We start from the raw sequence: 105,747 nt of genomic DNA, 5'->3' as shown, positions 1-105,747 counted from the left end.
CATCCGGAACGCTGGTCAGGGAGGACGAGAAACTGGCAGCCGACAGGCGTGGTGACATTGAATCCGGAGCGGGAAAAACAGGTGGTATAAATTAACCGGGGGTGCCAACTATCTTGACACTTACCGCTTAGCTTCGACTGATTTAAGAACGATATTAAATGGTATTCGGTGAATCGAACTTTGCATATAGAGACCTACCTCCAGGGCACAATCAGTATGCCGGAAGAGCTGTAAAAGCGGATGAGTTGACTTAGCTTGATATTTACATAGCGAATGACTACTTCTATAGAATTACTATGTATAATGAGTGGCACAATTGAGTTTGAATAAGCGAAAGGATATTAAAATGAAATGCCGATATTGTACTCTCGAAAAGACAATGACTAGAGAACATATTATCCCTAGTTTTCTTTACAAATTCCAAACTGATTCCGGCTTACCAAGTATCGGATGGAACGAAAGAGCTAATGATGTTATTGGTGGAGAAGCGAAGATTGCAGATGTCTGTGGGGATTGCAACAATGGACCTCTAGGTAATTTGGATGGGTACGGTAAAAATTTTCTAATTGAAAATGGCTTTCTGACACAATCATTTTTTAAAACAAAAACTGACATCAATTATGATTATAATATGTTGCTTAGATGGGTTATGAAAATAAGCTATAATGCTGCTGTAGCAGGTGGTGAACCTTATTCATCTGTTTTTAATGATTATAGAAAATTCATTTTAGAGGGCGTTGATATCCCCGATAAAAGTGAAGTTATGATGTTTTTTGGAATAACTTCTCCAGTTAAACTCAATGGAAAGCTTGAAGAATTTTCAAATATTGAAGTCTCAGATGATAATCTTTGTGCGCCTTTTTATGTAAGAATAACATCAAATATTCCTGATTTTTTACCAAAAGGAATAATTATGAAAGGGATTTATTTTGGAAGTCTATTCATACATATAGCGATACTAAAAAATGCAAAGGATAGCAAAAGTTTTTTCAAACGCCAAGTTTGTAAAACGGCAAAAATTAAGTATATAGATCCAAATACCTCAGCATGCCATATCGAGACATGTGGTAAGAATTGGATTGAACTATACAAAAAGCAAGCTGCAATTGAATATGGTACTGTAGGATTTGAAAAATTAGATAAAAAGTTAAGTAACTTAAAAATTCCAAAAAAGAAAAGCAAAAATTAAAACAAAAATAGACTGTAATTTGAACCGTGTAATTGCTTTTTTTACATATTTACTCCAATAGCGGAGACAGGAGACTGTGGATAAAAGAAAATGATTTATTCCCTTCTTCAGTGCCGGTATGAATTTTTTATAAAATAGATAGGGTAGAATGTTAAATATGTTTTATTAGGATAAAACTACTTTGATGGCAACGAAATTTTCGACTGCTGTATTTTTTTTATTATTCAAGAAATTTGTAGGTAAGCCAACGACTGTAGCTGAGGAATTTGGTAGAGTGTATTTAATTTCAAACTATTACAGTTCCGTAATGTTGAAGTATGTATGTGCTGTCCAGTTAGGTTGGGTATTGATCGAACTCTTGATTTGGACTGAGTTGCTTAAAAATGAGATAATATTCTGAGTAGCTATTTAGCTACTCTATTTTAAATGATAAATTAGTTATTAATTTCAGTGCCATTATATAACTAAGTTTTCTATAATTTAAATTATAAGAAAATTTTAAGATATAAGGTAGTTATGCGTCAATAAAATCAAATAAAAAAATCATGATAATTTTCGTCATTGCCTGTTATAACTCCAATTCTGTGCATCCCCTTCTTTACTAACAGATCATATCCTAATGTATTGGGACCAATAGATATTAAATTTTTTTCAATTTTTGAATTGTTAAGGTGATAGCCTAACACCTCACAGAAAAGAGTTATATGATCACCAGACTTGATACGAGTAATAACTTTCGTCTCAATATTCGCAATAGCTTCGGCTATCCCTGGCGTTTCAAGTTTAGGAAGTTTTAATTTCGTAAAATTACATTTTGAGAACTTATCAATTTCTCTACCACTATAAAATCCGCATTGCATTGTTTCATTAGCGATTGATTTTCCAGGAATGGCCAAAACTAATTCTTTACATTTTTCGGCTAAGTGATAGGAGAAATTTCTTTCCTCTATCGATAAAGAAATCATGGGGGGGTTATATGAACACGTTGTTGTAAAACATAATGTTATTATATTGTATTCAAATTTATCATGTCCCGGAATAATACCCAACATGATTTTACTAGGTTGATAATACTCTCTGAATTTTTTCCTTTTTATTTCATTCATTTTTTAAATCTTTTTATTATTTTTTCATAAGCAATAGTTGCAACTATAGAACAGATAATGTTTACGAAAATTGTTAACCAATAAGCTGGGCTAGTACTTTGTGTTGCCAAACTTACAATTGCGCTTGTCAATCCAAATTTATCTATCCATAATGCCGACGCAGTTCCGAGTCCTAGAGCAGCTAGCCAAGACCATCTTTTTATTTTTTCTTTTTGATTTTCTATGGTTTTATTTATTTCTTTGATGTCAGATACTAGATCAATATATGCCCTTGATAAAGCAATATCTGTTCGAACTGATTTTTTCTGTATAGCATCAACAATAATAGAATTTTTAATTTCTTTTATTAATTCAGGAAGTTCAGCATTTTCAAATGTTAATGCCAAGTTAGAATCAATGCTCGGTTTTACTCTAGTTTCACGAACCCCACTTCTGCCTAAGTGAGTTATTTCAGGAACGTCGGTAAGTTTTATAAATTCGACTCTAGCAAGTGGTGAATTCTCTTCCATTGTTAAGGTACGGTTAGAGTTATTAATTAACGTAATTGATATTTTTCCTGCAAAACCTGGATCTACATAGGTATTTTCGGCTGAAAATCCTGCCATGAAAATCTGCCCAACAGTATTAACTCTTGCATAGACATTCTTTGGTAAGGAAAATGTTTCTTTAGAATACACTAAAATTGTGTCACCGGGATCTGCAGATACCAAATTATTTTTATTTCTAACTTCATTTCTCTGAATACTACCATGTTCATCATGTTTAATTATCTCATGTCCTGAATCAAGAGATAACTCATATGTCGAATACTTTGCTTTAGCCTCATTTGCATTCTCAGAAAAAAGTTGTGCTAAAGCTTTTTTAATAAAAGTATCTGTTAACATTCCATTTGGATAATTATCGTCAAGCAATTGTGACATTAGTTCTCTTCCTTAAATATATCGCTGAATCTAATAATAATTAACGATAAATCGTCATAATATAAAAGAACTAGCTAAAAAATGTTGCGTACATTCGCTTGTCCCAACAGCTTGGATTATTTTTTTTTACTTTCTTTGCCATGTCAACAAATGCGCAATTAAAAATTTTAATCATAATATACCTGATCCAGTTCCTGTTGTCATGCTTTCCCGCGTTACAGAACGTACCCGAGTGGATAACACGGACGCACGGGAAAAACTTTGGGTTGCATCTAAAGCTCGAGATTCAGTGTCGTGAATTGCTGCGGACAATCTAGACACTTTCGAACCGTTGATGGACTACAAAGCCAGCCTCTATGGATTGGGACTTCAGTTCGATTAAATGTAATTAACTTATTATTTTAATAGCTTTTTTTCAAAAAGAGTGCGATTAAGCGTAATTTCCCAACTCCAACCCCTTCAACTCTTCAACCGTATAAACCCGAAAAACATGACGGTGCTTCGCTTCCAGCGAGATACGCTGATGATTCACGATGGCGTGTTTGACACTATTTAATAGCAGTTCGATAGCCCGTTTTTTCTGTGGATCTGGCACGATATAGAAGACATACATCCAACGTTTTTGAGTACGAATTATCAAATGTTGGGTGATAATTGCCTGATAACGGGCCTTGGTTTTCAGATGGCGTTCAGTCTCAACGGCGATAACGGTTCCGTCTGGTAACGTTATCACCCCGGCCGGGCGATGATATACCTCATAGCGGCTGCGGAATGTTGAATCAGCGCCGCTGATCCACCCATAAGCGCCTTTCTTCTCAAGAAGGAGCCGCGCTAGCTGACGATCAAGGCGCTGCATCAGCATCCAGCCAGTGACTTTCGAGGGCTCAAACCGTGCAGGAAAACCATCCTCATGGGGTGTGGCAACAACGGATAATCCGTCATTGGTAATCCCCCACAGAGCGATTTTCACCATTCTGGTGTTTATTTCATGCTTTTGGATCAATCCCATGTCGATGGCTTTTGCCAGCAACAGATAAAGCGGCTTGTGATTTTTATAATCAAAAAGCAGCATCAACGTTTTAAAGTCGCTGTAGGTTTCTTGTTTCAGAAAATTGAGCAGGACTCGGATCTTTTCGTGATTACGCGCCCGTCGTTCACGGTAATCATAAATAAGCATGCATCCTCCTTCACATTTTATTTGGCTGGTTCTCTCTTTTGGCTTTATCGCCTCATTGCATGGGCGCATACCTTCGCCCACTGGCATGAGTCGACGTCATGAGGCGATCTCGTGAGGCGAATGCGGTGACCGCTACACGGCCATGCGCCGGAAAATACCTTTCCCGGCACAGAACGGCGTGCGCCAGTTCATGCGGGCTGGACGCCCTTATTGCCTGTCGCATGGGGGTAATGTCGCGGCTGGACGCCACGCCAAAACCCCCAACGTCAACGGCGGCACACCGTCGCGCGCTACGCGCGACTACCCCCTTTGAGACGCCGTTTTTAGCCCACTTTTTCTTTTGCCCGTTCCGGTCAGCGAAAAATGGGAAAACGCCTTCAAAGTGGGTAGTCGCGCCTCGCTACCGGCTGGTGGCCGGAGACTTAGCCACGACGGTGTGCGGGGCTGAAGCCCCCCAAATAAACCGACGCGTGGGCGCGTCTTTTTGCTCGCTGGGGCGGCAAAATTTATTCGGCTCCCCCCGGCCTGCTCGGTTTCCCTTGGGGGAAACGCTCGCGGGTGGGTTCGGACGACGCAAATGTGCCCTTTCTGCGAAATGGAATTTACTCGCCTCACACCACGGTTGAATGCCCGCGAGGCGCAGGCATTCAACCGCCTAACCCCGTCGCGTCCTGCGTCGTGGCTGAATGGCATGTTGAGTGCGGTCAGCGTCGCGAAAATAAAACGTACTGGCATGTCTTCTCCCCGCTGAAATCAGCCAGTAGGGAAGGCTACAGGGAAAGGGCGGTGTTGCCTGCAAACAACTCAATATCGGATGGGAAGAATTATTGTCATTCAGCTACGGAAGTAAAAAAGCTCTGACCTAACGGCAGAGCTTTAATCAGGCTGGTGATGTTCAGATGGCTATCTGGCGGTGAGTAAATGTGCGCGTTTGTGCATCGTGGTAAGGGCAGGGATGAGTAAACTGATTGCGGTTAACCCATGCCCCAACTGACACAAACTTTCTGGCGTCGATTCGCACACGTCATTATCGGCAAAGGTAATTAGCGCATCGCCAATGAAATTCAGGCAATGGCAAAGTCCTGCCTGCGTTTCGGCGCAATATTCAGTGACCAGCGAAAGTTCGTCATTGTCCATGTGTGAAAAGTCCAGACGAGCCAGCGCGGCACTCATGGCAGAGTAACGGTTCTCATAATCCGGCAGTGATTGATAAGACGCGCCCGTGTTACTATCGGTGTCAGCCATAGCATTAGTCCTCATAATGTTGTGGTCAGAAGCCCGGTTAGTGTTCCTAGCACTGCCGGGCTTCGCTCTTTACTGTTGCAAAACACCATGTAATTGCGGTGTAATTACAACTATACCATGCTATGGAATTTGTAATTACAATGTCAAGTGAAAAAACAAAAACAGACCAGTATCAAATTCGACTGTCCCACGAATTTCGTGCGCAATTAGAAGAACAAGCCCATAAGGATGGCGACAAGACATTGGCTACGTGGATCAAGCGTGTTCTGCGTAAGGAACTCCAGACGCGCGGTATTGAACCAAAAGGCTGAACGGTGGTTTGAGTCAGTCGATGTAGCAAATCCTAACGTATAAGAAACGTTTGGCTGAATGCCTGAATGGTTTTACGACAACGCTCCTGACGGGCTTTCTATCACATAGAAAGCCCGTCAGGAGCCAACAAGCGCAGCGCGTTAGCCAGCCGAATGACTCCGCGCATAAATATACGGCGCAACATATCCATCCCGGCTGACGTCCAGATAATCCGACCACCACTGCATCATTTCGATTCTGGCTTCCAGATGCTCCGCTTTATGCACGTAGGCCGCCCGCACGCCGTTGCGCTCTTTGTGGCTCATCTGCCGCTCGATGGCGTCTTTTGACCAGCGTCCGGACTCGTTCAGGGCGCTACAGGCCATGGTTCTGAAGCCGTGGCCGCAGATTTCGGTTTTGGTGTCATAGCCAATTACGCGCAGCGCCTTATTGATGGTGTTCTCACTCATCGGCTTGTTCAGGGTATGTGCGCCCGGAAAAACGAAGACCGACTCACCGGAAATTGCCTGAATCTGTTTCAGCAGGGTGACCGCCTGCCGTGACAGCGGAACCAGATGTTCATCCTTCATCTTGGCACCGCGTTCTGAGAACCGCACGCCGTTTACGGCTTCGCGCTGGGCGGGCACACTCCAGATATGCGCTTTCAGGTTGAATTCATCCCAGCGGGCAAAACGTAGCTCACTGGAGCGCAGGAAAACATGCAGGCTTAATTCCAGCGCCAGACGGGTCAGTATCCGGCCTTTGTAGCTATCTACCTTCTCCAGCAGTTCAGGCAGGCGTTTCAGCGGCAGGGCGGGGTGATGTTGGGTCACTACCGGGGTCACGACGCCATCCAGATCGTAAGCCGGATTATATTTAATCACGCCCTGCTGTACCGCGTGACGCATGATTTTGGTCAGATGCTGGCGTACCCGTCCGGCGACGTCATGCACGCCTTTATCGTCGATGGTTTTAACCAACTGTGCCAGATGCCGGGTCTCAATCAGAGCGATATCCATCGAACCGATCGCGGGGAAAACGTAGCGTTTCAGGCAGGTGAGGATCTTATCGGCGTGAGCGTCCGACCAGAGCTTAAGGCAACTGGTGTGCCATGCGGTGGCGATGTACTGAAAGGTGCGGGATTCATCAACGGCGGCGTTATCCTTTTTGCGCATCAGGGCAGGGCAGCGGCCAGACGCCAGCAGCTTACGCGCTGCATCGCGCTTTTCGCGGGCTTCCGCCAGCGTAGTCTGAGGGTAGGGGCCAAAGGCCAGACGGTTTTCCTTACCGCCGAGGCGATAGCGGAAATACCATAACTTAGCGCCGCTGGCGGATACCGTCAGATACAAGCCTTGCGAATCGGTAAGTTTGTAGGATTTTGCGCGAGATTTGGCTGCGCGGATTTTGCTGTCATTCAGGGCCATGTGAGGGTCTCCTTCGTTCATCGAACTGAACGACCCGCAATCTGACCCCAAATTTTCCGGATACGAAGGGATAAATCAAAACGCATCGGGAAAGATTTTTACGCCAACTTATTGAATTACATACACATAGGAATTGATAAGGAGGCATAAAAAAGGAAAGGTGGTGCCCGGACTCGGAATCGAACCAAGGACACGAGGATTTTCAATCCTCTGCTCTACCGACTGAGCTATCCGGGCAACGGGGCGCATTAAACCGTATTGCCTGCGCGGCGTCAACGGGTTTCTGTCACAAACCCGCGTGCTTGCTCTATTTTCAGGCAATATTGCTGTTTCCGGCAGCCGCTGTTTAATCTTCCGGCGACGGGTGAGGTTGCTTTCGGTTCGTCATGCGGGCGTTCGTTATCGTGTTGCGGGTTGATACAAAACCAAAGCCGGTCGTTTCTTGAATTTGGCGGAAAATAATGCCAATATTGCGCGGTTTTTAACTTCCTGTTCGCTTGAACGCCTTGTTCATCCCGTGGCTAAAGAGGGCTGCTGATATGTCGGATTCATTGCTCATGGTGCGAAATGCCTGCGCCGGATCTTTGATGACGGCGTCGTGCGCTTCTTGTTTCCGCCGCTTTTTCCTGTCTCTACGATTATCCCCCGCCACCATGCGGTGAGGCGTTCGTACGCTCACTGTTAGGCATGATTAAAAATAGAGTTCCGCTCTGATTTTACTGATGTCTATCGGATGGCGCTGGCTTCAGTTTGCTCATTCTTGACCTACAGTAATCACTGTGGGGATCGTGCGTTCGTCGTTACCGATCGGCATTGTGATTGGTCGGGATTGTTATCCCTGCGCCGTGTCTTCCGGACACGTACACTCATCCTTAACCGTTTGGGTTTGGTTAAATGAAACAGTTAAAAATTGCGGCTAATTCGGCGGTTGCCGCCCGTTTAATCACTGCACGAGAAATTGTTGCGCTAAGTCAGACTGATTTTACCGATGTGGCCGCGGTCGTCGTCTCCATTGAGGAAGCCCGCTGTGGAATTTTGTCGATATTGCATCACACCGGTTTTACCATCCCGGCTTTTGTGGCGCTGGATAACCATGTCGATTCACTGTCAGATATGTTGCCGGCAGGCAGCGAGTGGTTGCCGTTGGACGAGGACGGCGCCTATGCCGAGGTGCTGGAGCGCGCCGCGCAGCGCTATCAGGAGACGCTGCTGCCGCCGTTTTTCGATACGCTGGTCAAGTATGTCGAAATGGAAAACACCACCTTTGCCTGTCCGGGGCATCAGGGCGGACAATTTTTCCGTAAGCATCCGGCGGGAAGACAGTTTTTTGATTTTTACGGCGAGAATATTTTCCGTTCGGATATTTGCAACGCCGATGTGAAGCTGGGCGATTTGCTGATCCATGAAGGCGCCGCGAAGAAGGCGCAGAAATTCGCCGCTCGCGTGTTTAATGCGGATAAAACCTACTTTGTGCTGAACGGAACCTCCGCGGCGAATAAGGTGGTGACCAACGCGCTGCTGACGCGCGGCGATCTGGTGCTGTTTGACCGCAACAATCATAAATCCAATCACCACGGCGCGCTGATTCAGGCCGGCGCGACGCCTGTCTATATGGAAACCGCGCGTAATCCATTCGGTTTTATCGGCGGGATTGACGCCCGCTGTTTTGATGAAGCCTATCTGCGTAATCTGGTGAGCGAAGTGGCGCCGGAGCGGGCTAATCAACAGCGTCCGTTTCGTCTGGCGGTTATCCAGCTCGGCACCTACGACGGGACGATTTATAACGCGCGTCAGGTGGTTGATAGCATCGGTCATCTCTGCGACTACATTCTGTTTGATTCCGCCTGGGTGGGATACGAGCAGTTTATTCCGATGATGGAGCAATGCTCGCCGTTGTTGCTGGATCTGAATGAAAACGATCCCGGCATTTTTGTTACCCAATCGGTGCATAAACAGCAGGCCGGCTTCTCCCAGACGTCGCAGATACATAAGAAAGACACGCACATTAAAGGCCAGCGGCGTTTCTGTAATCATAAACGCTTTAATAACGCCTTTATGTTGCATGCCACCACCAGCCCGTTCTACCCGCTGTTCGCTGCGCTGGATGTGAACGCCAAAATGCATGAGGGTACCAGCGGGCGCCGGTTATGGCTGGAGTGTGTGAAAATCGGCATTGAGGCGCGTAAGCAACTGCTGACGCGTTGTGATTTGTTTCAGCCGTTTGTGCCACCGACGATAGCGGGGATCCCGTGGCAGGATCACGATACGGACATTATTGCGCATGATGTGCGCTTCTTTAATTTCGAGCCGGGTGAAAAATGGCACTCGTTTGACGGTTACGCGCAGGATCAATATTTTATCGACCCCTGTAAATTACTGTTAACCACGCCGGGAATCGATGCGATGAGCGGCGAATATACCGATTTTGGCGTTCCTGCGACCATTCTGGCCAATTATCTGCGCGAGCATGGCATTATTCCTGAGAAATGCGATCTGAATTCGATACTGTTCCTGCTGACGCCGGCGGAAGACAGCGTCAAAATGCAGCGCCTGGTAGAGGCTATCGTCCATTTTGAACGGCTGATCGCCAGAGATGCGCCGTTGAGCGAAGTGTTGCCCAGTTTGTATCAAAAATACGAACGACGTTATCGCGGTTACACTTTACGTCGGCTGTGTCAGGAAATGCATGACTTCTATGCCGGTCACAATGTGAAAGACTTGCAGAAAGCGATGTTCCGTAAAGCGGACTTTCCCGCGGCGGCGATGCTGCCGCAGGAAGCCAACAGCGAATTTGTGCGCGGAAATATCGAACTGGTGCCGATAGCTGAAATCGCCGGCCGAATCGCGGCGGAAGGCGCGTTGCCTTATCCTCCGGGCGTGTTATGCGTGGTGCCGGGCGAAGTATGGGGCGGGGCGGTGCAGCGCTATTTTCTGGCTTTGGAGGCCGGGATCAATCTGCTGCCGGGATTTTCCCCCGAGCTGCAAGGCGTCTACAGCGTGGCGGAGGAAGACGGCGGCAAACGGCTTTATGGCTATGTGATTGAGCAGTAATGACGACAGGCCCGGTTCTCCGGGCCTGTTCGTCTTCAGATGGCGGCGGACTTCTGCTCCCGGCTTTCATCTTCAGACGCCTGGCTGGCCTTGCGCTTGCGCAGCCCTAACCAGCCCGCGGTCAGCATTAATGCCAGCATGGGAAGGGAAGCGATAGTCCAGGTTCCGTTCGGGTAGTCAAACGCCATCAGCACCAGCACGCCCAGCAGAAACGCCAGCGTCAGCCAGGAGGTCACCGGCGCCCACGGCATTTTGAAAGACACCGGGCTGGCTTTCCCCTGAGAAATGGCCTTACGCAGCTTCATCTGGCAGACGATGATGAATCCCCAGGAGGAGAGTATGCCCAGCGAAGCCACATTCAGGACGATTTCAAACACCTGGGACGGCACGATATAGTTAAGAAAAACGCCGATAATATGAATGCTCACCGTCACTAAAATGCCGGTATAAGGAACGGCTTGGCGACTCATCTTCGACAGAAACTTCGGGCCTGACCCGCCCAGCGACAGCGAGCGCAAAATGCGCCCGGTGGAGTACAGACCGGAGTTCAGGCTGGATAGCGCGGCGGATAACACGACAATGTTCATAATCGAGTCGATGTATGGCACGCCCAGTTTGCTGAAAAAGGTCACGAAAGGACTTTGCCCGGCCTGATAGGCGTTCCAGGGCAGCAGACAGACCAGCAGGGTGATGGAGCCGACATAAAATATGCCGATACGCCAGATCACGCTGTTCACGGCTTTCGGCAGCACGGTTTCCGGATTCCGGCACTCGCCGGCGGTAATACCGATCATTTCCACGCCCGCGAAGGCGAAAATCACCCCTTGCATCAGCACCAGCGCAGGCAAGAGTCCGTGCGGGAAGATGCCGCCGTTATCGGTGATCAGATGCAAGCCGGTCTGGTTACCGTCCAGGGGCGTGCCTATGCCGAGATAAACGCTCCCCACCACCAGAAACAGAGAAATAGCGGCCACTTTGATCAGCGCGAACCAGAACTCCATTTCGGCAAACCATTTCACGCCGATCAGGTTCATCATGGTGACGAGAGACAGGGCAATCAATGCAAAAAGCCATTGCGGCACGTCGGCGAAGGTACCCCAGTAGTGCATATAAAGCGCCACCGCGGTGATGTCGACGATGCCGGTCATGGCCCAGTTGAGGAAATACATCCAGCCCGCTGCATAAGCGGCTTTTTCGCCTAAAAATTCACGGGCGTAGGAGACGAAGCTGCCGCTGGTCGGACGGTGGACGATAAGCTCGCCCAGCGCGCGCAGAATGAAAAATGCGAAAATGCCGCAGGTCAGGTAGACCAGCGCCAGCGCCGGGCCGGCCATCTGTAAACGCGCGCCGGCGCCGAGAAAGAGTCCGGTGCCGATAGAGCCGCCGATGGCAATCATTTGAACGTGACGATTACCTAATCCTTTATTATAACCTGCTTCATGTGAGTCCAGCCAACGTCGTTTTTGGTTTGCATCATGTCCGCTATTTGTTCTTTTGCTTTGAGTCATTACTTACCTGTACACCTGTCGGTTACTCATGTTTAATTTTGTAAGATGTTGAATTTAAATATGTTGTGTTTTTTATTTGCTCTAGATTTGTTAAACCGATTTTGCCAATTCAAAGGTAATGGCGCAAAAAATGGCGTCAATGTTACCCTTTCTCGACATGGGTGGCAAAAATGCGTTTCCGCAGAGGGGGACGGTTGGCCGGCATTATTGCAGTCAGTAAGGCTGCCTTACTGACTGTCGGATACGCGGATGGCGGTGCTTAACGGGATTGATGACTCGCTGTGCGGCGCTTTATTTTTTCAGACACGATTGTTTTACGTCTTATAATATTCCTTCGAATGGATTCCAACTTTTGCTGCCTTTTACCTCGTTGAGATAATAAGCGTAATTTGCCGTTATTCCCCAAATCATCGCGGTTAAGAGATTAATAATCAGATCGAAGACAGCCGGGAAGCGCGAGCCGGTCGCCTCTTGCAACATCAACTGAATAACACTGAATACAGCTATTATCGCAATCAGGGCGAGGTTTTTTCGCCATAACCCGATGATGAAGAAATAGATGCAGCCAAAGAAGAATGCAGAGTAATTCATATTAATCAGCAGGCGCCGGAAAAACTTTTCTTGCCTGATGGCGATGCGGAATTCTTTTGTTTTTGGTGCGCCGTATCGCTCAAAAAAATCGAAACGGGTTTGCCATTTTTTCGAATACTTACCTGTTTCCGTTGTTTTCATGGTGCTCCCTTCTCTTATTTGATCATCGGACTTGAATAATCAGTGCGGCGCAATTTTACTATCAGATAGGTTATCTTGCTATAAAATATCGACTCGCCGCAGTCTGAAAATACCAGGCTAACATAATGATTTAAAATTGTATTATTAGCAGCGTCTGTTCGTGCGCAGGAGGCGGTCATAGGCGCCGTCATGCTATTTTGCGATTCCCCGTTTTAGCAAATAAAAGGTACTAAATAGCGTTTTAGGTCTCTTGCAACGGTAACTTTCAGTAAAAAGGCGACGTTCATTTATTCCCTTCATTGTTCACATCGCCGCGTATACGCATTTTTGCGCGGTAAACGTTGTCGGGGGCTAGCGGAGCTTTCCATTATGAAATTCTTTTTTATCGTTTTTACCTGGGGTTGTCTGTTGTGTTTCTCGTCGCCGACCTCTTCAGCTGTGGGCTATCGGCAGTTGGATTTGGCCGACGATCGGGGGGGGCGAGCGCTGAGCGGCGTTGTGCTGTATCCGACGGATGCCGCCGGGGATACGGCGCCGCTCGGCGAGAATACCGCTTTTTTCGGCGTGCCGGTGATTAACGATGCGCCGCCGCGGTCAGGTTTACATCCGTTGGCGGTGCTTTCCCACGGTTATGGCGGAAACTGGCGCAATCAACTTTGGCTGGCCTACGCGCTGGCGCAAAAAGGATATATCGTGGCGGCCATTAATCACCCCGGCACCACATCCTTCGATATGAAACCCGCGCTGGCGGCGAAACTTTGGCTGCGGCCCGACGACATCAGCCGGGTGATTACCGCTTTGCAGGAAAACTCGGATATTGCAGGGAAGACGGCATCGGAGCAGGTTGCCGTGATCGGACATTCACTGGGCGGCTGGACGGCGTTAGCCGTGGCCGGCGCGCGTTTCAATGCCGAACGGTTCGCAGAGGATTGCCTGACGCGGCCACAGCTCGCCTCCTGCAAAACCTATCAGGCGATCGGCGCGGGAAAGGATGCAAAGTCGAGAGCGCGGATTGATGCGTCTGCGCGGGATCAACGGGTCAGCGCGGTCGTTTCGCTCGACCTCGGACTGGCGAGAGGCTTTACCCCGGCGAGTCTTGCCGCCGTGAGCATACCCGTACTGGTTATCGCCGCCGGCGTTCCCGATCCCGTTCTGCCGGCCTCGCTTGAGTCACAGTACCTGATGAAGTCTCTGCCGGGAGAAACGTCCCAATATTGGGAGAGCGCTGATGCCACGCATTTTAGCTTTATGCAGCTTTGCAAACCGGGCGCGGCAGACCTCATCAATGCCTCAGATCCGGGTGAGGGCATTATCTGCATGGATGGCGCCGGGGGTTCCCGCGAGGCTATTCATCTTGCGCTGATCGAGAAGATCAGCGGCTTTCTGGCGCAGGCATGGCAACGGCGCTAGCGGCGGCTGATGAAGCGTTGGCGCGTCGCCACTGGCTGGGACTCATCCCTGTGGATTTCAAAAACTCCCGATTGAAGTTTGATTTGGTCTGGAAACCGCAGGCCAACATGATGTCGGTGATGCGTTCATCCGTCTGGCTGAGTAATCGCCGGGCCTCATCAATACGATAGCCGTTCACGATTTGAGAGATATTGCGTCCGTAAACGCGATTAATGGCTTCCGAAAGTTGTCGGGTAGGGATGCCCAGCCGACGGGCAAGGCGTTGGATCGTCATATTGGGGTCGGTATAGAGATTATGGGTGCGGATCAATTGGTCCAGTTTTTCCGCCAGCGCCCGATCTTCAGCGCTGGCGGGCTGTATGTCGTCGCTGTCTTTTTGCTCTGCCGCTCCCGCCAGGGAGGGATTTTTCGTCACAATCAGAACGGTCAGAACGACGAGTGTGGCCATGTGGGCGGCGGCAATGATTCCCGGCGCCTGCCTGCCGTCAAAAATAGCCAGATCCAGCGCGATGGCGATATCCGCCAGGCCTGAGAAGATAAAATAACCGCCGGCCAGAAAGGACGTTTTTTTCCATCGCGGCTGTTCCGATGGCTGCGCGCATGATGCATGAATCAGCGCGACGCCATAACCGGCGTAAATCATCAGCAGCGATAAATCGAGCAGGCTGGTTTTCATGGCCGTCAAGAGGGCCACGCCGACCACGGGAAACAGATGCCGACAGTAGCGAGCGCGCTGTCCGCCGTCGCGAATGTCCGGTTTGAAGCTCAGCCAAAACAGCGCAGGCACGGCGGCGGCGACAATCGGCTGTAAAAAGGCGGGTAGCGGCAGCGATGTACCCCAGTGAAATCCGCATAGGGCGATGGCGAGACAACTGACGGCGACAAACGCCGTTTCTGTTTTTGTCGAACGGCGGTTGCCGTTAACGCGCCGCAGGCGCAGGAAAAGGACGATGAGCAGGAACGCGGTGATAAAAGGTAACGGTATTGCGGGCATGCCGGTTCCTTGTGCAGTCGGATAGGGATGGAGGCGCTTATGATACCGAGCCTCTGGTCATCCGTACCAGAGGCTCAGCCGTTATTATTGCGATATCGCTAGCGGCGGTAATTCTTCTGGGCGGAATTGACCTTATACAGATAACGCCGTGACTCGCTTGACGGATGTTTGGTGGTCAGCGTGTTATACACGTCGCTCGGCGACATGCCGTTGATAACATCGATAGCACGGCTCCTGTCGCTGGAGAACACGCGCAATACGCTGCCCGCGCCGCCGTTGTAGGCGGTGATAACGGCGTAGCGCCGCGACGTTGGGTTCTCAATGCCGGCTAAATAGCTATTCTTCAGGATCGACAGATAAGCGGTGCCTGCATCAATGTTATTTTCCGGATCGAACAGGTAGCTGCGGCTTGGCTGTCCCCATTTCCCTTTCATTTTGAAGACGTCGCGGCCGGCGCTGTGCTGGACGACCTGCATCAATCCCAGCGCGTCCGCATGGCTGACGGCATAAGGGTTGAAGCTGGATTCGGTTTGCATGATGGCCAGGATTAGCGACTCTTCAACGCCATAGCGCTCCGCGGCTTTGCGCACCAGCGGCAGGTATTTGTGCGCGCGCTTATCCAGGTGGTTGGGGACTAACTGGATGGTGATCGACCAGATAACATGCAGCCCGGAATTGCGTTTTTGCAATCGGTTTTGTATCAGGTAATCGGCAAAGTTGGCGGCGCGGCCTTCCCAGCGGATCGGCTCTCCGGTATTGTCCAGCACCTGGCCGTACAGCATGGGCTCACGGCTGATCTGAATGTCGTTGGCGTCCGAATACAGGTCGGTGTTGCTGGCGTCATCGCCCATCAGTAGGGTGGTGATGATGGCCTGGCGCAAACTGGCCGTGGAGTTGGTCGCCGAGATGGTTTCAATGGTGATGGTACCGGCATCGAAGTTGATGTGGCTGCGGGTCTGATATTGGTCGGTATATTTTACGTAGTCTTTCGGCCCGGCAATCAGGACTTCATTCATGCCCCAGATATTCTCGATATCATGGGCGAACTGTCCCATCAGAATGTCAAAGGCATTGGTATCCTTGATGAACGCTTCATTGTCGGTCGAGCTTTTATTTCCCGAACAGGAAACCAATAACGGTGCGATGATCAGCAGAGCTAAAATTTTCTTCATATAAAAAGCCGTGTCGGAATAAGGGCGCAAAAGGGCCGTCCGGCCCTGCAATATCAATGACTCGGAGGCGTGTAACCTTCGACATGCACGTCCTTACCTTCAAACAGGAACTTGACCATTTCCTGTTCCAGCAGTTTGCGATCTTCAACGTTCATCATGCTCAGCTTCTTTTCGTTGATCAGCATGGTTTGCTTGGTTTGCCATTGCGCCCAGGCGTCTTTTGATATCTCGTTATAGATGCGTTTGCCCAGTTCTCCGGGATAGAGCTGAAAGTCCTGCCCTTCGGCTTCACGTTGTAAAAAAGTACAAAAAATGGTTTTGCTCATGCTTCTTCCTCGTTAATTTTGCAGGCATTCGATTGTATTGGCTGTGGCTGGGCCAATTCGCGCAGCAGGCGTTCAACCGGGGTGGCCAATCCGACAGAGGGCGGCTGCGCTAAGTTATACCAGAGACCTGGGCCATCATCCATGCAAGACCCGGTTTGTGGGATATCCTGCTGTGAAACAGCCAGCCACATCGGCACGATATCCAAATGGAAATGGCTGAACGTGTGCCGGAAAGCGACGAGCTGTTGCAGTCCATCAGCGTTCAGACCACGTTGTCGCAGCCAGAGTTCCAATTCGCTGCGCTGGTTGAACTGCGGAAAGCAAAATAGTCCGCCCCATAGCCCGACCGCGGGCCGCTGTTGTAACCAGACCGTCGACCCCTGTTGCAGCAGCAGGAACCAGCCGGTTTTTTCCGGCAGCGTCTGTTTGGGTTTCTTGCCGGGGTACTGCGACCAACTGTGATTAGCGTAGGCGACGCAGCCGCTATTCAGCGGGCAGAGCTCGCACTTGGGACGGCTGCGGGTACACACCATCGCCCCCAGGTCCATCATCGCCTGATTAAACTGCTCGACGCCGGCGGCGGGCGTTACCGATTCGCTTAATGCCCACAGTTTCTTCTCCACCTCTTTTTTGCCCGGCCAGCCGTCTACCGCATAGCAGCGCGCCAGCACGCGCTTTACGTTGCCGTCGAGAATCGGGTAATGCTGTCCCAGCGACAGCGACAGGATGGCGCCGGCGGTAGAGCGCCCGACGCCCGGCAGGTCGGCGATTTCGTCGAACGTGGTCGGAAACACGCCGCCGTGGCGGGCCACGATGGTCTGCGCGGCCTTGTGCAGGTTACGGGCGCGGGCGTAGTAGCCCAGCCCGGTCCACAGGTGCAGCACTTCGTCCAGCGGGGCGGCGGCCAGCGCTTTCACATCCGGAAAGCGCGACATAAAACGTTGAAAATAGGGGATGACCGTGGCGACCTGCGTTTGTTGCAGCATCACTTCGGACAGCCATACCTTATAAGGCGTTTTCTCAAGCTGCCAGGGCAGGGTTTTTCGGCCATAGCGTTGGTACCAGTTCAGCACCTGGTGCGCGAACTGTTGCGCTTGCATCATAAAAGGGATCACTATCCGGCAGGTAAAAAGTTTGACAGCGATTCCAGCACAGAGTGAATGTGCTGTAAACCGGAACTTTCCGAGGCGGCGCTCTTGCTAAACCACAGTATCCTTGCATAATGCGCGTTTCCTTAACGAAATCGGACAGACAGTAAACACTCTTTATGATTAATAACGTCATCTCACCGGAATTTGATGAAAACGGACGCCCGCTGCGTCGCATACGCAGTTTTGTTCGCCGACAGGGGCGTTTGACCAACGGGCAACAACAGGCGCTGGATAACTATTGGCCGGTGATGGGCGTAGCGTTTCAGGCCGAACCGCTGGCGTTTACCTCGCTGTTCGGCCGTGATGCGCCGGTGGTGCTGGAGATCGGTTTCGGTATGGGCGCGTCGCTGGTGACGATGGCGGCGCAGCATCCGGAACAGAATTTCCTCGGCATTGAGGTGCATCTGCCGGGCGTCGGCGCGTGCCTTTCTTCCGCGCATGAGGCGGAGGTCGGCAACCTGCGCGTCATGTGTCATGACGCGGTGGAAGTGCTGGAAAGCATGATCCCCGACGGTTCGCTGTCGATGGTGCAGCTTTTCTTTCCCGACCCGTGGCATAAAGCCCGACATAACAAGCGCCGTATTGTGCAGGTTCCGTTCGTTGAACTGGTGCTGCGCAAATTAAAGGTCGGCGGTGTTTTCCATATGGCGACGGACTGGGAACCTTATGCCCAGCATATGCTCGAAGTGATGGGCTCCGTCGCAGGATATCGTAATCTTTCCGATAATAATGACTATGTTGCGCGGCCGGAATCACGTCCGCTGACGAAATTTGAAGCTCGCGGCCAGCGTTTAGGGCATGGCGTTTGGGATCTGATGTTTGAGAGGATGAAATAATGGCACAAGCTCGTAGCCGTCGTTTACGTAAAAAACTACACATTGATGAGTTTCAGGAACTGGGATTTTCCGTGAGTTGGCGCTTCCCCGAAGGGACCAGCGTTGACGATATCGATCGGATGATGGATAAGTTCGTTGATGACGTGATTGAGCCCAACGGGCTGGCGTTCGAAGGCAGCGGTTATCTGCAATGGCAGGGGCTGGTCTGCCTACAGGAAATCGGTCACTGCACGGACGAGCACCGCCTGTTGGTCGGTCACTGGCTGGAAGGTCAAAGTCTGACGGACGTGAAGGTCAGTGAACTGTTTGATATCTGGTGGGATTTGCCAGAGGAACTGATCTAGATCTTGCTCAGGCTGGTTAACCGCGCCGTTATCCAGCCGCTTTCCGCCCCGCGACGGGCGGACCGTTCACCGTCCCCTCGCTGTTTCCCTCAGGAGAAAATATGCTGCGTAAAATGACTCTGGGTTTATTGATGATGTTAGCCTGGCAGGCTCAGGCCGCCTACCAGTGTAATGTTAATCCGCAGGACGATATCGTTATCAGTCCGCAACATGTGCAGGTCATCGGCGCCAGCGGAAATTTACAGATATCTCCGCAGGGCGACATTATACGTAACGGCGTGCCGCAGACGCTTAGCGCCGAGCAGCGCCGGCAGTCCAAAGCCTATCAGGCGGATTTACGCCAGCAGCTTCCCTGGATCGATCAGGGCGCGCGGCAGCATCTGGAAAAAGCGCGCGTGGCGCTGGATAAAGTGATTGTGCAGGAACTGGGCAGCGACAGTAACGTGCGTAACCGGCTGACCACGCTGAATGGACAGCTCAAACAGCAGATGAATCGCATTATCGAACAGCGCAGCGATGGCCTGACTTTCCACCATCAGGCGATTAAGCAGGTTGAACAGGACGGCAAGCAGATCGTCGAGCAAAGCATGGGCGGCGTATTGCAAGACAGCCTGAACGAAATGGGCGTCAAGCAGATGTCGAGCGGCGGCAATCCGCTACAGGTGATGATGGGCAATCTCGGTGGTTTGCAGAAAGCCATTCAGAGCGAGTGGAACAACCAGGAAATGGCGTTTCAGAGCTTCGGCAACGAGGTGTGCGGCCGGGTCACCTCGCTGGAGAATCAGCGTAAAAGTTTGCTGCAAACCTTGAAATAATTCTCTTGCCCTTATCCCCGCCTACTGCCGCGGGGATGACGGGATTGGGCCGCAGGGATGACGGATTGGGCCGCGGGGATGACGGGATTGGATCGCGGGGATAACGTGGTTGAACCGCAGGGATGACGGATTGGGGCGCAGGGGATGGCGGGATTGGGCCACAGTGGATGGCCCGGTTTCGGTCTTTAAGGCGCCGGAATGGTAAAGCGGCGGTGGATTGCCTCCAGCTCGTCCAGTATTTCTCTATCCAACGTGAGCGCCAGGCTGTCGAGGTTGGTCTGCAACTGCTCCACCGACGTCGCGCCCAGCAGCGTGGTTGCGACAAACGGTTGCTGGCGCACGAAAGCCAGCGCCATTTGCGCCGGATCCAGGCCGTGTTTGCGCGCCAGCGCTACATATTCGGCAATCGCCTGTTCAGTATGCGAACCGCTATAGCGCACAAAGCGGCTGAACAGCGTGTTGCGTGCGCCGGCTGGCTTCGCGCCGTTAAGATATTTCCCGGTCAGCGTGCCGAATGCCAGCGCGGAATAGGCCAATAGCTCAATGCCTTCATGCTGGCTGATCTCCGCCAGACCCACTTCAAAACTACGGTTCAGCAAACTATAGGGGTTTTGAATCGACACAATGCGCGGCAGGTCGTGTTTCTCCGCCAGATGCAGATAACGCATTACGCCCCATGGGGTTTCGTTGGACACGCCGATATAACGGATTTTCCCAGCCCGCACCTGTTCGTTCAGGGCTTCCAGCGTTTCCAATAACGTCACGGCCGGTTTGTCATCCGTATACTGATACCTCAGTTTGCCGAAGCAGTTGGTTTGCCGCTGCGGCCAGTGCAGTTGATATAAATCGAGATAATCGGTGTTCAGACGCCTCAGGCTTTCATCCAGCGCGTCGCGGATGTTTTTTCGATCCAGCGCCTGCTGCGGGCGGATGCCGCTATCGTTGCCGCGAACCGGGCCGGCCACTTTGCTGGCCAGAATCAGTTTTTCACGTCCGCCCCGGGATTTCAGCCAGGAACCAATATAGCTTTCGGTTAATCCCTGGGTTTCCGGCCGCGGCGGCACCGGATACATTTCGGCGGTGTCAATCAGGTTGACGCCGGCGGCTATGGCGTGATCCAGTTGCGCATGCGCTTCGGCTTCGCTGTTTTGTTCGCCAAAGGTCATGGTGCCAAGACCCAGAACACTCACTTCTAAAGCACTGTGGGGAATTCGGTGATATAGCATTGCCAGCTTCCTTTATCTCTGAGAACGGCAGGTGCGCATCTATACTCGTCATGCTGCAAGTCGCAGGGGTTGGCTTCCTGCATCTTGAAAGCGCTTGGGTATCAACACCTGGGTTTGACTATAACGAAGCCGCGCCGTGTGGGGAAGCGTCTTTATTGTCTAAAACTGCGGGGGCGTATCGAAAGGTTGCCTGAAAATAGTGAAAATCAGCGTTCGATTATCTGGGAAACCCGATCGTTGTTAATGTGTTTCTCGTTACCCTCTTCGTCAATGTAGGCGATCATGCCGGTATCCTTGTCCAGGATCGGTTTACTGTGCGTCAGCAGCATCTCTCCCTCTTTCGTCGCAATCACGTAGTTACTGGCGCAGCCGCACAGGGTGAACAATAACGCGAGCGTGACCGCCATTTTCATCCAAACTTTCATCATCATTACCTGTTGCCGATAGTCAAAACGGAGCTATTGCGCGAGTCTAACAAATAGAGTGTTAAGGTTGAGTAAGAATAGTGGGAAAACCCCGTCAGGGATTTGAGATTTAATGATCAAGCGCGCAAGGTCGCCATGAATGCCCCCCTGGTCCGTGGGGGGCGATTTCCTTAATCCGTCACTTGGTTTTTTTACCGCGCAGCAGATTCAGCGCTTCCACCGACATGGAGAAGAACATGGCGAAATAGATGTAGCCTTTCGGTACATGCACATCGAGGCTTTCCAGAATCAGGGTGAATCCCACCAGGATCAGAAATGCCAGCGCCAGCATTTTGACCGACGGGTGACGCTCCACAAACTCGCCGATGGCCCGGGCGGAAAACATCATGACGCCAACCGCAATGATCACTGCCGCCATCATGATAAACAGATGGTCGGAAAGACCAACGGCGGTAATCACCGAGTCCAGGCTGAAGATGATATCCAGCAGCATGATCTGAACGATCGCGCCGAAAAAGGAATGCACCTGCGAGACGTGATCTTCAGAACCGCCATCCACCATGTCGTGAATTTCCCTGATCGACTTCCAGATCAGGAATAATCCGCCGAAAAACAGGATCAGGTCGCGCGTGGAGATCTCATTGTCTAATACGGTAAACAACGGATTGGTCAGGCGGATAACCCAGGCGATGGACGCCAGCAATCCCAGACGCATAAGCATGGCGCCCATGAGTCCTATACGACGCGCTTTATTTTGTTGAGCTTTGGGTAATTTGGCGACAACTAACGACAGAAAAATAATGTTGTCGATACCCAGAACGATTTCCAGAATAGTTAGCGTACCCAGAGCTAACCAGGCATTCGGGTCAACAATCCAATCGAACATTATATCAAAGCACCTTAAACGAAATGTAAACGATATTATACGCTGCTGTCTTGGTGAGCAGGCAAGAAAAAGCGTCGCAGGTTACAGCAGAAAATGGCGCGCCAGCAAGGGGGCGGTAAATGTTTTCTTTAAGTAGAATCCGCGGGGCAAGGTCAGAATCGGTTGTCCGAACTCGCCGATCGCTTCCGTCAACGCATGGCTATTCGCCGCTTTGGGACGCAATTGCAGCACTTCGCCGTGGCGCGCGGTGATGCTTTCCACCCGGCCGAGAACAATCAGGTCCATCAGTTCTTCCCAGTCGCGCCGCAGTTGCTCTTCCTCTTCCCGGCTGGGGCTCCAGATAAGCGGCGCGCCGATACGACGTGCGCCCAGAGGGATGTGCCGCGAGCCTTCGACCGGTATCCATAACACCCGCGCCAGCTTATGGCGAACGTGGCAGCTTTCCCAGGTGACGCCGCTGTTGCCGGTTAACGGCGCAACGCATACGAAGGTGGTCTCCAGCGGCCGTCCCTGTTCGTCAATGGGGATGGTCTTCAGTTCAATGCCGATATCGGGGAAATCCTGTTCCGGTTTACTGCCGGCGCTGGCGCCCAGAAAGTGCTCCAGCAGGATGCCGATCCACCCTTTATCCCGTTTCAGATTCGCCGGCAGAGGCAGTCGCGCGATGTCCGCCAGCTCGGCCAAATTGTAGCCCGCCAGCGACTGGGCGCGCAGCAACAGTTCCTGCTCGCTCTGCGGCGGCGTAGCGGATACGGAGGGTGAATTCATAAAATCCATAGCCTGATTTTTTCTGTTCAAAAAAAACACAATGCTTGAAACGCATTCGTGCACAAGCGGAAAGTCTGTTGAGAAACTCAATAATAGCATGATTCATAGCGATTTTTTTAAGTACAATCCCGCTTGCCGATTCGCGTTTCGTAAACTGTGCACTTGTAGACGCTAACAATGAACAGGATCTTACACCATCTTATCCACAGATTTATTGGATAACCCGGATAAAGAGGGATTACTGGTTTGATTTACAGCCTTGACGCGCGGGGATTTTGCTGTTTTTGTCTGTTTTTTGCCTGATGAGGGATAAGGTTCTGTGGATAAAACCGGCATAGCGCGATCTTTCGCCACTATTTCGGCGATGGTCGTTCACTCAGAGGATCTCTCAGTGATCTAGCTGTTAAGAAAATACCTAATTTTATGAAAAATAATAATTATTTTTTTATTTTCCGCGGGGCGGTTTTTAACTGAAAAATAAGTTTTACTCACTTTTTCATGGGTTCTGCACAAAGATGTCCACAGAAATAGTGAATAAAACGGCGATATTGAACTTAACATGTTTATAACTTTGATGAAGTCTGTGGGTTATCTGACTCTTATTAGAACGATAACTGTTCCAAGCAGTGGTTTACCGTCTGGCGGGAGTGTGAAACAATCAAGTTATCTTTGCATTTAAGTCTATCGAGGTAGTCCGGTGATCGATGATGATGGCTACCGCCCGAATGTTGGCATTGTAATTTGTAATCGGCAGGGACAGGTCTTGTGGGCCCGTCGTTACGGTCAGCACTCCTGGCAGTTTCCCCAGGGGGGAATTAACCCCGGAGAAAGCGCGGAACAGGCGATGTACCGTGAACTGTATGAGGAAGTGGGGTTAAGAAGAAAAGATGTTCGTATTCTGGCCTCTACCCGTAGCTGGTTACGCTATAAATTACCAAAACGTTTGGTGCGTTGGGATACAAAACCGGTATGTATCGGCCAAAAGCAAAAATGGTTTCTGCTACAGTTAATGTGTAATGAGTCGGACATCAATATGCAAAGCAGTGGCACGCCTGAGTTCGATGGTTGGCGCTGGGTCAGTTACTGGTACCCGGTTCGTCAGGTTGTTTCTTTCAAACGCGATGTTTATCGTCGGGTGATGAAGGAATTTATCAGCCCGGTGATACAACTTCAGGAGAATACCGCGGTTCGGACGTCGTCGTCCGGCTTTCGGCGAAAAAGAGGGTAATACAGGCTCATCATGCTCACGCGCTTGCGAGAAATTGTCGAAAAAGTAGCGGCGGCGGCCCGCCTTAATGATGCGCTGGAAATTCTGGTCAATGAAACCTGCCAGGCAATGGACACGGAAGTCTGTTCAATTTATCTGGCCGATCACGATCATCAATGTTACTACCTGATGGCGACGCGCGGATTGAAAAAACCGCGCGGACGCGCCGTCACGCTCGCCTTCGGACAAGGCGTGGTCGGGCTGGTGGGACAGCGCGCCGAGCCGATTAACCTGGCCGATGCCCGCGCTCATCCCAGCTTCAAATATATTCCCGCCGTACAAGAACAGCATTTCCGCTCTTTTCTGGGCGTGCCGGTTATTCACCGCCGCCAGTTGCTGGGCGTTTTGGTGGTGCAGCAGCGCGAGCATCGTCAGTTTGATAAAAACGAAGAGTCGTTTATGGTCACGCTGGCGACGCAGATGGCGGCCATCCTTTCCCTGTCGCAGATTAAAACCTTGTTTGGCCGCTACCGTCAGGCGCGGATAAAGGCGCTGGCGGCCTCGCCCGGCGTCGCGCTGGCGCCGGGCTGGTGCGACTGTAGCCAGCCTTCGCTGGAACATGTTTTCCCGGCTTCCAGTCTGAATAGCGAGCGGGAGCGAGGGAGATTAACGCAGGCTTTGGAAGAAGCGACGACGGAGTTCCGCCGCTTCAGCAAGCGTTTCAGCGCCGGCGCGCAAAAAGAGAGCGCCGCCATTTTTGATTTGTACACCCACTTGCTGAACGATGCGCGCCTCAAGCGCGAGCTGTTTCAGGAAGTGGATGCCGGTAATGCGGCGGAGTGGGCCGTCAAGCTGGTGATTGAACGTTTCGCCGCGCAGTTTTCCAATTTGCAGGATACCTATCTGCGGGAACGCGCCGGCGACTTGCGCGCATTAGGGCAACGGCTGCTGTTCCACCTTGACGATAACGCGCAAAGTATCGGGCAATGGCCTGAACGCTTTATTCTGGTTGCCGATGAGCTGACGGCGACGCTGTTGGCGGAACTGCCGCAGGAACGGCTGGCGGGCGTCGTGGTATCCGACGGCGCGGCGAATTCGCATGCGGCGATTCTGGCGCGCGCCATGGGGATCCCTACCCTGGTCGGCGTCGATATTGAACCGGATCAGCTTAATCAACGTTTACTGATTATCGATGGTTATCGCGGCGAGCTGCTGGTGGATCCCGAACCGGCGCTGGTGCAGGAATATCAGCGGCTGTTGGTTGAAGAGCATGAGTTAACGCGTTTAGCCGAAGATGACGTTGAGCGCCCGGCCGCCTTGAAAAGCGGTGAGCGTGTCAAAGTGATGCTGAATGCCGGGTTAAGCACGGATCATGAGAAATTCTACATTAATCAGGTTGATGGGGTAGGGCTGTATCGCACCGAGATCCCGTTCATGCTGCAAAGCGGCTTTCCGTCCGAAGATGAACAGACGGCGCAATATCAGAGTATGTTGCAACTCTATCCGACGCGTCCGGTGACGTTGCGCACGTTGGATATCGGCGCGGATAAGCCCTTGCCTTATTTGCCCATCAGTGAAGAGAACCCTTGTCTTGGCTGGCGCGGTATTCGCATCACCCTCGATCAGCCGGAAATATTTTTAATCCAAATTCGCGCCATGCTGCGTGCGAATGCGCATATCGGCAATTTGAATATTTTATTGCCGATGGTCAGCAGCCTGGATGAAATCGACGAGGCCCGCGGTTTGATCGAACAGGCGATAAGCGAAGTGGAAGAGCTGATGGGATTCCCGCAGCCTAAACCGCGCATCGGCATCATGATCGAAGTGCCGTCCATGGTTTTTCTGCTGCCGCATCTGGCATCCCGCGTCGACTTTGTTTCCGTCGGCTCCAACGACCTGACGCAGTATTTACTGGCGGCGGATCGTAACAACACCCATGTGGCTTCGCTGTATGACAGCCTGCATCCGTCGATGCTCCAGGTATTGCATATCATTGCCACCGAGTGTCTCCGTCATAACATTCCGTGCTCTGTGTGCGGCGAGATGGCCGGCGAACCGCTGGGCGCCTTAATGCTGATGGGGTTGGGATATCGCTCGCTCAGCATGAATGGGCGCAGCGTCGCGCGCATTAAATATCTGCTGCGGCAGATCGAATTAGCCGAGGTGCGAACGCTGGCGCACAAGCTGTTGCAAGCCCAGAGCGCCAAGGAAGTCCGGCAATGGGCCTCAATTTTTATTGAAGAACGCGGGCTGGGCGGTTTGATTCGCGGCGGTCGCTAAACGGCGGATCGTAAATGCTTTACAGAACTTTTCCTATACGGATAACCACCGGATTCGGCGCGCTATGTTATGATTCGCCACCTCGGTTGGCTGGCGAACGCCCCGTCTTAACCGATCAATATTCCCTGCCCGGGGACAATACAACAAAATATGTGGTGAACGATGACGACGAGCTATCTGGCGTTTCCTCAGTTTGATCCGGTGATTTTTTCCATTGGACCTGTGGCCTTACACTGGTATGGACTGATGTATTTGGTTGGGTTTGTGTTTGCCATGTGGCTGGCTATTCGCCGGGCCAACAAACCCGGCAGCGGCTGGAAGAGGGATGAAGTTGAAAACCTGTTGTATATGGGCTTCCTCGGGGTGTTTGTCGGCGGTCGCCTGGGCTATGTCTTGTTCTATGCGTTCCCGTCGTTTTTGGAAAATCCGCTCTATTTATTCAAAGTCTGGGACGGCGGTATGTCGTTCCATGGCGGTCTGGTCGGCGTCATCTGCGTGATGCTGTGGTTCGCTCGCCGCACGAAACGTCATTTCTTCCAGGTGGCTGATTTCATTGCGCCGCTTATCCCGTTTGGCCTGGGGGCCGGGCGCCTGGGCAACTTTATTAACGGCGAACTGTGGGGACGCGTGACCACCGATACGCCGTGGGCGATGCTGTTTCCGGGATCGCGCAGTGAAGATCTGGCGCTGGCGGCCGGCAATCCGCAATGGCAGGCCATGTTCAACCAGTACGGCATGCTGCCGCGCCATCCCTCTCAGCTGTATCAGATGGCGCTTGAGGGCATCGCGCTGTTTATCATATTGAATCTGTTTATCCGTAAACCGCGCCCGATGGGCAGCGTTTCCGGGCTGTTCCTGATCGGCTACGGCGTTTTCCGCATCATTACGGAATTTTTCCGCCAGCCGGACGCGCAACTGGGGCTGTTCAGTAATATCTTCAGTATGGGGCAGATCTTGTCGTTGCCGATGGTGATAGCGGGTATCCTGATGATGGTCTGGGCCTATCGACGTCAGCCAGCCCGGCAATAGTCAGACGTAATTTTTTAATATTCGTGGTGAGGTAGTATGAAACAGTATCTGGATCTGATGAAAAAAGTGCTCGATGAAGGAACGCCGAAAGCCGATCGCACAGGCACGGGTACGGTGTCGATTTTCGGTCATCAGATGCGTTTCAATTTGCAGGAAGGGTTTCCGCTGGTAACCACCAAACGTTGCCATCTGCGTTCCATTATTCATGAACTGCTGTGGTTCCTGAAGGGCGATACCAACGTGGCGTATCTGCATGATAACAAAGTCAGTATTTGGGACGAATGGGCGGATGAGAACGGCGATCTCGGCCCGGTCTATGGTAAACAGTGGCGTTCCTGGGGCGCGGCCGACGGGCGCCAGATCGATCAGCTGAAAAATGTGCTGACTCAGTTGAAACAGGATCCCGACTCCCGGCGCATTATCGTTTCCGCCTGGAACGTCGGCGAACTGGACAAGATGGCGCTGGCGCCCTGTCATGCGTTTTTCCAGTTCTACGTCGCTGACGGTAAATTGTCCTGCCAGCTTTATCAGCGTTCGTGCGATGTCTTCCTTGGACTGCCTTTCAATATCGCCAGCTATGCGCTGTTGGTGCATATGGTCGCGCAGCAGTGCGATCTGGCCGTCGGGGATTTTGTCTGGACGGGCGGGGATACGCATCTCTACAACAACCATATGGAACAAACGCAGCTGCAACTAAGCCGCGAACCGCGCGCTCTGCCGAAACTGGTGATTAAACGCCGGCCTGATACGCTGTTTGATTACCGTTTTGAAGATTTTGAAATCGAAGGTTACGAACCCCATCCGGCGATTAAAGCGCCGGTGGCGATTTGATGTCGTAGCGTAAACCGGTCTTTGCTAGCCTGTCTAAAATGCTCTGAAAGGCCGCCTGCGCGGCCTTTTTTCCCATCTTCCCGCATCGTTTTTCAGCCTTTTCATCGTTGCAGACAAATATTGCGCATCGCTACGGAGAAAACAGTTAATTCGCTGTTTTCACTCGCTAAAATCCCTACACTTTCAGCATGAAAACCATCAGTCGAGCAGCGCGGGGATTCACCTTGCTGGAATTATTAGTGGTGATGACGATCGTGGCGTTACTGGCCGGCGGCGGCCTGCATACCTGGAGCGGTTATCGACAGGCGCTGCGTCTGGAGCAAGGCGCGCAGCAATTGCTGGATTTTTTAAACCGGGTTCAGGCGCAGGCGTATTGGCGCAATGAAACGCTGACTGTCCGGCTGGCGCAACAGGGAGAATATTGGTGTATGGAGAGCGATGAGAACGGCGAGCGCGCAGCATCGGGCTGTGCCGAAGGCGGCGGCTGTTGCGACGATAGCGGACGACAATTTACGCGAATGTCCAAAGACCTGGCGCTCACCGAGTCCACCAGCGGGGTGTTCGCTTTTTATGGTCTGCGCAATGCCGCTCAGTCAGGCCATATCACGCTGTCGAATCCGGCGGGAAAAGTGCGCCTGGTGATATCGGTGCGCGGGCGCCTGCGGCTGTGCAGCGAAACGCGGCAGGTTCTGGCTATTCCTTTATGTTAAACATGGCGCAGCGCGGGTTTACCCTGCCGGAAATTCTGCTGGCGCTAAGTCTGGGCAGCCTGATTATGCTGTCTGCGGCGCAGCTCTATCCGCTGCTGCGCGCCAAAAGTCAGAATAGCGCCCAATATTTCAGGCTGGAACAGCTATTCAGCCAGGCCGTCTCCGGCATTGAAAAAGAGGTGCGGCGCGCGGGGTTCTGCGCCGGCGCCTGTCAGGGACGGGCGCTCAGCATCGGGAGGTATCCGGGGGAAATGGCGCAAAGTTGCCTCAATGTGTCGTATGATCTGAACCGCAACGGCAATTGGGATGGCGGCGAACAGCAGGAAGAATCTTTCGGTTATCGCCTGCGGGCCGGCGCGCTGGAGATCCAGAGCGGGGCGCATACCTGTCAGGGCGATCGCTGGGAAAAACTGTTTGACCCGCAAGAGGTGACGCTCACGCTATTTCGCATACAACGTCTGAACGATCGCCCCGGCGCAACGCTGTATCGGCTACAGCTGGCCGGCTACTGGAGCAAACGGCCGATTATTCGGCAAACGGTCTCCCGTTTGATTATGGGGCGTAATCAATGAAAAAATGCGCCCAGTCCGGCGGCGGCACGCTGGCGATGATTATGCTGATATCCATCGTTGGACTACTGTTAATGTCCGGCCTGCAACGTCAGCTTGATGCCGCAATGCGAACGGCGAATGACGAGCGGCACTATCTGCGGGCCTTTAATCAGGCGTTATCCTCCCTGAATTGGGCGCAGAGCCTGCGTTGGCGAGACGCGCAGGCCGGTTGGCAATGTCAGGCGCTTGCAACGGAAGCGCTGAAGGCCTGTCTGAGAAAGGCCTCCGACGAGGAGCAATGGCTGCTGCGCGCAGAGGGGCCAATGCCAGCATCGCCGCGTCCGCTGATGGTATATCGGCGGGTCGTCGCCTTAACGTCGGCGGCGGGGCATGTTACGCTTCAGCCGGTAGCGCGTGGCTGGCTGGATTTTTGCCCGGATAAGGATAGGATGCGCTGTGCCGACGCGGAATAAGGCAAGTCATCGCCGATCGTCGCCGCAAAACGGTTTCAGCTTGCCGGAAACGCTGGCGGCGGCGTTGTTGTTTGCGGTGTCGCTGTTGGGCCTGTTGCAATACCATGACGTCTTGCAACGCGCTTTTCAACATCAGTGGCAACAGCGACAGGCTTGGCGTCTGGTTTCTCAGCAGTTGGATGCTTATGAAGCCGGAATGCGGCACGATACCGTCGTCGCGGCGCCGGGCAGCGGATGGCGCTTTAATCTGCTGGAACAGGCGCAAAGCGCCGATTGTATCAGGGTAACGGCGACGGCGGTCACGCCGCGACAGTATCAGGCGCAACTCACCCGTTGGTTTTGTCAGCCGGCCACGGCTTCGGCGGCATTCGCTCATCCGTAACGGGCGGGCAATCATCCCATCGAGCATGGAAAGCCGCGCTCAGCCGGCCGAGGGGATAAAGAATCAGCAAGACAGGAGCCAGAATGTTCACGGTTTATCATTCAAATCAGCTTGATATCTTAAAACTGCTGATGGTCGAGCTGATTAAACGTCAGCCGCTGGAAGATCCCTTTCAGCAGGAAGTGGTGTTGGTGCAAAGCCCTGGCATGGCGCAGTGGCTGCAAATTGAGCTGGCTGAACATTTCGGCATTGCCGCCAATATCCATTTTCCGCTGCCGGGCGTTTTTCTGTGGGAGATGTGCCGCCTTGTACTGCCCGATATCCCAAAGGAAAGCGCTTTCAGCAAAGACGCCATGACCTGGAAATTGATGCATCTGTTGCCGGAGCAGCTACAGCAGCCGGAGTTCGCCGCGCTGAGCCACTATCTACAGGATGATGACGACCAGCGTAAACTGCACCAGCTTGCCGGGCGCATCGCCGATCTTTTCGATCAATATCTGATCTATCGTCCAAAATGGATTGAAGAGTGGCGGCAGGGGCGGCAGGTCGACGGTCTGGGGGGCAATCAACCCTGGCAGTCGGCCTGCTGGCGCGCGCTGCTGAACTATACCCGCGAGCTGGGGCAGCCGGAGTGGCATCATGCTAATTTGCTTCAGCGTTTTATCAAAAAGCTGGATCAGGCGACGAGCTGTCCGCCGGGATTGCCGCCGCGGATGTTTATCTGCGGGATTTCCGCCTTACCGCCGGTGTATTTGCAGGCCTTGCGGGCGCTGGCGCGGCATATTGACGTGCATCTGCTGTTTACCAACCCGTGCCGCGATTACTGGAGCGACATTCAGGATTATAAATTTTTAGCCAGGCTGAAAACCCGCCGGCGTCGGCTGCACTGCCGGGATAACGCGCAAGCGGAGGATTATCGGCCGCTGTTTCGCGATCCGCAGCAGGCCGATTCTCTGTTTGACCCGGAAGGGCGGCAACAGGTGAATAACCCGCTGCTGGCGTCCTGGGGCAAGTTAGGCCGCGATCACCTTTATCTGCTTGCGGAACTTGATGATGTGCGGGAAGTGGATGCGTTCGTCGAACTGGACAAGGGTAATCTGTTGCAAAGAATACAGCGCGATATCCTGGAGCTGGAGGATCATTGCGCGGTGGCGTTCAGCAAGGATTCTTTGGAAACCAGCGGCCAAAAGCGCCTGTTGGCGCCCGACGATCGATCCATTGATTTGCATGCCTGTCACAGTCCGCAGCGTGAAGTTGAGGTGCTGCACGACCAACTGCTGGCGATGATGGCCGATAACCCGGAGCTCACGCCGCGCGATATTATCGTCATGATGGCGGATATCGACAGCTATACGCCCTTTATTCAGGCGGTGTTCGGCAATGCCGCCGAAGACCGCTATCTGCCTTTCGCCATTTCCGATCGGCGGGCGCGACACGCCCATCCGGCATTACAGGCGGTCATCAGCCTGCTCGATTTACCCAATAGTCGATTTACCGCCGAGCAGGTACTGGCTTTGCTGGAGGTGCCGGCGCTGGCCGCGCGTTTCGGCATTCAGGAAGAAGGGCTGCGGCGCTTACGGCTGTGGGTGGTGGAGTCCGGCATTCGCTGGGGACTGGATGATGACAACGTGCGGGAATTGATGCTGCCGGCGACCGGACAGCATACCTGGCGTTTCGGCCTGACGCGCATGCTGCTGGGCTACGCCATGGACAGCCATGCCGGCGACTGGCGCGGCGTGCTGCCCTATGACGAATCCAACGGTTTGGTCGCCGAGCTGGCCGGTCAACTGGCCGAATTGCTGATGCAGCTTAATCAATGGCGGCACCGTTTGCAGCAATCCCGCACCCTGACCGACTGGCTGCCGTTGTGCCGTCAATTGATTGATACCTTCTTTGCGGCGGACAGCGATACCGAAGCCGCGCTGGCGCTGATCGAAAAACAGTGGCAACAGGTTATCAGCACCGGCGGCGACGCCGGTTATCCGCATCTTGTGCCGGTTTCGCTGCTGCGCGATGAGCTTTCCCACAGGCTCGATCAGGAACGGCTGAGCCAGCGTTTCCTGGCCGGCGCCATCAATTTTTGTACCCTGATGCCGATGCGTTCCATTCCGTTCAAGGTCGTGTGTCTGCTGGGCATGAACGACGGCGTATATCCGCGGACGTTACCGCCGCTAGGGTTCGATCTGATGGGGCGGAAAATTCAGCGCGGCGATCGCAGCCGACGGGACGACGATCGCTATCTGTTTCTGGAGGCGCTGCTTTCGGCGCAGCACAAGCTCTATATCAGCTATATCGGACGTTCGATACAGGATAATACCCGTCGTTATCCTTCCGTATTGGTCAGTGAACTGGTTGAATACATTGCGCAAAGTCATGCTCTGCCGGCTGACCGGGACTGCGATATCGACACCAGCGCGGCGCGCGTCGCCCGCCATCTATGCCACGAACATAGCCGCATGCCGTTCGATGAGCGCAACTTTCTTCCGCCTCGGCCGCAAAGTTTTGCCGCCGAGTGGCTGGCGGCGGCGAATCGACAGGGGCAATCGCAACCCGAATTCGATCGGGAACTGCCTGAGGAGCGTTATCTCGACGTCAGTCTGGACGATCTGAAACGCTTCTATCGTCATCCCGTACGGGCGTTTTTCCAACTGCGTCTGGGCGTCAGCTTCATGCTGCAAAATGACGAACTGCTTGATGAAGAGCCGTTTATCGTGGATAACCTGAGCCGTTATCAACTGAACGCCGAGCTGCTTAATACCCTGATAGAGCAGGGCGAACCGGATCGACTATACCGGCGGGTCCGCGCGGCGGGCGGGCTGCCGTACGGCGCATTCGGCGAACTATACTGGCAGGCGCAGCAGCAGGAGATGTCGGCGCTGGCCGAGCGTATCCGCGAAGAGCTGGCGCCGGGGAAAGCCGGCAGTCTGGAGGTGGATATCCAGCTTGACGGCGTTCGCGTCAGCGGTTGGCTGGCTCAGGTGCAGCATGACGGTTTGCTGCGCTGGCGTCCGGGCAAACTGTCGATGACGGACGGCATGACGCTGTGGTTGGAACATCTGGTCTATTGTCTGGCCGGCGGTCAGGGCGACAGCCGGATGTTCGGTCGCGACAACACCGCCTGGCGTTTTGCCGCCATGCCCGTTGAACAGGCGCGGGAGTCTCTGCAACTGATGCTGTCTGGCTATCAGCAAGGGATGAATAAACCGCTGCTGCTGCTCAATAAGTCGGGCAGCGCGTGGTTATCCCAATGCTATGACCGGGAAAGCGGCGGCATTCAATGGGACGACGACGCGCAAGCCAAGGCGCGCGCCAGGCTGCTACAGGCCTGGCAAGGTAATATGGGGGTGATCGGCGAGGGCGAGGATTACTACCTACAGCGGATTATCCGTGAATTGGATGCCAAACGCATGGACGAAATTATTGCCGCGGCGCAAATCTGGTTACTGCCGCCAATCCGTTCTAATCTGGTTTGATTCATACCCGATAGATTTCAAGAGGAAGCCGACATATCAGCCGCTTGAAAAATAAAGGTGATATTGAGTGAGTGACGTGAAGGCTATGGAGAATTACATGCGCAAGCAGTTTGTCTGGATTACCGGATTGTTTTTTTTATTCACTTTCTGGCTGCCGTTAAGTTGGGCCGAGAGCGGTTGGCAGCCTCTGGCTCAAACCATTCGTAAGAGTGAGAAAGATCCTCGTCAGTATCAGGCGATAAAGCTGGACAACGGGATGACCGTCCTGTTGGTTTCCGATCCGCAGGCGACCAAGTCGCTGGCGTCGCTGGCGTTGCCGGTCGGTTCGCTGGAGGATCCGGATAGCCAGTTGGGGCTGGCGCATTATCTTGAACATATGGTTTTGATGGGTTCCAAACGCTATCCGCAGCCGGAAGCCCTGGCCGAATTCCTGAAAAAACACGGCGGCAGCCACAACGCCAGTACGGCTTCCTACCGCACGGCGTTTTATCTGGAAGTGGAAAACGATGCGCTGCAACCGGCGGTCGATCGTCTGGCCGATGCGATTGCCGAACCCCTGCTCGACCCGGCCAACGCCGATCGCGAACGGCATGCGGTGAATGCGGAATTGACGATGGCGCGTTCCAGCGACGGTCATCGGATGGCGCAGATCGGCGCGGAGACGCTGAATCCCGCGCATCCCAGCTCGCGTTTTTCCGGCGGCAACCTGGAAACCCTGAGCGATAAGCCCGGCAGCAAGCTGCACGACGAGCTGGTGAAGTTTTATCAGCGCTATTACTCGGCCAATCTGATGAAAGGCGTGATTTACAGTAATCAGCCGTTGCCGTCGCTGGCGAAACTGGCGGCGCAAACCTTTGGCCGCATCGCCAATCATGATGCCGAAGTCGCGCCGATCGCCGTCCCGGCGACCACGCAACAACAGCGCGGCATCATGATCCACTATGTTCCGGCGCAGCCGCGCAAACAGTTGCGCATTGAGTTCCGCGTCGATAACAACAGTCAGGCGTTCCGCAGTAAAACGGATACCTATATCAGTTATCTGATCGGTAACCGCAGCCAGAACACCTTATCCGACTGGCTACAGAAGGAAGGGTTGGTCGAGTCCATCGGCGCCGGCGCGGATCCGGTTATCGATCGCAACGGCGGCGTGTTTTCGATTTCCGCCTCCCTGACGGACAAAGGCCTGGCGCGGCGCGACGAAGTGATCGCGGCAATATTCAATTATCTGCAACAGATACGCCGCGAGGGTATTCAGCCGCGCTATTTTGATGAGATCGCGCGCGTGTTGGATCTGGATTTTCGCTATCCCTCCATTAGCCGCGACATGGATTATATTGAATGGCTGGTGGATACCATGCTGCGGGTGCCGGTAGAGCATACGCTGGACGCCATGTATCTGGCCGATCGATACGATGCGGCGGCGATAGCCGAGCGGCTGGATTACATGACGCCGCAGAATGCCCGTATTTGGTTAATCAGCCCGAATGAACCGCACAATAAAGTCGCTTATTTTGTCGATGCGCCTTATCAAGTCGACAGCATCCCTGCGGAGACTTTTGCCCGGTGGCGACATCTGGGGCAGAAGATTTCACTGACGTTGCCCGCAATAAATCCTTATATCCCCGATGATTTTTCCCTGATCAAGGCGGATACCCGCATCACGTCTCCGAAAATGTTGCTGCAACAGCCGGGCTTACGCGTGTTGTATATGCCCAGCCGCTATTTTGCCGAGGAACCCAGGGCGGAAATCACCGTGCTTTTGCGCAACAGCGCGGCCCGAAGCACCGCCCGCAACCAGGTCTTGTTCGCGCTCAATGACTATCTGGCCGGCCTGGCGTTGGATGAACTGAGCTATCAGGCGTCAATCGGCGGCATCAGTTTCTCAACCAATAGCCATGACGGTTTGGCGATCAACGCCAATGGCTACACGCAGCGGCTGCCTCAACTGTTGCTGGCGCTGGTGGATGGCTATGCCTCTTTTTCACCGACGGAAGATCAGTTGCAACAGGCGAAATCCTGGTATCTGCAACAGTTGGATTCGGTAGAAAAAGCGAAAGCGTTTGAACAGGCCATTCAGCCGATACAGGCGCTGTCGCAGGTGCCTTACACGGAACGCGCCGAACGTCGCCGTCTGCTAAAAGATATCCGTTTGCAAGACGTTATTGATTATCGAAATTTATTGCTGCAAAAAGCCACGCCGGAAATACTGGTGGTGGGTAATTTACTGCCGGAAAAAGTGATTGAACTGGCGCAAACCTTAAAAGCCCGCTTGCAGTGCGACGGGGACGATTTTTGGCGCAGCGACGAGGTAAACGTCAGTCAGCCGCAGCGGGCCGACTTGCAAAAACCGGGGAGCAGCACCGACTCTGCGCTGGCGGCGGTCTATATTCCGACCGGATATGGCGAAGCGCAAAGCATGGCCTACAGCTCAATGCTGGGGCAGATTATTCAGCCCTGGTTCTATAACCAACTGAGAACCGAAGAGCAACTCGGCTATGCGGTGTTTGCTTTCCCGATGTCCGTCGGACGGCAATGGGGGATTGGCTTCCTGTTGCAAAGCAACAGCAAACAGCCGGCTTATTTGTACCAGCGTTATCAGGATTTCTATCAGAAAGCAGAGAAACGACTGCGCGCGATGAGCGCGGAAGAGTTCGCCCAGTACAAGCAAGGCATGATTAATGAGCTGAATCAGCGTCCGCAAACGCTAAATGAGGAAGTCAGCCGTTTGCGCAACGACCTGAACCGGGAGAACTTCGCGTTTGATACGCGCGAGAAGATCATCGCCGAAACCAAAGCGTTAACGGTGGAGCAACTGGCCGATTTCTTCCATCAGGCGTTGAAACCTGAAGGGTTGGCGGTGTTATCGCAAATCTCCGGTAGCCGCCACGGCAAGGCGGAATATGCCGCGCCGCAGGGGTGGCGAACTTATCCTGATGCGTCTTCGCTGCAAAAAACGCTGCCGTTGCAAAAAGCGCCGTCGATGGCCGCCGCCACGTCCACCGGCGGCTCTTCCCTGAATAGCGCGAATTCAGCCAGTATGGGTGGAGAAAAATGAAGCCTGCCGCGCCGCAATCGCTAAACGTCCTGACGTTGCCGCTGCTTGGCGAGCGGCTGATTGAGGCGTCGGCCGGAACCGGGAAAACCTACACGCTGGCCGCGCTCTATTTACGACTGCTGCTGGGGTTGGGGGGCGAGTCGGCTTATCCCCGGTCGTTGCTGGTCGAGGAAATTCTGGTGGTCACCTTCACCGAGGCCGCCACCGAAGAATTGCGGGAACGTATCCGTGAAAAGATCCATTCTCTGCGTATCGCCTGTATTCGCGGGGAAAGTCAGGATCCGTTGCTGAGCACGCTGCTGGTTGAAATCGCGGATCTCGCCGATGCGGCGGATGTGTTGCTGGCCGCTGAACGGCAAATGGACGAGGCCGCGATCTACACCATTCATGGTTTTTGTCAGCGCATGTTAAGCACCAACGCCTTTGAGTCCGGCGTTTTGTTTGAACAGGCGCTGATCGAAGATGAACAGCCGTTGCGGCGTCAGGCCTGCGCCGATTTCTGGCGTCGTTATTGCTACCCCTTGCCGGTGGATGTGGCGCGCGTCGTCGGGCAGGCGTGGAGCGGGCCGGAATCTTTGCTGGCCGACCTACTGCCTTATCTGCACGGTGAAACGCCGGTGTTGCGCACGACGCCGCAGGATGATGAAACCCTGCTGAGCCGCCATGAGAAAATCGTCGCGACGATTGATGCGTTTAAGCGGCAGTGGCTGGCCGCTTCGGCGGATTTGGCGGCGCTGATTAACGATTCCGGCGTGGACAAGCGTAGCTACAGCAGTAAGCATCTGCCTAACTGGCTGCAAAAAGTCACGCTGTGGGCGCAGCAACCCACGCAGGATTATCAGTTGCCTAAAGAGCTGGAAAGATTTAGCCAGCAGACGCTGATCGAAAAAACCAAAAAGGGGGAGGCGCCGCTACACCCGGTGTTTGCGGCGACCGATAGGTTGCTCAACGCCTCTCTTTCCCTGCGCGATCTGGTGATTGTGCGGGCGCTGAGCGAAATTCGCCGTTCGGTGCGCGAGGAAAAGCGCCAGCGGGCGGAGATGGGGTTTGATGATTTGCTGAGCCGGTTGGATGAAGCGTTGCGGCAGCCGGGGGGAGAACTATTGGCCGGCGCCATTCGGGAACGTTATCCGGTGGCGATGATCGACGAGTTTCAGGATACCGATCCTCAGCAGTACCGGATTTTCCGCACGCTATACGTTGGGCAGCCGCAATGCGGTCTGCTGCTGATCGGCGATCCGAAGCAGGCGATCTACGCATTTCGCGGCGCCGATATTTTCACCTATATGCGCGCGCGCGCCGAGGTGAGCGCCCATTATACGCTGGATACCAACTGGCGCTCATCACACCAGATGGTGCATGGGGTTAACCGTTTATTTCAGCGTCTTGAGAGCCCGTTTATCTTTAAGGATATTCCTTTTCTTGCCGTTTCCCCGGCGGAGCCGAAACGCGATCTGGCTTTTAAGATCGCGGGGGAAGCCCAGCCCGCGCTGCAACTCTGGCTGACGGGCGACGACGCTATCGGCGTGGGCGACTATCAGCAACTCATGGCCCGGCAATGCGCCGCGCAAATCAGGGACTGGCTGGCGGCCAGTCAGCGCGGCGAGGCCTGGCTGGAAGATGGAAAGACGCGGCGTCTGGTGCAGGCGTCGGATATGAGCATTCTGGTGCGCAGCCGTCATGAAGCCGCGCTGATCCGCGACGCGCTCGGCAGTTTGTCGATCCCGTCGGTTTATCTTTCCAACCGCGACAGCGTTTTCACCACGCCGGAGGCCCGCGACATCCTGTGGCTGCTACAGGCGGTGCTGACGCCGGAGCAGGAAAGAACGTTGCGCAGCGCCATGGCGACCGCCCTGATGGGATTGGATGCGCCGGCGCTGGATGCGTTAAGCCGCAGCGAAGCCGTATGGGATGCGCTGGTTGATGAGTTCGTCGGCTACCGGACGCTTTGGCAACAGCGCGGGGTGCTCCCGATGTTGCGCGCGTTGATGAGCCGCCGCCAACTGGCGGAGAATCTGCTGGCCAGCGCCGACGGCGAGCGCCGTTTGACGGATATTCTGCATATCGGCGAATTATTGCAGGACGCGTCCTCGGCGCTGGATAGCGAGCACGCGCTGGTGCGCTGGCTGTCGCAACAGATCACGCAGCCAAACCCGCAGGCGGATAATCAGCAGCTTCGTCTGGAAAGCGACCGCCATTTGGTACAGATCGTCACTATCCATAAATCCAAAGGGTTGGAGTATCCGCTGGTTTGGCTGCCGTTCATCAGTAATTTCCGCGAGCAGACGCAGGGCATTTATCACGACAGAAGCACCTATCAGGCCTTACTGGATCTGGATAACAGCGACGAGAGCCAAACGCTGGCGGAGGAAGAGCGTCTGGCGGAAGATCTGCGTTTGCTGTATGTGGCGCTGACCCGTTCCATCTATCACTGTAGCGTCGGCGTGGCGCCGCTACAGCGCTCGCGCAAGAAAGCGGCAAATAGCGATATGCATCAGAGCGCGCTGGGATATTTGCTCCAGCGCGGAGAGGCCGCGGATGCGGCGACGTTGATCGCCGAGCTGGAAGAGATGACCGGCGATGGCGTGGTATTAACGCCGGTACGGCCCGGCGATACGCTTGCCTGGCGGCCCAATGAGCCGGATAAAGCCGAATTGCTGGCGCGCCGCAGCGAACGAACGCTGCGCGATGGCTGGCGGGTGACCAGCTATTCCGGGTTGCAGCAACACGGCTCTTCCGCCGTTCAGGAGCTGATACCGCGTCTGGATATCGAGGCGATGGGCGAGCGTCAGGAAGCACCGGAAACGCAGTTTACGCCGCATACTTTCCCGCGCGGCGCAACTCCCGGCACATTTTTACATAGCCTGTTCGAGACGCTGGATTTCACCCGGCCGGTCGATGAAAGCTGGCTGGCCGAACAGCTGCGCGCGCAAGGACTGGAAGATATCTGGCTGCCGGCGCTGCGGCAGTGGATGAATGCGGTGCTGACCACGCCGCTTAACGAGGATGGAATAACCCTATCCGCGCTGGACTCCCGACATAAGCAGGCGGAACTCCAGTTTTATCTGCCGATCCAGGCGCCGATGCAGGCGGCTCAGCTCGATCGGCTGGCGAAACGCTATGATCCTTTGTCGGCCCAGTGTCCGCCGTTATCATTTCAACAGGTCAAAGGTATGTTGAAAGGGTTTATCGATCTGGTATTCTGCCGGGCAGGGCGCTATTACCTGCTGGACTACAAATCCAACTGGCTGGGCGCCGATGCCGGCGCCTACACGCAATCCGCCATGACGCAAGCCATGGCGGAGCATCGTTACGATTTGCAGTATCAGCTTTATAGTCTGGCGCTGCACCGCTATTTGCGCCATCGCATTGCCGATTATGAATATGAACGCCATTTCGGCGGCGTATTTTATCTGTTTCTACGCGGCGTGGATGAAAACGCGCCCGGCAACGGGGTGTTTTATTTCCGGCCGCCGGCGGCCTTTATCACCGGATTGGATCGGTTGTTCGCCGGCGAGCCGATACAGGATGCCAGCCATGATTGAGCTACTCGAAACGGCGTTGCAGCGCCGGCTTTTGCGCCCGCTGGATATTCAGTTCGCCAGAATGTTGGCGGAGGACGGCAATCCTCAATTGCTGCTGGCCGCGGCTTGTTTAAGCGCGCAGTCCGGCGCCGGGCATGTTTGTTTGCCGCTGGAAGCTTTACAGCCTGCGCGGTTGTTCGACGGCCGCGATCGCGAATTGGCGCAGTTGGTATGGGAGGCGGCCGGCAGCCTGGGCGTCGCCGGTTGGCGACGGAGTTTGCTGGCTTCCCCGGCGGTCGGCGCCGGCGATAGTCCGACGCCGCTGATATTGCAGCAGCATAACCTCTATTTGCAGCGCAGCTGGCAGAGCGAAGGGCGGACGGCACGCTTTATCGCCTGTGAATATCAGGCAAGCCCGGTCGACGAGCAGCGTATTCGCGCGGTGCTCGATGACCTGTTTCCGCCGGTCGACGGCGAAATTGACTGGCAGAAGATCGCCGCCGCCGTCGCGCTGACCCGGCGTATCGCCATTATTTCCGGCGGGCCGGGAACCGGGAAAACCACCACGGTCGCCAGACTACTGGCCGCGTTGATTCAGCTTAACGCGGGGAAGGCGTTACGTATCCAACTGGCCGCGCCGACCGGGAAAGCGGCCGCGCGCTTGACGGAGTCGCTGGGGACGGCGTTAAGCCGCCTCGCGCTGAGCCAGGCGCATCGCGACTGTTTTCCCCACGAGGCGACCACGCTGCACCGCTTGCTGGGCGCGGTACCCGACAGCCAGCGCTTGCGCCATCATCAGGGGAATCCGCTGCACCTTGACGTACTGGTGGTGGATGAGGCGTCGATGGTCGACCTGCCGATGATGGCGAACCTGATCGCCGCGCTGCCCGAGCAGGCTAAGGTTATCTTTCTGGGCGATCGCGATCAGTTGGCTTCGGTAGAGGCGGGGGCGGTGCTGGGGGATATCTGCCGCTTTGCCGAGTCGGGCTACAGTCGGACAAGAGCGCAACAGCTACAGCGGCTGACGGGCTGTCGACTTGACGATGACGGGCATGAAAATCTCACCGTCGGCGACAGCATTTGTTTGCTGCGCAAGAGCTACCGTTTTGACCAACATTCCGGCATCGGGCAATTGGCGCTGGCGGTGAATAATGGCGACGATAGACGGGTGCTGGCGGTATTGAACGGCGCATTTACGGATATCACCTGTGACCCGCTGGCGGCGACGGAGGATTACCAGCAGATGATGGCGCAGTGCGTCGCCGGCTACCGGCATTATTTACGGCTGATTGCCGCCGACGCCGCGCCGGAAGCGGTTCTGCTGGCTTTCCAGCGTTATCGCCAGTTGTGCGCGCTGCGTGAAGGGCCGTTCGGCGTGTCGGGACTCAACCAACGCATTGAGCAGGCGTTGCATAAAGCCGGCCTGATCCAGCGCAGCCGTAACCCGCTTAATCGCTGGTATATCGGCCGGCCGGTGATGATCGAGCGTAATGACGCGCTGCTGGGATTATTTAACGGCGATATTGGCATTGCCATGATGAATGAACAGGGAGAACTGCGGGTTTATTTCCAACTGCCTGATGGTAAAACCAAGGCGGTGGCGCCGAGCCGGTTGCCTCCGCATGATACCGCCTACGCCATGACGGTTCATAAATCGCAAGGGTCGGAATTCGAGCATACCGCGCTGGTATTGCCGAACCAATATCTGCCGGTATTAACGCGGGAACTGGTTTATACCGCCATCACCCGCGCCCGTCGGCGTTTGTCGCTGTATGCGGATACGAAAATTCTGTGCCGGGCGGTGAAAACGCCGACGCAGCGGCATAGCGGGCTGGTAGAGCGCATCATGGCGCTGACGTCGCCAAAATAAAAGCGATAGTCCGGCGTAAAAACATGGCGTGCGCGAGGGGAATGGCGTGCGACCTCGACCCCGTAGCAGCATGACGACTGTTACGGGGCCGGGTGATGGACATCAGAGATCCAGCACCAGAATTTTAGAACGGCGCTGGTAGTTATACAGTTCCTGTTTTTTTCTCGGCAGCATTTTTACTTCAGCCAGCAAAAATCCGCGCTCCTGGAACCAGTGAATACTGTGAGTGGTGAGGACAAAAAGCTTTTTCAGCCCTTGCAGACGCGCTTGCGCGGCGATGCGCTGTAGCAACATATCGCCGCGTGAAGAGCTGCGATAGTCAGGGTGTACCGCTACGCAGGCCATTTCACCGATGCTCTCTTCCGGGAACGGGTAGAGCGCGGCGCAGGCAATGGTCAGGTTATCGCGTACGACGACGGTGAACTTATCGATCTCCATTTCCAACTGTTCGCGTGAACGTCTGACCAGAATGCCTTGTTGTTCCAGCGGACGAATCAGCTCCAGAATGCCGCCGATGTCGTTAATCGTGGCCCGACGTACCTGTTCGGCGCTTTCCATCACGATCTGCGTGCCGATGCCGTCGCGGGAGAACAGCTCTTGCAGCAAGGCGCCATCGACCTGATAGCTGATCAGATGGCTGCGACGTACGCCGCTGCGGCAGGCCTTGACCGCGCCGCGCAGGAACCTGACGGTGCCGGACTGGTAATCGCCTTCCTTCTCCAGGGCTTCGATACGCTGCTGCGCTTCATCCGGGAATAGCTCGGAAACAATCTTGCCTTCTTCATTGGTCACGCCTTGCGAAGAGCAGAAGCCGATCATTTTTTCCGCTTTCAGTTTGATCGCCAACTGGGTGGCGACTTCCTCGGAAGTCAGATTAAAACTCTCCCCGGTGACGGAAACCGCTACCGGTCCGAGCAGGACAATCGCGTCATTGTCCAGCTGGCGGTGCAGGGCATCTTCATCAATACGGCGAATACGCCCGCTGTGGCAGTAGTCGACGCCATCATCCACGCCGAGCGGCTGAGCGATGATAAAGTTTCCGCTGACGACGTTAATGTGCGCGCCTTGCAACGGCGTGTTATTCAGGCTCATGGACAGGCGGGCGGTAATGTCCAGTTGCAACATCCCGGCGGCCTGTTTAACCAGTTCCAACGTCGTACTGTCCGTGATGCGGATATTTTTATGATAAAGCGGCTCGTAGTGGTGCGTTGTCAGATTGCTGTCGATCTGAGGACGGGCGCCATAAACCACCACCAGCTTGATTCCCAGGCTGTGTAGTAGTCCGATATCGTTGATAATATTGGTAAAGTTTTCATGTTCGATGGCTTCACCACCCAGCATGATGACAAAGGTTTTGCCACGGTGGGTATTGATATAGGGAACCGTGTGGCGAAAGCCCTCGACCAGTTCTGTACTACGCTCCTTCACTGCGACTCCTAATTGAATTTTTATTCGTAATTTTTGTATTTTTATTCTTTGTGAGATAAAAGGCAAGGGGTAAGTCATGCGCAAATTTCATGTCGTCGTCATTTGCGAGACACCGGGGACAATGCGGGAAAATTATTTTTGCATGACACCAGAGTAGAGATTAGTTAAAGTTTTCGGCAATTTCACTATTTATGCTTTCCGCATTTGGCCCTGGCACTGTAATCAGACTGGAGTTGCATGTCTCATTCGAATCACAATCTGACTCGGCGGCGCCTGCTGCAAAGCGCCGCGGCAACCTGGCTATTAAGTGTGAGCGGCGTCGGCATGGCCGCTGTCGCGCAGGTGATTGCCGTGCGCGTTTGGCCTTCGTCTTCCTATACCCGGGTAACGCTGGAATCCAGTCAGCCGCTTAAATATAAGCAGTTCACGCTCGGCAATCCGGACCGGATTGTGGTGGATATTGAAAATATTCATCTTAATAGCGTCCTGAAGACGATTTCCAGCCAGTTTCACGAAAACGATCCGTTGGTTAAGAACGCCAGAATCGGTCAGTTTGATAAAAATACCGTGCGGTTGGTGCTGGAGTTAAAACAAGGCGTTGATGCCAAAATTTTTACGCTGAGTCCGGTCGCCGGGTTCAGGCATCGTCTGGTGATGGATCTTTACCCGCTGCCGGGGCGCTATGACAACGAAGAAGATCCGCTGCTGGCGCTGTTGGAAGATTACAACAAGGGCGATCTGGAGCGGACGTTGCCGGCAGAGGCGCCGCAGGCAGGGAAGGCCGGGCGCGATCGCCCGCTGGTCATTATGCTGGATCCCGGCCACGGCGGCGAGGATCCCGGCGCCATCGGCAAAAATAAAACCCGCGAAAAAGATATCGTGCTGCAAATTGCCCGTCGTTTACGTACCTTGATCGAGCGCGAACCGAATATGAAAGCGTATATGACGCGCAATGAAGACGTGTTTATTCCATTACGCGTGCGGGTCGCCAAAGCGCGTAAGCAGCGAGCCGACCTGTTTATCTCCATTCATGCGGATGCGTTTACCAACCGCGCCGCGCGGGGGTCGTCGGTATTTGCGCTGTCTAAGAAAGGGGCGACCAGCACCGCCGCGAGATTTCTGGCGCAGACGCAGAACGAATCGGACTTAATCGGCGGGGTGAGCATGAGCGGCGATCGTTATCTGGACCACACCATGTTTGACCTGGTTCAGACCCTGACCATCAATGATAGCCTGAAGTTCGGTAAGGAAATATTAACCCGCCTGGGCAAGGTGAACCGGCTGCATAAAAATAGCGTCGACCAGGCTGGGTTTGCCGTGCTCAAAGCGCCGGATATTCCATCCGTTCTGGTGGAAACGGCATTTATCAGTAATCTGGAAGAAGAACGCAAATTGCGCACCAGCCAGTTTCAACAACAGATAGCCCAATCGATTCTGGATGGGATCAAAGCCTATTTCGCCAGTCAGACAAGGCGCTAGCGTGATATCGACTACGGGGGATGTCGCCGAACGCGATGCGGTATAAATGACGCATGCGCCAGTGGAAGCGTCAGAAAGGCAAAAGTTTCAGACTGTTGACAAACCTATCCATGCTCACCGCTCGACGCGCTTTGTCATCAACCTCAGGTTTCCGGGCGAGTTTTTTGACGTCGCGTCAGCGACGGCCCGCGAGGCGATCGCCAGGCAAAAAAAAACACCCGTTAAGGGTGCTTAGTTTTCGATAATCAATTGGTTGCGGGGGCCAGATTTGAACTGACGACCTTCGGGTTATGAGCCCGACGAGCTACCGGGCTGCTCCACCCCGCGTCCGTCTTGATCTCGTACTTCTTTCTTCTTTTTGATGGCCTATTCACATCAATTGGTTGCGGGGGCCGGATTTGAACCGACGACCTTCGGGTTATGAGCCCGACGAGCTACCAGGCTGCTCCACCCCGCGTCCGTGGATGCGCACTATACTCTCCATGAGCTTCCATGCAACCCCTTTTTGCAAAAAATATGAGATAAACCGAGTGGTTGCTGAATTTACCGCCGGATGGGGCGTTTTTTAAACATGCCGGCCGGTTTTTTGCCGGCGGGCGCCACTGCCTGCCTTCCCGTGAGCCGCCGCTGGGTGGCGTTAAAAAATGCGGCCGGCGCCTTCAGCCCGTCGATAAACCAGGCTAGCCATTTTCACCGCCTGACGTCCCCGTTCCTGCTATCCTTTTTTATCGGACGTCGTTTCTTTCTCTATAGGTGTTTGTTATCGTTCGGCGGTGGATCCGTCGATGTCAAAAGAGAGTGCAAAAAAGATGAGAGGATGTTGGGGAAAATATTTGCTGACCGGCGTGGTGATTGCCATTCTTGCCGGATGTCAGTCCAGACCCACCGATCGTGGACAGCAGTATAAAGATGGACACCTCAATCAGCCTTTGGAACTGGTGAATGAGCCGAATGCAACCGGCAAACCCGTCAATGCCAGAGACTTTGCCGATCAGGTTACTGAAATCAGGAATGCCTCGCCCAATCTGTATACCAGCAACAATAGTACCTTTCAGGCGATACAGAACTGGATGCTGTCGGGCGCCGATACCCGCGAGCTGGGCAAGTTTGGCCTGAGCGCCTGGCAAATGGAAGGCGTGGACAACTTCGGCAACGTGCAGTTCACCGGCTACTATACGCCGGTTCTGCAAGCCCGCTATACCCGTCAGGGGGAATTTCGCTACCCGCTGTATGCCATGCCGGCCCGTGGCAAGAAAAATCGTCGGCTGCCGGATCGGGCATCCATTTACGCCGGCGCGCTGAACGATGATTTAGTCCTCGCCTGGACTAATTCGCTGGTGGATAACTTCATGATGGAAGTACAGGGCAGCGCCTATATTGATTTCGGCGATGGCCGCCCGCTGACGTTTTACGGTTATGCCGGTAAAAATGGCCACGCCTATCGCAGTATCGGCAAAGTGCTGATCGACCGCGGCGAAGTGGCGCGTGAAGATATGTCCATGCAGGCTATTCGTCAATGGGCCGAACAGCACTCGGAATATGAGGTTCGCGAACTGCTGGAACAAAATCCGTCCTTTGTATTTTTCAAACCGATGATGACCTCGCCGGTGAAAGGGGCGAGTGCGGTGCCGTTGGTCGCCAAGGCGTCCGTAGCTTCCGACCGTTCGCTGATCCCGGCCGGAACGGCGCTGCTGGCCGAGGTTCCCTTATTGGATAATGACGGGAAGTTCACCGGCAAGTATGAAATGCGTCTGATGGTGGCGTTGGATGTCGGCGGCGCAATTAAAGGGCAGCACTTCGATATTTATCAGGGCATCGGTCATGAGGCCGGCCATGCGGCGGGTTTCTATAACCATTATGGCCGCGTATGGGTCTTGAAAAATAACCAAAGTAATGGAACCTTGTTCAGCGCTTCTCAGGCAGGCCCGTTAACCAGCAGCAATAGTTCGGGATCGCTATTGGTCGGCAATTCGCAGAATTAACATATCTTTTCTGACCCGCGGCGGGAAAATTGCTCTGCGGGTCAGCGCCGTTTCTTTTTTTTATCGCTTGGCGAAAATAGACTTTCCGCCGCGCCGTTATTTCGTCCGGCGCAACCGACTCGTTTTCATCACCCTGTATGTTATATCAAATCAAAAATAACCTGCTATTTGCAGGGATATTTTTTTGCCCGGCGAACGAATATATCAGGAGATGCTATTTACGCGCCGTATAAGGCTTCAGACCGCAGGCGCGCTGGCCTTGCGCGCTTACTGACGTAAGCCGCGTTGCCGCGACGCGCATTCTTTTATCTATTTCATTATGTTTATTATGGTTATTTGCGTCGGTCATTAATTTATTGCCGATAATTAACTTTTGTTAGCTGATTTATGACTGTTTATATAAAACTATTCACTGTTTCCCTGATTGGGTATAGTTCAGGCTATTATATATCCTGCTCATTATTCATGAGGTCGTCATGTCGATTAAGCGTTATCCACACCTGGCTCACTGGGGAGCGTTTACCGCCGTTGTTGAAGATGGGAAATTGATTCGCTGCGAGCCATTTGCGGACGATCCCGCCCCTTCCGCCATGCTTGATTCCATTGTGCCGCTGGTCTATTCGGAACGCCGGATCCGGCGGCCCGCCGTACGCCGCTCGTGGCTGCAAAAACGTGAAAAAAGCGATGGGTCGCTGCGCGGCAAAGAGGATTTTATTGAGGTCGACTGGGATGTCGCGCTGGATCTGGTGGCGGAAGAGAACCGCCGCGTTCGCGAACGTTATGGCGCCGATGGGCTATTCGCCGGTTCTTATGGCTGGTCTTCCGCCGGGCGTTTTCATCATGCGCGTTCTCAGGTGCGCCGTTTCTACTTTGCCGGCGGCGGCGCGGTGGATCAGCAGGGTAACTACAGCTGGGGCGCGGCGCAGTTTTTTCTGCCGTATGTGATCGGCACCTTCCATCCGCTGACCGGCAAGGTGACGGAGTGGCGCAGCGTCGCCGAGCATTGCGATATTTTCCTCGCGTTTGGCGGACTGGCGCTGAAAAATGCGCAGGTGGCTTCCGGCGGCGCCGGGCATCATACGCTGAAACCGGCGCTGGAAACCCTGGTGGCGAAGGGGATCCCGGTAATTAATATCAGCCCGATGCGCGACGACTGTCCGGCATTCGTCAATGCGGAGTGGATCCCTATCCGTCCGAATACCGATGTCGCCCTGATGCTGGCGCTGGGATATGAAATTCAACGTCTGGGCGCGGATGACAAGGACTTTGTGCAACGCTACTGCGTCGGCTATGAACAACTGACGGATTATCTTAGCGGCCGCAGCGACGGCACGGCGAAAACGCCGGCCTGGGCCAGCGCTATCACCGGCATCCCGGCCGAGCGCATTGAGCGACTGGCGAAGCAGTTGATCGGCGTGCGCAGCTTTATCACCTGCTCCTACTCCGTTCAGCGCGCGCACCGCGGCGAACAGCCTTACTGGATGATGATTGCCCTGTCGTCGATGCTGGGACAGGTTGGCTTGCCGGGCGGCGGGTTCTCGTTTGGTCATGGTTCAATGAACAGCGTCGGCAATGAACGTATCGCCACGCCCGCGCCGAAGTCGCCTTCCTGCGCTAATGCCGGTCGGGCGATCCCTGTCGCGCGTATCGCCGATATGTTGCTTAATCCCGGTCAGGAATATCGCTTTCAGGGAGAAACGCATACCTATCCGGATGTGCATTTGATTCACTGGGCCGGCGGCAATCCTTTCCATCATCACCAGCAGTTGAATCGGCTGGTGGAAGGGTGGAGCAAGCCCGATACGGTGATTGTGCAGGATATCGTCTGGACGCCGGCGGCGCAGATGGCCGATATCGTGCTGCCGGTGACCACGACGCTGGAGCGCAACGATATCGGCGGTTCTTCTCGCGATCGCTTTATTTTCGCCATGCATCAGGCGATTGCGCCTCAGCATCAGGCGCGCCATGATTTTGACATTTTCAGCGAACTGGCGGAACGGCTCGGTTATTGGGGCGATTTCACGCAAAACCGCAGCGAGCGCGAGTGGCTGACCACGCTCTATGACGAGTGCCGCGCAGGGCAGAAGGAAGCCGGGCAATCCTGGCCGTCATTCGACGAATTCTGGCGACAAGGCCATGTTGAGATCCCGACAGATGACAAGCCGTTCGTGTTCTTTGAGGATTTCCGCCGCGACCCGCAGCAGCATGCGCTGCAAACGCCAAGCGGTAAAATAGAACTGTTCAGCGCCACCATCGCGGGCTATGACGCCCCCGATTTCGCCCCGCATCCCGAATGGCGGCCGCCGGTCGAATGGCTGGGCGCGCCCGCCACGCAGAGCTGGCCGCTGCACTTTATTTCCATCCAGCCGGCGGATCGGCTGCATAGCCAGCTGGCGACGACGCCGCAGGTCGAAGCCAATAAGACCGCGGGCAGGGAAACGCTTTATATGCATCCGCAGGATGCGGCGGCCCGCGCGATTGACGATCGTTCCCAGGTTGAGGTCAGAAATGAGCGAGGCCGCATTCTGGCCGGCGTTCAGATTACCGATGGCGTCATGCCCGGCGTGGTGATTATGTCTACCGGCGCCTGGTTTGAACCCGGCTTCGGGCAGAAAGCGTGGCACCTGGTCGAGCAATCCGGCAATGCGAACGTGCTGACGCTGGATATCGGGACATCTTCGCTGACGCAAGGTCCGAATGCCATGAGCTGCTTGGTCGAGGTCGTGCCGGTTTAAAGGATACGCTCTCATGCCGCGGGCTTTTCACGTTGCCGGATAGTTTGTCATTAAACGCGCGGATCCTTTATGATTGGCTCGGTTTTTTAGTCGTGCGCTGATGTTGAGCGCGAGTTTGATGAAAAAGTTCGAAACCTGGCCGTCAGCAACCTCCACCCGGCCTCCCTTGTCAAAGGGAGGCGCTAATGCATTAAAATTTCGGGTTTTCTCCCTCCCCTGCGAAGGGGAGGGGTGGGGTCGCTGATACCGGGCGTAGCGCTGATTTCAGCTATTCCCGTTAATCCCTGATTTTTCTTATGTAAAGGTTGGTTGTAATGAGTACGCAATTATCCGAAGCCTATCTACAGCGCTTCGGGGGGACCGCGCGTTTATATGGTCAGCAGGCGCTGGCGCTGTTTTCCGCGGCGCATGTCTGTGTGATTGGCATCGGCGGCGTCGGTTCATGGGCGGCGGAAGCGCTGGCCCGAACCGGCATCGGCGCGATCACCCTGATCGACATGGATGATGTGTGCGTCAGTAATACCAACCGGCAGATTCATGCGCTGCGTCAGCACACCGGACAGGCGAAAACGGAAGTGATGGCGGAACGTATTCTGGCGATTAATCCGGAATGCAAAGTCACCTGCGTGGATGATTTCATCAGTGCTGAGAACGTGGCGGAATTACTCGATCGTAATTTCAGTTACGTGATTGACGCAATAGACAGCGTGCGGCCGAAAGCCGCGCTGCTCTCATACTGCCGGCGTTACAAAATTCCGGTGGTGACGACGGGCGGCGCGGGCGGACAAATCGATCCTACGCGGATTGAAGTGGCCGATCTGGCGAAAACCATTCAGGATCCGCTGGCGGCTAAACTGCGTGAACGACTGAAACATGACTTCAACGTGGTGAAAAACAGTAAAGGGAAACTGGGGATTGATTGCGTGTTTTCCAGCGAGCCGCTGGTTTATCCGCAGCCTGACGGTTCGGTATGCGCGTCACGCAGTACGGCGGAAGGCGTAAAGCGTATGGACTGCGCCTCGGGTTTCGGCGCCGCAACCATGGTCACCGCGACGTTCGGCTTCGTCGCCGTCTCCCACGCGCTGAAAAAGATGATGGCGAAAGCCGCGCGTCAGGCGGGTGGCGAAAATCCGGCGGAGCAATAGCCGCCAGCGCGGCAACGGCGTCCTTATCGTCCGGGGATCAGACGCTCTGCGCCGCAATCGCCTGTATTCCGGCGGCCAGCGCGGCTAAGCCGCTTGAGCGCGATGCGCTGAGCTGCGCGCGCAGCCCCAGCGTATCGAACAGCGCCAGCGGATCTTCGCGCAGTAAGACGTCCGCTGTTTTGCCTTCCGCCGCGGTGAGCAACACCGCCAGCAATCCGCGCACGATCCGCCCGTCGCTGTCGCCGTAAAAGTGCAGCGTGCCGTTTTCCTGACGTTGATAACCCAGCCAGACCCGATTTTCGCAGCCGGACAGCGCAATCGCGTCGGTCTTGAACGCTTCCGGCAGGGAAGGAAGCTGTTTGGCTAATAAAATCAGTTGCCGATAACGTTCTTCCCATGAACGACAGGCCTCGAAACGAGTTTTCAGGTCATCGGCGCTTATCTGGCGGCCGAAAGGATGGGCCGTAGCTGTCATTTCAGTCATGGTGGTCTTCGTTAGTCCGTCAGTAATTCAAATGCCGTGTCAACGGCGGCAATCAGGGCGTCGATATCCTGCTCATTGTTATAAGGGGCGAACGAGGCGCGCAGCGTGCCGCTGACGCCGAGCGCGGCCATTAAGGGTTGCGCGCAGTGATGTCCGGCTCGCAGCGCGATGCCGCTTTCAGCCAGCAGCGTGACCAGATCGCTGTGGTGCAGTCCCGCAAACTCGAAAGAGAGCACGCTGGAATCAGCGCAGCGAAAGCTGCGAAAACCGGGGAATCGCGCTAACCGGCTTTCCGCCTGTCGCGCCAACTGTTGGCTGTATTGTTCCGCCGTCCGCCAGGATTGTTGCGAGAGCCACGTCAGCGCGGCGGATAAACCAATAACCCCGGCGATATGCGGCGTGCCGGCCTCAAAACGGTGAGGGATCGACTGTGGCGTAAAGCCGTCAAAGGAGACCTGTGTCATCATTTTTCCGCCGCCCTGCCACGGCACCATGCTTTCCAGCAACGCCGTTTTTCCATATAGCACGCCGAGACCGGTCGGCGCATACAGCTTATGTCCCGAGAACGCATAGAAATCGATATCCAGCGCCTGTACGTCGGGCGGACAATGCGCCATGCCCTGCGCGCCGTCGATCATCGCCACCGCGCCATATTGATGCGCGAGCCGGATCGCGGCGGCCAGATCGGGGATGCCGCCGGTAACATTCGACATCTGTCCCAGAGCCAGTATCCGCGTCCTGGCGTTCAGCAGAGCGGGAAGTTGCCGGATATCAGGCAATAAATCGGCCCCGATGGGCAGTTTCACCACGCGTGCGCCGGTTTGTTCCGCCACGATCAGCCAGGGGATCAGGTTGGCATGATGTTCCGCTTCACTGACCACGATCTCATCGCCCGGATGCAGGCGCGGACGGGCATAGCTCTGAGCGACCAGGTTAATGGCTTCCGTCGTCCCTTTGGTCCAGACGACGGCGCGCGGGTCATCAGCATGAATAAATGTCGCGACCTGTTCCCGGGCATGCTCAAAACGCCGCGTCAACCACTGCGCGGCGCGGTGCTGGCTACGATGAACCGTGCCGTTTTCCTCGCAATAAAACTGTTGAACGGCATCAATGACCGTCTGAGGCTTTAATGCGGTCGCCGCACTGTCAAGGTATACCCCTGGATGTGCAAGCGCGGGAAACTGCCGGCGGAAAGTTGTGGCGTTGAACGGTGTCATGATCATCCTCTTTTGGGCGTCAGATCCTGTCCCATTTTCATGCATGAAACAAGTTTAGGACGATACTTAGCGCGATTTTCTGGAAAAATAGCTAAATCTTACTATGCTTAAAATTGTTAATTTTTAGAATTTATTGATGTAGATGGTTAAAGATAAGGCGTTTTCATTCAATGGGAGTTAACTATGAAGAATAAAATCTCTATTTTTGCAGCTATTGTCATGGCGTTCTCTCTGGCGGCCTGTTCCAGTAATTATGTTCTGCATACTAATGATGGGCGCACTATCGTTGCCGAGGGTAAACCTAGCGTTGATGACGAAACAGGCTTGATCAGTTACACCGATGCTTATGGTCAGCATCAGCAGATCAACCGTGATAATGTGAAGGAATTGGTCGAACTGAAGTAATCGTACCGGCATCGGGATAAAAAAAGCACCGCAGCTGCGGTGCCAGAGTAAATACAGGAAGACAAGATAAAGTATAGAAAATTAAAAAAGGCAGCCTGGCTGCCTTTTTATCCATACAGACAGACAAATAAATAGCAAACACAACATCACAACCACAAGCCAAAAGCCCTTCAGGTCACCCCTCCGCACTTTTCGTTCCGGCTCAGGAAGTTGCGCTAATATAGGTATTTGCTGGTACATCCTCAATGGACAAATTATAATGTTTCGGATTACAAAAACTAATAGATAAATAGCCCTAATGCATGTGCTATTTATCGGGAAATAAAAGAATTTCATTTATGTCAAAACGTCTCCCCCCGCTCAACTCCCTGCGTGTATTTGATGCGGCCGCCCGTCATCTGAGCTTTACCAAAGCGGCGGAAGAGCTATTCGTCACCCAGGCGGCGGTCAGCCATCAGATTAAGTCGCTGGAGGATTTCCTGGGGCTTAAATTGTTTCGTCGGCGTAATCGCTCGCTGTTGCTGACGGAAGAGGGGCAAAGTTATTATCTTGATATAAAAGAAATTTTTTCTTCCCTCAATGAAGCGACCCGGAAATTGCAGTCGCGCAGCGCCAAAGGCGCATTGACCGTGAGTTTGCTTCCCAGTTTTGCCATTCACTGGTTGGTGCCGCGATTATTGAGCTTTAATGCGGAATATCCGGGAATTGATGTGCGAATTCAGGCGGTGGATCGCGAGGAAGACCGCCTGTCGGATGATGTGGACGTCGCCATTTTTTATGGGCGAGGCAACTGGCCGGGACTGCGGGTGGAAAAACTGTATGCCGAGTATCTGTTGCCCGTCTGCTCGCCTGCGCTGCTGATCGGAGAGCATCCTTTGAAAACCCCGGACGATCTGGGCGCGCATACGCTGTTGCATGACGCCTCGCGGCGGGACTGGCTGGCTTATACGCGTCAACTGGGCGTACAGATAAATGTGCAGCAGGGGCCGATTTTCAGCCACAGCGCTATGGTATTGCAGGCGGCGATCCACGGGCAGGGCGTCGCGCTGGCGAATAATGTGATAGCGCAGAGCGAACTTGAAGCGGGCAGATTGGTCTGTCCGTTTAATGACGTTTTGGTCAGTAAAAATGCTTTTTATCTGGTATGTCATGACAGCCAGGCAGAACTGGGTAAAATAGCCGCCTTTCGTCATTGGATTCTGGCCCGTGCAGCCAATGAACAAGAGAAGTTTCGCTTTCGTTACGATAACGGTTCGCGCTGAGGGAGTGGGCGTTGCGAGTGCGCTGCATCAATCGCGGGTATGGCGCTGGGCGCTGTTTAGAGACAATGACGCCTTCGGAGTAGGCATTGAATTGGATACCAATAATGAATAGTCGTTTTATGCTGATTTTTTCCGCTATCAGCGGTTTTATTTTTGTCGCCCTGGGGGCGTTTGCTTCGCATGTGTTAAGCAAAACGCTGGGGCCGTCAGAGATCGACTGGTTGCGCACCGGGCTGGAGTATCAGGCGTTTCACACGCTGGCTATCCTGGCGCTGTCTGTTTTGATGCATCAGCGTAGCAATCTGTGGTTTTACTGGAGCGGCGTTTTTCTGGCATTGGGTACGGTATTGTTCAGCGGCAGCTTATATTGCCTGGCGCTTTCTCATCTGAAGTTGTGGGTTTATGTGACGCCGATTGGCGGATTCTGTTTTCTGATTGGCTGGTTATTGATGTTGGTTGGCGCATTGCGTCTGAAGAGAAAGGCTGAACGCCATGAATAAAGTGATTTTGTACTGCCGTCCGGGGTTTGAAAAAGAGTGCGCGGCGGAAATAACGGAGAAAGCCGCGCAACACAATGCCTATGGTTTTGTCCGGGTGAAAGATAACAGCGGCTATGTGATCTTTGAGTGTTATCAGCATGAAGATGCCGAGCGGTTGATCGAAGAACTGCCGTTTCATGAGCTGATTTTTGCCCGTCAAATGTTTGTCGGCGGCGAATTGCTGCGCGACCTGCCGCCGGAAGATCGCATTACCCCGATCGTCGGCATGTTGACGGGCGCGATTGAACGCGCCGGCGACCTGCGGGTGGAAGTGCCGGATACCAATGAAAGCAAGGAACTGATGAAGTTCTGCCGCAAGTTCACCGTGCCTTTGCGCGCCGCGCTGCGCGAAAATAAAATCCTGTTGGGCTATGAAAAGGCCGATCGGCCCGTGCTGCACGTGCTGTTTATCGCGCCGGGTTGCTGTTATGTGGGATATTCCCACGGCAACAATAATTCGCCGTTTTATATGGGCATTCCTCGTCTCAAGTTTCCGTCTGACGCGCCCAGCCGTTCAACGTTAAAGCTTGAAGAAGCTTTTCACGTATTTATTCCCGCCGACGAATGGGATGAACGTCTTGGCAGCGGTATGTATGCCGTTGATTTGGGCGCTTGCCCCGGCGGTTGGACTTATCAACTGGTAAAACGCAGCATGATGGTATACGCCGTGGATAACGGCCCCATGGCGTCGAGCCTGATGGATACCGGACAGGTGATGCATCATCAGGCTGATGGTTTTCGTTTTGAACCGCCGCGTAACAACGTCTACTGGCTGGTATGCGATATGGTGGAAAAACCGGCCAAGGTCACCAGCCTGATCGCCGACTGGCTGGTAAAAGGCTGGTGCAGGGAGGCGATCTTCAACCTGAAGCTGCCGATGAAAAAACGCTATGAGGAAGTTTCGCAGAATCTGGCGTTACTTCGCGAGCGGCTGGAGGAAAATGGCATTAATGCGGAAGTGCATGCCAAACAGCTCTACCATGACCGCGAGGAAGTCACCGTCCACGCCCGCCGTTTCTGGGCGGCCGTGCCGGGCCGGCGCGATGAGCGGTAAAATTTACCTTCGTTGCTGACAAGAACGTATCAATGCCGTCTGGTAGGCGGGCATCGCCGGCGATACCGAAGCGCCAGCGGAAACCGGTTCCCCGCCCACCATGACCGGAGAGCCGGGATTAAGGATTTTGCTGCGGCAACCGTAACTGCTGAAGATTGCCGTCCAGCGTCAGATCCCGGCTGAGCGTCGCGACCCGGCGACTGATAAAGGCCATTTCCTGTTGTCGCTGGAGCTTGCCGCGCCATTTTTCCGGCACGCTGTCCAACTGCTGATAAAGCGCGTCCAGGCTGCCAGCCTGTTGCAGCAACTGCACCGCGCTTTTCGGGCCGATGCCGCCGACGCCGGGAATTTTGCTGCTGCCGATCCCGGCTAATCCCCAGTAGTCGGGGAGCTGCTGCGGTAAAACGCCGAACTCCTGCTGTACGAAAGGCAGATCCAACCAGCGCTTTTGAAAGTAATCTCTGATTTGAATGGTCGGCGCCAATAGCTGACAGTAGCCCTTATCGGTGGAGACGATCGTCGCCTGATGCCCGGACTCCGCGACTTTGCAGGCCAACGTCGCCGCCAGATCGTCGGCTTCATTGCCGGGAGAATGCCAGCTTGTTACGCCCATTGCGGCAAATGCGGCGCGGATTTGCGCAAGCTCCTGCTTAAGGTTATCCGGCATGGGGGAACGCCCGGCTTTGTAGTCGGGTAATATTTGATGACGCCAACCGGCGCTTCGATCTTCATCATCAAAGACGGCGACGGCATGGGTCGGCCGACTGTGTTGCAGCAGTTGGTTTAGCGCATGCTGGCAGGCGCTGACGCAGGGGGAGCCTTGTACCGCATGAATCCGACGTATCAAGTTCAGCGCATCGACAATCAGCAAATGTACAGGCATAGGCGTGTTCCTCAGGTGTCGTCCGTGTCTGCGGGGAAGGTTCGCTTCCCCGCGCGGGTTTTCGCCGACGGCTATCTAGCGACGGGTGGGCTTGCCGGCATTAAGCGCAGATTTCATAGCAGGGGATATACGCGCTGCCGGGGAGTTTCATACGTTGCTGGGCAACGAACCCCTGAAGCAATTTGTCCATGCTTTTCATGATCTGCGTGTCGCCATGGATCTTATAAGGCCCTTGCTGTTCGATGGCCTGGATCCCCACTTCCTTCACATTGCCGGCCACAATCCCAGAGAACGCGCGGCGCAGAGCGGCGGCCAGTTCCTCAGTGGGTTGATCGAAGTGCAGGTTGAGGTTGGCCATATTTTCATGGCTGGGATCGAACGGCATCTGTAAGTCGGGGGCGATACGCAACGACCAGTTAAAGCTGTAGGCGTCGCCCGTATGTCGGCGGCTTTCCTTGACCAACGGCATCGCTTTTTTCATTTGGCGGGCGACTTCCGCGGCATCATCAATAATGATGGAATAATAACGGCGCGCCTGACGTCCTAAGGCGCCGACAATAAACTCATCCAATACGCGGAAATAATCGGCGCTCTCTTCCGGCCCGGTCAGAATGATCGGCAGCACCTGTTCGCTGTTTTCCGGATTCATCATAATCCCCAGCAAATAGAGGAATTCTTCCGCCGTACCGACGCCGCCGGGGAAGATGATGATGCCGTGACCGATACGCACAAAGGCTTCCAGCCGTTTTTCAATGTCCGGCATGATGATCAGTTCATTGACCAGCGGGTTCGGCGGCTCGGCGGCAATGATGGACGGTTCGGTCATGCCGATAAAACGTCCGTCTCTGTAGCGCTGCTGGGCATGCCCGACGGCGGCGCCTTTCATCGGCGCCTCCATGGCGCCGGGGCCGCAGCCGGTACAGATGTTCAGCTCGCGCAGACCGAGCTGGCTGCCCACTTTACGGGCGTAGAGATATTCGGTTTCATTGATTGAATGTCCGCCCCAGCACACCACCATATTCGGCTCTTCGCCAACGTGCAGCGCTCTGGCGTTACGCAAAATAGAGAAAACCAGATTGGTGATATGGGCGGAGTTTTCCAGGTTCAGGTTGTAGTAACGACCGGCGTCGGTGATTTGCCCGTTAACAAACAGAATATCGCGCAGCACGGCGAACAGGTTGGCCTGAAGCGAACGGATAATATAGCCGTCGACAAAGGCGTCTTCGGGCGGATTAACCAGTTCGAGCTTGACGCCGCGTTCACGGCGCAGCACGTTGATATCGAAGTCTTCATAACGGGAAAGCAGCTCTTTGCTGTTATCCGTCTGACTGCCGGAATTTAATACGGCCAGGGAACAGTTACGAAATAACCGATAGAGATCGCTGCTGGCGCTGCTTTTCAGCATGTCCACTTCCAACTGCGATAGCAGATCCATAGACCCCAGCGGGCTGATATGTGTAATCAATTTTGCTCCTTTAAACGCAGTATACCCGTCATCTTCCAGGCGCATATCGGGCATGAGTCCGTCTGTTTGACGATCGCATGTCCCGACAGTCGGAAGCGAGGCTCCCGGGTGGGAGGTCATCCAATCGCTTTTGCTGGTTCATGAATGCCGACAGGCGGCATTCGTCTCATGCGGCGCGATGGGAACGTAATCTTTCTCAGTGCTCCACCTTAGCCTGCGGCCATCATTTTTTCCAATAATGATGGCCGCGGGCTACAGAAGTTGCGTAACGTTACGCATTTATTGACGCGGCAGACGCCCGACAGGCGCGGAAAACCGGACGTTGCTGCGCCACGGATTGATATCCAATCCGCCGCGGCGAGTGTAGCGGGCGTAGACGCTGAGTCGCTCGGGCTGGTAATAACGCATCAGATCGTTAAAAATTCGCTCAACGCACTGTTCATGAAACTCATTGTGGTGACGGAATGACACGATATAACGCAGCAGCGCTTCCCGGTTAATGCGTTTGCCGCGATAATGAATCTGTACCGAACCCCAGTCGGGCTGGTGGGTGATCAGGCAGTTGGATTTCAGCAAATGGCTGACCAGCGTCTCTTCCACCTGGGTATCATCAGCATCGTCCGTCGCCAGGTAGTCCGCATTGAACTCGTAGTTGTCGATGAGAATATCCTGATCGTCGATACACTCGCCGTGCAAGCCGGCAATCGGCTGACCTTCCAGCTCGCTGAGTTTAAATAACGTCAGATCGACCCGGCCCTGGGCGCACTGGCTCAGATCGTGGATTAACGTAGCGCGTACGCTGTCCCAGCTATCAAATACGCTCTGGTTGAAGCTGTTCAGGTAAAGTTTGAAGCTTTTGGATTCAACCAGATTCAGGCTGGCGGCATCCAGATGCATTTCGCCCACGGCGACCTGCGGCACGCCGTTTTTATTCAGCCAGGACAGCTCGTAAAGCGTCCAGATATCTTCCCCATGAAACGGCAGGTTCTGCGGGAAGATGCCGAGCGGTTCGCGGTTCAGGCTACGCGGCACCGGTTGTAATAAACCGGCATCGTAGCGATCGTGATAAGGTGTCGATTTCCCGAGCGTCAGATTGCTTAGCGCCTGATGCTTGTCGTAAACGGACATACGGCTACCCTGATGTAAGAAAGAACGGATACGCGTAGTGTAACCTGACTAATAGAATGATGAGAAAAAATTATGGATTATGAGGTTCCTCAGGCCCTGGCCGCCTTTACCCAACGTTATGTCGAATTATGGCGGCAGGAAACGGGACGTCCGCCCGCGAGCGCGGCGCTGTACGGCGTTCCTTCCCCGTGTATTACCGACACTCGGGACGACGAAGTTTACTGGTTGCCGCAGCCGTTTTTGCCCGACGCAATGCTGGACGGCGTGGAGCGTGCGCTGGATATCAGTCTGCACCCGGATGTTCATGCTTTCTATACGTCGCAGTATGCCGGCGATATGACGGCGCAATTCGAGGCGATTTCGTGCGTGTTATTGCAGGTCTGGAGTGAGGACGATTTCACGCGCATGCAGGAAAATCTGATCGGCCATCTGCTGACGCAAAAGCGTTTAAAACTGCCCCCGACGTTATTTCTGGCGACAACCGACTCCGAAATGACGATGATTTCGCTCTGCAATGTTTCCGGGCAAGTGATTCTGGAAGAGTTCGGTACGAAGAAACATCAGGTGCTGGCGCCGACGCTGACCGATTTTCTGTCCAGGCTACGTCCGTCAACGATCTAATCATTAATCATGTTTCACTTTTGCTGTTGTGAGAGATCTCTTACATTTGCTGTAAGACATCTCTCATCTTTCACGTGAATATTAGGCTTTGTCTTTATTTTTTCATTATTAATTAGTCAATTAACGTTATTTCTTTTCTTTGTTCCCCGACGGGGATTGATAAACATTGTCCCTGGCCTCTTGCTGAATCCAAACAATTAATACATCTTATTACTCAAGTTAGTAAACGGTTGCTTGAGATTTAAGGATAATTATCAGGCACCGATAAAAGGACAGGACGTTTCAGGATGAAATAAGGACACCTCCAGGAAGGAGATTGGGAGCCGGGCAGGAAGTCCTGGTGGGGCAGGAGCCTAAAGGGATTGAGTCATGGATGATACAGGATGGGTAAGTCAGGAAGAAAGTTGGACGCCAGCAAGGATTGTCGGTTAGGAAGACCACCAAGGAAAAGTTTTCAAGGATGAGCAGGGACGCAAAGGTGTAGCGGGATGGCTATGAAACGAATCGGGGGTACTGAGCAATCAGTACCCCCATTTTTTTGCCTGCATAGTACGCCGGAATACGAATTTTGGGCGAGACTATTATCAATGCTATGCTTTGCCGCCAACCGCAAGCGGCTTCAATGGTGAGAAACGCATGAGTTTAGAAGATCAGGTTCGTCAGTCTTTGTTTGACGTCGAACGCGTGTTAAGAAACAGTCCTTTCTGGCAGCAATCGCCGCCTGAATCCGCTGCTTTTGCCAGCGATGAGCCCTTTTGCATTGATACCATGCGTGCCGAGCAGTGGTTACAGTGGGTGCTGCTGCCCCGTATGCATGCGCTGCTTGACAGCGGCGCGCCGTTGCCGATGGGCTTTTCGCTGTCGCCCTATTTTGAAGAAGCGCTGGAAGGCGCTGCGTCCGATATCGAGCCGCTTCTGGCGCAGATCGCCCAACTTGATGCGCTGTTTGGCGATCAGCCAAATTCAACCGACGACGACGGCGATGCTTGAGATTATTTATCAGGATGAGCACCTGGTCGCGGTAAATAAGCCCGCCGGTTGGCTGGTGCATCGCAGTTGGCTGGATCGCAAAGAAAAAGTGGTGGTGATGCAGACGGTGCGCGACCAGATTGGTCAGCGCGTTTATACCGTTCATCGTCTGGACAGGCCCACATCCGGCGTGCTGTTACTGGCTTTATCCAGCGATGTGGCGCGTTCATTGTCGCAACAGTTTGAGCAGCATCGGATGCGGAAAATCTATCATGCCGTCGTCCGTGGCTATGTGGTTGACGATGGCGTGATTGATTACGCGCTGACGGAAGAGCTGGATAAAATCGCCGATAAATACGCCAATCAGGATAAGGCGCCGCAGCCTGCGGTGAGCCATTATCGCACGCTGGCCCAGGCGGAGATGCCGGTGGCCATCGGGCGTTATCCCACCTCGCGCTACAGCCTGCTGGAACTCGCGCCGCAAACCGGGCGCAAACACCAGTTGCGTCGTCACATGTCGCATCTCCGCCATCCGATTATTGGCGACAGCACGCATGGCGATCTGCGGCAGAATCGCGGTATGGGAACGCATTTCGCCTGCAACCGGCTGATGTTGCACGCCAGCAGACTGAGCCTGACGCATCCGGCGAGCGGGAGAGAACTCACGCTACAGGCGCGTTGGGATGCGCCATGGCAGGGCGTTATGACGCGGTTCGGCTGGCAGGGTATTCTCCCTGACTTTGAAAGGGTTGAGTTTCCAGCGGCGTCGGGTCAGGATAGCGAATAGTATTTCATCTGGTATTAAATAAAAAAAGGGAGTCGGAAATCATGGCGCAGATTGGTATTTTTGTCGGCACGGTCTACGGAAATGCACTGCTGGTAGCCGAAGAAGCGGAAAATATCCTCAGAGAGCGCGGGCATGAGGTCAAGGTTTATGAAGATGCGTCGCTGGAGTCGTTTCTGAGCTACCGCGAGCACGACGTGCTGGTCGTGACATCAACCACCGGGCAGGGAGACCTTCCCGATACCATCGCGCCGCTGTACGCCGCTTTACGCGAACAGGGCGGCTATCAGCCAGAATTGCACTACGGGTTGATTGCGCTCGGAGACAGCAGCTACGAAAATTTCTGTGGCGGCGGTCGCCGGTTTGACGAACTTTTGCAGGAAATCGGCGCCAAACGCGTCGGCGAGAGATTGGAAATTGACGCGGTTGAACATCCGGAGCCGGAAGTGATTTCCTGTCCGTGGGTGGAGCAGTGGCTATCGCTGGTCGAAGCCCGTCAGGCCTGAATGCGAAACGGGAGCGTCTCCGCTCCCGTTGTCGTTATCATGTCCGTCGCCATTAGCGATTTTTAGTCAGCTTTTCCAGATCGGCCTCGATCTCGGCGATTTTGTTCGATACCACGCTATCAAGGTGACGCAGGTCGTCAAGGATTTTGCGCTTCAGATCCACATCCGTCTGCTCGTTCTGACAGATTTGATCAAGTTCATCAATGACATAACGTAGATTAGGGCTGATTTCATTAATTTCTTTGTAACCCTGACCGGAATTGTCCGCCAAAATGGTTTTACGCTGACGCGGGTATTTGAACTTCACGCTTTTGGCGAAAAATTCGCCCTTATCCTTGTGAAAGTAAATCTTCAGGATGTCATTACTGGCTTCCTGACGCAGGCTATAGCGATCAATATCATCTGGATTGGTAATACCGAGGCTTTTCAGATTGTCATACATAGTGCGACCTTTTTAATTTTAAAATAATTCAACCAGCATACTGTTAAACGACCGGGTTCATCTGTGATAGCCCACGATTTTTCAGGGTCGCCGCGACGGCAGGATAGAAAAACGGCGGGTTAACGATAACCCGCCGACAGGCCGTTTAGTCGATGGTGCGCAATAACTCGTTGATACCCACTTTACCGCGGGTTTTCGCGTCCACTTTTTTCACAATGACGGCGCAATACAGGCTGTAGCTGCCATCTTTAGACGGCAGGTTGCCGGAAACGACCACCGAACCCGCCGGTACGCGGCCATAATGTACTTCACCGGTTTCCCGATCGTAAATTTTGGTGCTCTGGCCGATGAAGACGCCCATAGAAATGACGGAACCTTCTTCAACGATCACCCCTTCGACCACTTCGGAACGCGCGCCGATAAAGCAGTTGTCCTCAATGATGGTCGGATTCGCCTGTAACGGCTCCAGAACGCCGCCGATGCCGACGCCGCCGGACAGATGAACGTTTTTACCAATCTGCGCGCAGGAACCTACGGTCGCCCAGGTATCAACCATTGAGCCTTCATCGACATAAGCGCCGATGTTGACGTAAGAAGGCATCAGAACGGTATTGCGGGCGATAAAGGCGCCCTGACGCACGCTGGCCGGCGGCACCACGCGGAAACCTTCGCGTTGGAAACGTTCCTCGTCGTAATCAGCGAATTTCATCGGCACTTTATCGTAGTAGCGCGTTTCCGCGCCTTCAATTACCTGATTATCGTTGATGCGGAAAGAGAGCAGCACGGCCTTTTTCAGCCATTGATGCGTGACCCACTGGCCGTTGATTTTTTCAGCTACGCGCAGCGCGCCGCTGTCCAGCAGGCCGATAACCTGATTGATCGCCTCACGCGTCACGGCGTCTACGTTGGCCGGCGTGATTTCGGCGCGGCGCTCGAAAGCGTTTTCGATAACGTTTTGTAGTTGTTGATGCATCCTGTTTTCTCTTTCCTGATTGTGAAAATTAACTCGATGTTACTTTATCGTTTGGGTTTAGGGCTTCTGTCAACCGTTCTTGCAGTTTAACGCGTAATTCCGGTTTCAGTGCGCGTCTATCGCTATCCGCCAGAATAAATAAATCCTCTACCCGCTCGCCAATGGTGGATATGCGGGCGCCGTGCAGCGAGAGATTAAAATCGGCGAAAATTTCGCCGACTCGGGCCAGCAATCCCGGCTGATCAAGCGCGATAAGCTCCATATAGCTGCGCCTGTCCGTATGGGTCGGCAGGAAATTGACCTCGGTCGGCACGCTGAAGTGGCGCAATTTCGGCGAAGATCGCCGCGCATGCGGCGGCTGATAATGACGTTGCGTCAGCGCTTGTTCAAGGGCATAGCGCGTGGTTTCGTGACGGTCCTGCGCCAGCGGGCTGCCGTCCGGCTCCAGCACAATGAAGGTATCCATCGCCATGCCGTCACGACTGGTGAAGATCTGGGCATCATGGACGCTGAGGTTTCGCCGATCCAGCTCGCCGGCCACCGCGGCAAACAGATAAGGCCGATCCGGACTACAGATAAAGATTTCCGTGCCGCCCCGGCAGGCATGCTGGCTGATTAATACCAGCGGCTTACTCATATCGTGCGCCAGCAAATGGCGGGCGTGCCAGGCGAGCTGGCTCGGCGAATGCCGCAGGAAATAGTCGGCGCGACAGCGGCTCCAGATATCGCGCAGCGCCTCTTCATCGACATTATCCATGCGCAGCAGCGCCAGCGCCTGTAAACGATGACGCCGCACGTGTTCGCGTAAATCCGGGGTATTTTGCATTCCCCGACGCAGTTGTTTTTCCGTCGCGAAATAGAGTTCGCGCAACAGACTCTGTTTCCAACTGTTCCACAGGGTTTCGTTGGTGGCGCAGATATCCGCGACGGTCAGGCAAACCAGATAGCGCAGGCGCGTTTCGCTCTGCATTTCGATGGCGAACTGCTGAATAACGGCCGGATCCTGAATGTCGCGGCGCTGCGCGGTGACGGACATCAGCAAATGACGCCGCACCAGCCAGGAAACCAACTGCGCCTCCCGTGAGCTCAGTCCGTGCAGCGTCGCGAACTCCAGCGCATCCTGGGCGCCGAGCTCGGAGTGATCGCCGCCGCGGCCTTTGGCGATATCGTGAAACAGCGCGGCGAGCAGCAGCAGTTCAGGCTGAGGGATCCGCGGATACAGTTCCACGCACAGCGGATGGCGGGTACGGTTTTCCTCATCGGCAAAGCTTTCCAGTTTCAGCAATACCCGCAGCGTGTGTTCATCGACGGTGTAGGCATGAAATAAATCAAACTGCATTTGCCCGACGATATTGCCCCACTGCGGCATATAGGCCCATAACACGCTGTGACGATGCATAGGAAGCAGGGCGCGTTTTACCGCATGCGGATGACGCAGAATATTCATAAACAGCTGCCGGGCCTCGGGGATGGCGCACAGCGGGCTGGCGAGGTGTCGACGCGCATGACGCAACTGGCGCAGCGTGCTGGAGTATATGCCCGTAATTTCCTGGTTGCGCACCATCAGGTAAAACATGCGCATGATCGCTTCGGGCTTACGGACGAACAAGGTTTCATCACGCAGGTCGATCAGGTTGCCGCGCAGTTGAAATTCGTCATCGATTGCGCGGGGTTTTTCATTGGCCTCCAGCGCCAGAATCGCTTCATCAAACAGTTGCAGCAACATTTGATTCAGTTCGCTGACGCGGCCTGTTACGCGGTAGAAATCTTTCATCATGCGCTCTACCGGCGTATTGCCTTCCCCCTGATATTGCAGGAGATGCGCGACGTTGAGCTGATGGTCGAAAAGCAGGCGGTTGTCGTAGCGCGTCACTATCAAATGCAACGCAAATCGGATGCGCCATAGAAAACTCTGGCATTCGTTGAGCTCTTTGCGCTCCGCTTCCGTCAGGAAACCGAAGCCGACCATTTCATCCAGCGAGGTGGCGCCGAAATGGCGATGGGCGACCCACAGCAGGGTGTGGATGTCGCGTAACCCGCCGGGGCTGCTTTTGATATCGGGTTCAAGGTTGTAGCTGGTGCTGTGGTAGTGCTGATGCCGTTCGTACTGCTCGGCGATTTTTGCCGGAAAAAATTTCGCCGAAGGCCAGAATGTATCGCTGAACACCTGTTTTTGCAGATTGAGAAACAGCGCGACATCGCCGCAGATCATGCGCGATTCAATCAGATTGGTCGCGACGGAAATATCGGCGCGACCTTCCTGCAAACACTCTTCCAGCGTTCTGACGCTGTGACCGACTTCAAGCTTGAGATCCCACAGCAGGGTAATAAACTCTCCCGCGCGCTGCGAATCCCGTTGGCTGAGTTTTTCCTGGCTGAGCACCAGCACGTCGATATCGGAAAGCGGGTGCAATTCGCCGCGCCCATAGCCGCCCACGGCCAGCAACGCAGTTTGTTCTATTTTATCAAAGCCATAGAACAGCCACAGTCGTTGCAATAGGTGATCGATAAATTGTGTTCTGGCCTCGATCAAGGTTTCCGCGCTGACGCCTGATTTAAACTCGGTTCCCAGCCAAACCTGAAATTGCTCCAGCCGTTGCTTCAGCGCCTGACAATTCAGCATCTCGTCGCTGTAATTCAGGGGCGAATCGGGAAGCGGTGAGACCGAAGCGGATTCAACAGGAATATATTGCGAAAGGTTTTTTTGGATCATATGCGCAGCCCATAACAAATCGCTGTGAGTGATGACAACGCCCGAACTGACAGGTTCGTTATCGCGCCGCGCCCGCCGTCATTCCCGCTGCTCCCCGCTTCCACGAGGAGGAATCTCAAGCAACGCCGGGTCGTCAGTGAAAGCCGATCCCCGCCTACTGCCGCAGGGACGACGAGATAGCGCCAACCAGCTAAACTGGCGCGATATTATGCCTGGTGCGTAATGATATTGGGAATGGTGTCGTCTTTCCGCAATGTCATTATCTCGCAGCCGTTCTCGGTGACCACCAATGTGTGCTCGTATTGCGCCGACAAGCTGCGATCTTTGGTTTTTACCGTCCAACCGTCTTTCATGGTGCGGATACGATAGTCGCCGGCGTTCACCATCGGTTCGATGGTGAACGCCATGCCCGGCTGCAAAACCACGCCGCCGTCGTCCGCATCGTAGTGCAACACCTGCGGTTCTTCATGGAAGCCTTCGCCGATGCCGTGACCGCAGTATTCGCGCACCACGGAAAAGTCCTGCGCTTCAACGAATTTCTGGATCTCTTTGCCCAGGGAACGCAGACGGATGCCGGGTTTCACCATCTTTATCGCCAGATACAGGCTTTCCTGCGTAATGCGGCACAGGCGTTCGCCGAGGATGGTGGGTTTGCCGGCGATGAACATTTTCGAGGTGTCGCCATGAAAACCATCTTTAATGACGGTGACGTCGATGTTGACGATATCGCCGTCTTTCAGCCGTTTCTCTTCGCTGGGAATGCCGTGGCAGACCACTTCATTGACGGAAATGCATACCGACTTCGGGAAACCGTGATACCCCAGGCTGGCGGAAATCGCATGTTGTTTATTGGTGATGTGATCGTGGCAGATTCTGTCCAGTTCACCGGTACTGACGCCGGGTACGACATAGGGTTCGATAATTTCCAATACTTCGGCGGCCAGGCGTCCGGCGACGCGCATTTTTTCGATGTCTTCAGGGGTTTTGATTGATATAGCCATTAAATATTGTCCGCAGGTGTCGTATTAAACGACGAATTAAGGTTGTTCGGTAAGTAATCACGTATGTTATCAGCCCAGCCATTGGCTTGCCACATTATCATTTGGCGGCGGGCGGGCGAGACAACAAAAGTTGGTGTCCCGGCGGGAATTATGGTATAAAGCGCGCCGGTGATTCGGCTGGCTGGGTTTAATCTCTTTCTTTAATACCGTCCTGCTGAATCAACTAAACTCACTTTGTGTATATAACACACACGTGTCGGCACATTCGCCGGGGTGCTCCAAGGGTTTTCAACCTGCGGGGTCGGCGCAATGGGACACGTGGAGGCATAACCCCATACTTAATTAATAGAGGTAATCATGGCAACTGTTTCCATGCGCGATATGCTCAAGGCTGGCGCACACTTTGGTCACCAGACCCGTTACTGGAACCCGAAAATGAAGCCGTTCATCTTCGGCGCGCGTAATAAAGTGCATATCATCAACCTTGAGAAAACCGTACCGATGTTCAACGACGCACTGGCCGAGCTGAGCAAAATCGCTTCTCGCAAGGGCAAAATTCTGTTCGTTGGTACTAAACGCGCTGCAAGCGAAGCGGTAAAAGACGCTGCCAGCAGCTGCGATCAGTTCTTCGTGAACCATCGCTGGTTGGGCGGTATGCTGACTAACTGGAAAACCGTTCGTCAGTCCATCAAACGTTTGAAAGATCTGGAAACTCAGTCTCAGGACGGTACTTTCGACAAACTGACCAAGAAAGAAGCGCTGATGCGCACCCGTGAACTGGACAAGCTGGAAAACAGCCTGGGCGGTATCAAGGATATGGGCGGTTTGCCGGATGCGTTGTTCGTTGTTGATGCCGATCACGAACACATCGCAATTAAAGAAGCCAACAACCTGGGTATCCCGGTATTCTCTATCGTTGATACCAACTCCGATCCTGATGGCGTTGACTTCATCATCCCTGGTAACGATGACGCGATCCGTGCAGTTAACCTGTACCTGAACGCTGTTGCCGCCGCCGTTCGTGAAGGCCGTTCGCAAGATCTGGCTGAGCAAGCGGAAGAAGGCTTAGTTGAAGCTGAATAATAAGGCTGGCTCCTCCGAGCCCTTATTAACCAGGTATTGACATATGTTGGTTAGGGGGCCTGCTAAGGCCCCTTTTTTACTTATCTCCCCCACGAGATAACCGAGGAAAAGATAATGGCTGAAATTACCGCTGCCCTGGTAAAAGAACTGCGTGAGCGTACTGGCGCAGGCATGATGGAATGTAAGAAAGCGCTGGTTGAAGCGAATGGCGACATCGAGCTGGCTATCGACAACATGCGTAAATCTGGCCAGGCGAAAGCCGCCAAGAAAGCAGGCCGCGTGGCTGCTGAAGGCATCATTCTGACCCAGATTTCCGCAGACGGAAAATACGGCGTCATCGTTGAACTGAACTGCGAAACCGACTTCGTCGCCAAAGATGCCGGCTTCAAGGCGTTCGGCGAAGAAGTCGCCACTGCCGCGCTGAACGATCGCATCGCTGATGTCGAAGCGCTGAAAGCAAAATTCGAAGAACAACGTACCGCGCTGGTAGCGAAAATTGGTGAAAACATCAATATCCGTCGTATCGCGATTCTGGAAGGCGACGCGCTGGGTTCATACCTGCACGGCGCGCGCATCGGCGTTCTGGTTGCCGCAACGGGCGCGGATGAAGAGCTGATCAAGCATATCGCCATGCATATCGCCGCCAGCAAACCGGAATACGTTAAAGCTGAAGATGTGCCGGCCGACGTTGTTGCCCGCGAACACCAGATTCAGTTGGATATCGCCATGCAATCCGGCAAACCGCGTGAGATCGCAGAAAAAATGGTTGAAGGCCGTATGCGTAAATTCACCGGCGAAATCTCTTTGTCCGGCCAGCATTTCGTGATGGATCCGAGCAAAACCGTTGGCGATCTGCTGAAAGAGCATAAAGCCGACGTCACCAGCTTCGTCCGCTTTGAAGTGGGTGAAGGTATTGAGAAAGCTGAAGTCGACTTTGCTGCTGAAGTCGCAGCAATGAGCAAGCAATCTTAATAATAAAAAAAGGGGCCGCCTGTTGGCGGTTCCTTTTTATCCAGCCAAAATAAGTTCAGTGCATTTATTTGTGGTTTACATTCTGGTAAATCGCGCTAAGTGTGACAGTAACAACTCCCAATACGATGACAGCCTGTAGGACAAAACACCATGGCAACCAATGCAAAACCCGTATATCAACGAATCCTGCTTAAGCTCAGCGGCGAAGCTTTGCAGGGAACCGAAGGTTTTGGTATCGATGCGAGCATTCTGGATCGCATGGCTCAGGAAGTGAAAGAACTGGTTGAGTTGGGCATTCAGGTCGGTGTGGTCATCGGCGGCGGCAACCTGTTCCGCGGCGCCGGCCTGGCTAAGGCGGGCATGAACCGCGTGGTGGGCGACCATATGGGGATGCTGGCGACGGTCATGAATGGTCTGGCGATGCGTGATGCGCTGCATCGTGCTTATGTGAACGCGCGCCTGATGTCCGCTATCCCGCTGAACGGGGTGTGCGATAATTACAGTTGGGCTGAAGCCATCAGCTTATTGCGCAATAACCGCGTGGTGATTTTTTCCGCGGGTACCGGTAATCCTTTCTTTACTACCGATTCGGCAGCCTGCCTGCGGGGTATTGAAATTGAAGCCGACGTCGTTCTGAAAGCGACGAAAGTGGATGGCGTTTATTCTGCCGATCCGGTACAGGATCCCTCCGCAATTTTGCATGAAACCCTGAGTTACCAGGATGTGCTGGAGCGTGAGTTGAAAGTGATGGATTTAGCCGCTTTCACGCTGGCGCGCGATCACAACCTGCCTATCCGCGTGTTCAATATGAACAAGCCCGGCGCGCTGCGTCGCGTGGTGATGGGGGAGAAGGAAGGGACGTTGATCAGTAATAACGGATAACCCTAAAAATAGGGTAATATTCGCTTCTGGTAACCAGCAGTATTGCCATATACCGCCAGCTTTTGCTGGTATAAATTATTCACCGGGTCATGCCATTGATGCATGGCCTGTCAGGCAACCAGTTTTCAAGGGTTCACAACGTGATTAATGAAATCAGAAAAGATGCTGAAACGCGCATGGAAAAATGCGTAGAGGTTTTCAAAAACCAAATCAGCAAAATTCGTACTGGCCGCGCATCGCCCAGCATTCTTGACGGTATTCAGGTCGAATATTACGGCAGCGCGACCCCGCTGCGTCAGTTAGCCAACATCGTGGTGGAAGATTCCCGCACGCTGGCGATTACGGTATTTGACCGTTCGCTCAGCCAGGCGGTGGAAAAAGCCATCATGTCTTCCGATCTTGGCCTGAATCCTTCTTCCGCCAGCTCGGTTATCCGCGTTCCGCTGCCCCCGCTGACGGAAGAACGTCGTAAGGATCTGATCAAGATCGTGCGCGGTGAAGCGGAGCAAGGGCGCGTATCCGTGCGCAACGTGCGTCGTGACGCCAACGATAAGCTGAAAGCGCAATTGAAAGATAAAGCGATCAGCGAAGATGAAGAGCGTCGCGCGCAGGACGACGTGCAGAAACTGACCGATCTCTACATCAAAAAAGTAGACGCCGCGCTGGCGGAAAAAGAAAGCGAACTGATGGAGTTTTAATCAATCCGCTTATTATAAGCGCCGCAGGAAAGTGATGATGCGTATCGTATCATCCAACTGGCGGCGCTTTGTTTTTTTGATGCAGGCCAGCCTCCCTGGGCGGTGAATCAATTTGCGATGAGTTTTTGCGATAAATAGCATAGACACTTCATGGCAATCGTCTCAGACTAGTACGCCTTCCTGTGATCAAATCCAGTTATTCAGAGCATTTTAATGAAGCAACTGACAATACTTGGCTCGACGGGTTCTATTGGCGTCAGCTCGCTGGCGGTCATTAATCAAAACCCGGATAAATTTGCCGTAAAAGCATTATCGGCGGGAAGAAATGTCGAACGGATGCTGGAACAATGCTTAACTTTTCGTCCTGCTTACGCATCCATGGCGGATGAAGCATCCGCCAGATTATTACGTCAACAGCTATCACAACACGGCTGTCGAACCGAAGTGTTATCCGGCGAGCAGGCGGCATGCGAACTGGCCGCGCTGGATGATGTCGATCAGGTAATGGCGGCCATCGTCGGCGCGGCGGGTTTGATGCCGACGCTGGCCGCCATTCGCGCGGGCAAACAGGTATTGCTGGCGAATAAAGAATCCCTGGTCACCTGTGGACGTCTGTTTATGGATGCCGTCGCGCGGAGCAGCGCGCAACTGTTGCCCATCGATAGCGAACATAATGCGATTTTTCAGAGTTTACCTGAGCAAATTCAACGGCAGTTAGGCTACTCTTCTTTGGAGCAGTATGGCGTTGAGCGTATTATTCTGACCGGCTCAGGCGGCCCGTTCCGTGAAACGCCGGTCGGCGCGCTGGCCGCGATGACGCCCGATCAGGCTTGCGCTCATCCGAACTGGTCGATGGGGCGTAAGATATCGGTGGATTCCGCCACCATGATGAATAAAGGACTGGAATACATCGAGGCGCGCTGGCTGTTTAATGCTTCCGCCGAACAGATGGAAGTGATCATCCATCCGCAGTCGATGATTCATTCCATGGTGCGCTATGTTGACGGCAGCGTGCTGGCCCAGTTGGGATCGCCGGATATGCGTACGCCGATTGCTCATGCCATGGCCTATCCCAGTCGCGTGCGGTCGGGTGTGAAAGCCCTGGATTTCTGTCAGTTGGGCGCGTTGACGTTTTCAGCGCCGGACTATGCGCGTTACCCTTGTTTGCAATTGGCCATCGATGCCTGTAATCACGGTCAAGCGGCGACGACGGCTTTAAACGCGGCCAATGAGATTGCGGTCGCCGCTTTTTTACAGTTGCGCATTCGTTTCACAGACATTGCGGCTGTGAATCAGCAAGTGGTTGAGCAACTCACATTATCAGAGCCAGCCAGCGTTGATGAGGTTCTGTGCATCGACCGCTGGGCCAGACAAGCCGCGGCGCAGATACTCACCCAGTATGAGCGTTAGGTATGGTTATTCACATAGCACAATTTGTTCACGCGTGGTTGAGGTGGTATAGTCTGCGCCACTCGACAGCTGGCTAAGCGAGTCTTTGGCGCCAGCGGTGAAGTTAAGCCGTGATCGTTCACGGCTTTTTTGCGCTGACAGGGTCTGATGTTACGGAAGGTCTGTTGTATTTCTTGCTTGAGGATATAAGTACTCGTTATGCCGTCCGATAATCAAAAAAGTGCTGATAATCTGTCATTCGCCGGGCCTCGGCATGTCGCCATCATCATGGATGGAAACGGCCGCTGGGCTAAAAGCCGGGGAAAACTGCGGATTTTTGGCCATCAGGCTGGCGTTAAATCCGTACGCCGGGCGGTGAGTTTTGCCGCCAGCCATGGACTTGAGGCGTTAACGCTTTATGCATTCAGCAGTGAAAACTGGAATCGTCCCGCGCAGGAAGTGACCGCCTTGATGGAGCTTTTTGTCCGCGCTTTGGATAGCGAAGTAAAAAGCCTGCATAAGCATAAAGTTCGCTTACGCATCATCGGCGATATCAGCCGTTTTAGCCTGCGTTTACAGGAGCGTATCCGCCGCTCTGAAGAATTGACAAAAAATAATCCGGGCCTGACGCTGAATATTGCTGCGAATTATGGCGGGCGTTGGGATATCATTCAGGGAGTGCGGCGGCTTGCAGAGCAGGTACAGGAGGGAACGCTGCGTCCCGACAGTATCAATGAAGATTCATTATGCCAATATGTTTGCCTGAATGACCTGGCTCCGGTTGATTTAGTGATCCGAACCGGCGGAGAACATCGCATAAGTAACTTCCTGCTATGGCAAATCGCCTATGCCGAGCTTTACTTTACCGATGTCCTTTGGCCTGATTTTGATGAACAAGTTTTTGAAGGTGCGCTGAATGCATTTGCACAACGCGAGCGTCGCTTCGGGAGAACAACACCTATCGATGCGGATGCATCCTAGGGGGAACTTTTGCTGAAGTATCGCCTGATTACTGCTTTGATTTTAATTCCGATTGTTGTCGCAGCGCTATTTTTGTTGCCCCCGCTGGGCTTTACCCTGGTGACGCTGGCTGTCTGCATGCTGGCGGCTTGGGAATGGGGACAACTTTCCGGATTCGCCTCATACGGGCAGCGGCTCTGGCTGGCGATCCTATGTGGCTTTCTGCTGGCGCTGATGTTGCTGACGCTGCCGGCGTACCATTATTCGATACATGTCCCGCAAATCAGCGGAACACTCTGGACCTCGCTGGTCTGGTGGGGCGTCGCTCTGTTTTTGGTTCTGTTTTATCCTGCTTCCGCATCGCTATGGCGTCATTCACGGATCCTGCGGCTGGTGTTCGGCGTGGTGACGATTATTCCCTTTTTCTGGGGCATGGTCGCGCTTCGCCACTATAACTATGATGTCAATCCCGACAGCGGCGCGTGGTGGCTGCTGTATGTCATGTTGCTGGTATGGGGGGCGGACAGCGGCGCCTATATGTTTGGCCGACTGTTCGGCAAGCGTAAATTGGCGCCGAAGGTGTCGCCGGGTAAAACCTGGGAAGGGTTGATCGGCGGGTTGGTCACCTCCGCGGTGATTTCCTTACTGTTCAGTCGCTATGCGCCTTTGACCATTTCTCCGACGACGCTATTAATCTGTTCTATTGTTGCGGCGCTGGCTTCGGTATTGGGCGATTTGACGGAAAGCATGTTCAAGCGCGAGGCGGGCATAAAAGACAGTAGCCATTTGATTCCGGGACATGGCGGCGTGCTTGACCGTATCGACAGCCTGACGGCGGCCGTACCGGTATTTTCCTGCCTGATGCTGTTGATGTTTAAAGCCGTTTAGGATGAGACATTAGAGAATATTTATGATGAATTTCCTCTGGAGTTTGGCTGCATTTATCATTGCGCTGGGTGTGTTGATCACCGTGCATGAGTTTGGTCACTTCTGGGTTGCTCGTCGCTGCGGCGTCAAGGTTGAGCGTTTCTCCGTCGGGTTCGGCCGCGCTTTATGGCGCCGTCGCGATCGTCTCGGCACCGAATACGTTATCGCGCTGATTCCGTTGGGTGGTTATGTCAAAATGCTTGATGAGCGTGTTGATACCGTATCGCCGGAATTTCGTCATCAGGCCTTCAATCATAAAACGGTGTGGCAACGTGCCGCCATCGTCAGCGCAGGGCCTATCGCCAATTTCATTTTTGCCATTGCGGCGTATTGGCTGGTGTTTATTATCGGGGTTCCCGGCGTGCGTCCGGTGGTTGGCGAAATATTACCCAACTCCATCGCTTCGCAGGCTGAAATGTCCGCTGGAATTGAACTAAAGTCGGTTGACGGTATCGAAACGCCTGACTGGGATACGGCGCGTTTGGCGTTGATCGGTAAAATCGGCGACAGCGATGTCGTGATTGGCGCCGCGCCTTTAGGCTCGAACCAGGTCGTGTTGAAAACGCTGGATCTGCGCAACTGGCAATTTGAGCCGGATAAGCAAGACCCCGCCGCCTCATTGGGGATTATTCCCAAAGGGCCGCAGATTGAGTCGGTATTAACTCAGGTTCAACCAGGGTCGGCGGCGGAAAAAGCGGGTTTACAGGCAGGGGATAGGATCGTTAAAGTCGATGGTCAGGTTTTAACGGACTGGCGATCTTTCGTTATTGCCGTGCGCGATAATCCCGGTCAAAGTATTGCGTTGGATGTAGAACGAAGCGGAGCGACATTGCCGCTGACGTTGACGCCGGATAGCAAGTCAGCCGGCAACGGCAGGACAGAGGGGTTCGCCGGCGTTATGCCGAGCGTAACGCCGCTTCCGGAGGAGTATCGAACGGTACGCCAGTATGGGCCGTTTAGCGCGATCTATCAGGCGACGGATAAAACCTGGCAACTGATGAAGCTGACCGTCAGTATGTTGGGGAAACTGGTAACGGGCGACGTCAAGCTGAACAACTTGAGCGGTCCGATTTCGATTGCCCAGGGAGCAGGAATGTCGGCAGACTATGGATTGATTTATTACCTCATGTTTTTGGCCTTAATCAGCGTCAATCTGGGGGTCATCAATCTGTTTCCGCTGCCGGTATTGGATGGTGGACACCTGCTCTTTCTGGCGGTTGAAAAACTGAAGGGCAGGCCGGTTTCTGAGCGTGTGCAGGACTTTAGTTATCGCATTGGCGCGGTGTTGCTGATGTTGTTAATGGGACTCGCACTTTTCAATGATTTCTCCCGCCTTTAGGCGTGGGATTAGGTTAGGAAAAACGCATAACAACGATGGCGATGAAAAAGTTGCTCATAGCGTCGCTGCTGTTTAGCAGCGCCACCGTATACGGTGCAGACGGGTTCGTAGTGAAGGACATTCATTTCGAGGGCCTGCAACGGGTTGCCGTCGGAGCGGCACTACTCAGTATGCCAGTGCGCGTTGGCGATACCGTCAGCGATGATGATATCGGTAATACCATCCGTGCTTTGTTCGCGACCGGAAATTTTGAAGATGTTCGTGTCCTGCGCGACGGCGAAACGCTGATTGTGCAGGTCAAGGAACGTCCGACAATCGCCAGCCTGACGTTTTCCGGCAATAAGTCGGTAAAAGACGACATGCTGAAACAGAACCTGGATGCGAGCGGCGTGCGAGTCGGCGAAGCGCTGGATCGCACGGCGCTTTCCAGTATCGAAAAAGGACTGGAAGATTTCTATTACAGCGTCGGCAAATACAGCGCGTCGGTCAAAGCCGTGGTTACGCCGTTGCCGCGTAACCGTGTTGATTTGAAGCTGGTGTTTACCGAAGGGGTTTCCGCCAAGATTCAGCAGATCAACATCGTCGGCAATAAGGCGTTCGGCACCGATGAGCTTATTTCCCATTTCCAACTGCGCGATGAAGTGCCGTGGTGGAACGTGGTCGGCGATCGTAAATACCAGAAACAGAAACTTTCTGGCGACCTGGAAACGCTGCGCAGTTTTTATCTGGATCGCGGTTATGCGCGCTTCAGCATCGATTCCACGCAGGTGAGTCTGACGCCCGATAAAAAAGGCATCTACATCACCATTAATCTGACCGAAGGCGATCAATACAAGCTTTCCGGCGTTGCGGTTAAAGGGAATCTGGCCGGTCACTCCGCGGAAATCGAAGGTCTGACGAAAATCGAACCGGGCGAGCTGTATAACGGCACCAAAGTTACCCGCATGGAAGAGGACATCAAAAAGCTATTAGGCCGCTATGGCTATGCCTATCCGCGCGTGGTCACCCAGCCTGAAATCAATGATGCCGATAAAACGGTCAAGCTGGATATCAATGTCGACGCCGGTAACCGTTTTTCCGTGCGCCGTATCCGCTTCGAGGGCAACGACACGTCCAAGGACTCCGTTCTGCGGCGTGAAATGCGCCAGATGGAAGGCGGCTGGTTGGGTAACGATTTGGTCGAGCAGGGTAAAGAGCGTCTGAACCGGCTGGGCTACTTCGAAAGCGTCGATGTCGAAACGCAACGCGTTCCCGGCACCGCCGACCAGGTTGATGTGACGTATAAGGTCAAAGAACGCAACACCGGTACATTCAACTTCGGCGTGGGCTTCGGCACGGAAAGCGGCGTGAGTTTCCAGGCCGGCGTTCAGCAGGATAACTGGCTGGGTACCGGGAATTCCGTCGGTATCAACGGGACGAAAAACGACTACCAGAGCTATGTCGAGCTGTCCCTGACCGATCCGTACTTTACGGTTGACGGCGTCAGCCTCGGCGGTCGTATTTTCTATAACAAGTTTGAAGCCTACGACGCCGATTTGTCCGACTACACTAACGCCAGTTACGGCATCGGCAGTACATTAGGCTTCCCGATCAACGAGAACAACTCGCTGCGTCTGGGGCTGGATTACGTTCACAACGACCTGTCGGATATGAAACCGCAGGTGGCGATGTGGCGCTATCTGAATTCCGTCGATGTTAAACCGGAAGTGGTGGGTGAAGGGAATAAATCCAGCGCCGATTTCAAAGCGAACGATTTCTTCCTGAACACCGGCTGGTCGTACAATAATCTGGACCGCGGCTATTTCCCGACCAAGGGGACGCGCGCGTCGGCCAACGCCAAAGTGACGATTCCCGGTTCGGACAACGAATACTATAAACTGACGTTTGATTCGGCGACCTATTATCCGTTAAGCGACAGTGGCCTCTGGGTCGGCATGGTCCGCGCCCGCGCCGGTTACGCCGATGGTTTGGGCGGTAAGGAAGTGCCGTTCTACGATAACTTCTATGCCGGCGGTTCGAGCACCGTGCGCGGCTTCCAGTCCAATACCATCGGGCCGAAGGCGGCGTATTATAAATGCAACAGTCAAACATCTTATGCCGATTGTCCGATCGATAAAGACAATCTGGACGATGCGGTGGGCGGTAACGCCATGGCGGTGTTGAGCGCGGAGCTGATTGTGCCGACGCCGTTTATCAGCGAGAAATACACCAGCTCGGTGCGGACGTCGTTCTTTGTCGACGGCGGTACGGTATGGGATAGCAACTGGGAAAACACGCAGGCGACCATTGATGCGGGTGTTCCTGATTACAGCAAAGCGGGCAACTTCCGCATTTCCAGCGGGATCGCCCTGCAATGGATGTCTCCGCTTGGGCCATTGGTGTTCTCCTATGCCCAGCCGGTTAAAAAGTACGATGGGGACAAGTCGGAACAGTTCCAGTTTAATATTGGCAAAACCTGGTAATGTAACGTCGTTAGATCGTATATGGCAGGTTGCATCGGCGTATGTCGTGTCCAGGGGCTGATGGCTTTGCCCGCATGATGACGCCATGCACATCAAAATGTGCTCAGGCACAAACAGGTCAGGTTGAGGAGTTTATAGTGAAAAAGTGGTTGTGTGCTGCAGGTCTCGGTTTAGCATTGGCGGCTTCGGCCGGCGTTCAGGCTGCCGACAAGATTGCCGTCGTTAACGTATCCAGCATTTTCCAGCAGTTGCCGCAGCGTGACACGGTGGCTCGTCAGTTGGAAAATGAATTCAAAGGCCGTGCGTCCGAATTGCAATCCATGGAAAAAGATCTGCAAACTAAAATGCAAAAATTGCAGCGCGATGGTTCTACCATGAAGGCGAGCGAACGCAGCAAAATGGAAAAAGACATCATGGCCCAGCGCGATCAGTTCTCCGCCAAAGCACAGGCGTTTGATCAGGATAATCGTCGCCGTCAGATGGAAGAACGTAATAAAATCCTGAGCCGTATTCAGGACGCGGTGAAATCCGTTGCCAGCAAAGAAGGTTATGATGTGGTGATCGATGCCAACGCGGTAGCTTATTCCGCCAATGCCAAAGACATTACCGCCGACGTGCTGAAACAGGTTAAATAATTCATGTATTCGATTCGACTGGATGCGTTGGCACAACAGTTGGATGCGCAATTACACGGTGACGGCAGCATTGTCGTCACCGGCGTTGCTTCTATGCATTCAGCAAAGTCCGGGCAGATTACTTTCCTATCCGACAGTCGCTATCGTGAGCAATTGGCGGAGACCAAAGCCTCGGCTATCGTGCTGACGGAAGCGGATTTACCTTACTGTCAGGTCGCGGCGCTGGTGGTTAAAAATCCCTATCTGACGTATGCGCGTATGGCGCAGTTGATGGATACCACGCCGGCTCCGGCTACGGATATCGCGCCCAGCGCGGTTGTCGCGCAGGATGCGGCCCTGGGGCGGAATGTGTCTATCGGGGCCAATGCCGTTATCGAGTCCGGCGTGCAACTGGGCGATAACGTCAGCATCGGCCCTGGCTGTTTTATTGGCAAGAACGCGCGTCTTGGCGCCGGAACCCGCTTATGGGCGAACGTCACGGTTTATCATAACGTCGAGATGGGCGAAAAGTGTTTGATTCAGTCGGGAGCGGTCATCGGTTCCGACGGTTTTGGTTATGCCAACGATCGCGGCAACTGGGTGAAGATCCCTCAGTTAGGTTCGGTCAGAATCGGCGATCGGGTCGAGATCGGCGCGAGTACCACGATCGACCGCGGCGCATTGGATGATACGATCATTGGTGATGGCGTCATCATTGATAACCAATGCCAGATTGCGCACAACGTGGTGATTGGCGACAATACGGCAGTCGCCGGCGGCGTTATCATGGCCGGCAGCCTGAAAATCGGTCGCTATTGCATGATCGGCGGGGCCAGCGTGATCAACGGTCACATGGAAATCTGCGATAAGGTTACGGTGACGGGAATGGGCATGGTGATGAGACCGATCACCGAACCTGGGGTATACTCTTCAGGCATTCCTTTGCAGCCCAATAAAGTTTGGCGCAAGACCGCCGCGCTGGTGATGAATATTGACGATATAAGCAAGCGGTTAAAAGCCGTTGAGCGGAAGGTCGATAAAAGCTAAACCACCGGCGTTGCGTCTGATTAGGTGCAAACGCATAGTCTGGATGTAAATGAAAGGTCCGGGTGTGAGAAAGTCGTGCTCTGTTATTGAATAGCGTCAGCGCACCTGCGTACTAATCCTTATTTGCGGCCTGCCTGAAGATCCCCTTTTGGGTCTGAGCAGGCCGTGTTGTTGATGGCATCAGTTTTATGGACAGGAAGAGTATTTTGACTACTGACACTCATACTCTGCATATTGAAGAGATTTTAGAATTATTACCGCACCGCTTCCCGTTTTTACTGGTTGACCGTGTACTTGATTTTGAAGAAGGAAAATTCTTACGGGCGGTGAAAAACGTCTCTTTTAACGAACCTTTCTTTCAAGGACACTTCCCGGGCAAACCTATTTTTCCGGGCGTATTGATTCTGGAAGCAATGGCGCAGGCAACGGGTATTCTGGCGTTTAAAAGCGTCGGCAAGCTTGAGCCTGGCGAACTGTACTACTTTGCGGCAATTGATGAAGCGCGTTTTAAACGCCCTGTAGAGCCAGGGGATCAGATGATCCTTGAGGTTGAATTCATAAAAGAGCGTCGCGGCGTTGCACGTTTCAAAGGCGTTGCTAAAGTAGATGGCGAGATCGCCTGTGAAGCGTCAATGATGTGTGCTCGTCGTCGGGAGGCCTGATACCGTGATTGATCAAACCGCCTTTGTTCATCCTAGCTCGATTGTTGAAGACGGCGCCGTCATTGGCGCTGGCGTACATATCGGCCCATTCTGCTATATCGGTTCTCAGGTTGAGATCGGTGCGGGTACTGTGTTGAAGTCGCATGTTGTGGTTAATGGCGTCACCAAAATTGGCCGCGACAACGAAATCTATCAGTTCGCCTCCATTGGCGAAGTGAATCAGGATCTGAAATATGCAGGAGAGACGACTCGCGTCGAGATCGGCGATCGTAACCGTATTCGTGAGAGCGTTACCATTCATCGCGCTACGGAACAGGGCGGGGGGGTGACCAAAGTCGGCAGCGACAATCTGTTTATGGTCAATACGCATATCGCGCATGACTGTATTATCGGCAACCGCTGTATTTTTGCCAATAATGCGACGCTCGGCGGACACGTTTCCGTTGATGATTTCGCCATTATCGGCGGTATGACGGCGGTGCATCAGTTCTGTATCATCGGCGCTCATGTCATGGTCGGCGGATGTTCCGGCGTTGCGCAGGACGTTCCTCCTTACGTTATCGCGCAGGGAAATCACGCCACGCCGTTTGGTTTGAATATTGAAGGATTAAAGCGCCGCGGTTTTGAGAAAAACACGCAGCACGCTATCCGCAATGTCTACAAACTGATTTACCGCAGCGGTAAAACGCTGGACGAGGTAAAACCGGAAATTGAAGCGCTGGCGCAGCAACATCCGGCCGTGCAGGCATTTGTTGATTTCTTCGCGCGTTCCACCCGCGGTATCATCCGTTAATCTATGTCGCGTCCCCTGGTTATCGGATTGGTTGCCGGAGAAACCTCCGGCGACATTCTCGGCGCCGGATTGATCCGCGCGCTTAAAGAAAAAGTACCCGACGCCCGCTTTGTCGGCGTCGCCGGGCCGCGTATGCAGGCCGAAGGTTGTGAAGCCTGGTATGAGATGGAAGAGCTGGCGGTGATGGGCATTGTGGAAGTGCTTGAGCGTTTGCCGCGTTTGCTCAACATTCGACGGGACTTAACCCGGCGTTTTAGCGAACTGAAGCCGGATGTTTTTGTCGGCATCGACGCGCCGGATTTTAATATCACGCTGGAAGGCAATCTGAAACGGCGCGGTATCAGCACGATTCACTATGTCAGCCCGTCCGTTTGGGCCTGGCGTCAAAAACGCGTTTTCAAAATAGGTAAGTCGACCGATCTGGTCCTGGCATTTCTTCCTTTTGAAAAAGCATTTTACGATCGTTTTCACGTTCCCTGCCGCTTTATCGGTCATACCATGGCCGATGCCATGCCGTTGCACCCGGACAAACAGGCCGCCAGAGCAACCCTGGGGATCCGCGCCGATGCCCGCTGTCTGGCGCTGCTGCCCGGCAGTCGGGGCGCGGAAGTGGATATGCTCAGCGATGTCTTTTTGCGTACCGCAACGCTGCTGCGCCAGCGTTTTCCCGATCTGGAAATTGTGGCGCCGCTGGTCAACGGCAAACGCCGTGAACAGTTTGAACGGATAAAAGATAGCGTCGCGCCCGATCTGCCGGTACGTATTCTGGACGGGCAGGCGCGTGAAGCGATGGTGGCCAGCGATGCGACTTTGCTGGCTTCGGGAACCGCCGCGCTGGAATGTATGCTGGCGAAATGCCCGATGGTAGTGGGTTATCGCATGAAGCCCTTTACATTCTGGCTGGCGCAGAAGCTGGTAAAAACCCCCTGGGTCTCCCTGCCTAATCTGCTGGCCGGCAGAGAGCTGGTGACGGAACTGCTGCAAACGGATTGCACGCCGGATAAACTGGCGGCGGCGTTGACGCCCTGGCTGGCGGATGAACATAAAATCGCCGAGTTGCGGGCCACATTTCTGGATTTGCACCGGCAGATTCGCTGTAATGCCGACGAGCAGGCTGCGCAGGCCGTATTGGAATTGATAAAATCATGAGTGATGCATTTATCTACCCGCAGGCGTATTGCCGTATCGCGGGTATTGATGAAGTCGGGCGCGGGCCGTTGGTGGGCTCCGTCGTCACCGCCGCGGTGATTCTCGATCCCGCCAGGCCGATCGTCGGGTTGGCGGACTCGAAACAGCTAAGCGAAAAACGCCGGCTGGCGCTCTATGATGAAATAAAAGAGAAAGCGCTGTGCTGGAGTCTGGGACGGGCTGAACCTGAAGAGATTGATCGGTTGAATATTTTGCATGCCACCATGCTGGCGATGCAGCGGGCGGTGGCCGGTCTGTCATTGGCGCCGGACTTTGCGCTGATCGATGGTAATCGTTGTCCCCACTTGCCGATGCCGGCGCAGGCGGTGGTGAAGGGCGACAGCCGTGTGGCGGAGATTAGCGCGGCCTCGATTATGGCGAAGGTGACGCGCGATCGTGAAATGGTCGCACTGGACAAGCTTTTCCCGGATTATGGTTTCGCCAAACACAAAGGCTATCCGACCGCTTTCCACCTGGAGAAACTGGCGGCGCTGGGCGCTACCGCGTTTCATCGCCGCAGTTTTGCGCCGGTTAAACGGGCGCTGGGATTAGCGTGAAATACCACCATCGTTGATGTAGCCTGCTGGTTCCGGGTATTGCGGTTCCGACATTCGTCGCCGTTGCTGGCGACCGGCCGTCTTGGCGCAGGCGCGGGATGCGGGCATGACGATAACGAGGGGCGTCATTGAGCTCATCATTAACTTTCACTGCGGCGATAATCTTCATTACCGCGTTGACTAATCGATAAATTCTGGGATCTGGATATGGCCGAACCACGTTTTGTTCACCTGCGTGTTCACAGTGACTATTCCATGATCGATGGGCTGGCAAAGGTCGGGCCGCTGGTAAAAAAAGCGGCGGCGCTGGGCATGCCGGCGCTGGCGATTACCGATTTCACCAACCTTTGCGGGCTGGTCAAGTTCTATGGCGGCGCTCACGGCGCGGGTATTAAGCCCATTGTCGGCGCAGATTTCTATGTCGCGAGCGAAGAATTGGGCGATGAACTGGCTCAGCTCACGATCCTGGCGATGGATAATGAGGGTTACCAGAATCTTACGCTGCTGATTTCCCATGCTTATCAGCGTGGTTACGGGGCGGAAGGGCCGACGATCGATCGCGACTGGCTGATTGAATACCGCAATGGCTTGTTGCTGCTATCCGGCGGCCGCAACGGCGACATCGGCAAATTCCTGCTGCGCGGCAATCAGACACAAGCCGAACAGAGTCTGGCTTTTTACCAGCAACATTTCCCTGATTGTTATTATCTGGAGCTGATCCGCACCGGACGTCCGGATGAAGAAAGCTATCTGCACGCCGCGGTGGAGCTGGCGACAAAATACAACTTGCCGGTGGTGGCGACCAATGATGTGCGTTTCATCAGCGAAGAGGATTTCGATGCGCACGAAATCCGTGTGGCCATTCATGACGGCTATACGCTGGACGATCCCAAACGGCCGCGAAATTACAGTCCGCAGCAATACATGCGCACGGAAGATGAGATGTGCGAACTGTTTGCCGACATTCCCGAAGCGTTGGTCAACAGCGTTGAAATAGCCAAACGCTGTAACGTGACCATCCGCTTAGGCGAATATTTCCTGCCGCAGTTCCCCACCGGCGATATGTCCACTGAGGATTATCTGGTCAAACGCGCCAAAGAGGGGTTGGAAGAGCGTCTGGAATTTTTGTTCCCCGATCCGGAGGATCGGGCGGCCAAGCGCCCTGCATATGATGAACGCCTGGAGATCGAACTTCAGGTGATCAACCAGATGGGGTTCCCCGGTTACTTCCTGATCGTGATGGAGTTTATCCAGTGGTCGAAGGACAATGACGTACCCGTCGGGCCGGGACGAGGGTCGGGCGCCGGTTCGCTGGTGGCCTACTCGCTGAAAATCACCGATCTGGACCCGCTGGAATTCGACCTGCTGTTCGAACGATTCCTCAACCCGGAGCGTGTCTCCATGCCCGACTTCGACGTCGACTTCTGCATGGAAAAACGCGACAGGGTGATCGATCACGTCGCCGATATGTACGGTCGCGATGCGGTATCGCAGATCATTACCTTCGGTACCATGGCCGCCAAAGCGGTGATCCGCGATGTGGGCCGGGTGCTCGGGCATCCCTATGGTTTTGTCGATCGCATTTCCAAACTGGTGCCGCCCGATCCGGGGATGACGCTGGAAAAAGCGTTCGCGGCTGAACCGCAACTGCCCGAAATCTATGAGGCGGATGAGGAAGTCAGAGCCTTAATCGATATGGCGCGCAAGCTGGAAGGCGTGACGCGTAATGCGGGGAAACATGCGGGCGGGGTGGTTATCTCCCCGACCAAGATCACTGATTTTGCGCCGCTGTATTGCGATGCGGAAGGCAACCACCCGGTTACCCAGTTCGATAAAAGCGACGTTGAATATGCCGGTCTGGTGAAGTTCGACTTCCTGGGACTGCGTACGCTGACCATCATCGACTGGGCGCTGGAGATGATCAACGCGCGGCGCGCCAGGCAGGGGCTTGAGCCGATCGATATCGCCGCCATCCCGCTGGATGACAAGAAGAGCTTCGACATGCTGCAACGCTCGGAGACCACGGCGGTATTCCAGCTTGAATCGCGCGGCATGAAAGATTTGATCAAGCGCCTGAAGCCCGACTGCTTTGAAGATATGATCGCGCTGGTGGCCCTGTTCCGGCCCGGCCCGTTGCAGTCCGGCATGGTGGATAACTTCATCGACCGTAAGCACGGTCGGGAAGCGATTTCCTATCCCGACATCGAGTGGCAACATGAGTCGCTGAAACCGGTGCTGGAACCGACCTATGGTATTATCCTGTATCAGGAACAGGTGATGCAGATCGCCCAGGTACTGGCGGGCTATACGCTGGGCGGCGCGGATATGCTGCGCCGCGCCATGGGTAAGAAAAAGCCGGAAGAGATGGCGAAGCAGCGCTCGGTGTTTAAAGAGGGCTCGGAGAGGATGGGCATCGACGGCGAACTGTCGATGAAAATCTTCGACCTGGTGGAGAAATTCGCCGGTTACGGGTTTAACAAGTCGCACTCCGCCGCCTATGCGCTGGTGTCTTATCAGACCTTGTGGTTAAAAGCGCACTATCCGGCCGAGTTTATGGCCGCGGTGATGACCGCCGATATGGATAACACCGATAAAGTGGTGGGGCTGGTGGATGAATGCTGGCGCATGGGATTGAAAATCCTGCCGCCGGACATCAACAGCGGGCTTTATCATTTTCATGTGAATGATGACGGCGAGATCGTTTACGGTATCGGCGCGATCAAGGGCGTTGGCGAAGGGCCGATTGAAGCGATTATTGAAGCGCGGAATCAAGGCGGCTACTTCAGGGAACTGTTCGATCTCTGCGCCCGTACCGACATCAAGAAACTGAATCGTCGGGTGCTGGAAAAGCTGATCATGTCCGGGGCATTCGATCGTCTGGGGCCGCATCGCGCCGCGCTGATGAATTCGCTGGGCGATGCGCTGAAAGCGGCCGATCAGCATGCCAAGGCCGAAGCCATCGGCCAGGTGGATATGTTCGGCGTGCTGGCCGATGCGCCCGAGCAGGTCGAGCAGTCTTACAGCACGGTTCCGCCCTGGCCGGAACAGGTGGTGCTGGACGGCGAGCGGGAAACGCTGGGGCTGTATCTGACCGGCCACCCGATCACCCAATATATTAAGGAAATAGAACGTTATGCCGGCGGCGTACGTTTAAAAGATATGCACCCGACGGAGCGGGGCAAAATGACCACGGCCGTCGGCCTGGTGCTGGCGGCCCGGGTCATGGTGACCAAGCGGGGAAACCGTATTGGCGTTTGTACGCTGGACGATCGTTCCGGTCGTCTGGAAATCATGCTGTTCACCGATGCGCTGGATAAATACCAGCATTTATTGGAAAAAGACCGTATCCTGATCGCCAGCGGACAGGTCAGCTTTGATGACTTCAGCGGCGGACTTAAAATGACCGTCCGGGAGTTAATGGATATCAGCGAAGCGCGGGAAAAATATGCGCGCGGGCTTGCTATCTCGCTGACTGACAGGCAAATTGATGACCAGCTATTAAACCGTCTCCGTCAATCGTTGGAACCACATCGTTCGGGGACGATCCCAGTGAACCTCTATTACCAGCGTGAAGATGCGCGCGCTCGGTTGCGTTTCGGTGCGGCATGGCGGATAACGCCGACCGATTCGTTGCTAAATGATCTGCGCTCGTTAGTGGGTAATGAACAGGTGGAACTGGAATTTGACTAATATAGGAATACTATGAGTCTGAATTTTCTTGATTTTGAGCAGCCGATTGCAGAGTTGGAAGCGAAAATTGACTCGCTGACCGCAGTCAGCCGTCAAGACGAAAAATTGGATATTAATCTGGACGAAGAAGTTCAGCGTCTGCGTGAGAAGAGCGTTGAACTGACGCGCAAGATTTTCTCCGATCTGGGCGCCTGGCAAGTCGCCCAGTTGGCGCGTCATCCGCAGCGTCCTTATACGCTGGATTACATCAAACATATCTTTACTGATTTTGATGAGCTGGCGGGCGATCGCGCTTATGCCGACGACAAAGCGATTGTCGGCGGCATCGCGCGCCTGGACGGGCGTCCGGTGATGATCATCGGTCATCAGAAAGGGCGTGAAACCAAAGAAAAAATTCGCCGTAATTTTGGTATGCCGGCGCCGGAAGGCTATCGCAAAGCGCTGCGTCTGATGGAAATGGCGGAACGCTTTAAATTACCGATCATTACGTTTATCGATACGCCGGGCGCTTATCCGGGCGTCGGGGCGGAAGAGCGCGGCCAGTCCGAAGCCATTGCGCGCAACCTGCGGGAAATGTCTTGCCTGCGAGTGCCTATCGTCTGTACCGTGATCGGCGAAGGCGGCTCCGGCGGCGCGCTGGCGATTGGCGTCGGCGACAAGATCAACATGCTGCAATACAGCACCTACTCGGTGATTTCGCCGGAGGGATGCGCCTCTATTCTGTGGAAAAGCGCGGACAAGGCGCCGCTGGCCGCGGAAGCGATGGGCATCACCGCGCCGCGCTTGAAAGAGCTGAAGATGATTGACAGCGTTATCCCTGAACCGTTGGGATCCGCGCACCGCGACGTGGCGGCGATGGCCGAATCGTTGAAAGCGCAGTTGCTGTCCGATCTTCAGGATCTGGATGCGCTGGATGAAGAAGAGTTGCTTAATCGTCGCTATCAGCGTCTGATGAACTACGGCTACTGCTGATCTGTTCATCGAATAGTCATCCAAAGGTCCGCTGTCAGCAATGAGAGCGGACTTTTTGCTATGATTTTTCCGGCGCGGTTTGAAGCGCGCCAATCCACCGATCAATCGCTGCGATTTGCAGACGACCTGGCCTGAACATCATCAATCAACGTGGGAATCTATGCTGAAACTCATTGATACGCATCACATTGCAATTATTGCTTCGGACTATCAGCGTAGTAAGGCTTTTTACTGCGAGGTGCTGGGTTTTACGCTGATTAATGAGGTGTATCGCAGCGCGCGCGATTCCTGGAAAGGGGATTTGGCGCTGAACGGGCGCTATGCCATTGAACTGTTTTCATTTCCGGAACCGCCGCCTCGCGTCAGCCGCCCCGAAGCCTGCGGTCTGCGCCATCTGGCCTTTTCGGTTGAAAGCGTGGAACAGGCTATCGCCACGCTGATGCAGGCGGGGGTGGTTTGCGAGCCGGTGCGCGTCGATCCTGAAACGCAGCGGCGCTTTACCTTCTTTAGCGATCCGGACGGATTGCCTTTAGAACTGTACGAGATTTGACGCCGTGAACAGCTCCCAGCCTGACGACCTGTTACTGACTTCGCTTGCTGCGCAAACCGCCGGATATCGGCGCTTCCTGGTGGCTTACAGCGGGGGGATGGATTCCAGCGTGCTGCTGCATCTGATGGCGGCGTTACGTCAACGCCGTCCTATTGACGTGCGCGCGGCTTACGTGCATCACGGCTTGAGTCCGCTGGCGGATAGCTGGGCCGAACATTGTCGGCGGCAGTGTCGGCAGTGGCAGGTGCCGTTTACCCGGCTCGACGTCACGGTCGATGCGCAACATGGGGGAATTGAAGCGGCGGCCAGGGAGGCGCGTTATCGGGCGCTGCATGATCATTTGCGGGATGATGAGGTTTTACTGACGGCGCAGCACCTTGACGATCAAAGTGAAACCTTTTTACTGGCGCTCAAACGCGGCAGCGGTCCCGCCGGGCTTTCCGCCATGGCCGCAGTGACAACCTCGGGCAATCATCCGCTGCTGCGGCCGTTGCTCGGTTTTTCTCGCCGACAGTTGGAAGCCTATGCGCGTTTCCATCAACTCACCTGGGTCGAGGATGACAGCAATCAGGATGAACGCTTCGATCGTAACTTTCTGCGCCGGCGCGTTCTCCCTCTGCTAACCGAACGTTGGCCGCATTTTCCGGCGGCGGCGGCGCGCAGCGCGCAGCTATGCGCCGAACAGGAACAACTGCTTGATGAACTGCTGGCCGAGTCATTACGGGCGTTGTGTCGCCCGGATGGCGCCCTGAGCATCGACGGGCTGGCGCCGCTCAGTCCGGTGCGGCGATTTGCGTTGCTGCGTCGTTGGCTGGCGGAACGGGGCGTGCAGATGCCCGCCCGCGATCAACTGCAACGGTTGTGGCAGGAGGTCGCCGTCAGCCGGCAGGACGCCGACCCGGCGCTACGGCTCAACCAATGGCAGATCAGACGATTTCGTCAGCATCTTTATGCGTTGCCGCTGATGCAATCGTTGAAAGAATGCGTATTAAGCTGGCAACCGCTCTCCGGGCCGCTGGCGTTGCCCGACGGGGCCGGCGTGTTATCGCTGGCGGCAGACGGCACGCGGGTACGGCGGCCGGGGGCGGCGGAGCAGGTCAGTATTCGCTTCAGCGCCGCGGGGCGCATACATCGAGTGGGACGGGCCGGCGGCCGGTCGCTGAAAAAACTCTGGCAAGAGCTGGGGGTGCCGCCGTGGTGGCGCGATCGGACGCCGTTGGTTTTCTATAACGACCAGTTGATTGCGGCGCTTGATCGGTTTGTCACCCTGGAAGGTCAGGCGCAAGAGGGGCTGCCTGACTGGCATATTGACTGGGTGAAATGAAAACGGACGACAAGCGTCGTCCGTTTGAGAGAGAAGCCGAGAAAAATCAGGATTCGCTGACCACCACTTTCCCGATTCCCGGGTGGCTGAAGCTGACGATGTGATCGAGACGAAGCTCGCGCGTCGAGCCGGACTCTTCGATCACCAAATATTCAACGTGTTTACGCGAGATCATGTCGCTGGCTTTACCGATAACGGTTTCACCATTACGCAGCTCCAGCGTCAGGATCAAATTCTGCTGGCAGGTGGCCTCCAGATTATCGTAATCATCACAGTTGATGGGTTGATATTCGTTACTCATTGACATAATCGCTCACCAATAAGTTAGCAGCGGCATAAGCCGCCTGTTCCCTGACAGAGGACGGCAGTTCGTCGTTGGCGGCAATGCCATCCAGGGTTTTCAATACACAACCCAGCGAGTCGGGTATATAGCCCAGATCGCCGCTGGCGATCTCCGCGTATACGCGGCGTACTAATTCACAGTATTCTTGCACTATATCCTCCCCTGAAAGTTTAACCCGGTAGACATTCATGCATCCTCGTGTTACTGCGACAGATGTTGTAAACCTACGAAGATAAACTCTATTTATCAAATCGACTATAGCATAGGCTCAATCAGGATATCAGTATTCCAATCACGCCGTTGCGTCATTGCGATCGCCTTTGCTGTGAGGATGGGCCTAACTCAAGTACACTGTGCGCGGATAAATATGAGGTAACAGATGGCATTAAAAGCAACGGTGTACAAAGCGGCGATCAATATTGCGGACATGGATCGCCATTTTTTCTATGACGCTAGCCTGACTATCGCCCAGCACCCTTCAGAGACGGAGCAGCGGATGATGTTGCGTTTACTGGCCTGGATCTGTCATGCGGATGAGAATTTACGCTTCACCAAAGGGTTAAGCGCGGATGATGAGCCGGAAATCTGGTTGCGTAACGACACGCTGGAGCTGGAGCAGTGGATCGAACTGGGGTTGCCGGATGAAAAACGATTAAAAAAAGCCTGTAGCCTGTCCCGTTCCGTCGTGCTGTATGCCTATAACGAACGCGCGGCGCAGGTCTGGCGGCAAAGTATCGCCGGCAAAGTCGCGGGCTATAAAAACCTGACGATATATTTTATTAACGACAATCAACTCTCGCAACTCGCCACTTTAGCCAAGAGAAATATGACGTTACAGGCTACATTACAGGAAGGCACCATCTGGTTGTCGGATAGTGAGAATAGTCTGGAAATCACTTTTGCCGACTGGCAAATCGCGCATCAAGAGGAATGATTACGCGCGGCGTTGATGAACAGTAGAATAATTTATCAGTAAAATAACTGGCTATAAAAACAGGCCAATCCTGCGGGAGAATAATAGTGAAGAAACTGGCGATTGGTGCGCTGCTGGTTGCGGTCATATCTGTACTGATTGGGTGTCACACTCGTTCGCTGATGCAGGAAGAACCATTAAAACCGATGGCGCAGAGCTATCGCGGCATATTGCCTTGCGCTGATTGTGAAGGCATTGAAACGTCGTTATTTTTGTCCAAAGACGGCACTTTTATTTTGCGGGAACATTATCAGACGACGCGCGAGGGAACGACCACCTTTGCTGAGTACGGCCAGTGGCGACGTACGGCGGACAAACTGGTGTTAACCGATAGCCGTGGCGACAAACGTTATTTTCGTCCGCAGGGAAACGATCTGGAGATGCTGGATCAAGAGGGTATTCCCATTGATTCCCCGCATTCTTACCGGTTGAACGCCACCGATCTGGCTTTGCCGGATACGCCGATGCCGATGAAGGGGATGTACCGTTATATGGCCGATGCCGCCGTGTTTGCTGATTGCGCCACGGGAAAAACGTTTGCGGTGGCGCATGACGCCACGCTGGAACGGCAATATATGACGGTCAGCACGGAGGCGGGCGCGCCGGTATTTATGGAGTTTAGCGCGCATTTCGCCGTGCTTCCCGCCATGGAGAAAGGCAAGCTGACGACGGCGCTGGTGCCGGACGGCGGCAAGGCCCGGATGAATACGCGACAGCATTGCGATCCCATTTCGGAATAACCCTGAGGGATAAAAAAGGCGCTGAGTTTTCAGCGCCTTTTTTGTTGCGGTAAGCAATATCGCTACAGCATCTTCTTCAGGCGATAGAGCCAGTCCAGCGCCTGGCGCGGCGTCAAGGTATCGGGGTCGATAGACTCCAGGGCTTCGACGGCGGGCGACGGTTCTTCATTGCCCAGCAGCGTAAGCTGTGCGCCGTCGATATGGCTTGTCGAGGCGTTGTTCGACAGGGTTTCCAGCTCTTTCAGCTTTTTCCGCGCCCGTTTAATGACATCTTTCGGCACGCCGGCCAGCGCCGCAACGGCTAATCCATAGCTTTTGCTGGCCGCGCCGTCCTGTACGCTGTGCATGAATGCGATGGTATCGCCATGCTCCAGCGCATCCAGATGAACGTTCGCCACCCCTTCCATTTTTTCCGGCAAATTGGTGAGTTCAAAATAGTGGGTGGCGAACAGCGTCATGGCTTTGATCTTGTTGGCCAGGTTCTCCGCACAGGCCCAGGCCAGCGACAGGCCGTCATAGGTCGAGGTGCCGCGGCCGATTTCATCCATCAATACCAGACTGTTTTCCGTTGCGTTATGCAGAATATTGGCGGTTTCCGTCATTTCCACCATAAAGGTTGAACGGCCGGAGGCCAGATCGTCGGCCGCGCCGACACGGGTGAAAATACGGTCGACAGGGCCGATAACCGCCTGATCCGCCGGAACGAAACAGCCAATGTGCGCCATCAGTACGATTAACGCCGCCTGACGCATATAGGTGCTTTTCCCCCCCATATTGGGGCCGGTGATAATCAGCATACGGCGCTGCGGCGACAGCGACAGCGGGTTGGAAATGAACGGCTCGCTGAGAACTTGCTCCACCACCGGGTGACGCCCGCCGATGATTTTGATACCGGGTTTATCGCTGAGCGTCGGACACGCATAATTCAGCGTATAGGCGCGTTCCGCCAGATTAGCCAGCACATCCAGTTCGGCCAGGGCCGACGCGCTCTGTTGCAGCGCCGCCAGGTGCGGCAGCAACAGATCGAACAATTCGTCATAGAGCGCTTTTTCCAGCGCCAGCGCCTTGCCTTTGGAGGTCAGCACCTTGTCTTCGTATTCTTTCAGCTCAGGGATGATATAGCGTTCGGCGTTTTTCAACGTCTGGCGGCGGACATAATGTATCGGCACCAGATGACTTTGGCCGCGGCTGACCTGAATGTAATAACCATGTACGCCATTAAAGCCGACCTTGAGCGTATCAATGCCCAGCTTTTCACGTTCGCGGATCTCCAGCTTGTCCAGATAATCGCTGGCGCCATCCGCCAGCGCCCGCCATTCATCCAGTTCCGTATTGTAGCCCGGCGCGATAACGCCGCCGTCGCGCACCAGCACCGGCGGCGCTTCCACTACCGCGCGTTCAAGTAAATCGCGCAGTTCGTCGAACTGTCCAATCTGCTCGATAAGCTGACGAATATAGTCGGTTGCCAGCGGCGCCAGCAGCGCGCGGATATCGGGAAGCTGCTGGAAAGCGTGACGCATGCGCGCCAAATCGCGCGGGCGGGCGGATCGCAGCGCCAGACGCGCCAGAATGCGTTCCAAATCGCCGACCTGTCGTAGATAGGGCTGCAATTCCGCGGCAAGATCCTGCAATGCGCCGATGGACTGCTGACGGTGGGTCAGCGTATTCATGTCGCGGCTGGGCATATGCAGCCAGCGCTTTAGCATACGGCTGCCCATTGGCGTGACCGTACAGTCCAGCACCGCGGCCAGCGTATTTACCGTACCGCCGGACAGGTTTTGCGTCAGTTCCAGGTTGCGCCGCGTGGCGGCATCCATAATGATGCCGTCCTGCTGGCGTTCCATGGTGATGCCGCGGATATGGGGCAACGAGGTGCGCTGCGTATCCTTGGCGTATTGCAATAAACAGCCGGCGGCGCGCAGCGCGAGTTTCGCCTGTTCAACGCCGAATCCGGTCAGGTCGCGGGTGCCGAATTGCAGATTTAACTGCTGGCGGGCGGTGTCCAGCTCGAACTCCCAGAGCGGACGACGGCGCAACCCATGTCGATGTTCAATCAACGACATGGATTCAAAAGATTCGGGGTAGAGCAGTTCCGCCGGATTGGTTCGTTGTAGCTCCGCCACCATCGTTTCCCGATCGGCCGGTTCGGTCACGCGGAAACGGCCTGAGCTGATATCCAGCGTGGCGTAGCCAAAGCCGCGGCCGTCCTGCCAGATGGCGGCTAACAGATTGTCCTGTTTTTCTTGCAGCAGCGCTTCATCACTGATGGTGCCGGGCGTCACGATGCGCACCACTTTACGCTCGACCGGCCCTTTACTAGTCGCGGGATCGCCGATCTGTTCGCAGATAGCGACCGATTCGCCCAACTGCACCAGCTTCGCCAGATAGTTCTCGACGGAATGGTGGGGAACGCCGGCCATTGGAATGGGTTCGCCCGCTGAAGCCCCTCGCTTGGTCAGCGAGATATCTAACAGCTGGGATGCCCGTTTGGCATCGTCATAGAACAACTCATAAAAGTCACCCATACGGTAAAACAGCAGAATTTCCGGATGCTGCGCCTTTAGCTTGAAGTACTGCTGCATCATCGGCGTGTGGGCGGTGAAGTCCTTATCGGTAGACTCAGTCATATTGATTTTACTCGGTTTTTACTCTGTCTGTTAGCTCGAAAGGGCGCTGGTAAAAGGGTCGAACACCGTATCTTACCACCGACGACCCCCGTTCTTCACCTGTAAGAGACAGGGTGAAAAACAGCGCAATCCCGAATAACCGGATTCAGCGACGGATTGATTGCGGCAGACGCGGCGCCTGCGGCGGTAAGGCACCCCAGGAAGTTATCAGAGCCACGATTGGAAATGTATCTGATTTTGCCAATATCGGTCAGGCCCGCGAAACGGCTCGCAATTTTAATGCGCGTATGGCGCAGGAAGCGCCGTCCGGGGATTCATTAAGTACGACTACTGGAAGAGGGAATGCGCTCCAGCATTTGCCGTTCGCGTATCCGGCCTGCTTCGCACTCTTTTTGTGCATTATTGTTGATTTTTTGCGCTAATGGCGCTGCGGCTGACGCTGGCGGCGAAGATAATCCTCTGATTTAGTTTGCTTTGTAATATGGCGCGCTTTTTGCTTATTAAATCGACCACCCGTTGAAAATACTTTGTTCCCTTTCGTCCAGACAGAGGTTTCCTGCAATGGAATTGAAATGGTTTGAAGATTTCCTCAGTGTCTCACGTTGCTACAGTTTCACTCGTGCGGCCAATGAGCGCCATATTACGCAATCGGCCCTGAGTCGCCGTATTCGCCAGTTGGAAGAGTGGCTCGGCGTGCCGTTATTCGACCGTAAAACCTATCCGGTGACCTTGACGCCGGAAGGGCAGGCGTTTCTGGCTACCGCCAACGAAACCGTATTCGCCATGGCGCATTTACGCAGCAATATGAGTCAGCGCTACGAGAAGCGTACCGCCGTGATGCGTTTTGCCATGCTTAATACCCTATCGCTGACCTTTTTCCCCGAATGGTTTAAGCGTATCAACAGCCAGCAGTGCATGGGCTATATCCGTTTGTGCGATCAAAAGCCGACGTTTGTCGAACATATCTCTTTGCTGCACAGCGGCGAAACCGATTTTCTGCTGACGTACGCCCATGATTCCGTTTCGCTGATCAAGCAGCTTTCCGCTTATCCCATGCTGACGCTGGGTGCCGAGCGGGCGATTGCGGTTTGTCGCCCCGACGGCCGGGGACGGCCGCTTTATCCCATCGGTTTTTCACGCGAGGCCGTTCCCTGGCTGAGCTATGGCAAGCACTCGTTTTTTGCTCATGCGCTGGCGCAAATGCTGAGCGTCAAGCCGCTGCCGCTGGAGACGATTTATGAAAACGGCATGTCGATTAACCTTAAGGCGATGGCGCTGTCCGGCAATGGCGTCGCCTGGCTGCCGGAAAGCCTGGTGAAGGAAGAGCTCGCCGGCGGTGAGTTGGTGCGCGCGGGCGACAGCCACTGGGACGTGCCGCTGGATATTCGTTTGTACCGACAGCCGGCGCTGCGCAACCGGCAGAGTGAAGCGTTCTGGCGGCTTGCCGCGGCTTCGCTTCAGCCCGAGCTGGCGGTGGGGTAACCCTTCCTCCCGCTTTTCCTTCGCCTGCGTTCCGCGTCCGTCTGTTATTCGTCGCCATGATTGATGCCGATTCGAAGACGGTTTCGTATGCCGCAATACCGCCATTTTTATACGCGCCCGCCGTTTTGTCCGATGCGGCGCACGCCTTCGCCGCTTCCCCGCGGGCCATTTTGAGTCCGCCGTTTCCTCAACCTGATTTTTTACGCCGGATAACGGTAAAAACCGGCAACGGCCCTGCATTCGTGATCAAGAGCCAGGGACGCCCATCATAAAAATTCACCGACGGATGGACGCCAAACTATGAATTTTTGGAATGGGGAGTGTGAATTGCTCATTGGCATTGCCGCTTGTTTTTGTCGCATGCTGAAGACCTCCGGGGCCTGATGCGCCCGTCGTCCCACCCAACGGTAAATTCTGGGGATTGTCATGCAAAATAAAGAGTTAGTCTGGAAATTGGTGGATGAAAGCAAGGCTGAATTTTGCGACCTGAGCGATCGCGTCTGGGGGATGCCGGAAATCTGTTATACGGAATATCGCTCGGTCGCCGAGCACACGGCGATGCTGAAAAAACAAGGTTTCCGCGTGACCGAGAACGTGGCCGACATTCCGACCGCGGTGATGGGAGAAGCGGGAGAAGGCGGCCCGATCATCGCCATTCTGGGCGAATACGACGCCTTGCCGGGGCTGAGCCAGGCATCCGGCGTCGCCAGGCCGTGTCCGCTGCCGGGCGACGGCAACGGACACGGCTGCGGCCACAATCTGCTGGGTTCGGCGGCGATGCTGGCCGCGACGGCGATAAAAGCGTGGCTGGCGCAAACCGGCCGTCCGGGACGGGTGCGTTATTACGGCTGTCCGGCGGAAGAGGGCGGGGCGGCCAAGTCATTTATGGTGCGCGCCGGCGCGTTTGACGGCGTGGACGTCGCCATTACCTGGCATCCCAACGCCCATCATGAAGTGGCGAAGCCGCGCTCGCTGGCCAATACCCGCATGGATTTTCGTTTTACCGGCCGTTCCTCGCATGCCGCCGCCTCGCCCCATCTGGGCCGCAGCGCGCTGGATGCCGTCGAACTGATGAATGTCGGCGTTCAGTTCCTGCGTGAACACGTACCGCAGGATTGCCGTATTCACTACGCGATGCTCGATTCCGGCGGTATTGCCCCGAATGTCGTGCAGGCCAAAGCCGCCGTTCGTTACGCGATTCGCGCCCGCGATGTTCACACCATGTTCGATCTCAACGAACGGGTAAAACGCGTGGCCAACGGCGCCGCCATGATGACGGATACCCAGGTGGACATCAGCATCATGAGCGCCGTCGCCAATTTGCTCGGCAACCGCCCGCTGGAAGAGGCGATGCAACGCAATTTCGATGCGCTGGGGCCGGTGCCGTTCGACGATGCCGATAGGGCTTTCGCCGCGGAAATCCAGGCCACGCTGAGCCAGGAAGAGATCGCCAGCGATTATCGCCGCGCCGGTATGAAGCCGGCCGAATTAAAACCGCTCAGCGATTACATCATTCCGCTGGACGTACACGGCGAAATCATGATCGGCTCCACCGACGTCGGCGACGTCAGTTGGGTGATCCCCACCGTGCAGGCGCATGTGCCGACGATGGCTATCGGTACGCCGGGCCATTCCTGGCAACTGACCGCTCAGGGAAAAATGCCCGCCGCGCACAAAGGGCTGGCGCATGTCGCCAAAATCATGGCCGCTACCGCTCTCGACGCGCTGACGGACGAGGCGCTGCTGGCGCGGGTGAAGGCGGCCCACGTCAAACAGACGGAGGAAACGCCTTACCGCTGTCCTATCCCGGCCGAGGTTAAACCGCCTATTCAGCCGCGCCCGGAAAACCTTTAATCCTTTCTTTTGCAACAGGCTGGAGTACGTTCGATGATAAAACTCAATACGATTACCGCAGCATTGGTGTTTTCCGGCGCGATCGGCACGGCCGTCCATGCCGCCACGCCGCCGGACTCGCTGGTGATGGCGTGGAATATCGACGCCATCAGTACCTGGGATCCGGCGCAGATTGGCGAAGTGGTCACCAATGAAATTGTGCTGAATACCTGCGATTCGCTGGTCAAGTTTGACGCCCAGGACGAAAAAAAGGTCGCCCCCCATCTGGCGAAAAGCTGGGAAGTGTCGCCGGATCATCAGCAGATCACCTTTCATTTGCAGGATAATCTGAAGTTTCCCGACGGATCGCCGGCCACGGCGGGCGATCTCGCCTGGTCGATGCAGCGCGTCGTGAAACTGGGTTACGGTAACGCCGCCGCCATCACCGAATACGGCTTCAGCAAGGAAAACGTCGACCAGACGATCGTCGCGCCGGATGATAAAACGCTGATCCTGAAGCTGGATAAGCCTTATCCCACCAATCTGGTGTTGCAGGCCATCGCCGCGAACGTTGTCTCCACCTTGCAGAATCGCAAACTGCTGGAAAAAGAGGCGGTGAACGGCGACTTCGGTCATAAATATCTCTCCACCCGCACCGCCTGCGTCGGCCCCTATCAACTGGTGCGCTGGAACGCCGGCGAAGGCGTGGTGTTGCAGGCGACGGAGCATTACTGGTCGACGCCGCCGGCGCTGAAACGCGTGTTGATTCGCCATGTGGCGGAAACCGGCACCCAGCGCTTGTTGCTGACGCAGGGGGATGTGGACGTGGCGCGCGATCTTTCAGCCGACGATCTGAAAACGCTGGATGAAGGCGGCAGGGTCAATGTGGTGAAGGTGCTGAAGCCGCAGCTCTTTTTCTGGACCTTTAATAACGAAGATCCGATCTTCAAAAACGAGAAAGTCCGTCTGGCGATGCGTTATCTGATCGACTACGACGGCCTGGCGAAAAACGTGATGCCTTACCTGGGCGTTCCCCGCGCCAGCTTCGCTCAGATCGGCGCGTTCGGCGCGCTGGATGAACAACAGGGCCAGCCCTTCAAACTGGATCTGGAAAAAGCCAAACAGTTACTGAGCGAGGCCGGCTATCCCAACGGATTTTCCTCCAGCGTGATTTTCGGCACCCTGCCGCACTCCGCGCCTATCGCGCAAAGCATTCAGCAAAATGCCGCCAAAATCGGCGTTACGCTGAAGCTGGAGCGCATGGCGAATGCGCAACTGTTCAGCCGGGCGCGCGGGCGTGAGTTCGCCAGCGCCATGATGGCCTGGCAGACCTCCGTGCCGGATGCCCACGGCAACGCCTCCCGTCTGGTGTTCAATCCGGATAACCGTAAAGAAGCGCGGGCCACGCAGTATCCCAGCTGGCGCGCCGCGTTTTATAACGCGGATTTGAATAAGCAGGTGGAGGCCGCGCTGCTGGAAGCCGATGAAACCCGGCGTATCGAAAAGTATGCCGAGCTTCAGCGCGCCGTGATGGAGCAAGGGCCGATGGCCATTATGTTCCAGATGTATAACACCGCGGGCATCAGTCCGGCGGTGAAGAACTGGACCTGGAATGGTTTCCGCGTTTGGTACAACACCGCAAGCAAATAGCCGGAGGCGCGTCAATGTCGCAGGTATTCTCGCAACAATCGATGAACCTGGTAGGGTCGCTGCGCTATCGCCGTTTGATGCGGCTGATAAAAGGCGCGATCTCCATCTTCTGTACGCTGCTGGGACTGGCGGCCCTGACCTTCTTTATCGGCCGACTGCTGCCGATCGACCCGGTGGTGGCGGTGATTGGCGATAACGCCAGTCAGGAAGCCTATGACACCATGTACGTTCAGTTGGGGCTTGACCAGCCCCTCTGGAAGCAGTTTGCCGATTATCTCTGGCAACTGGCGCATCTTGATTTCGGCATTGCGCTAACCACCAGCCAACCGGTGGTTCAGGATATCGCCCGCGTTTTCCCCGCTACGCTGGAGCTGGCCACGCTGGCGGCGATCGTCGGCACCGGACTGGGGATCCCCGCCGGCGTGCTGTCCGCCATGTATCGCAACTCCTGGTTTGATCACCTGATCCGCTTTATCGGGCTGCTGAGCTATTCAACGCCGAATTTCTGGCTGGGGCTGATGGGGCTGCTGCTGTTTTATGCGACGCTGGGCTGGATTGGCGGGCCGGGACGCATCGATTTCATCTATGAATTCGATCTGCAACCCGTCACCGGTTTCTGGCTTATCGACAGCGCGCTGGCCAATAACTGGGCGATGTTCCGCAACGTGTTCGGCCACATTGTCCTGCCGGCCTCGATTCTCGGCCTGAGTTCGCTGGCCTACATCAGCCGCATGACCCGCAGTTTTATGATCGACCAGCTCTCGCAGGAGTACATCATTACCGCGCGGGTGAAAGGCCTGTCCTGGGCGCGCTGCGTCTGGGTACACGCGCTGCGTAATATCGCCGTTCCCACCCTGACGGTGGTGGCGCTCTCCTGGGCCTGGCTGCTGGAAGGCGCAGTGCTGACCGAAACCGTGTTCGCCTGGCCGGGATTCGGCCGTTATCTGACCAATGCGTTGCTGGCCGGCGATATGAACGCGGTGGTGGGCTGCGCGCTGCTGACCGGCGCGATATTCGTCGTGCTCAACCTGATTTGCGATTTGCTCTATCGCCTGTTTGATCCCCGTACCCGGCAGGAGGACCAATGACCGATGTAACCAACAAATCCTGCGCCGCCCGGCCGCGTTCATCACTGCGCAACTGGTTGAATGCGCCGGCGCCGACCACGCCGTTTCAGGCGCGCATGCAGCAGATGTGGATTCAATGGCGCCGTTTTTGCGCCAATCATTCGGCGCTATTCGGCCTGATGGTGCTGTTGGTGATTGTTTTCGCGGCGCTGTTTGCCCCGTGGCTGGCCAGCCACGATATCTATACGCAGGATCTGGCTAATCGCCTGCAAACGCCCAGTCTGGAAAACTGGCTCGGCACCGATGAACTGGGGCGCGATATCTACAGCCGGCTGCTGTACGGCGCGCGCATCACGCTGTACATCGCGGGGCTGACCGCCGTTATCATCACGCCGCTCGGTCTGGTGATCGGCACCACGGCCGGTTACCTGGGCGGCTGGGTGGATACGGTGCTGATGCGGCTGGTGGACATTTTTCTGGCGTTTCCCAGCCTGATTCTGGCGCTGGCGTTCGTCGCCGCGCTCGGGCCGGGCATCGAAAACGCGATTATCGCCATTTCCCTGTCGTCCTGGCCGCCGATTGCGCGTCTGGCGCGGGCGGAGACGTTATCGATTCGCAAGATGGATTACATCGCGGCGGTACGCTTACAGGGGGCTTCCTCCTGGCACATTATCCTGTTCCACATCATTCCCATGTGCCTGCCGTCGGTGGTGGTGCGGGTGACGCTGAACATGGCGGCGATCATTCTCACCGCGGCGGGGCTGGGTTTTCTCGGTCTGGGGGCGCAGGCGCCCAGCCCGGAGTGGGGCGCGATGCTGGCGTCGGGACGCGAGTTTATGCTCAATAACGGCTGGATCGCCGCGATTCCCGGCTTAGCGATTCTTTTCACCAGTCTGGCCTTTAACCTGCTCGGCGACGGCCTGCGCGACGTAATGGATCTCCGCCATGAATGATATTCTGCTGGATGTTCAGGATCTGAACATTGTGTTTAAAGGCGCCCACGAGGATAACCACGCGGTGCGGGACGTCTCTTTTCAGGTAGGGCGGGAAAAAGTGGCGATTGTCGGCGAATCGGGATCGGGCAAGTCGCAGACCTGCCGCGCGCTGCTGAAGCTCACGCCGAAAATCGGCCGCGTCAGCGCGAAAGCCATGCGCTTCGGCGAGTTCGATCTGCTGAACGCCAGCGAAAAGCAGATGCGCGCCATCCGCGGCAATCGCATTTCGATGATTTTGCAGGATCCCAAATTTTCGCTGAACCCGCTGATGCGCATCGGCCATCAGATCACCGAGGCCTATCGTCTGCATACGCGCGTCAGTGGCAAGATCGCGCGTGAAAAAGCGTTGGCGATGCTGGCGTCGGTGCATATTCGCGACTGTGAAAATGTCTTTGAGCGCTACCCGCACGAGATCTCCGGCGGCATGGGACAGCGCGTGATGATCGCCATGATGCTGATCCCGGAGCCGGATTTGATCATCGCCGATGAACCGACTTCCGCGCTGGACGTTACCGTGCGCCAGCAGGTGCTGTCGATCCTGGACGAGCAGTTGGCCCGGCGTAATACCGGCTTGTTGTTTATCACCCACGACCTGAATCTGGTTTCGCGCTTTTGCGATCGCGTGCTGGTGATGTACGCCGGGCGCGTAGTGGAAGAGATCCTCGCCAGCCGTCTGCATGAAGCCCGTCATCCCTATACCCAGGCCCTGCTGGCCAGCCAGCCGCGGCTGCATCATCCGGTGGCGACCCTGAGCGTGCCGACGCGCGATCCGGACTGGCTGACCGGCCCCAGCTACCGTAATGGAGTCGCCTTATGATCATTCCAGCCTCACAGCGCAGCGTGGAAGTCGTCGATTTGAATATCGCCTTTGGTGAGGGCGTGATGCGGCGGCAGGTGGTCAGCGATGTCAGCTTTACGCTGGCGGAAGGCGAAAGCTACGGGCTGATCGGCGAATCCGGCTGCGGCAAGTCCACCATTCTGCGCGCCCTTGCCGGACTGAATAGCGATTATCAGGGGGCGATTCTGTTCGCCAACCGCGAGCAGCATCCGGTGCGGGATAAAGCCTTTTATCGCCAGGTGCAGATGGTGTTTCAGGATCCCTACGCCTCGCTCCATCCGCGCAAGATGGTGTACAGCACGCTGCGCGAACCGCTGCAACTGCATGGGCTGGATCGCCACGAGGCGCGCATCAGCGAGGTGCTGAACGCCGTCGGTTTGTCGGATGCCTTTCGTTATCGCTATCCGCATCAGCTCTCCGGCGGTCAGCGTCAGCGCGTGGCGATCGCCCGGGCGTTAATCATGGAGCCTTCCGTGCTGCTGCTGGATGAACCCACCTCGGCGCTGGATGTGTCGGTACAGGCCGAAATTCTCAACCTGCTCGCCGGCATGCGCCGGCAACGCAAACTGACCTACCTGATGGTGACGCACGATCTGGCGGTGGTGACCCACCTTTGCCAGCGGGTGGCGATTATGCATCAGGGCAAATTGCTGGAAGAGCTGAGCGCGGACGCCCTGCGGCGGGGAGACGCGCGCGAAGCCTATACCCGGCATTTTCTCGCCGCCAGCGAGGCGTAACGCGCCGCCATCGCGGCGACTTAATCAATATTCTCAGGGGACAAACGATGACGGTGATTGAAGCTATCGCCGCCTGGTGCGTGCGCAAACCGCCGTTTAGCCAGGCTGCCGGACAACTTGCGCGCGAGGCGATCATTGATACGCTGGCGTGTCTGTACGCCGGACATAACGACTTCTCCAGCCGCGCGGTACGGCAGGCGTGGGCGGCCTACCAGCCCCGGCCGACGGCGGTGGACGCGCTGATTAACGGCACCGCGGCGCACGCCATCGACTACGATGATAATTTTACGCCGGGCATGAGTCATGCATCGGCGGTGCTGGTGCCGGCGTTGCTGGCGACGGGACTGGCGGAAAAGCGCGGCGGCGCCGATCTGATCGAGGCTTATCTGATCGGTTTGCAGGCGCAGGCGTTCGTCGGGTCGGTGGTCGGTTCATCGCATTACACGGCGGGATGGCACGGCACCTCTACCGTGGGCTGCATCGGCACCGCCGCCGGCGTCGCCTGGCTGAAAGGGCTGGATGAACAGGGCATCGCCCGGGCGCTGAGTATCGCCGTCAGCCTGGCCGGCGGGGTGAAAGGCCAGTTCGGCACGCCGTTGAAACCCTTCCATGCGGGTATGGCCGCGCGCAATGCGGTGGATGCCGTCGAGCTGGCCGCCGCCGGCATGTCCGGTCGTCTGGATATTATTGAAGGCGAGCAGGGATTTTATCAGCTATTCGCCGGTCGGCATTTTCAGCCCGCGCAGATCGAATGCTGGCTGACCCGGACGAAAAACGTGATTGAAACCGTCGGCGTCCTGCCGAAAAAACACCCTTGCTGCGGATCGACGCACCGCATCCTCGATGCTATCGGCGATTTGCAGGCGCAGCACGCGTTTAGCGTCGACGATGTGCTGCAAGTCGAGGCGAAAGTCGGCATCGCCAACCAACGTAATCTGGCTTATCCCTTGCCGAACGATGAGATGCAGGCGCGTTTTTCCATGCCTTATTGCGTCTGCGTTCTTTTGGAGAAAGGGGCGCTGAGCGTCGCGGACTTTACGCCTCGGCAAGTGGCCCGACAGGCGGCGGCGGACAAATTGGCGCGGGTGAGGATGACGAGCTGGAGCGCGGCGGAGGAAGAGGAAAATGACAATCTGCCGCATAGGGTGACGATCGCGCTCAAAGACGGCCGCATACTGAGCGCCGAGCGCTTAACGGCGAAAGGCGATATCAGCGACCCGTTCAGCGATGCCGATCGCCGGCGCAAGTTTGCCGACTGCTGCGCGGGGCTGGCGGATGCCGACGCGCTGTATCAACGCCTAACCCGGCTTGAGCAGGAAACCTCGTTGACGTTTTTACGCGTCATGATGATGTGAAGCCACAAAAAATCCGGCACAATCGCCGATCTTCATCTATAACCATCATGCCGACGTGGTTAATCCGTGCCAGGGAATAACCCGCCGGCGAACGCCGTCATTTAAATGGCGATTTTTTATTTTCCGGTGTTGATTGGAAATACCGTTAAAAGATGGGTTAGAGATATATGGGATATTACGGCTTCGTATTGGTAAAATTTGTTATTGGTTTCGTTATTGTCATTATGCACCTGAATCTTTCAGGTAAAACCCAGCTTTCGCAGATGACGCCGGTTGATTTTATCGGCAACTTTGTTCTCGGCGGCATTATCGGCGGGGTTATCTACAGCGACAGCATACCGCTGCATCAATATATCATTGTGCTTTTTATCGGCGTCGGGCTGATATCGTTGCTGAATGCCTTTAGTAAACATGTTCATTTATTCCGCTCTATCGCCATCGGGGATCCGTTGCCGATTGTGAAGAAAGGGCGTTTTCTGATGGATAATATCCTGCGCAGAAAAAATAAAATCGATATCCTGAATGTCGCCTCTCAACTTCATGCTCAGGGAATCAATTCATTCCAGCAGGTCAGCTATGCCCAAATAGAGCCCAGCGGTCAACTTACCGTGGTTTGCGGCGACGCGAAAATGCCGTCCGTGATCATTATGAAAGACGGCAGGATCCGGCATGACGAGTTGGAGCAGCAAATAGAAAAAGACGAAGACTGGCTTAAACAGCAACTGGCCAGTCATGGACTTAAGGAAGAGGATATCTTTATCGCCGAGTTCTGGGACGGCAAAGTCATGTTCATTTTGCATGACGGCAAAATAGTGAAGTGATCCAACGCCGGCCCAAGAGATGGCTACTCTCCGCGCGAATAAAACGTTAAAATAGCCGTAGCTGGCAACAGTGTTATTGATTTTATTGGTTTTTTATCTCATTTTTTACATTTTCAGGAATTTTATCATGCAACAGCTACCTAATTGTCCTAAATGCAACTCTGAATATACCTGGCAGGACAACGAACTACTGAACTGTCCGGAGTGTGGGCATGTATGGGCATTGGGCGGTGATTCAGCGGCTGAAGAAGACGGGCTGATCGTCAAAGACGCCAACGGCAATCTGCTGGCGGACGGCGATAGCGTAACTATCATTAAGGATTTGAAAGTTAAAGGAAGTTCTTCGTCGCTGAAAATCGGCACGCGCGTTAAGGGCATTCGGCTTGTCGAAGGCGATCACAACATCGATTGCAAGATTGACGGTTTTGGCGCGATGAAGCTGAAATCTGAGTTTGTGAAGAAAAACTAACGCTCAGACGCGTCCCGTATCCCACCGAGTCGGGACGCAGATTTCAGTTTTTTCGCGTCGGGCAATGCTTTACCATAACGGTTACTTTTCTCTCACTCGGTGACACGGATAT

General features: G+C 54.6%; 92 protein-coding genes and 3 tRNA genes. 63 read left to right on the top strand and 32 right to left on the bottom strand.

What is annotated here, in order from left to right; all coding sequences use genetic code 11:
- Positions 1 to 379 precede the first annotated feature (379 nt).
- A complete protein-coding gene (locus ABRZ26_RS07870; RefSeq protein ID WP_319603688.1) occupies positions 380 to 1,189 on the top strand; it encodes a hypothetical protein in 810 nt (269 codons plus the stop codon).
- Positions 1,190 to 1,719: 530 nt separating this feature from the next.
- Here ABRZ26_RS07870 and ABRZ26_RS07865 read toward each other — a convergent pair.
- From ABRZ26_RS07865 to ABRZ26_RS07850, 4 genes are all read right to left on the bottom strand, one after another.
- Positions 1,720 to 2,295 (bottom strand): flavin reductase family protein, encoded by a 576-nt coding sequence (locus tag ABRZ26_RS07865; protein ID WP_319603687.1) that lies wholly within the window; start codon positions 2,293 to 2,295, stop codon positions 1,720 to 1,722.
- On the bottom strand, positions 2,292 to 3,215 hold the full coding sequence (locus ABRZ26_RS07860; RefSeq protein ID WP_319603686.1) for a dCTP deaminase domain-containing protein: 924 nt from the start codon (positions 3,213 to 3,215) through the stop codon (positions 2,292 to 2,294). Before ABRZ26_RS07860 ends, ABRZ26_RS07865 begins: the two co-directional genes overlap by 4 nt.
- Before the next feature lie 430 nt (positions 3,216 to 3,645).
- Positions 3,646 to 4,392, bottom strand: coding sequence for a MobC family replication-relaxation protein (mobC, locus tag ABRZ26_RS07855; RefSeq protein WP_319603685.1), 747 nt, complete (start codon positions 4,390 to 4,392; stop codon positions 3,646 to 3,648).
- A 903-nt stretch (positions 4,393 to 5,295) separates the two neighbouring features.
- Entirely contained in the window at positions 5,296 to 5,637 is a 342-nt protein-coding gene (locus tag ABRZ26_RS07850) for a hypothetical protein (RefSeq protein ID WP_319603684.1), read from the bottom strand.
- 140 nt (positions 5,638 to 5,777) lie between these two features.
- Between ABRZ26_RS07850 and ABRZ26_RS07845 the strand changes: the two genes are divergently transcribed.
- Positions 5,778 to 5,948, top strand: a complete 171-nt coding sequence (locus ABRZ26_RS07845; RefSeq protein ID WP_162847981.1) for a hypothetical protein — start codon at positions 5,778 to 5,780, stop codon at positions 5,946 to 5,948.
- 141 nt (positions 5,949 to 6,089) lie between these two features.
- Here the strand turns inward: ABRZ26_RS07845 and ABRZ26_RS07840 are convergent, their stop codons facing one another.
- On the bottom strand, positions 6,090 to 7,352 hold the full coding sequence (locus ABRZ26_RS07840; RefSeq protein ID WP_319603683.1) for a tyrosine-type recombinase/integrase: 1,263 nt from the start codon (positions 7,350 to 7,352) through the stop codon (positions 6,090 to 6,092).
- Between the two features lie 161 nt (positions 7,353 to 7,513).
- Positions 7,514 to 7,589: transfer RNA gene (locus tag ABRZ26_RS07835), tRNA-Phe, on the bottom strand.
- Positions 7,590 to 8,246: 657 nt separating this feature from the next.
- Between ABRZ26_RS07835 and ABRZ26_RS07830 the strand changes: the two genes are divergently transcribed.
- A complete protein-coding gene (locus tag ABRZ26_RS07830; RefSeq protein ID WP_319603682.1) occupies positions 8,247 to 10,403 on the top strand; it encodes an ornithine decarboxylase in 2,157 nt (718 codons plus the stop codon).
- Between the two features lie 35 nt (positions 10,404 to 10,438).
- Here the strand turns inward: ABRZ26_RS07830 and ansP are convergent, their stop codons facing one another.
- Positions 10,439 to 11,911, bottom strand: a complete 1,473-nt coding sequence (gene ansP / locus ABRZ26_RS07825) for an L-asparagine permease (protein ID WP_319603681.1) — start codon at positions 11,909 to 11,911, stop codon at positions 10,439 to 10,441.
- A gap of 321 nt (positions 11,912 to 12,232) precedes the next feature.
- Entirely contained in the window at positions 12,233 to 12,643 is a 411-nt protein-coding gene (locus tag ABRZ26_RS07820; RefSeq protein WP_319603680.1) for a DUF2628 domain-containing protein, read from the bottom strand.
- 369 nt (positions 12,644 to 13,012) lie between these two features.
- Between ABRZ26_RS07820 and ABRZ26_RS07815 the strand changes: the two genes are divergently transcribed.
- Positions 13,013 to 14,053, top strand: a complete 1,041-nt coding sequence (locus ABRZ26_RS07815; protein WP_319603679.1) for an alpha/beta hydrolase family protein — start codon at positions 13,013 to 13,015, stop codon at positions 14,051 to 14,053.
- Here ABRZ26_RS07815 and ABRZ26_RS07810 read toward each other — a convergent pair.
- From ABRZ26_RS07810 to mutY, 4 genes are all read right to left on the bottom strand, one after another.
- Entirely contained in the window at positions 14,016 to 15,047 is a 1,032-nt protein-coding gene (locus ABRZ26_RS07810; protein WP_319603678.1) for a helix-turn-helix domain-containing protein, read from the bottom strand. The genes ABRZ26_RS07815 and ABRZ26_RS07810 overlap by 38 nt on opposite strands.
- 98 nt (positions 15,048 to 15,145) lie before the next feature.
- Positions 15,146 to 16,219, bottom strand: a complete 1,074-nt coding sequence (gene mltC, locus ABRZ26_RS07805; protein WP_319603677.1) for a membrane-bound lytic murein transglycosylase MltC — start codon at positions 16,217 to 16,219, stop codon at positions 15,146 to 15,148.
- A gap of 53 nt (positions 16,220 to 16,272) precedes the next feature.
- Positions 16,273 to 16,545, bottom strand: a complete 273-nt coding sequence (locus tag ABRZ26_RS07800; protein ID WP_319603676.1) for an oxidative damage protection protein — start codon at positions 16,543 to 16,545, stop codon at positions 16,273 to 16,275.
- On the bottom strand, positions 16,542 to 17,648 hold the full coding sequence (gene mutY, locus ABRZ26_RS07795) for an A/G-specific adenine glycosylase (RefSeq protein WP_319603675.1): 1,107 nt from the start codon (positions 17,646 to 17,648) through the stop codon (positions 16,542 to 16,544). The genes ABRZ26_RS07800 and mutY overlap by 4 nt, the downstream gene beginning before the upstream one ends.
- Positions 17,649 to 17,812: 164 nt before the next feature.
- Between mutY and trmB the strand changes: the two genes are divergently transcribed.
- The 3 genes from trmB (at position 17,813) to ABRZ26_RS07780 (ending at position 19,691) form a co-directional block, all read left to right on the top strand.
- A complete protein-coding gene (gene trmB, locus ABRZ26_RS07790) occupies positions 17,813 to 18,532 on the top strand; it encodes a tRNA (guanosine(46)-N7)-methyltransferase TrmB (RefSeq protein ID WP_319603674.1) in 720 nt (239 codons plus the stop codon).
- Positions 18,532 to 18,876 (top strand): YggL family protein, encoded by a 345-nt coding sequence (locus ABRZ26_RS07785; protein ID WP_319603673.1) that lies wholly within the window; start codon positions 18,532 to 18,534, stop codon positions 18,874 to 18,876. The genes trmB and ABRZ26_RS07785 overlap by 1 nt, the downstream gene beginning before the upstream one ends.
- Before the next feature lie 101 nt (positions 18,877 to 18,977).
- Positions 18,978 to 19,691 carry a YggN family protein gene (locus tag ABRZ26_RS07780; RefSeq protein ID WP_319603672.1) on the top strand — a complete coding sequence of 238 codons (714 nt, stop codon included), beginning with the start codon at positions 18,978 to 18,980 and terminating at the stop codon, positions 19,689 to 19,691.
- A 185-nt stretch (positions 19,692 to 19,876) separates the two neighbouring features.
- Here the strand turns inward: ABRZ26_RS07780 and ABRZ26_RS07775 are convergent, their stop codons facing one another.
- The 4 genes from ABRZ26_RS07775 to mutH form a co-directional block, all read right to left on the bottom strand.
- The gene (locus ABRZ26_RS07775) at positions 19,877 to 20,917 is read right to left on the bottom strand and encodes an NADP(H)-dependent aldo-keto reductase (RefSeq protein WP_319603671.1); all 1,041 of its coding nucleotides are present in this window, start codon (positions 20,915 to 20,917) and stop codon (positions 19,877 to 19,879) included.
- A 206-nt stretch (positions 20,918 to 21,123) separates the two neighbouring features.
- Positions 21,124 to 21,342 (bottom strand): YgdI/YgdR family lipoprotein, encoded by a 219-nt coding sequence (locus ABRZ26_RS07770; protein ID WP_319603708.1) that lies wholly within the window; start codon positions 21,340 to 21,342, stop codon positions 21,124 to 21,126.
- A 178-nt stretch (positions 21,343 to 21,520) separates the two neighbouring features.
- Entirely contained in the window at positions 21,521 to 22,228 is a 708-nt protein-coding gene (locus ABRZ26_RS07765) for a TerC family protein (protein ID WP_319603670.1), read from the bottom strand.
- Between the two features lie 81 nt (positions 22,229 to 22,309).
- Positions 22,310 to 22,996, bottom strand: coding sequence for a DNA mismatch repair endonuclease MutH (mutH, locus tag ABRZ26_RS07760; protein ID WP_319603669.1), 687 nt, complete (start codon positions 22,994 to 22,996; stop codon positions 22,310 to 22,312).
- Between the two features lie 697 nt (positions 22,997 to 23,693).
- Here mutH and rppH point away from each other — a divergent pair.
- The 12 genes from rppH (at position 23,694) to recD (ending at position 42,381) form a co-directional block, all read left to right on the top strand.
- Positions 23,694 to 24,224 carry an RNA pyrophosphohydrolase gene (gene rppH, locus ABRZ26_RS07755; RefSeq protein WP_319603668.1) on the top strand — a complete coding sequence of 177 codons (531 nt, stop codon included), beginning with the start codon at positions 23,694 to 23,696 and terminating at the stop codon, positions 24,222 to 24,224.
- Between the two features lie 12 nt (positions 24,225 to 24,236).
- A complete protein-coding gene (gene ptsP, locus ABRZ26_RS07750) occupies positions 24,237 to 26,483 on the top strand; it encodes a phosphoenolpyruvate--protein phosphotransferase (protein ID WP_319603667.1) in 2,247 nt (748 codons plus the stop codon).
- Between the two features lie 162 nt (positions 26,484 to 26,645).
- Entirely contained in the window at positions 26,646 to 27,512 is an 867-nt protein-coding gene (lgt, locus tag ABRZ26_RS07745) for a prolipoprotein diacylglyceryl transferase (RefSeq protein WP_319603666.1), read from the top strand.
- Positions 27,513 to 27,548: 36 nt separating this feature from the next.
- Positions 27,549 to 28,343 (top strand): thymidylate synthase, encoded by a 795-nt coding sequence (gene thyA, locus ABRZ26_RS07740; RefSeq protein WP_319603665.1) that lies wholly within the window; start codon positions 27,549 to 27,551, stop codon positions 28,341 to 28,343.
- A 188-nt stretch (positions 28,344 to 28,531) separates the two neighbouring features.
- Positions 28,532 to 29,053: a prepilin peptidase-dependent protein gene (locus ABRZ26_RS07735; protein WP_319603664.1), complete on the top strand. Its 522-nt coding sequence runs from the start codon at positions 28,532 to 28,534 to the stop codon at positions 29,051 to 29,053.
- On the top strand, positions 29,047 to 29,625 hold the full coding sequence (locus tag ABRZ26_RS07730; RefSeq protein ID WP_319603663.1) for a prepilin peptidase-dependent protein: 579 nt from the start codon (positions 29,047 to 29,049) through the stop codon (positions 29,623 to 29,625). The genes ABRZ26_RS07735 and ABRZ26_RS07730 overlap by 7 nt, the downstream gene beginning before the upstream one ends.
- Positions 29,622 to 30,077 carry a YgdB family protein gene (locus tag ABRZ26_RS07725; protein WP_319603662.1) on the top strand — a complete coding sequence of 152 codons (456 nt, stop codon included), beginning with the start codon at positions 29,622 to 29,624 and terminating at the stop codon, positions 30,075 to 30,077. The genes ABRZ26_RS07730 and ABRZ26_RS07725 overlap by 4 nt, the downstream gene beginning before the upstream one ends.
- On the top strand, positions 30,061 to 30,459 hold the full coding sequence (locus ABRZ26_RS07720; protein WP_319603661.1) for a prepilin-type N-terminal cleavage/methylation domain-containing protein: 399 nt from the start codon (positions 30,061 to 30,063) through the stop codon (positions 30,457 to 30,459). The genes ABRZ26_RS07725 and ABRZ26_RS07720 overlap by 17 nt, the downstream gene beginning before the upstream one ends.
- An 83-nt stretch (positions 30,460 to 30,542) precedes the next feature.
- Positions 30,543 to 33,932, top strand: a complete 3,390-nt coding sequence (recC, locus tag ABRZ26_RS07715; protein WP_319603660.1) for an exodeoxyribonuclease V subunit gamma — start codon at positions 30,543 to 30,545, stop codon at positions 33,930 to 33,932.
- Between the two features lie 97 nt (positions 33,933 to 34,029).
- The gene (ptrA, locus tag ABRZ26_RS07710) at positions 34,030 to 36,987 is read left to right on the top strand and encodes a pitrilysin (protein WP_319603707.1); all 2,958 of its coding nucleotides are present in this window, start codon (positions 34,030 to 34,032) and stop codon (positions 36,985 to 36,987) included.
- Positions 36,984 to 40,532 carry an exodeoxyribonuclease V subunit beta gene (recB, locus tag ABRZ26_RS07705; RefSeq protein WP_319603659.1) on the top strand — a complete coding sequence of 1,183 codons (3,549 nt, stop codon included), beginning with the start codon at positions 36,984 to 36,986 and terminating at the stop codon, positions 40,530 to 40,532. Before ptrA ends, recB begins: the two co-directional genes overlap by 4 nt.
- Positions 40,525 to 42,381, top strand: coding sequence for an exodeoxyribonuclease V subunit alpha (recD, locus tag ABRZ26_RS07700; RefSeq protein ID WP_319603658.1), 1,857 nt, complete (start codon positions 40,525 to 40,527; stop codon positions 42,379 to 42,381). The genes recB and recD overlap by 8 nt, the downstream gene beginning before the upstream one ends.
- Before the next feature lie 102 nt (positions 42,382 to 42,483).
- On the opposite strand, the gene argA is transcribed toward recD, so the two are convergent.
- A complete protein-coding gene (gene argA / locus ABRZ26_RS07695; protein WP_319603657.1) occupies positions 42,484 to 43,809 on the bottom strand; it encodes an amino-acid N-acetyltransferase in 1,326 nt (441 codons plus the stop codon).
- 237 nt (positions 43,810 to 44,046) lie between these two features.
- Between argA and amiC the strand changes: the two genes are divergently transcribed.
- The gene (amiC, locus tag ABRZ26_RS07690) at positions 44,047 to 45,288 is read left to right on the top strand and encodes an N-acetylmuramoyl-L-alanine amidase AmiC (protein WP_319603656.1); all 1,242 of its coding nucleotides are present in this window, start codon (positions 44,047 to 44,049) and stop codon (positions 45,286 to 45,288) included.
- A 250-nt stretch (positions 45,289 to 45,538) separates the two neighbouring features.
- On the opposite strand, the gene ABRZ26_RS07685 is transcribed toward amiC, so the two are convergent.
- Positions 45,539 to 45,615: transfer RNA gene (locus tag ABRZ26_RS07685), tRNA-Met, on the bottom strand.
- Positions 45,616 to 45,668: 53 nt separating this feature from the next.
- Positions 45,669 to 45,745, bottom strand: a tRNA-Met gene (locus tag ABRZ26_RS07680).
- 352 nt (positions 45,746 to 46,097) lie between these two features.
- On the opposite strand from ABRZ26_RS07680, the gene mltA reads away from it, so the two are divergent.
- The 3 genes from mltA (at position 46,098) to tcdA (ending at position 51,150) form a co-directional block, all read left to right on the top strand.
- Complete coding sequence (mltA, locus tag ABRZ26_RS07675; RefSeq protein WP_319603706.1) at positions 46,098 to 47,270, top strand: murein transglycosylase A; 1,173 nt, start codon at positions 46,098 to 46,100, stop codon at positions 47,268 to 47,270.
- A 476-nt stretch (positions 47,271 to 47,746) separates the two neighbouring features.
- Positions 47,747 to 50,005 (top strand): molybdopterin guanine dinucleotide-containing S/N-oxide reductase, encoded by a 2,259-nt coding sequence (locus tag ABRZ26_RS07670; RefSeq protein WP_319603655.1) that lies wholly within the window; start codon positions 47,747 to 47,749, stop codon positions 50,003 to 50,005.
- 314 nt (positions 50,006 to 50,319) lie between these two features.
- The gene (tcdA, locus tag ABRZ26_RS07665; protein ID WP_319603654.1) at positions 50,320 to 51,150 is read left to right on the top strand and encodes a tRNA cyclic N6-threonylcarbamoyladenosine(37) synthase TcdA; all 831 of its coding nucleotides are present in this window, start codon (positions 50,320 to 50,322) and stop codon (positions 51,148 to 51,150) included.
- Between the two features lie 37 nt (positions 51,151 to 51,187).
- On the opposite strand, the gene csdE is transcribed toward tcdA, so the two are convergent.
- Positions 51,188 to 51,634, bottom strand: coding sequence for a cysteine desulfurase sulfur acceptor subunit CsdE (gene csdE, locus ABRZ26_RS07660; RefSeq protein WP_319603653.1), 447 nt, complete (start codon positions 51,632 to 51,634; stop codon positions 51,188 to 51,190).
- An 11-nt stretch (positions 51,635 to 51,645) separates the two neighbouring features.
- Positions 51,646 to 52,851, bottom strand: a complete 1,206-nt coding sequence (gene csdA / locus ABRZ26_RS07655; RefSeq protein ID WP_319603652.1) for a cysteine desulfurase CsdA — start codon at positions 52,849 to 52,851, stop codon at positions 51,646 to 51,648.
- A gap of 183 nt (positions 52,852 to 53,034) precedes the next feature.
- Here csdA and ABRZ26_RS07650 point away from each other — a divergent pair, with 183 nt between their 5' ends.
- The 4 genes from ABRZ26_RS07650 to rlmM all read left to right on the top strand — a co-directional run bounded on the left by ABRZ26_RS07650 (position 53,035) and on the right by rlmM (position 56,111).
- The gene (locus ABRZ26_RS07650; protein WP_319603651.1) at positions 53,035 to 53,256 is read left to right on the top strand and encodes a YgdI/YgdR family lipoprotein; all 222 of its coding nucleotides are present in this window, start codon (positions 53,035 to 53,037) and stop codon (positions 53,254 to 53,256) included.
- A 338-nt stretch (positions 53,257 to 53,594) separates the two neighbouring features.
- Positions 53,595 to 54,518 carry a transcriptional regulator GcvA gene (locus tag ABRZ26_RS07645; protein ID WP_319603650.1) on the top strand — a complete coding sequence of 308 codons (924 nt, stop codon included), beginning with the start codon at positions 53,595 to 53,597 and terminating at the stop codon, positions 54,516 to 54,518.
- A gap of 104 nt (positions 54,519 to 54,622) precedes the next feature.
- Positions 54,623 to 55,018, top strand: a complete 396-nt coding sequence (locus ABRZ26_RS07640; RefSeq protein ID WP_319603649.1) for a DUF423 domain-containing protein — start codon at positions 54,623 to 54,625, stop codon at positions 55,016 to 55,018.
- The gene (rlmM, locus tag ABRZ26_RS07635; protein ID WP_319603648.1) at positions 55,011 to 56,111 is read left to right on the top strand and encodes a 23S rRNA (cytidine(2498)-2'-O)-methyltransferase RlmM; all 1,101 of its coding nucleotides are present in this window, start codon (positions 55,011 to 55,013) and stop codon (positions 56,109 to 56,111) included. Before ABRZ26_RS07640 ends, rlmM begins: the two co-directional genes overlap by 8 nt.
- 118 nt (positions 56,112 to 56,229) lie before the next feature.
- Here the strand turns inward: rlmM and xni are convergent, their stop codons facing one another.
- From xni to queF, 3 genes are all read right to left on the bottom strand, one after another.
- Positions 56,230 to 56,994, bottom strand: a complete 765-nt coding sequence (xni, locus tag ABRZ26_RS07630) for a flap endonuclease Xni (RefSeq protein WP_319603647.1) — start codon at positions 56,992 to 56,994, stop codon at positions 56,230 to 56,232.
- Positions 56,995 to 57,094: 100 nt separating this feature from the next.
- Positions 57,095 to 58,459: a nucleotide 5'-monophosphate nucleosidase PpnN gene (gene ppnN, locus ABRZ26_RS07625; RefSeq protein ID WP_319603646.1), complete on the bottom strand. Its 1,365-nt coding sequence runs from the start codon at positions 58,457 to 58,459 to the stop codon at positions 57,095 to 57,097.
- A gap of 279 nt (positions 58,460 to 58,738) precedes the next feature.
- On the bottom strand, positions 58,739 to 59,587 hold the full coding sequence (gene queF, locus ABRZ26_RS07620) for an NADPH-dependent 7-cyano-7-deazaguanine reductase QueF (protein WP_319603645.1): 849 nt from the start codon (positions 59,585 to 59,587) through the stop codon (positions 58,739 to 58,741).
- Between the two features lie 72 nt (positions 59,588 to 59,659).
- Between queF and syd the strand changes: the two genes are divergently transcribed.
- The 4 genes from syd to ABRZ26_RS07600 all read left to right on the top strand — a co-directional run bounded on the left by syd (position 59,660) and on the right by ABRZ26_RS07600 (position 62,467).
- Positions 59,660 to 60,208 carry a SecY-interacting protein gene (gene syd / locus ABRZ26_RS07615; RefSeq protein ID WP_319603644.1) on the top strand — a complete coding sequence of 183 codons (549 nt, stop codon included), beginning with the start codon at positions 59,660 to 59,662 and terminating at the stop codon, positions 60,206 to 60,208.
- A gap of 636 nt (positions 60,209 to 60,844) precedes the next feature.
- A complete protein-coding gene (locus ABRZ26_RS07610) occupies positions 60,845 to 61,198 on the top strand; it encodes a YqcC family protein (protein ID WP_319603643.1) in 354 nt (117 codons plus the stop codon).
- On the top strand, positions 61,191 to 61,964 hold the full coding sequence (gene truC, locus ABRZ26_RS07605; RefSeq protein ID WP_319603705.1) for a tRNA pseudouridine(65) synthase TruC: 774 nt from the start codon (positions 61,191 to 61,193) through the stop codon (positions 61,962 to 61,964). Before ABRZ26_RS07610 ends, truC begins: the two co-directional genes overlap by 8 nt.
- Positions 61,965 to 62,005: 41 nt before the next feature.
- Complete coding sequence (locus ABRZ26_RS07600) at positions 62,006 to 62,467, top strand: flavodoxin (protein ID WP_319603642.1); 462 nt, start codon at positions 62,006 to 62,008, stop codon at positions 62,465 to 62,467.
- Between the two features lie 52 nt (positions 62,468 to 62,519).
- Here ABRZ26_RS07600 and ABRZ26_RS07595 read toward each other — a convergent pair whose 3' ends face one another.
- The 4 genes from ABRZ26_RS07595 to map all read right to left on the bottom strand — a co-directional run bounded on the left by ABRZ26_RS07595 (position 62,520) and on the right by map (position 67,596).
- Positions 62,520 to 62,909, bottom strand: coding sequence for a DUF3461 family protein (locus ABRZ26_RS07595; RefSeq protein ID WP_319603641.1), 390 nt, complete (start codon positions 62,907 to 62,909; stop codon positions 62,520 to 62,522).
- 145 nt (positions 62,910 to 63,054) lie between these two features.
- The gene (gene dapD, locus ABRZ26_RS07590; RefSeq protein WP_319603640.1) at positions 63,055 to 63,882 is read right to left on the bottom strand and encodes a 2,3,4,5-tetrahydropyridine-2,6-dicarboxylate N-succinyltransferase; all 828 of its coding nucleotides are present in this window, start codon (positions 63,880 to 63,882) and stop codon (positions 63,055 to 63,057) included.
- 28 nt (positions 63,883 to 63,910) lie between these two features.
- Entirely contained in the window at positions 63,911 to 66,595 is a 2,685-nt protein-coding gene (gene glnD, locus ABRZ26_RS07585) for a bifunctional uridylyltransferase/uridylyl-removing protein GlnD (RefSeq protein WP_319603639.1), read from the bottom strand.
- 206 nt (positions 66,596 to 66,801) lie between these two features.
- On the bottom strand, positions 66,802 to 67,596 hold the full coding sequence (map, locus tag ABRZ26_RS07580; protein WP_319603638.1) for a type I methionyl aminopeptidase: 795 nt from the start codon (positions 67,594 to 67,596) through the stop codon (positions 66,802 to 66,804).
- A 357-nt stretch (positions 67,597 to 67,953) separates the two neighbouring features.
- On the opposite strand from map, the gene rpsB reads away from it, so the two are divergent.
- From rpsB to rnhB, 15 genes are all read left to right on the top strand, one after another.
- Positions 67,954 to 68,679, top strand: a complete 726-nt coding sequence (gene rpsB / locus ABRZ26_RS07575) for a 30S ribosomal protein S2 (RefSeq protein WP_319603637.1) — start codon at positions 67,954 to 67,956, stop codon at positions 68,677 to 68,679.
- Between the two features lie 114 nt (positions 68,680 to 68,793).
- Positions 68,794 to 69,651, top strand: coding sequence for a translation elongation factor Ts (gene tsf, locus ABRZ26_RS07570; protein ID WP_319603636.1), 858 nt, complete (start codon positions 68,794 to 68,796; stop codon positions 69,649 to 69,651).
- Positions 69,652 to 69,801: 150 nt separating this feature from the next.
- A complete protein-coding gene (gene pyrH, locus ABRZ26_RS07565) occupies positions 69,802 to 70,533 on the top strand; it encodes a UMP kinase (RefSeq protein ID WP_208228081.1) in 732 nt (243 codons plus the stop codon).
- A gap of 140 nt (positions 70,534 to 70,673) precedes the next feature.
- Positions 70,674 to 71,231: a ribosome recycling factor gene (gene frr, locus ABRZ26_RS07560; protein WP_319603635.1), complete on the top strand. Its 558-nt coding sequence runs from the start codon at positions 70,674 to 70,676 to the stop codon at positions 71,229 to 71,231.
- 213 nt (positions 71,232 to 71,444) lie between these two features.
- Positions 71,445 to 72,641 carry a 1-deoxy-D-xylulose-5-phosphate reductoisomerase gene (gene ispC, locus ABRZ26_RS07555; protein WP_319603634.1) on the top strand — a complete coding sequence of 399 codons (1,197 nt, stop codon included), beginning with the start codon at positions 71,445 to 71,447 and terminating at the stop codon, positions 72,639 to 72,641.
- Between the two features lie 198 nt (positions 72,642 to 72,839).
- A complete protein-coding gene (gene ispU / locus ABRZ26_RS07550) occupies positions 72,840 to 73,601 on the top strand; it encodes a (2E,6E)-farnesyl-diphosphate-specific ditrans,polycis-undecaprenyl-diphosphate synthase (protein ID WP_319603633.1) in 762 nt (253 codons plus the stop codon).
- A gap of 9 nt (positions 73,602 to 73,610) precedes the next feature.
- The gene (cdsA, locus tag ABRZ26_RS07545; RefSeq protein ID WP_319603632.1) at positions 73,611 to 74,468 is read left to right on the top strand and encodes a phosphatidate cytidylyltransferase; all 858 of its coding nucleotides are present in this window, start codon (positions 73,611 to 73,613) and stop codon (positions 74,466 to 74,468) included.
- Positions 74,469 to 74,490: 22 nt separating this feature from the next.
- On the top strand, positions 74,491 to 75,846 hold the full coding sequence (gene rseP, locus ABRZ26_RS07540; protein ID WP_319603631.1) for a sigma E protease regulator RseP: 1,356 nt from the start codon (positions 74,491 to 74,493) through the stop codon (positions 75,844 to 75,846).
- Positions 75,847 to 75,881: 35 nt separating this feature from the next.
- Positions 75,882 to 78,308, top strand: coding sequence for an outer membrane protein assembly factor BamA (gene bamA / locus ABRZ26_RS07535; protein ID WP_319603630.1), 2,427 nt, complete (start codon positions 75,882 to 75,884; stop codon positions 78,306 to 78,308).
- A 137-nt stretch (positions 78,309 to 78,445) separates the two neighbouring features.
- Positions 78,446 to 78,943, top strand: a complete 498-nt coding sequence (gene skp / locus ABRZ26_RS07530) for a molecular chaperone Skp (RefSeq protein ID WP_319603629.1) — start codon at positions 78,446 to 78,448, stop codon at positions 78,941 to 78,943.
- 3 nt (positions 78,944 to 78,946) lie between these two features.
- Positions 78,947 to 79,969: a UDP-3-O-(3-hydroxymyristoyl)glucosamine N-acyltransferase gene (lpxD, locus tag ABRZ26_RS07525; protein WP_319603628.1), complete on the top strand. Its 1,023-nt coding sequence runs from the start codon at positions 78,947 to 78,949 to the stop codon at positions 79,967 to 79,969.
- A gap of 188 nt (positions 79,970 to 80,157) precedes the next feature.
- Positions 80,158 to 80,631, top strand: coding sequence for a 3-hydroxyacyl-ACP dehydratase FabZ (gene fabZ, locus ABRZ26_RS07520; protein WP_183092042.1), 474 nt, complete (start codon positions 80,158 to 80,160; stop codon positions 80,629 to 80,631).
- A gap of 4 nt (positions 80,632 to 80,635) precedes the next feature.
- Entirely contained in the window at positions 80,636 to 81,424 is a 789-nt protein-coding gene (gene lpxA / locus ABRZ26_RS07515) for an acyl-ACP--UDP-N-acetylglucosamine O-acyltransferase (protein WP_319603627.1), read from the top strand.
- 3 nt (positions 81,425 to 81,427) lie between these two features.
- Complete coding sequence (gene lpxB, locus ABRZ26_RS07510) at positions 81,428 to 82,573, top strand: lipid-A-disaccharide synthase (protein ID WP_319603626.1); 1,146 nt, start codon at positions 81,428 to 81,430, stop codon at positions 82,571 to 82,573.
- Complete coding sequence (gene rnhB / locus ABRZ26_RS07505; protein WP_319603625.1) at positions 82,570 to 83,169, top strand: ribonuclease HII; 600 nt, start codon at positions 82,570 to 82,572, stop codon at positions 83,167 to 83,169. The genes lpxB and rnhB overlap by 4 nt, the downstream gene beginning before the upstream one ends.
- On the opposite strand, the gene ABRZ26_RS07500 is transcribed toward rnhB, so the two are convergent.
- Entirely contained in the window at positions 83,161 to 83,298 is a 138-nt protein-coding gene (locus tag ABRZ26_RS07500) for a hypothetical protein (RefSeq protein ID WP_319603624.1), read from the bottom strand. The two genes, rnhB and ABRZ26_RS07500, sit on opposite strands and share 9 nt — an antisense overlap.
- Before the next feature lie 78 nt (positions 83,299 to 83,376).
- Here ABRZ26_RS07500 and dnaE point away from each other — a divergent pair, with 78 nt between their 5' ends.
- The 4 genes from dnaE to tilS all read left to right on the top strand — a co-directional run bounded on the left by dnaE (position 83,377) and on the right by tilS (position 89,705).
- Positions 83,377 to 86,859 (top strand): DNA polymerase III subunit alpha, encoded by a 3,483-nt coding sequence (gene dnaE, locus ABRZ26_RS07495; RefSeq protein WP_319603623.1) that lies wholly within the window; start codon positions 83,377 to 83,379, stop codon positions 86,857 to 86,859.
- Between the two features lie 12 nt (positions 86,860 to 86,871).
- A complete protein-coding gene (accA, locus tag ABRZ26_RS07490) occupies positions 86,872 to 87,831 on the top strand; it encodes an acetyl-CoA carboxylase carboxyl transferase subunit alpha (protein WP_319603622.1) in 960 nt (319 codons plus the stop codon).
- Between the two features lie 160 nt (positions 87,832 to 87,991).
- Positions 87,992 to 88,381 carry a VOC family protein gene (locus ABRZ26_RS07485; protein WP_319603621.1) on the top strand — a complete coding sequence of 130 codons (390 nt, stop codon included), beginning with the start codon at positions 87,992 to 87,994 and terminating at the stop codon, positions 88,379 to 88,381.
- 4 nt (positions 88,382 to 88,385) lie between these two features.
- Positions 88,386 to 89,705: a tRNA lysidine(34) synthetase TilS gene (gene tilS / locus ABRZ26_RS07480; protein ID WP_319603620.1), complete on the top strand. Its 1,320-nt coding sequence runs from the start codon at positions 88,386 to 88,388 to the stop codon at positions 89,703 to 89,705.
- A gap of 46 nt (positions 89,706 to 89,751) precedes the next feature.
- Here the strand turns inward: tilS and rof are convergent, their stop codons facing one another.
- Both rof and ABRZ26_RS07470 read right to left on the bottom strand, forming a co-directional pair.
- Positions 89,752 to 90,012, bottom strand: coding sequence for a Rho-binding antiterminator (gene rof / locus ABRZ26_RS07475; protein ID WP_239781973.1), 261 nt, complete (start codon positions 90,010 to 90,012; stop codon positions 89,752 to 89,754).
- Positions 89,999 to 90,199 carry a YaeP family protein gene (locus ABRZ26_RS07470; RefSeq protein WP_319603619.1) on the bottom strand — a complete coding sequence of 67 codons (201 nt, stop codon included), beginning with the start codon at positions 90,197 to 90,199 and terminating at the stop codon, positions 89,999 to 90,001. The genes rof and ABRZ26_RS07470 overlap by 14 nt, the downstream gene beginning before the upstream one ends.
- Before the next feature lie 228 nt (positions 90,200 to 90,427).
- On the opposite strand from ABRZ26_RS07470, the gene ABRZ26_RS07465 reads away from it, so the two are divergent.
- Both ABRZ26_RS07465 and nlpE read left to right on the top strand, forming a co-directional pair.
- Positions 90,428 to 90,982, top strand: a complete 555-nt coding sequence (locus ABRZ26_RS07465; protein ID WP_319603618.1) for a YaeQ family protein — start codon at positions 90,428 to 90,430, stop codon at positions 90,980 to 90,982.
- 86 nt (positions 90,983 to 91,068) lie between these two features.
- Positions 91,069 to 91,761, top strand: coding sequence for an envelope stress response activation lipoprotein NlpE (gene nlpE / locus ABRZ26_RS07460; protein ID WP_319603617.1), 693 nt, complete (start codon positions 91,069 to 91,071; stop codon positions 91,759 to 91,761).
- A 62-nt stretch (positions 91,762 to 91,823) separates the two neighbouring features.
- Here nlpE and mutS read toward each other — a convergent pair whose 3' ends face one another.
- Complete coding sequence (mutS, locus tag ABRZ26_RS07455; protein WP_319603616.1) at positions 91,824 to 94,388, bottom strand: DNA mismatch repair protein MutS; 2,565 nt, start codon at positions 94,386 to 94,388, stop codon at positions 91,824 to 91,826.
- A gap of 113 nt (positions 94,389 to 94,501) precedes the next feature.
- On the opposite strand from mutS, the gene ABRZ26_RS07450 reads away from it, so the two are divergent.
- From ABRZ26_RS07450 to ABRZ26_RS07400, 11 genes are all read left to right on the top strand, one after another.
- Complete coding sequence (locus tag ABRZ26_RS07450) at positions 94,502 to 94,810, top strand: hypothetical protein (RefSeq protein WP_319603615.1); 309 nt, start codon at positions 94,502 to 94,504, stop codon at positions 94,808 to 94,810.
- A 139-nt stretch (positions 94,811 to 94,949) separates the two neighbouring features.
- The gene (locus tag ABRZ26_RS07445; RefSeq protein WP_319603614.1) at positions 94,950 to 95,870 is read left to right on the top strand and encodes a LysR family transcriptional regulator; all 921 of its coding nucleotides are present in this window, start codon (positions 94,950 to 94,952) and stop codon (positions 95,868 to 95,870) included.
- Between the two features lie 426 nt (positions 95,871 to 96,296).
- Positions 96,297 to 97,724: a M20 family metallopeptidase gene (locus ABRZ26_RS07440; RefSeq protein ID WP_319603613.1), complete on the top strand. Its 1,428-nt coding sequence runs from the start codon at positions 96,297 to 96,299 to the stop codon at positions 97,722 to 97,724.
- 33 nt (positions 97,725 to 97,757) lie between these two features.
- On the top strand, positions 97,758 to 99,353 hold the full coding sequence (locus tag ABRZ26_RS07435; RefSeq protein ID WP_319603612.1) for an ABC transporter substrate-binding protein: 1,596 nt from the start codon (positions 97,758 to 97,760) through the stop codon (positions 99,351 to 99,353).
- Positions 99,354 to 99,367: 14 nt separating this feature from the next.
- Entirely contained in the window at positions 99,368 to 100,441 is a 1,074-nt protein-coding gene (locus ABRZ26_RS07430) for an ABC transporter permease (protein WP_413556150.1), read from the top strand.
- Positions 100,438 to 101,373: an ABC transporter permease gene (locus ABRZ26_RS07425; protein WP_319603611.1), complete on the top strand. Its 936-nt coding sequence runs from the start codon at positions 100,438 to 100,440 to the stop codon at positions 101,371 to 101,373. The genes ABRZ26_RS07430 and ABRZ26_RS07425 overlap by 4 nt, the downstream gene beginning before the upstream one ends.
- Positions 101,366 to 102,232, top strand: coding sequence for an ABC transporter ATP-binding protein (locus ABRZ26_RS07420; RefSeq protein ID WP_319603610.1), 867 nt, complete (start codon positions 101,366 to 101,368; stop codon positions 102,230 to 102,232). Before ABRZ26_RS07425 ends, ABRZ26_RS07420 begins: the two co-directional genes overlap by 8 nt.
- Entirely contained in the window at positions 102,229 to 102,990 is a 762-nt protein-coding gene (locus ABRZ26_RS07415; RefSeq protein ID WP_319603609.1) for an ABC transporter ATP-binding protein, read from the top strand. The genes ABRZ26_RS07420 and ABRZ26_RS07415 overlap by 4 nt, the downstream gene beginning before the upstream one ends.
- 47 nt (positions 102,991 to 103,037) lie before the next feature.
- Entirely contained in the window at positions 103,038 to 104,345 is a 1,308-nt protein-coding gene (locus ABRZ26_RS07410; protein ID WP_319603608.1) for an MmgE/PrpD family protein, read from the top strand.
- Between the two features lie 167 nt (positions 104,346 to 104,512).
- Positions 104,513 to 105,166, top strand: a complete 654-nt coding sequence (locus tag ABRZ26_RS07405; RefSeq protein ID WP_319603607.1) for a DUF421 domain-containing protein — start codon at positions 104,513 to 104,515, stop codon at positions 105,164 to 105,166.
- Positions 105,167 to 105,293: 127 nt separating this feature from the next.
- Complete coding sequence (locus ABRZ26_RS07400; RefSeq protein ID WP_319603606.1) at positions 105,294 to 105,635, top strand: zinc ribbon domain-containing protein YjdM; 342 nt, start codon at positions 105,294 to 105,296, stop codon at positions 105,633 to 105,635.
- Positions 105,636 to 105,747 lie beyond the last annotated feature (112 nt).

Origin of the sequence: Brenneria sp. L4-2C, from assembly GCF_040240335.1 — a bacterium.
Taxonomy (GTDB): domain Bacteria; phylum Pseudomonadota; class Gammaproteobacteria; order Enterobacterales; family Enterobacteriaceae; genus Brenneria.
Note: the sequence above shows the minus strand (reverse complement) of the source record. Positions and strands in the feature narration are given on the sequence as shown.

Bases quoted from the DNA above. Each gene is read 5' to 3' on its own strand.
- ABRZ26_RS07500 (WP_319603624.1), bottom strand. From the start codon at position 83,298: ATGACGCCCCTCGTTATCGTCATGCCCGCATCCCGCGCCTGCGCCAAG.
- ptsP (WP_319603667.1), top strand. From the start codon at position 24,237: ATGCTCACGCGCTTGCGAGAAATTGTCGAAAAAGTAGCGGCGGCGGCC.
- ABRZ26_RS07425 (WP_319603611.1), top strand. From the start codon at position 100,438: ATGACCGATGTAACCAACAAATCCTGCGCCGCCCGGCCGCGTTCATCA.
- fabZ (WP_183092042.1), top strand. From the start codon at position 80,158: ATGGACAGGAAGAGTATTTTGACTACTGACACTCATACTCTGCATATT.
- recB (WP_319603659.1), top strand. From the start codon at position 36,984: ATGAAGCCTGCCGCGCCGCAATCGCTAAACGTCCTGACGTTGCCGCTG.
- mutY (WP_319603675.1), bottom strand. From the start codon at position 17,648: ATGATGCAAGCGCAACAGTTCGCGCACCAGGTGCTGAACTGGTACCAA.
- pyrH (WP_208228081.1), top strand. From the start codon at position 69,802: ATGGCAACCAATGCAAAACCCGTATATCAACGAATCCTGCTTAAGCTC.
- recC (WP_319603660.1), top strand. From the start codon at position 30,543: ATGTTCACGGTTTATCATTCAAATCAGCTTGATATCTTAAAACTGCTG.
- ptrA (WP_319603707.1), top strand. From the start codon at position 34,030: ATGCGCAAGCAGTTTGTCTGGATTACCGGATTGTTTTTTTTATTCACT.
- map (WP_319603638.1), bottom strand. From the start codon at position 67,596: ATGGCTATATCAATCAAAACCCCTGAAGACATCGAAAAAATGCGCGTC.
- mutH (WP_319603669.1), bottom strand. From the start codon at position 22,996: ATGAATTCACCCTCCGTATCCGCTACGCCGCCGCAGAGCGAGCAGGAA.
- ABRZ26_RS07775 (WP_319603671.1), bottom strand. From the start codon at position 20,917: ATGCTATATCACCGAATTCCCCACAGTGCTTTAGAAGTGAGTGTTCTG.
- ispU (WP_319603633.1), top strand. From the start codon at position 72,840: ATGCCGTCCGATAATCAAAAAAGTGCTGATAATCTGTCATTCGCCGGG.
- csdA (WP_319603652.1), bottom strand. From the start codon at position 52,851: ATGACACCGTTCAACGCCACAACTTTCCGCCGGCAGTTTCCCGCGCTT.
- rnhB (WP_319603625.1), top strand. From the start codon at position 82,570: ATGAGTGATGCATTTATCTACCCGCAGGCGTATTGCCGTATCGCGGGT.
- ABRZ26_RS07415 (WP_319603609.1), top strand. From the start codon at position 102,229: ATGATCATTCCAGCCTCACAGCGCAGCGTGGAAGTCGTCGATTTGAAT.
- ABRZ26_RS07850 (WP_319603684.1), bottom strand. From the start codon at position 5,637: ATGGCTGACACCGATAGTAACACGGGCGCGTCTTATCAATCACTGCCG.
- thyA (WP_319603665.1), top strand. From the start codon at position 27,549: ATGAAACAGTATCTGGATCTGATGAAAAAAGTGCTCGATGAAGGAACG.
- truC (WP_319603705.1), top strand. From the start codon at position 61,191: ATGCTTGAGATTATTTATCAGGATGAGCACCTGGTCGCGGTAAATAAG.
- xni (WP_319603647.1), bottom strand. From the start codon at position 56,994: ATGCCTGTACATTTGCTGATTGTCGATGCGCTGAACTTGATACGTCGG.
- dnaE (WP_319603623.1), top strand. From the start codon at position 83,377: ATGGCCGAACCACGTTTTGTTCACCTGCGTGTTCACAGTGACTATTCC.
- bamA (WP_319603630.1), top strand. From the start codon at position 75,882: ATGGCGATGAAAAAGTTGCTCATAGCGTCGCTGCTGTTTAGCAGCGCC.
- ABRZ26_RS07815 (WP_319603679.1), top strand. From the start codon at position 13,013: ATGAAATTCTTTTTTATCGTTTTTACCTGGGGTTGTCTGTTGTGTTTC.
- lpxD (WP_319603628.1), top strand. From the start codon at position 78,947: ATGTATTCGATTCGACTGGATGCGTTGGCACAACAGTTGGATGCGCAA.
- ABRZ26_RS07430 (WP_413556150.1), top strand. From the start codon at position 99,368: ATGTCGCAGGTATTCTCGCAACAATCGATGAACCTGGTAGGGTCGCTG.
- ABRZ26_RS07420 (WP_319603610.1), top strand. From the start codon at position 101,366: ATGAATGATATTCTGCTGGATGTTCAGGATCTGAACATTGTGTTTAAA.
- ABRZ26_RS07865 (WP_319603687.1), bottom strand. From the start codon at position 2,295: ATGAATGAAATAAAAAGGAAAAAATTCAGAGAGTATTATCAACCTAGT.
- rlmM (WP_319603648.1), top strand. From the start codon at position 55,011: ATGAATAAAGTGATTTTGTACTGCCGTCCGGGGTTTGAAAAAGAGTGC.
- mutS (WP_319603616.1), bottom strand. From the start codon at position 94,388: ATGACTGAGTCTACCGATAAGGACTTCACCGCCCACACGCCGATGATG.
- ABRZ26_RS07445 (WP_319603614.1), top strand. From the start codon at position 94,950: ATGGAATTGAAATGGTTTGAAGATTTCCTCAGTGTCTCACGTTGCTAC.
- ABRZ26_RS07435 (WP_319603612.1), top strand. From the start codon at position 97,758: ATGATAAAACTCAATACGATTACCGCAGCATTGGTGTTTTCCGGCGCG.
- lpxB (WP_319603626.1), top strand. From the start codon at position 81,428: ATGTCGCGTCCCCTGGTTATCGGATTGGTTGCCGGAGAAACCTCCGGC.
- ispC (WP_319603634.1), top strand. From the start codon at position 71,445: ATGAAGCAACTGACAATACTTGGCTCGACGGGTTCTATTGGCGTCAGC.
- ABRZ26_RS07820 (WP_319603680.1), bottom strand. From the start codon at position 12,643: ATGAAAACAACGGAAACAGGTAAGTATTCGAAAAAATGGCAAACCCGT.
- ABRZ26_RS07400 (WP_319603606.1), top strand. From the start codon at position 105,294: ATGCAACAGCTACCTAATTGTCCTAAATGCAACTCTGAATATACCTGG.
- mobC (WP_319603685.1), bottom strand. From the start codon at position 4,392: ATGCTTATTTATGATTACCGTGAACGACGGGCGCGTAATCACGAAAAG.
- syd (WP_319603644.1), top strand. From the start codon at position 59,660: ATGGATTATGAGGTTCCTCAGGCCCTGGCCGCCTTTACCCAACGTTAT.
- amiC (WP_319603656.1), top strand. From the start codon at position 44,047: ATGTCTCATTCGAATCACAATCTGACTCGGCGGCGCCTGCTGCAAAGC.
- ABRZ26_RS07485 (WP_319603621.1), top strand. From the start codon at position 87,992: ATGCTGAAACTCATTGATACGCATCACATTGCAATTATTGCTTCGGAC.
- ABRZ26_RS07600 (WP_319603642.1), top strand. From the start codon at position 62,006: ATGGCGCAGATTGGTATTTTTGTCGGCACGGTCTACGGAAATGCACTG.
- mltA (WP_319603706.1), top strand. From the start codon at position 46,098: ATGAGAGGATGTTGGGGAAAATATTTGCTGACCGGCGTGGTGATTGCC.
- ABRZ26_RS07770 (WP_319603708.1), bottom strand. From the start codon at position 21,342: ATGAAAGTTTGGATGAAAATGGCGGTCACGCTCGCGTTATTGTTCACC.
- ABRZ26_RS07840 (WP_319603683.1), bottom strand. From the start codon at position 7,352: ATGGCCCTGAATGACAGCAAAATCCGCGCAGCCAAATCTCGCGCAAAA.
- ABRZ26_RS07800 (WP_319603676.1), bottom strand. From the start codon at position 16,545: ATGAGCAAAACCATTTTTTGTACTTTTTTACAACGTGAAGCCGAAGGG.
- ABRZ26_RS07410 (WP_319603608.1), top strand. From the start codon at position 103,038: ATGACGGTGATTGAAGCTATCGCCGCCTGGTGCGTGCGCAAACCGCCG.
- trmB (WP_319603674.1), top strand. From the start codon at position 17,813: ATGATTAATAACGTCATCTCACCGGAATTTGATGAAAACGGACGCCCG.
- ABRZ26_RS07765 (WP_319603670.1), bottom strand. From the start codon at position 22,228: ATGTTCGATTGGATTGTTGACCCGAATGCCTGGTTAGCTCTGGGTACG.
- ABRZ26_RS07860 (WP_319603686.1), bottom strand. From the start codon at position 3,215: ATGTCACAATTGCTTGACGATAATTATCCAAATGGAATGTTAACAGAT.
- mltC (WP_319603677.1), bottom strand. From the start codon at position 16,219: ATGAAGAAAATTTTAGCTCTGCTGATCATCGCACCGTTATTGGTTTCC.
- queF (WP_319603645.1), bottom strand. From the start codon at position 59,587: ATGTCCGTTTACGACAAGCATCAGGCGCTAAGCAATCTGACGCTCGGG.
- ABRZ26_RS07595 (WP_319603641.1), bottom strand. From the start codon at position 62,909: ATGTATGACAATCTGAAAAGCCTCGGTATTACCAATCCAGATGATATT.
- ABRZ26_RS07730 (WP_319603663.1), top strand. From the start codon at position 29,047: ATGTTAAACATGGCGCAGCGCGGGTTTACCCTGCCGGAAATTCTGCTG.
- csdE (WP_319603653.1), bottom strand. From the start codon at position 51,634: ATGACTGAAATGACAGCTACGGCCCATCCTTTCGGCCGCCAGATAAGC.
- ABRZ26_RS07465 (WP_319603618.1), top strand. From the start codon at position 90,428: ATGGCATTAAAAGCAACGGTGTACAAAGCGGCGATCAATATTGCGGAC.
- rpsB (WP_319603637.1), top strand. From the start codon at position 67,954: ATGGCAACTGTTTCCATGCGCGATATGCTCAAGGCTGGCGCACACTTT.
- tsf (WP_319603636.1), top strand. From the start codon at position 68,794: ATGGCTGAAATTACCGCTGCCCTGGTAAAAGAACTGCGTGAGCGTACT.
- ABRZ26_RS07405 (WP_319603607.1), top strand. From the start codon at position 104,513: ATGGGATATTACGGCTTCGTATTGGTAAAATTTGTTATTGGTTTCGTT.
- ansP (WP_319603681.1), bottom strand. From the start codon at position 11,911: ATGACTCAAAGCAAAAGAACAAATAGCGGACATGATGCAAACCAAAAA.
- accA (WP_319603622.1), top strand. From the start codon at position 86,872: ATGAGTCTGAATTTTCTTGATTTTGAGCAGCCGATTGCAGAGTTGGAA.
- ABRZ26_RS07845 (WP_162847981.1), top strand. From the start codon at position 5,778: ATGTCAAGTGAAAAAACAAAAACAGACCAGTATCAAATTCGACTGTCC.
- ABRZ26_RS07870 (WP_319603688.1), top strand. From the start codon at position 380: ATGACTAGAGAACATATTATCCCTAGTTTTCTTTACAAATTCCAAACT.
- ABRZ26_RS07785 (WP_319603673.1), top strand. From the start codon at position 18,532: ATGGCACAAGCTCGTAGCCGTCGTTTACGTAAAAAACTACACATTGAT.
- ABRZ26_RS07650 (WP_319603651.1), top strand. From the start codon at position 53,035: ATGAAGAATAAAATCTCTATTTTTGCAGCTATTGTCATGGCGTTCTCT.
- ABRZ26_RS07640 (WP_319603649.1), top strand. From the start codon at position 54,623: ATGAATAGTCGTTTTATGCTGATTTTTTCCGCTATCAGCGGTTTTATT.
- ABRZ26_RS07440 (WP_319603613.1), top strand. From the start codon at position 96,297: ATGCAAAATAAAGAGTTAGTCTGGAAATTGGTGGATGAAAGCAAGGCT.
- rof (WP_239781973.1), bottom strand. From the start codon at position 90,012: ATGTCAATGAGTAACGAATATCAACCCATCAACTGTGATGATTACGAT.
- tcdA (WP_319603654.1), top strand. From the start codon at position 50,320: ATGAGTACGCAATTATCCGAAGCCTATCTACAGCGCTTCGGGGGGACC.
- ABRZ26_RS07780 (WP_319603672.1), top strand. From the start codon at position 18,978: ATGCTGCGTAAAATGACTCTGGGTTTATTGATGATGTTAGCCTGGCAG.
- rseP (WP_319603631.1), top strand. From the start codon at position 74,491: ATGATGAATTTCCTCTGGAGTTTGGCTGCATTTATCATTGCGCTGGGT.
- lgt (WP_319603666.1), top strand. From the start codon at position 26,646: ATGACGACGAGCTATCTGGCGTTTCCTCAGTTTGATCCGGTGATTTTT.
- ABRZ26_RS07735 (WP_319603664.1), top strand. From the start codon at position 28,532: ATGAAAACCATCAGTCGAGCAGCGCGGGGATTCACCTTGCTGGAATTA.
- ABRZ26_RS07810 (WP_319603678.1), bottom strand. From the start codon at position 15,047: ATGCCCGCAATACCGTTACCTTTTATCACCGCGTTCCTGCTCATCGTC.
- dapD (WP_319603640.1), bottom strand. From the start codon at position 63,882: ATGCATCAACAACTACAAAACGTTATCGAAAACGCTTTCGAGCGCCGC.
- recD (WP_319603658.1), top strand. From the start codon at position 40,525: ATGATTGAGCTACTCGAAACGGCGTTGCAGCGCCGGCTTTTGCGCCCG.
- ABRZ26_RS07645 (WP_319603650.1), top strand. From the start codon at position 53,595: ATGTCAAAACGTCTCCCCCCGCTCAACTCCCTGCGTGTATTTGATGCG.
- glnD (WP_319603639.1), bottom strand. From the start codon at position 66,595: ATGATCCAAAAAAACCTTTCGCAATATATTCCTGTTGAATCCGCTTCG.
- ABRZ26_RS07670 (WP_319603655.1), top strand. From the start codon at position 47,747: ATGTCGATTAAGCGTTATCCACACCTGGCTCACTGGGGAGCGTTTACC.
- ABRZ26_RS07830 (WP_319603682.1), top strand. From the start codon at position 8,247: ATGAAACAGTTAAAAATTGCGGCTAATTCGGCGGTTGCCGCCCGTTTA.
- ABRZ26_RS07725 (WP_319603662.1), top strand. From the start codon at position 29,622: ATGAAAAAATGCGCCCAGTCCGGCGGCGGCACGCTGGCGATGATTATG.
- ABRZ26_RS07610 (WP_319603643.1), top strand. From the start codon at position 60,845: ATGAGTTTAGAAGATCAGGTTCGTCAGTCTTTGTTTGACGTCGAACGC.